90 protein-coding genes, 1 tRNA gene and 2 pseudogenes (1 of these 93 running past the window's edge) are annotated in these 115343 nt (G+C 68.3%); 44 read left to right on the top strand and 49 right to left on the bottom strand.

Features of this window, described 5'->3' with window-relative positions:
- The 4 genes and pseudogenes from AC4HOU_RS27065 to AC4HOU_RS27050 form a co-directional block, all read left to right on the top strand.
- Nucleotides 1–5433, top strand: partial view of a non-ribosomal peptide synthase/polyketide synthase gene (locus AC4HOU_RS27065; protein ID WP_490725532.1) — the 3' portion only. Its footprint begins 38229 nt before the window's first position; the window shows 5433 of its 43662 coding nt (coding positions 38230–43662); the start codon falls outside the window, past its left edge; its stop codon occupies nt 5431–5433.
- Between the two features lie 212 nt (nt 5434–5645).
- Nucleotides 5646–5801 carry a hypothetical protein gene (locus AC4HOU_RS27060; protein WP_228815154.1) on the top strand — a complete coding sequence of 52 codons (156 nt, stop codon included), beginning with the start codon at nt 5646–5648 and terminating at the stop codon, nt 5799–5801.
- Nucleotides 5798–5989 (top strand): annotated as a pseudogene (locus AC4HOU_RS27055) (hypothetical protein); the annotation flags it as partial. The gene AC4HOU_RS27060 and the pseudogene AC4HOU_RS27055, both read left to right, overlap by 4 nt.
- Nucleotides 5990–6217: a hypothetical protein gene (locus tag AC4HOU_RS27050; RefSeq protein WP_324197414.1), complete on the top strand. Its 228-nt coding sequence runs from the start codon at nt 5990–5992 to the stop codon at nt 6215–6217.
- An 85-nt stretch (nt 6218–6302) separates the two neighbouring features.
- Here AC4HOU_RS27050 and AC4HOU_RS27045 read toward each other — a convergent pair whose 3' ends face one another.
- From AC4HOU_RS27045 to AC4HOU_RS27035, 3 genes are read right to left on the bottom strand one after another with little or no spacing between them, the layout of a single operon-like run.
- Complete coding sequence (locus tag AC4HOU_RS27045) at nt 6303–6911, bottom strand: ATPase (protein WP_195020052.1); 609 nt, start codon at nt 6909–6911, stop codon at nt 6303–6305.
- Entirely contained in the window at nt 6908–7387 is a 480-nt protein-coding gene (locus AC4HOU_RS27040) for an anthrone oxygenase family protein (RefSeq protein ID WP_195020051.1), read from the bottom strand. The genes AC4HOU_RS27045 and AC4HOU_RS27040 overlap by 4 nt, the downstream gene beginning before the upstream one ends.
- On the bottom strand, nt 7384–7944 hold the full coding sequence (locus tag AC4HOU_RS27035; RefSeq protein ID WP_163811173.1) for a peroxiredoxin-like family protein: 561 nt from the start codon (nt 7942–7944) through the stop codon (nt 7384–7386). Before AC4HOU_RS27035 ends, AC4HOU_RS27040 begins: the two co-directional genes overlap by 4 nt.
- 67 nt (nt 7945–8011) lie before the next feature.
- Between AC4HOU_RS27035 and AC4HOU_RS27030 the strand changes: the two genes are divergently transcribed.
- Nucleotides 8012–8620, top strand: a complete 609-nt coding sequence (locus AC4HOU_RS27030; RefSeq protein WP_163811176.1) for a TetR/AcrR family transcriptional regulator — start codon at nt 8012–8014, stop codon at nt 8618–8620.
- Between the two features lie 102 nt (nt 8621–8722).
- Here the strand turns inward: AC4HOU_RS27030 and AC4HOU_RS27025 are convergent, their stop codons facing one another.
- Both AC4HOU_RS27025 and AC4HOU_RS27020 read right to left on the bottom strand, forming a co-directional pair.
- Entirely contained in the window at nt 8723–9712 is a 990-nt protein-coding gene (locus AC4HOU_RS27025; protein ID WP_195020050.1) for a hypothetical protein, read from the bottom strand.
- A gap of 117 nt (nt 9713–9829) precedes the next feature.
- Nucleotides 9830–10780: a helix-turn-helix transcriptional regulator gene (locus AC4HOU_RS27020; protein WP_195006805.1), complete on the bottom strand. Its 951-nt coding sequence runs from the start codon at nt 10778–10780 to the stop codon at nt 9830–9832.
- Between the two features lie 63 nt (nt 10781–10843).
- Here AC4HOU_RS27020 and AC4HOU_RS27015 point away from each other — a divergent pair, with 63 nt between their 5' ends.
- Complete coding sequence (locus AC4HOU_RS27015; protein ID WP_195020049.1) at nt 10844–11992, top strand: epoxide hydrolase family protein; 1149 nt, start codon at nt 10844–10846, stop codon at nt 11990–11992.
- A gap of 5 nt (nt 11993–11997) precedes the next feature.
- Here the strand turns inward: AC4HOU_RS27015 and AC4HOU_RS27010 are convergent, their stop codons facing one another.
- The 4 genes from AC4HOU_RS27010 to AC4HOU_RS26995 form a co-directional block, all read right to left on the bottom strand.
- Nucleotides 11998–14013 (bottom strand): 5-oxoprolinase/urea amidolyase family protein, encoded by a 2016-nt coding sequence (locus tag AC4HOU_RS27010; RefSeq protein ID WP_490725531.1) that lies wholly within the window; start codon nt 14011–14013, stop codon nt 11998–12000.
- Complete coding sequence (locus tag AC4HOU_RS27005) at nt 14010–14630, bottom strand: urea amidolyase associated protein UAAP2 (RefSeq protein WP_195006803.1); 621 nt, start codon at nt 14628–14630, stop codon at nt 14010–14012. Before AC4HOU_RS27005 ends, AC4HOU_RS27010 begins: the two co-directional genes overlap by 4 nt.
- Nucleotides 14627–15382, bottom strand: a complete 756-nt coding sequence (locus AC4HOU_RS27000) for a DUF1989 domain-containing protein (protein WP_194992019.1) — start codon at nt 15380–15382, stop codon at nt 14627–14629. Before AC4HOU_RS27000 ends, AC4HOU_RS27005 begins: the two co-directional genes overlap by 4 nt.
- A 241-nt stretch (nt 15383–15623) precedes the next feature.
- Complete coding sequence (locus AC4HOU_RS26995; RefSeq protein WP_195006802.1) at nt 15624–17189, bottom strand: amino acid permease; 1566 nt, start codon at nt 17187–17189, stop codon at nt 15624–15626.
- Nucleotides 17190–17416: 227 nt separating this feature from the next.
- On the opposite strand from AC4HOU_RS26995, the gene AC4HOU_RS26990 reads away from it, so the two are divergent.
- The gene (locus AC4HOU_RS26990) at nt 17417–18079 is read left to right on the top strand and encodes a TetR/AcrR family transcriptional regulator (protein ID WP_195020047.1); all 663 of its coding nucleotides are present in this window, start codon (nt 17417–17419) and stop codon (nt 18077–18079) included.
- 3 nt (nt 18080–18082) lie between these two features.
- On the opposite strand, the gene AC4HOU_RS26985 is transcribed toward AC4HOU_RS26990, so the two are convergent.
- From AC4HOU_RS26985 to AC4HOU_RS26955, 7 genes are all read right to left on the bottom strand, one after another.
- The gene (locus AC4HOU_RS26985) at nt 18083–19498 is read right to left on the bottom strand and encodes a TerD family protein (protein ID WP_195020854.1); all 1416 of its coding nucleotides are present in this window, start codon (nt 19496–19498) and stop codon (nt 18083–18085) included.
- Between the two features lie 75 nt (nt 19499–19573).
- Nucleotides 19574–20104, bottom strand: a complete 531-nt coding sequence (locus AC4HOU_RS26980) for a hypothetical protein (RefSeq protein WP_163811196.1) — start codon at nt 20102–20104, stop codon at nt 19574–19576.
- Between the two features lie 77 nt (nt 20105–20181).
- Nucleotides 20182–20982 (bottom strand): family 1 encapsulin nanocompartment shell protein, encoded by an 801-nt coding sequence (locus tag AC4HOU_RS26975; protein ID WP_163811198.1) that lies wholly within the window; start codon nt 20980–20982, stop codon nt 20182–20184.
- A gap of 3 nt (nt 20983–20985) precedes the next feature.
- The gene (locus tag AC4HOU_RS26970) at nt 20986–22011 is read right to left on the bottom strand and encodes a Dyp-type peroxidase (protein ID WP_163811200.1); all 1026 of its coding nucleotides are present in this window, start codon (nt 22009–22011) and stop codon (nt 20986–20988) included.
- Nucleotides 22012–22132: 121 nt separating this feature from the next.
- A complete protein-coding gene (locus AC4HOU_RS26965; protein ID WP_036540261.1) occupies nt 22133–22459 on the bottom strand; it encodes a cupin domain-containing protein in 327 nt (108 codons plus the stop codon).
- 137 nt (nt 22460–22596) lie between these two features.
- A complete protein-coding gene (locus AC4HOU_RS26960) occupies nt 22597–23097 on the bottom strand; it encodes a dihydrofolate reductase (RefSeq protein ID WP_490725530.1) in 501 nt (166 codons plus the stop codon).
- A complete protein-coding gene (locus tag AC4HOU_RS26955) occupies nt 23094–23897 on the bottom strand; it encodes a thymidylate synthase (RefSeq protein WP_490725529.1) in 804 nt (267 codons plus the stop codon). Before AC4HOU_RS26955 ends, AC4HOU_RS26960 begins: the two co-directional genes overlap by 4 nt.
- Before the next feature lie 86 nt (nt 23898–23983).
- Between AC4HOU_RS26955 and cobF the strand changes: the two genes are divergently transcribed.
- Genes cobF through AC4HOU_RS26940 form a run of 3 tightly spaced genes read left to right on the top strand, consistent with a single transcriptional unit; the run spans nt 23984 to nt 26465 of the window.
- Complete coding sequence (gene cobF, locus AC4HOU_RS26950; RefSeq protein ID WP_490725528.1) at nt 23984–24751, top strand: precorrin-6A synthase (deacetylating); 768 nt, start codon at nt 23984–23986, stop codon at nt 24749–24751.
- Nucleotides 24752–24788: 37 nt separating this feature from the next.
- Nucleotides 24789–25034, top strand: a complete 246-nt coding sequence (locus AC4HOU_RS26945) for a DUF2630 family protein (protein ID WP_163811208.1) — start codon at nt 24789–24791, stop codon at nt 25032–25034.
- Nucleotides 25035–25040: 6 nt separating this feature from the next.
- Nucleotides 25041–26465, top strand: a complete 1425-nt coding sequence (locus AC4HOU_RS26940; protein ID WP_490725527.1) for a dihydrolipoyl dehydrogenase family protein — start codon at nt 25041–25043, stop codon at nt 26463–26465.
- 105 nt (nt 26466–26570) lie between these two features.
- On the opposite strand, the gene AC4HOU_RS26935 is transcribed toward AC4HOU_RS26940, so the two are convergent.
- Both AC4HOU_RS26935 and sigK read right to left on the bottom strand, forming a co-directional pair.
- Nucleotides 26571–27359, bottom strand: a complete 789-nt coding sequence (locus AC4HOU_RS26935) for an anti-sigma factor (protein WP_490725526.1) — start codon at nt 27357–27359, stop codon at nt 26571–26573.
- Entirely contained in the window at nt 27359–28012 is a 654-nt protein-coding gene (sigK, locus tag AC4HOU_RS26930) for an ECF RNA polymerase sigma factor SigK (protein ID WP_163811214.1), read from the bottom strand. The genes AC4HOU_RS26935 and sigK overlap by 1 nt, the downstream gene beginning before the upstream one ends.
- A gap of 208 nt (nt 28013–28220) precedes the next feature.
- On the opposite strand from sigK, the gene AC4HOU_RS26925 reads away from it, so the two are divergent.
- Nucleotides 28221–29753: a carboxylesterase/lipase family protein gene (locus AC4HOU_RS26925; RefSeq protein WP_163811216.1), complete on the top strand. Its 1533-nt coding sequence runs from the start codon at nt 28221–28223 to the stop codon at nt 29751–29753.
- A 3-nt stretch (nt 29754–29756) separates the two neighbouring features.
- Here the strand turns inward: AC4HOU_RS26925 and AC4HOU_RS26920 are convergent, their stop codons facing one another.
- Both AC4HOU_RS26920 and AC4HOU_RS26915 read right to left on the bottom strand, forming a co-directional pair.
- On the bottom strand, nt 29757–30623 hold the full coding sequence (locus AC4HOU_RS26920; RefSeq protein ID WP_194991451.1) for an Fpg/Nei family DNA glycosylase: 867 nt from the start codon (nt 30621–30623) through the stop codon (nt 29757–29759).
- A 189-nt stretch (nt 30624–30812) separates the two neighbouring features.
- A complete protein-coding gene (locus AC4HOU_RS26915) occupies nt 30813–31394 on the bottom strand; it encodes a TetR/AcrR family transcriptional regulator (RefSeq protein WP_195020044.1) in 582 nt (193 codons plus the stop codon).
- A gap of 151 nt (nt 31395–31545) precedes the next feature.
- Between AC4HOU_RS26915 and AC4HOU_RS26910 the strand changes: the two genes are divergently transcribed.
- Nucleotides 31546–32565: an aldo/keto reductase gene (locus AC4HOU_RS26910; RefSeq protein WP_195020043.1), complete on the top strand. Its 1020-nt coding sequence runs from the start codon at nt 31546–31548 to the stop codon at nt 32563–32565.
- 138 nt (nt 32566–32703) lie between these two features.
- Here the strand turns inward: AC4HOU_RS26910 and pdxR are convergent, their stop codons facing one another.
- Nucleotides 32704–34083 carry a MocR-like pyridoxine biosynthesis transcription factor PdxR gene (pdxR, locus tag AC4HOU_RS26905; protein WP_195020042.1) on the bottom strand — a complete coding sequence of 460 codons (1380 nt, stop codon included), beginning with the start codon at nt 34081–34083 and terminating at the stop codon, nt 32704–32706.
- Nucleotides 34084–34152: 69 nt separating this feature from the next.
- Here pdxR and AC4HOU_RS26900 point away from each other — a divergent pair, with 69 nt between their 5' ends.
- Nucleotides 34153–34836: a pyridoxamine 5'-phosphate oxidase family protein gene (locus AC4HOU_RS26900; protein WP_195020041.1), complete on the top strand. Its 684-nt coding sequence runs from the start codon at nt 34153–34155 to the stop codon at nt 34834–34836.
- Nucleotides 34837–34952: 116 nt separating this feature from the next.
- Here AC4HOU_RS26900 and AC4HOU_RS26895 read toward each other — a convergent pair whose 3' ends face one another.
- The 4 genes from AC4HOU_RS26895 to AC4HOU_RS26880 all read right to left on the bottom strand — a co-directional run bounded on the left by AC4HOU_RS26895 (nt 34953) and on the right by AC4HOU_RS26880 (nt 38807).
- Nucleotides 34953–35498 carry a potassium channel family protein gene (locus AC4HOU_RS26895; protein ID WP_163811228.1) on the bottom strand — a complete coding sequence of 182 codons (546 nt, stop codon included), beginning with the start codon at nt 35496–35498 and terminating at the stop codon, nt 34953–34955.
- A gap of 161 nt (nt 35499–35659) precedes the next feature.
- Nucleotides 35660–36331: a nucleoside/nucleotide kinase family protein gene (locus AC4HOU_RS26890; protein WP_195020040.1), complete on the bottom strand. Its 672-nt coding sequence runs from the start codon at nt 36329–36331 to the stop codon at nt 35660–35662.
- 84 nt (nt 36332–36415) lie between these two features.
- On the bottom strand, nt 36416–38038 hold the full coding sequence (locus AC4HOU_RS26885; protein ID WP_163811232.1) for an acyl-CoA dehydrogenase family protein: 1623 nt from the start codon (nt 38036–38038) through the stop codon (nt 36416–36418).
- Nucleotides 38025–38807, bottom strand: coding sequence for a TetR/AcrR family transcriptional regulator (locus AC4HOU_RS26880; RefSeq protein WP_194992601.1), 783 nt, complete (start codon nt 38805–38807; stop codon nt 38025–38027). The genes AC4HOU_RS26885 and AC4HOU_RS26880 overlap by 14 nt, the downstream gene beginning before the upstream one ends.
- A 64-nt stretch (nt 38808–38871) precedes the next feature.
- Here AC4HOU_RS26880 and AC4HOU_RS26875 point away from each other — a divergent pair, with 64 nt between their 5' ends.
- The 3 genes from AC4HOU_RS26875 (at nt 38872) to AC4HOU_RS26865 (ending at nt 42636) form a co-directional block, all read left to right on the top strand.
- Entirely contained in the window at nt 38872–39633 is a 762-nt protein-coding gene (locus AC4HOU_RS26875; RefSeq protein WP_194992602.1) for a crotonase/enoyl-CoA hydratase family protein, read from the top strand.
- A 4-nt stretch (nt 39634–39637) separates the two neighbouring features.
- Nucleotides 39638–41005 (top strand): hypothetical protein, encoded by a 1368-nt coding sequence (locus AC4HOU_RS26870; protein WP_195006798.1) that lies wholly within the window; start codon nt 39638–39640, stop codon nt 41003–41005.
- Between the two features lie 428 nt (nt 41006–41433).
- A complete protein-coding gene (locus tag AC4HOU_RS26865) occupies nt 41434–42636 on the top strand; it encodes a Cmx/CmrA family chloramphenicol efflux MFS transporter (protein ID WP_490725525.1) in 1203 nt (400 codons plus the stop codon).
- A gap of 135 nt (nt 42637–42771) precedes the next feature.
- On the opposite strand, the gene pgi is transcribed toward AC4HOU_RS26865, so the two are convergent.
- Nucleotides 42772–44424, bottom strand: coding sequence for a glucose-6-phosphate isomerase (gene pgi / locus AC4HOU_RS26860; RefSeq protein ID WP_163811242.1), 1653 nt, complete (start codon nt 44422–44424; stop codon nt 42772–42774).
- An 81-nt stretch (nt 44425–44505) separates the two neighbouring features.
- Here pgi and AC4HOU_RS26855 point away from each other — a divergent pair, with 81 nt between their 5' ends.
- On the top strand, nt 44506–45960 hold the full coding sequence (locus AC4HOU_RS26855; protein ID WP_490725524.1) for an NAD-dependent succinate-semialdehyde dehydrogenase: 1455 nt from the start codon (nt 44506–44508) through the stop codon (nt 45958–45960).
- Between the two features lie 144 nt (nt 45961–46104).
- Here AC4HOU_RS26855 and AC4HOU_RS26850 read toward each other — a convergent pair whose 3' ends face one another.
- Nucleotides 46105–46398, bottom strand: a complete 294-nt coding sequence (locus AC4HOU_RS26850; protein WP_081505625.1) for a chorismate mutase — start codon at nt 46396–46398, stop codon at nt 46105–46107.
- Nucleotides 46399–46795: 397 nt separating this feature from the next.
- Here AC4HOU_RS26850 and AC4HOU_RS26845 point away from each other — a divergent pair, with 397 nt between their 5' ends.
- Entirely contained in the window at nt 46796–49513 is a 2718-nt protein-coding gene (locus tag AC4HOU_RS26845; protein ID WP_490725523.1) for a UvrD-helicase domain-containing protein, read from the top strand.
- Between the two features lie 15 nt (nt 49514–49528).
- Here AC4HOU_RS26845 and AC4HOU_RS26840 read toward each other — a convergent pair whose 3' ends face one another.
- From AC4HOU_RS26840 to AC4HOU_RS26830, 3 genes and pseudogenes are all read right to left on the bottom strand, one after another.
- Nucleotides 49529–50404: a DUF1731 domain-containing protein gene (locus AC4HOU_RS26840; protein WP_490725534.1), complete on the bottom strand. Its 876-nt coding sequence runs from the start codon at nt 50402–50404 to the stop codon at nt 49529–49531.
- Nucleotides 50405–50546: 142 nt separating this feature from the next.
- Nucleotides 50547–50918: pseudogene (locus tag AC4HOU_RS26835) on the bottom strand (SRPBCC family protein); the annotation flags it as partial.
- A gap of 117 nt (nt 50919–51035) precedes the next feature.
- The gene (locus tag AC4HOU_RS26830) at nt 51036–52196 is read right to left on the bottom strand and encodes a M23 family metallopeptidase (RefSeq protein WP_163811248.1); all 1161 of its coding nucleotides are present in this window, start codon (nt 52194–52196) and stop codon (nt 51036–51038) included.
- Between AC4HOU_RS26830 and AC4HOU_RS26825 the strand changes: the two genes are divergently transcribed.
- From AC4HOU_RS26825 to purH, 7 genes are all read left to right on the top strand, one after another.
- Entirely contained in the window at nt 52188–52367 is a 180-nt protein-coding gene (locus AC4HOU_RS26825; RefSeq protein ID WP_163811250.1) for a hypothetical protein, read from the top strand. The two genes, AC4HOU_RS26830 and AC4HOU_RS26825, sit on opposite strands and share 9 nt — an antisense overlap.
- Nucleotides 52368–52760: 393 nt before the next feature.
- Nucleotides 52761–53927 carry an ADP-forming succinate--CoA ligase subunit beta gene (gene sucC, locus AC4HOU_RS26820; protein ID WP_163811251.1) on the top strand — a complete coding sequence of 389 codons (1167 nt, stop codon included), beginning with the start codon at nt 52761–52763 and terminating at the stop codon, nt 53925–53927.
- Nucleotides 53928–53951: 24 nt separating this feature from the next.
- Nucleotides 53952–54866, top strand: a complete 915-nt coding sequence (sucD, locus tag AC4HOU_RS26815) for a succinate--CoA ligase subunit alpha (protein ID WP_036540074.1) — start codon at nt 53952–53954, stop codon at nt 54864–54866.
- Between the two features lie 267 nt (nt 54867–55133).
- Entirely contained in the window at nt 55134–56132 is a 999-nt protein-coding gene (locus AC4HOU_RS26810) for a DUF5336 domain-containing protein (protein WP_163811253.1), read from the top strand.
- A 90-nt stretch (nt 56133–56222) separates the two neighbouring features.
- A complete protein-coding gene (locus tag AC4HOU_RS26805; RefSeq protein ID WP_194989646.1) occupies nt 56223–57707 on the top strand; it encodes a cell division protein PerM in 1485 nt (494 codons plus the stop codon).
- Nucleotides 57708–57765: 58 nt separating this feature from the next.
- Nucleotides 57766–58413 (top strand): phosphoribosylglycinamide formyltransferase, encoded by a 648-nt coding sequence (gene purN, locus AC4HOU_RS26800; RefSeq protein WP_163811496.1) that lies wholly within the window; start codon nt 57766–57768, stop codon nt 58411–58413.
- Nucleotides 58410–59972 carry a bifunctional phosphoribosylaminoimidazolecarboxamide formyltransferase/IMP cyclohydrolase gene (gene purH / locus AC4HOU_RS26795; protein WP_163811257.1) on the top strand — a complete coding sequence of 521 codons (1563 nt, stop codon included), beginning with the start codon at nt 58410–58412 and terminating at the stop codon, nt 59970–59972. Before purN ends, purH begins: the two co-directional genes overlap by 4 nt.
- Nucleotides 59973–60070: 98 nt before the next feature.
- On the opposite strand, the gene AC4HOU_RS26790 is transcribed toward purH, so the two are convergent.
- The 5 genes from AC4HOU_RS26790 to rpmB form a co-directional block, all read right to left on the bottom strand.
- Nucleotides 60071–60526, bottom strand: a complete 456-nt coding sequence (locus tag AC4HOU_RS26790) for a hypothetical protein (protein WP_194989645.1) — start codon at nt 60524–60526, stop codon at nt 60071–60073.
- 154 nt (nt 60527–60680) lie between these two features.
- Nucleotides 60681–60935, bottom strand: coding sequence for a 30S ribosomal protein S18 (gene rpsR, locus AC4HOU_RS26785; RefSeq protein ID WP_036540059.1), 255 nt, complete (start codon nt 60933–60935; stop codon nt 60681–60683).
- A gap of 33 nt (nt 60936–60968) precedes the next feature.
- Nucleotides 60969–61274 carry a 30S ribosomal protein S14 gene (gene rpsN, locus AC4HOU_RS26780; protein WP_194989644.1) on the bottom strand — a complete coding sequence of 102 codons (306 nt, stop codon included), beginning with the start codon at nt 61272–61274 and terminating at the stop codon, nt 60969–60971.
- On the bottom strand, nt 61274–61444 hold the full coding sequence (rpmG, locus tag AC4HOU_RS26775) for a 50S ribosomal protein L33 (RefSeq protein WP_163811263.1): 171 nt from the start codon (nt 61442–61444) through the stop codon (nt 61274–61276). Before rpmG ends, rpsN begins: the two co-directional genes overlap by 1 nt.
- Before the next feature lie 13 nt (nt 61445–61457).
- Nucleotides 61458–61694: a 50S ribosomal protein L28 gene (gene rpmB / locus AC4HOU_RS26770; protein WP_014352957.1), complete on the bottom strand. Its 237-nt coding sequence runs from the start codon at nt 61692–61694 to the stop codon at nt 61458–61460.
- Between the two features lie 106 nt (nt 61695–61800).
- Here rpmB and mrf point away from each other — a divergent pair, with 106 nt between their 5' ends.
- The 3 genes from mrf to rpmF all read left to right on the top strand — a co-directional run bounded on the left by mrf (nt 61801) and on the right by rpmF (nt 63629).
- The gene (gene mrf, locus AC4HOU_RS26765; RefSeq protein WP_490725522.1) at nt 61801–63090 is read left to right on the top strand and encodes a ribosome hibernation factor-recruiting GTPase MRF; all 1290 of its coding nucleotides are present in this window, start codon (nt 61801–61803) and stop codon (nt 63088–63090) included.
- Between the two features lie 79 nt (nt 63091–63169).
- Nucleotides 63170–63454: a type B 50S ribosomal protein L31 gene (locus tag AC4HOU_RS26760; RefSeq protein WP_163811267.1), complete on the top strand. Its 285-nt coding sequence runs from the start codon at nt 63170–63172 to the stop codon at nt 63452–63454.
- A gap of 1 nt (nt 63455) precedes the next feature.
- Entirely contained in the window at nt 63456–63629 is a 174-nt protein-coding gene (rpmF, locus tag AC4HOU_RS26755) for a 50S ribosomal protein L32 (RefSeq protein ID WP_163811269.1), read from the top strand.
- Between the two features lie 75 nt (nt 63630–63704).
- On the opposite strand, the gene AC4HOU_RS26750 is transcribed toward rpmF, so the two are convergent.
- The 7 genes from AC4HOU_RS26750 to AC4HOU_RS26720 form a co-directional block, all read right to left on the bottom strand.
- Complete coding sequence (locus AC4HOU_RS26750) at nt 63705–63929, bottom strand: hypothetical protein (RefSeq protein WP_163811271.1); 225 nt, start codon at nt 63927–63929, stop codon at nt 63705–63707.
- Between the two features lie 511 nt (nt 63930–64440).
- Nucleotides 64441–64725: a DUF4200 domain-containing protein gene (locus AC4HOU_RS26745; protein ID WP_194989642.1), complete on the bottom strand. Its 285-nt coding sequence runs from the start codon at nt 64723–64725 to the stop codon at nt 64441–64443.
- Nucleotides 64726–64743: 18 nt separating this feature from the next.
- Nucleotides 64744–65562: an MHYT domain-containing protein gene (locus AC4HOU_RS26740; protein ID WP_163811275.1), complete on the bottom strand. Its 819-nt coding sequence runs from the start codon at nt 65560–65562 to the stop codon at nt 64744–64746.
- Complete coding sequence (locus AC4HOU_RS26735; RefSeq protein ID WP_014352951.1) at nt 65555–66181, bottom strand: GTP-binding protein; 627 nt, start codon at nt 66179–66181, stop codon at nt 65555–65557. The genes AC4HOU_RS26740 and AC4HOU_RS26735 overlap by 8 nt, the downstream gene beginning before the upstream one ends.
- Complete coding sequence (locus AC4HOU_RS26730) at nt 66171–66545, bottom strand: DUF742 domain-containing protein (RefSeq protein ID WP_036540042.1); 375 nt, start codon at nt 66543–66545, stop codon at nt 66171–66173. The genes AC4HOU_RS26735 and AC4HOU_RS26730 overlap by 11 nt, the downstream gene beginning before the upstream one ends.
- Nucleotides 66546–66552: 7 nt before the next feature.
- Entirely contained in the window at nt 66553–66966 is a 414-nt protein-coding gene (locus tag AC4HOU_RS26725; protein ID WP_014352949.1) for a roadblock/LC7 domain-containing protein, read from the bottom strand.
- Nucleotides 66963–69818, bottom strand: coding sequence for a sensor histidine kinase (locus AC4HOU_RS26720; RefSeq protein ID WP_195020032.1), 2856 nt, complete (start codon nt 69816–69818; stop codon nt 66963–66965). The genes AC4HOU_RS26725 and AC4HOU_RS26720 overlap by 4 nt, the downstream gene beginning before the upstream one ends.
- Before the next feature lie 360 nt (nt 69819–70178).
- On the opposite strand from AC4HOU_RS26720, the gene AC4HOU_RS26715 reads away from it, so the two are divergent.
- The 9 genes from AC4HOU_RS26715 to AC4HOU_RS26675 all read left to right on the top strand — a co-directional run bounded on the left by AC4HOU_RS26715 (nt 70179) and on the right by AC4HOU_RS26675 (nt 78258).
- Complete coding sequence (locus tag AC4HOU_RS26715) at nt 70179–70865, top strand: response regulator transcription factor (RefSeq protein WP_163811279.1); 687 nt, start codon at nt 70179–70181, stop codon at nt 70863–70865.
- A gap of 12 nt (nt 70866–70877) precedes the next feature.
- Nucleotides 70878–72428, top strand: coding sequence for a HAMP domain-containing sensor histidine kinase (locus AC4HOU_RS26710; protein WP_375139371.1), 1551 nt, complete (start codon nt 70878–70880; stop codon nt 72426–72428).
- Between the two features lie 107 nt (nt 72429–72535).
- Nucleotides 72536–73795 carry a S1C family serine protease gene (locus AC4HOU_RS26705; protein ID WP_163811281.1) on the top strand — a complete coding sequence of 420 codons (1260 nt, stop codon included), beginning with the start codon at nt 72536–72538 and terminating at the stop codon, nt 73793–73795.
- Between the two features lie 59 nt (nt 73796–73854).
- On the top strand, nt 73855–74349 hold the full coding sequence (locus AC4HOU_RS26700) for a MogA/MoaB family molybdenum cofactor biosynthesis protein (protein WP_178127606.1): 495 nt from the start codon (nt 73855–73857) through the stop codon (nt 74347–74349).
- Complete coding sequence (locus AC4HOU_RS26695; protein ID WP_490725521.1) at nt 74346–74534, top strand: hypothetical protein; 189 nt, start codon at nt 74346–74348, stop codon at nt 74532–74534. Before AC4HOU_RS26700 ends, AC4HOU_RS26695 begins: the two co-directional genes overlap by 4 nt.
- A 544-nt stretch (nt 74535–75078) precedes the next feature.
- The gene (locus AC4HOU_RS26690) at nt 75079–75753 is read left to right on the top strand and encodes an MspA family porin (RefSeq protein ID WP_163811288.1); all 675 of its coding nucleotides are present in this window, start codon (nt 75079–75081) and stop codon (nt 75751–75753) included.
- 64 nt (nt 75754–75817) lie between these two features.
- Nucleotides 75818–76483: an MspA family porin gene (locus tag AC4HOU_RS26685; RefSeq protein ID WP_163811290.1), complete on the top strand. Its 666-nt coding sequence runs from the start codon at nt 75818–75820 to the stop codon at nt 76481–76483.
- Between the two features lie 340 nt (nt 76484–76823).
- On the top strand, nt 76824–77486 hold the full coding sequence (locus tag AC4HOU_RS26680; RefSeq protein WP_490725520.1) for an MspA family porin: 663 nt from the start codon (nt 76824–76826) through the stop codon (nt 77484–77486).
- Between the two features lie 103 nt (nt 77487–77589).
- Nucleotides 77590–78258: an MspA family porin gene (locus tag AC4HOU_RS26675; protein ID WP_163811293.1), complete on the top strand. Its 669-nt coding sequence runs from the start codon at nt 77590–77592 to the stop codon at nt 78256–78258.
- Nucleotides 78259–78313: 55 nt separating this feature from the next.
- On the opposite strand, the gene mscL is transcribed toward AC4HOU_RS26675, so the two are convergent.
- The 4 genes from mscL to AC4HOU_RS26655 form a co-directional block, all read right to left on the bottom strand.
- The gene (gene mscL / locus AC4HOU_RS26670) at nt 78314–78736 is read right to left on the bottom strand and encodes a large conductance mechanosensitive channel protein MscL (RefSeq protein ID WP_163811295.1); all 423 of its coding nucleotides are present in this window, start codon (nt 78734–78736) and stop codon (nt 78314–78316) included.
- Between the two features lie 126 nt (nt 78737–78862).
- Nucleotides 78863–79573, bottom strand: coding sequence for an SAF domain-containing protein (locus AC4HOU_RS26665; RefSeq protein WP_228805995.1), 711 nt, complete (start codon nt 79571–79573; stop codon nt 78863–78865).
- A 91-nt stretch (nt 79574–79664) separates the two neighbouring features.
- The gene (locus tag AC4HOU_RS26660) at nt 79665–79955 is read right to left on the bottom strand and encodes an FmdB family zinc ribbon protein (protein ID WP_036540013.1); all 291 of its coding nucleotides are present in this window, start codon (nt 79953–79955) and stop codon (nt 79665–79667) included.
- A gap of 90 nt (nt 79956–80045) precedes the next feature.
- Nucleotides 80046–80642: a 5-formyltetrahydrofolate cyclo-ligase gene (locus tag AC4HOU_RS26655; RefSeq protein ID WP_490725519.1), complete on the bottom strand. Its 597-nt coding sequence runs from the start codon at nt 80640–80642 to the stop codon at nt 80046–80048.
- 69 nt (nt 80643–80711) lie between these two features.
- On the opposite strand from AC4HOU_RS26655, the gene AC4HOU_RS26650 reads away from it, so the two are divergent.
- From AC4HOU_RS26650 to AC4HOU_RS26630, 5 genes are all read left to right on the top strand, one after another.
- Nucleotides 80712–81671: a UTP--glucose-1-phosphate uridylyltransferase gene (locus AC4HOU_RS26650; RefSeq protein ID WP_490725518.1), complete on the top strand. Its 960-nt coding sequence runs from the start codon at nt 80712–80714 to the stop codon at nt 81669–81671.
- 42 nt (nt 81672–81713) lie between these two features.
- On the top strand, nt 81714–82973 hold the full coding sequence (gene glp, locus AC4HOU_RS26645) for a molybdotransferase-like divisome protein Glp (RefSeq protein WP_014352933.1): 1260 nt from the start codon (nt 81714–81716) through the stop codon (nt 82971–82973).
- 12 nt (nt 82974–82985) lie between these two features.
- Entirely contained in the window at nt 82986–83636 is a 651-nt protein-coding gene (locus AC4HOU_RS26640) for a GNAT family N-acetyltransferase (protein WP_048834420.1), read from the top strand.
- Nucleotides 83637–83795: 159 nt separating this feature from the next.
- On the top strand, nt 83796–85076 hold the full coding sequence (gene sepX, locus AC4HOU_RS26635) for a divisome protein SepX/GlpR (RefSeq protein WP_324191310.1): 1281 nt from the start codon (nt 83796–83798) through the stop codon (nt 85074–85076).
- 81 nt (nt 85077–85157) lie between these two features.
- A tRNA-Ala gene (locus AC4HOU_RS26630) sits at nt 85158–85233 on the top strand.
- A 548-nt stretch (nt 85234–85781) separates the two neighbouring features.
- Here the strand turns inward: AC4HOU_RS26630 and AC4HOU_RS26625 are convergent.
- On the bottom strand, nt 85782–86453 hold the full coding sequence (locus AC4HOU_RS26625) for a sigma factor-like helix-turn-helix DNA-binding protein (RefSeq protein WP_324197353.1): 672 nt from the start codon (nt 86451–86453) through the stop codon (nt 85782–85784).
- Nucleotides 86454–86456: 3 nt separating this feature from the next.
- Complete coding sequence (locus AC4HOU_RS26620; protein WP_490725517.1) at nt 86457–86723, bottom strand: sigma factor; 267 nt, start codon at nt 86721–86723, stop codon at nt 86457–86459.
- Between the two features lie 139 nt (nt 86724–86862).
- On the opposite strand from AC4HOU_RS26620, the gene AC4HOU_RS26615 reads away from it, so the two are divergent.
- Both AC4HOU_RS26615 and AC4HOU_RS26610 read left to right on the top strand, forming a co-directional pair.
- Nucleotides 86863–87612, top strand: coding sequence for an SDR family oxidoreductase (locus AC4HOU_RS26615; protein WP_195020031.1), 750 nt, complete (start codon nt 86863–86865; stop codon nt 87610–87612).
- A complete protein-coding gene (locus AC4HOU_RS26610; RefSeq protein WP_195020030.1) occupies nt 87609–88157 on the top strand; it encodes a hypothetical protein in 549 nt (182 codons plus the stop codon). Before AC4HOU_RS26615 ends, AC4HOU_RS26610 begins: the two co-directional genes overlap by 4 nt.
- Before the next feature lie 238 nt (nt 88158–88395).
- Here the strand turns inward: AC4HOU_RS26610 and AC4HOU_RS26605 are convergent, their stop codons facing one another.
- A complete protein-coding gene (locus AC4HOU_RS26605) occupies nt 88396–115107 on the bottom strand; it encodes a DUF5005 domain-containing protein (protein WP_490725516.1) in 26712 nt (8903 codons plus the stop codon).
- Nucleotides 115108–115343: the final 236 nt, after the last annotated feature.

The raw sequence follows: 115343 nt of genomic DNA, 5'->3' as shown, positions 1-115343 counted from the left end.
CACGTGCACGGCGAAGACGTGATGGCCACCGGCCTGCTGCCGGATCTGCTCACCCATGGCGCCCGGCTGAACCCGGACCAGATCGCGGTGCGCTACGAGGGCCGCTCCATCACCTACCGCGAGCTCGACGAGTACTCCTCGCGGCTGGCGCGGGTGCTCATCGAGCGTGGGGTCGGGCCGGAGCGCATCGTCGCGCTGTCGTTCCCGCGCTCCTACGAGATGGTGGCCGCGTTCTGGGCGGTGGCCAAGGCCGGCGGCGCGCACGTGCCGGTCGACCCGACGTATCCGGAAGACCGGATGCGCCACATGGTGACCGACTCCGGTGCCGTGCTCGGCCTGACCGCGCGCCAGTACCTGGACCGGCTGCCGCACGAGGTCGAGTGGCTGTGCCTGGACGATCCGGCCACCGATGAGCTGATCGACGCGCGGTCGCCCGCACCGGTCACCGATGAGGACCGGATCAGCTCGCTGGCCATGCGGCACCCGGCCTACGTCATCTACACCTCCGGCTCGACCGGTCTGCCCAAGGGCGTCATGGTCACCCACGCCGGTATCGGTGGACTGGCCGACGTCGCGGCGGATCTGTACCACCTGGAATCGCACCACCGGTTCCTGCACATCTGCTCGCCGAGCTTCGATCCGTCGGTGCTGGAGTGGGTGGTCACCCACTACACCGGCGCGACCCTGGTGATCGTGCCGTCGCACATCATCGGCGGGCCCGACCTGGCCGAGCTGCTGCGCGCCGAGCGGGTGACGCACACCGTCATCACCCCGGCGGTGCTCGGCACGGTCGATCCCGAGGGTCTGGACGAACTCGAGGTCGTCTCCGTCGGCGGTGACGTCACCACGCAGGAACTGCTGGCCAAGTGGGAGCCGGGCCGTAAGTACTTCAACGCCTACGGACCCACCGAGACGACGATCATCTCGTCCTACGCGCGCCTGACCGCGGGCCGCCACGTCACCATCGGTTTCCCGGTGCACGGCATGACCGCGCTGGTGCTCGACGCCCGCCTGAACCCGGTGCCGCCGGGTGTGGCAGGCGAGCTCTACCTGGCCGGTGGCGCGCTGGCGCGCGGCTACCACAACCGCCCCGACCTCACCGCGGACCGGTTCGTCGCCAACCCGTGGAGCAGCGAGGGTGCGCGCATGTACCGCACCGGTGACGTGGTGCGCTGGTACGCCGATCCCGAACAGCGGGCGGGCAATGCCGCGGTGGACACCGTGCGATGGGAACTCGACTACGTCGGACGCTCGGACTTCCAGGTGAAGATCCGCGGCTTCCGCGTCGAGCTCGGCGAGATCGACACCGCGCTCGGCAGGCACCCCGACGTGGAGTTCGCGATCACCCTCGGCCGCGACACCGACGCGGGCGCGACGATCCTGGTCTCCTATGTGCTCGCGACGCCGGGCCACGAGATCGACACCGAGCGGCTCACCGAGTTCGTCTCGCGCTCGTTGCCGCCGCATATGGTGCCGTCGGCGATCGTGGTGCTCGACGAGATCCCGTTGACCCCGGTCGGCAAGCTCGACCGCAAGGCGCTGCCGGAACCACAGCTCGCCCCGCGCGAATTCCGGGCCCCGGTCACCGAGGTCGAGGCGATCATCGCCGAGGTGTTCGCCGAGGTGCTCGGCGTGGATCAGATCGGCGTGGACGATTCGTTCTTCGCCCTCGGCGGCGACTCGATCCTGTCCATCCAGCTGGTGTCGCGGGCCAAGGCGCGCGGTGTGGTGTTCAGCCCGCGTGACGTGTTCGAGCGGCGCAGTGTGGCCGCGCTGGCCGAGGTCGCCACGCTCGGCGCGGCACCGGGCCAGATCAGCCTGGAGGAGCTGCCCGGCGGCGGTGTCGGTGACATCCCGCTGACGCCGATCATGGCGCAGATCCTGTCGAGCGGCTCGTCGTTCGACCGGTTCTCGCAGTCCATGGCGTTGCGGCTGCCCGAAGGCATCGACCGGCAGACCTTGGTCGCCACCATCGCGGCCGTGTTCGACCACCATGACGTGCTGCGCTCGCGGTTGCGTCGCGCCGGCGAGTCGTGGGCGTTCGAGGCGCTGGAACGCGGCGCGGTCGACGTCGACGCGCTGGTGCACCGGGTCGACGCGCCAGCGGACATCAGCGAGGCCGAACTCACCGAGCTGGCCACCGCCGAATTCGACGCCGCCCTCGGCCGATTGGATCCGGCCGGTGCCGCGATGGCGCAGTTCGTCTGGTTCGCCTTCGCCGGCGACCGCCGCGATGTGCTGCTCATCGTCGCCCACCACTTCGTGGTCGACGGCGTGTCCTGGCGCATCCTGATCCCGGACTTCGCGGTGGCGTGGTCGCAGCTGGCCGCCGGTCAGCCGGTGAACCTGCCTGCCAACGGCACGTCCATGCGGCGCTGGGCGCACAGCCTGGTCGACGCGGCCGCCGAACCCGAGCGGGTCGCGGAACTGCCGTTCTGGCAGGAGGTCACGGCCACACCCGATCCGCAGCTGGGCGCGCGGGCGTTCGACCCCGAGGTCGACACCTTCGCCACCGTGGAGCGGGTCGAGGTGTCGCTGTCGGCCGAGGTCACCGATGCCGTGCTCACCGCGGTGCCGAGCCTGTACCGCGGCGGTGTGAACGACGGCCTGCTGTCGGCGCTGGCCATGGCCGTCGCGCGCTGGCGCGGTGGGGACGCGGCGCTGGTCAAGCTCGAGGGCCACGGTCGTGAGGAAGAGGTCGTGCCCGGCGCGGATCTGTCCCGCACGGTCGGCTGGTTCACCGCGGCCTACCCGGTGCGGCTGGCCCTCGGCGACGCCGATCTCGACGACGCCTTCGCCGGCGGCGCCGCGCTCGGCGCGATCGTCAAGTCGGTCAAGGAGCAGCTGCTCGCCGTGCCCGACAAGGGCCTCGGCTACGGCATGCTGCGCTACCTCAACGACGAGACCGGCACGCAGCTCGCCGGCGGTTCCACCGGCCAGATCAGCTTCAACTATCTGGGCCGGATGTCGGCCGGTGAGATCCCCGAGGAGCTCGCCGAGGTCGGCTGGGTGCCGGTGGACGATCTGGGCCGCCTCGATGTCGAGATGGACCGGGATATGCCCGCCAACGCCGTGCTCGACATCAACGCGATCGTCACCGACGGCGCGGACGGACCGGAGCTGGGCGCGTCGCTGGCGTTCCCGTCCGGGCTGCTCACCCGCGAACAGGTGCGCGAGTTCGCCGACCTCTGGGTGGCGGCGCTCGAGGCGCTCGCCGCGCATGCCCGCCGCCCCGACGCCGGTGGTTTCACACCATCGGATATGGCGCTGGTGCATGTCGGCCAGAGCGATCTGGAGCAGTGGGAGCGCGAGTTCCCGGCGCTGTCCGAGGTGTGGCCGCTGTCGCCGTTGCAGTCGGGCCTGCTGTTCCACGCACTGATGACGCAGGCCACCGTCGACGTCTACACCATGCAGGCCGTGGTGGATCTCGGTGGCAGCCTGGATGTTTCGCGACTGCGCGCCGCGGCGCAGGGCATCATCGACCGGTACCCGAACCTGCGCACGGCCTTCGTCACCGATTCGTCGGGGCAGGCGGTGCAGGTGGTGCTGGACCGGGTCGAGGCACCGTGGACCGAGGTGGACCTGCGGGAGTTGCCCGAGGCCGAGCGCCTCGGCGAATTGCAGCGCCGGATCGCCGCCGATCAGGCCACGCACTTCGATATGGCGGTGCCGCCGCTGATGCGGTTCACCCTGTTCCGCACCGGCGAGACGCAGTGGCATCTGGCGATCACCACCCACCACATCCTGCTCGACGGCTGGTCGATGCCGCTGCTCATGCGGGATCTGCTGGTGCTGTACGCGGTGCGCGGTGATCAGACCGCGCTGCCGCGGGTGGCCTCCTACCGCAACTTCCTCGGCTGGCTCGCCGGACGCGACCGCGAGGAATCGCTGCGGGCCTGGGCGCGGGCGCTCGACGGGCTCGGCGAGCCGACCCAGCTGGCGCCGCAGCCGCGCGGAACCGAGGACTACTCGATCGGCAAGCTGATCACCGAGATCGACGCCGACCGCACCCGCAAGCTCACCAAGCACGCCGCCGAACTGGGCGTCACGGTGAACACGCTGGTGCAGGCCGCGTGGGGCATCCTGCTCGGCAGGCTCACCGGCCGCGGCGACGTGGTGTTCGGCGCGACGGTGTCGGGCCGGCCTGCGGAGCTGCCCGGCGTGGAGTCGATGGTCGGTCTGTTCATCAATACGCTGCCCGTGCGGGTGCGCATCGATGATCGGCAGAACGTCGGCGAACTGCTGGAGACCCTGCAGCACGAGCAGGCCGATCTGCTCGACCACCACTACGTCGGACTGACCGATATCCAGCGGGTGGCCGGACCGGCCTCGCAGTTCGACACACTGCTGGTGTTCGAGTCGTATCCGATGGACAAGGAGGCCATTTCGGCGGCCAGCTCCATCGACGGCATGTCGGTGACCGGTGTCGGCGTCAACGACGCCACGCACTACCCGCTGACCCTGCTGGTGACCGCCGAGGCGACCATCGAGCTGACGCTGAAGTACCTGCGCAGCCGGTTCACCGCCGACGAGGTCGAGGTGCTGTCCACCAGGTTGCAGCGGGTGCTCGACGCGCTCGTCGGCGACCCGGCCGCGCTCGTCGGCGATATCGACATCCTCGATGCCGGGGAGCGGGCGCAACTGCTCGCCGACTCCGGGGTCGCCGCCGCGACCGCCGCACCCGAGCCGGTCGGCCGGGTCGGTGCCAGGACGGTGGCCAAGGTGCTGGCCGAGGTCGTCGAGGAAGATCCGCAGGCGCCCGCGCTGCTGGCCGGTGATGCCGAGATCGCCTACCAGGAGCTGGACCGCCGGTCCTCGCAACTGGCGCGGCTGCTCATCGCCCGCGAGGTGGGGCCAGGTGACGTCGTCGCGGTGACCCTGCCGCGTTCGGTGGATGCCGTGGTGGCGGCCTGGGCGGTCCAGAAGGCGGGTGCCGCCCTGCTCTTCGCCACCGGCCGCACCGCCGACGAGATCACCACCGCCGGAGCGGCTTTCGTGATCGGTGCGACCGGCGGCCTGCCGGGCCTCGACCCGGCCGACCCCGCGATCGCCACCGAACTCGCCGCCGCCCCGGGCCACCCGGTCTCCTACGCCGACCGGGCCCGCCCGCTCGGCGAAGACCACCCGGCCTTCGTGCTGCTCACGGAGGGCGCACCCGTGGTCCTGACCCAAACCCAGGCCCTCGACCGCGCCGAACACCTGCGCGAGGTGAACGAGATCGACTACGAGTCGGCCACCTTCACCACGGCGGGCACCGGCCGGGCAGCCGTCGACGAGTTCCTGGCCTCCGCCACCGCCGGCGCCCTCTCGGTCCTCCCGACCGACGCGGACCCCGCCGACGACATCGCGGACGGGGAAGTAACGCACTGGTTCGTGGTGCCGGGCGAGGTGATCGACGGGGCGGGTGACGTCCGGATCATCGGCGAACAGTAGTCGCGGTTCGAGGCCGATGGGGCGATGATCGTGGCGCCCCACCGGCTCGAACCGGACAAGGCTACGCAGAATTCCCGAGGGCGCCAGGATGTCGACTCGAGTGCGCGCCCACAGTGTTTCAGCCTGTGTCGTGGTCGAACGCGGTACTCGGGTGTCGACGACACGACGGGTCGATTGCCGGCTGCATTCGCGGTCGGTAGGAGGTGCGTTGCATGCTCAAACCTGCTGCGGGTGCGGGCCGCTGGACTGCTGCCGATCTCGGCGGCCGACCGGAGAACGGACTGCGCTACGAGGTGCTCAACGGTCAGCTCGTGGTCAGTGCGGCACCCGAGCCTCGTCATCAAACGCTGATTCGACGGCTGGTGTGAGCGCTGGTCGGCACGGCGCCGTCGGAATTCGTGGTGCTCGAGGGTGGCGGGATACTGATCGGCGAGGACGAAGCGGTTCCGGACCTCATCGTCGGGCAAGGCGACATCCCTATGGACAGCCGAGGGGTACCAGTCGCGTCCAGCTGGCCGTCGAGGTTGTTTCCGGCTCCACGACGTTGCAGGACCGCATGGTCAAGCCCGTGCTCTACGCGGCCGCAGGGATCCCGAACTATTGGCGATTCGAGATCAACTCCTTCGAAGGCCGGTTGCCGGGAGAGGAACTGCCGGTCCTCTTTGCCCACGTCCTCGGCAGCGATAACACTTACGAACAAACGCATCGCGTGCTGGCAGGGGAGAAGGTCACCTTGCGTAGCCCCTTCGAGGTCGTGATCGACCCGGGCACGCTGCTGCCCTGAGGTCGGCCGAAGTTCGCCTGCCCGCTCCGCACGTCCGTGGCGGCGGAGCGGGTCGATGATCGGCGATCGAATGTTGCGATATCGATCAGGTGAGGGCGTGTTCTTCCACGTACACCTTGCGGCAGACCGGGGCACAGAACACCCGGGTCTCACCGTTGTGGGTGAGGGTGAATTCGGCGGTGGCGATGTCGAGGGTCATGCCGCAGACGGGGTCGACGCCATAACCTTCGGGTACTTCGCGGGTGTCGGCCGCGCTGTCGTAATCGGCGGTCATCATCTTGGTGAGTTCGGTGGCGGTGGTGGTGCGGCCGACGGTGCCGAGGTTGTGTTCGCGCACGCCGAGGATCTGCACCACGCAATGCGGGTCGTCGCGCAGCCGCTGCGGATCGCCCTCGAACTCGGCGATGGCGTCGGTGATCAAGGGGATGATGCCGTCGCCGAATCCCGGGCCCGCCCACGATCCGGGGACGGTGACCCGGGCCAGGTAGCGCGGTGCGTCCGCCGGGCTCGGCCCACCGGTGGCCCAGGCGGCGGGCTGGTGCACGAGCACGTGGGTGAACTCGCGGGCGCGCGCCAGCACCGCGTCCGGCGCGGAATCCGCGGCGGTGATCGTGTGCAGTATGTGCGCGGCGAGGGCGTGGCCCCGCTCGCCGGTCAGGGTGGGATCGGAGACGTAGAGGTCGATGGTCATCATGAGTGGATCTCCTTCGGGGACAGCAGGGTGGTGATGACGATGAGGACGAAGACCGCAACGGCGCACACCACACGGGCGATGTGGAAGTCCTCCCAGCGGGCGAGGGCGTCGGCGTAGTCCGCGGGCGGTCCGGATACCGCCCACGCCTTGATCTCCTGGTTGATCGGCACATTGCCGAGTCGAGTGATGAGGAAGACCGCGACCGCGCCGATCGTCGCTGCTCCGGCCACCCAGCGCTCCCTTCCGCGGGCGCGTACCGCGAGAACCAGGCATCCCGCGAACGTGAGAGCCATAAGGCCTTGCATGACAACGCTGTTGGCCGACATCAGCGCGGTGTGGAAACTGAGACGAACCTCCGGTGCCACCTCGCGGAAGGCGTAGAGCACGTTGGTTCCACCGTAGAGAAAGGCGCCGCCGAGCAGGCCGCTGAACAGCAGCGCGGCGCCGCGGGCGAGACGAGGACGAGCGAAGCTCACCGGTACACCTCGGTCTTCGTCGCATGGGACAGAAGTTCGTCGACCGACCACTGGTCGTCGGCGTGCGCCCCATGCTTGCTCGCCACGACACGGCCGTCGGGTGCGATGAGGAAATCAGCGGGCAGGCCGAGGCGTCCTCCTTCCGGCTTGCCCGGCGGCGCAACGTGACCCGGCGTCCGAGACGCACGCACCTCACGGGTGATGGCGCGGAGAATGGTCGGCCAGGCACGCGGATCGAGCAGGGCACGGGGCGCGGATTCCACACCGAACTCGCGGTAGAGACGGCGGCCGGGGTCGGCGATCACGGCCAGCGGCAGGTCGGCGGTGTATTTCAGGAGCTCCTCGGCACTGGAATGAAAGACGACGACCTCGCGGACATTCGCCGCGTGGATCTCATCCAGCCGGTCGACGACCGACCGCAGATGCAGACTGCACACCGGGCAGCCCGCGAACCTGCGGAATTGCAGATGGACCAGGCAGTCGGGGTCGGGAATCGGCACCGGTGTGCCGGTGATGGTGACGAGCTGTCGGCCGGCGACAGCGGACGGGAAAGGCATCCGAACTCCTTAAGTGTACAAAGTACGCCTACGACCAGTATGCGCGTATCGCGTACGCTGTCAATCCATGCCCCGCCCACGTTCGCTGACCACCGACGATCTGTCCGGCGCCGCTCTCGCCGTGATCGATCGCGACGGTCTGGAGGGGCTCACCATGCGCGCGGTCGCCAAGGAACTCGGCATGGCGACCATGGCGCTCTATCGATATGTCGCCGACCGGACGGCGCTCGAGGTCCTCGTGGTCGAACGCGTCTTCGCCGCCGTCGACCTCACCGTGCCGCGGCAGCTGAGCTGGCGCGACCGCATACGCCTGCTGCTGGACCGAACCCGGCGCGTCGCGGCCGAACACCCCGATACCGTGCCGCTGATCCTGCGGCACCGGCATTCGGCCCGAGCTTCGCTCGGCCTGATCGAAGCCATGCTGTCGACGCTCACCGACGGCGGCCTCACCGGCATCGACCGCGTCATCGCCCAACGCACCCTCATCGCCTACCTACTCGGTTTCCTGCAGAACGAGCACTATGCCGCCCTCTCCGGGGCGGGCACCGCCGCCATGGCCGCCCTATCGTCCGAGGAGTTCCCCTACCTCGCGCAAACGGCCGCCGACGCTCGCACCGTCGCGCCGGAACGCGAATTCAGTGCCGGCCTGGATGTGATACTCGACGGTCTCACGTAATCCGCTGCGTCAGAATGTGATTCGTGAAGTCCCTCGCTATTCGAGCCATTGCTCCACCTCGGTGGGTAATCGAACCGCGTGGATCGGCGCCCGTCCTCGGCACTAGCACCGTTCGTACCGACGCGCGTACGGCTCCGACTCCGGTGCCACCTCGAGGCGGGGTGCTGGGCAGCCGCCGACGAGGACGGCGAACGTGGGGCCGCTGCGGGTGATGATGGTGTAGTCGACCACGCCGCCGCGTTCGGACAAGTGGGGCAGGTGCCGGTCGGCGAGTTGGCTCGCCTGTGCGGCACTGAGTTCCGCTCCGTCGGGCGGGAATACCTGGACGCCGAGTGTGCGGCCCGTGGCGTCGGGCGGATCGAATACTGACACCCGGACGATCGCCGAGGTGGGTTGCTCGGACAGGAACCATTCCCACAGTGCGAGTTCGCTACCCGATGGGAAACGGCGGCGGCCCTCCGCGTGGATCACGCTGGGTTCCAGCCTCGAGTAGTTCTCGGACATGCTCTTCCCGTGAACGGGGGAGACCGTCCAGCGGTTGGGCGCCAGTTCCGGGAACTCCGCGATGATTCGTCGCATCGCCGCGGTGGCTCGGTAGGGTTCCGCCTCGGAGCCGGCGCTGACATCGACGGCGTGAACCCCGGACCAGTGGATCTGCGCACCGGTGCCGGCCAGCGAGAGGCGGGCCCAGTTGTGCGCGGCGTCGACTTCCGGTGCGACGTCCCGTCCGAAGGCCCAAGACCCGTGATAGGAGTCCGTCAACCGTTCCATCTGGACCACTGTCGTGTCGCCTCGGTAGTGCGGTGGTAGCGGCTGAGCGGCCATGACACGCACCACCGACCCGGCGTCGGCTGGTGCGGTGCCATCCTCGAGCCGCACGTCGAGCAGGGACGTGTAGTACGAGTTGGGGCCGTAGGGGACGTATTCGAATACATGTGACGCGTCTGCCACTCCCGGAACGGCTTCGATGGCCGACTCGATCCGTCGCGACCAACTGTCCCGCTCGTTCTGGTCGGGTCCTTCCGGGAAGAGCGAACATCCGGTGAGCAGGATCGCTGCCATCGACACGATGGCAGGCACTGTGAAGCGCATGAGCAGTCATCCTGCCAGCAGCCGGTACCGGGCGGCTGGACGAATCTTGTCGGCTGAGGGAATGCATCGGCCGCGGCGCGCGGGATCGAGCACCGGGCAGGGACTGCATCGGCCGGATTACTCGACGGCCGCGCTGAGCCGCGCGGTGAGTTCGCGGACGCGGGCGATCAGCTCCGGGGGTTCGTGGATGCGGAATGGCAGATCGAACAGGGCGAGGTAGATCGCCAGTTCGTCGAGGGAGTTGGAACCGGTGCGTAGCGTGCAGGATTCGGCGTCGATCGGTTCGATGGCGCCGATCGTCGGCGGGATTCGGTCGGCAGCGGTCTCGGCGGGGACGGCGATGGTGACCCGGGCCGCGTAGCGGTACGGCGCCACCGCCACATTGCTGGAGACATATCCGGCGAGGTCGACGTCGGGAGCCTCGCGTGGAGTGAAACGTGGGCCGGTGGGAGTGCGCGGGTGCAGCCGGTCCACGCGAAAGGTGCGCCAGTCGGCGCGGTCGACGTCCCAGGCGATGAGGTACCAGCGGCGGCCGGTGTGGGCGAGTCGGTGTGGTTCGGTGATACGCAATGTCGTGGTGCCGTCGTGGCTTCGGTAGTCGAAGCGCAGGCGGTGCTTGTCGCGGATCGCGCCGGCGATGGCGGTGAGGATCTCCGGATCGACGGCCGGGCCACCCGCGCCGACGGTGACGGTCGCCGCGAGCAGCGTGCGCACCCGATGACGCAACCGAGCGGGCAGCATCTGCTCCAGCTTCGTCAGCGCTCGCAGCGAACTGTCCTCGATGCCGGTGATGGTCCCGCCGGCGGCGGTGCGCAGGCCGATGGCGACCGCGACCGCCTCGTCGTCATCGAGCAGCAGCGGCGGAAGATGGCTGCCCGCGCCGAGCCGGTAGCCGGCAACGCCGCGCGCCGCCTCGACCGGATATCCGAGGTTGCGCAGCTTGTCGATATCGCGGCGCACGGTGCGGATATCGATGCCGAGTTCGGCGGCCAGATCGGTGCCGGTCCATTCGCGATGCATCTGCAATAGCGACAGCAGACGCAAGAGCCGCGCCGACGTTTCCCACATATTCTTCAGTCTGCCGCACGGTTAGGGCCGAAACTGTCCTAATCGGCTCCTACCGTAGCTCCCATGACCATCACTCCCTTCCGGATCGACATCCCGCAGAGCGACCTCGACGACCTGCACCGCAGGCTCGATGCGACCCGCTGGCCCGCACCGCTGCCCGGCGACGACTGGGATACCGGCGTGCCCACCGGCTGGCTGCGCGAGCTGGTCACCTACTGGCGCGACGAGTACGACTGGCGGGCGGCCGAACGCGGACTCAACGAATTCCCGCAGTTCACCACCGAGATCGACGGGCAGCTGATCCACTTCCTGCACGTCCGCTCGCCCGAACCGGGCGCGTTCCCGCTGATCCTGACCCACGGCTGGCCCGGTTCCATCGTCGAATTCCTGGAGCTGATCGGCCCGCTCACCGACCCGCGTGCGCACGGTGGCGATCCGGCCGACGCGTTCCACGTGGTCATCCCGTCGCTGCCCGGCTTCGGGTTCTCCGGCCCGGTCGCCGATGCCGGCTGGACGGTCCAGCGGATCGCGGCGGCGTGGGCGGAGTTGATGTCGCGGCTCGGGTATGAACGCTACGGCGTGCAGGGCGGCGATATCGGCGCCGCGGTGAGCCCGGAGGTCGGTCGCGTGGCACCGGATCGGGTGGCGGGCGTGCACGTCAACGGCGGCGTTGGCGACTTCCTGCCGCTACCGCTGGCGGAGGAAGAACTGGCGACGCTGACCGACCTCGAACGCGATCGGGTGCGCCGCACCGAGGCGTTCATGCACGAGGAATTCGGCTACATCGTGATCCAGTCGACCCGCCCGCAGACCCTGGCCTACGGGCTGGTCGATTCACCGGTCGGTCAATTGGCATGGATCATGGACAAATTCAGGGAATGGACCCACCCGCGCACCCTCGACCCCGACAAGATCATCGATCGAGACCGGCTGCTCACCAACGTGATGCTGTACTGGCTCACCGGGACGGCCGGCACCGCGGCCTACGTCGGGTACGCGCAGGACGCACCCTGGGGTGCGCAGAAGCAGAACTCGGGCGTGCCCACCGGCGTGATCGTGTTCGCTCACGACGTCGCCATCCGCAAGTACGCGGGCACCGCCGACACGATCACCCGCTGGATAGACGTCGACCGCGGCGGCCATTTCGCCGCACTCGAGGAGCCGGTGCTGCTCACCTCCGATATCCGCGAATTCTTTCGCGACCTGCGCTGAGCCGCTCAGGGCAGTGACTCCGCCAGCTCACCCGCCGAGCGCCAGGACTGACGTTCGGCGGCGAAGGCCCGCGCCTGCACGGCACGGAATTCGGCGATGGAATCGGCGTTGCCGGCGAGGAAACGACGGTAGTCGGCGAGCCGGAACTCGCCGTCGTCGGTGCGCAGGTGCACGTTCCCGCGCGCGAAATCGGCGCGGAGGTCCAGCAATTCGTCCGGCTCCACCTGATACCAGCGAATGCGGTCGAAATACCGCAGTAGCCAGGGCGTTCCGGTACCGCGATGGTTCCACACCTGGGTCGTGCGACCGACGAACTGGTATCCGCCCGGACCTTCCATCCCATAGATGCACAGGTAGGCGCCGCCGATGCCGACCGCGTTCTCCGGCGTCCAGGTGCGGGCCGGGTTGTACTTGGTGGTGACGAGCCGGTGCCGCGGGTCGATCGGAGTCGCGACCGGCGCACCGAGGTACACATCGCCGAGACCGAGCACGAGATATTCGGCATCGAACACGGTGCGGTAGACGTCCTCGACCGACCCCAGGCCGTTCATCCGCCGGATGAACTCGATATTCCACGGGCACCACGGCGCATCCGCGCGGACCCCGTGCATGTACCGGGTGATCGCCTCCCTGGTCGAGGGGTCGTCCCAGGACAGCGGCAGGTGCACGGTCCGGCTCGGCACCACGAGCGCGTCCGAGGCGGGCAGCTGTCGTTCGGCTTCGGTGAGCAGATCCAGCAGCGTCCGCACCGGAAGGACCGCCGGATCGACCTTCACCTGGAGTGACCGCACGCCCGGCGTCAGGTCGACGATTCCGCGCGGTGCGAGCGCGAGCAGATGCTCGTGTAGCGCGTGTACCCGGGCGCGCAGGCCGAGATCCAAGGTCATGGCGCCGTATTCGATGAGCACACCGTCGTCACCGGCGCGCCGGTAGGTGACGCCGGTGTCGTTGTCGGCGTCGATGCGGCGGAGAATGCCGTCGTCACCGTCGCCGCCGGCCGACAGCACCGGCTGCCAACCGGCCCGCCGAGCCGGGCCCAGCGAGGCCATCGGCGCGGAGTGCTCCGCCCGGATCGGCACGAACCGAACCGTATCGCCGGGGCACAGCTGGCCGAGCTTCCACCGATCCGCCGCGACCACCGTGACCGGGCAGACGAAGCCGCCGAGGCTCGGACCATCCGGGCCGAGCAGAATCGGGGTATCGCCGGTGAAGTCCAGCGCACCGACCGAATACGGGGTGTCGTGAATATTGGACGGATGCAAACCCGCTTCACCGCCGTCGGTGCGCGCCCACTCCGGTTTGGGTCCGATGAGCCGCACGCCGGTGCGATCGGAATTGAAATGCACCTCGTAATCGGTGCCGACAATGGTGTCGAAGTCGGCGCGGGTGAAGAACTCCGGCGCGCCGTGCGGGCCCTCGGTGACGGCGAGTTCCCAGCGCCGCGACATGACCGGCCGATCGTCGGCCGGTACCGCGGTGGCACGCGGGGGACGGGGCGGTCCGAGCGGCAGCAGCTCACCGGCTCGCAGTATCCCTCCGGTGCTGCCGCCGAACTTGCCGAGGGTGAACGTTGCCGAGCTGCCCAGATATTCGGGTAGTGCGAGGCCGCCGGACAGCAGAATGTAGGTGCGCAAACCAGGTCCTCGGATGGCCCCCACCTCGAGGACCGCGCCCGCGGCCACTTCGAGGGTGCGCCACTGCTCCACGGCCGCGCCGTCCACCGTTACCTGCGCCGGCGCGCCGGTGACGCAGACCCAGGTGGTCGCCTGGAACCGCAGCGCCGGCCCGGTGAGCGTGCATTCCAGGCCGGCCGCGCCCTCGGCATTGCCGAGCACCCGGTTCCCGAGCCGGAACGACACATCGTCCATCGGACCCGACGGTGGCACACCGACATGCCAATACCCGATGCGCCCCGGCCAGTCCTGCACGGTGGTCATCGCACCCGGCCGGACCACCTCCACCTGGTGGACCGGCAGCGCGGCGTCCGGTGCGGTGACCGGAGCGGGATCGATGATGGTCATCGCGAGACCACCATGCGAACCGGAGTGGGCTCGAAACCGTTGCAGGGGTTGTTGATCTGCGGGCAGTTCGATACCAGCACCAAGGTGTCGGTGTCGGCGCGCAGGGTCACCCGCTTGCCCGGCGCCGACCGGCCGTCCACGATGCCGAGGGTGCCGTCGGCCTCCACCGGGACATTCATGAACCAGTTGATATTCGACACCAGATCGCGTTTGCCCAGACCCCAGCGCATGCCCTCGGCGAGGAAGTTCTCCACGCAGGCGTGCTGATGGCGGGTGTGGTGGCCATAGCGCAGGGCGTTCGATTCCTGGGAGCAGGCTCCGGCGAGGGTGTCGTGGTTGCCCACCTCGTCGGCGACCACCGTCATCAGTGGGGTGCCGTTCTCGGTGCGCAGCACGCTGCCGGTGGTGAGGAAGATATTGCGCTGAGCGGCGACGGTGGCCTGGGCGCTGTATCGGTCGGCGTGATCGTCGGCCGCGTAGAGCAGGCAATCGACAGCTTGGTTGCCGTGCAGGTCGATGATCTCGAGGTACTCGCCGGCACGGATGATCGCCGACCATGGGGCGCAGGCTTCGACCAGGTGGTCGCCGATGACGGTGCGGGCAATGGTGTCGCTCATGCGATGTCCTTCGAGTCGAGGGCGGCCGCCCATGCGGTTTCGGTGTTCTGCACGGCACGCAGGTATTCCGGATCGGTGTTGTGTGTGGCGCCGAGATCGGCGGGGGCGGGCCACGCCAGCACATCGAGATCGGTGACCGGCCGGTCGTCGAGTGCGTGGGCGGCATTGGCGATCAGCACGATGAGCGGAAGGTGGATGACCAGCTCGACAGCGGCACCGGGGGCCCGGTTGCCGGTACTCGTGAGGCTGCCGTCGTCGCCTACTCGCACACCACGGAACAACGACACGGGGGGTGCGATATCGCGCGGCGTCAAGCCCTGCTTGGCTGCGGCCATGCGCAGGAGGCTCCGGCCGGTGTCCGAGGGCCCGCACAGCGCGTCATGGTGGCCGGAATCGTCGGTCGTGATGGTGGCGAGCACCCGGCCCTGATCCGAGAGCAGCGGATGCCCGGGACCGAGATAGGCCTGCCAGGGCACCTTCATCGTGTCGGCGACATTGAGTCGCTCCCAGGGCGCGCCGACCCGCAAGAGTGACAGGTGGGCGCAGGCCGCACCGCCAGGGTCGGCCAGCCGCAGGCGGGTACCGCGGCCGAGCACGACGTTGATGTAGCCGTCGGCCGGAATGCGCTGGGCGAAGGTGAGAGCCTCCAGGTCCAGGCCCGGCGGGAGGTCGGGTCCGGCGATTGTCGCTGTCGCCGCTTGCGCCCGGGCATGGGCTCGGGCGCCGGTGGTGGATGAGGTCGTCTGATTCATCTCTGCTCCTCGATACGGATGGCAGGCGGTTTCGGGGCTCGCGGCCCGAACGGCGGAACGGGCTCGCGGACAGTGGGTTCGCGTTCGAGCCGTTCGCGCGCCCAGCGGCCGGGTGAGCTGGCGCGCGGTCCGGCCGCGCGATGGTCGCGGCCGCGGATATCGCGTCAGCGGACGAGGCGCCGGCTGTCGGGTCAGCCGTTGCGCGTCGGCTCGGGTAGTCGGTTGCGGCGTCGGCTCGAGGTCAGCGGTTCGGCGTCGGCTCGGCAGCCAGTGGTTGACGCATCGGCTCCGAGGCGGCGGTGCGGCCGACCACCATCCGGTAGACCAGCACACCGACCGCGAGCGTGCCGAGCACGAAGATCGGTGCGGCCCAGCGCATGACCGCCGACCCGCCGTCCGGCGTGTACACCTCGGCCCTCGGCCAGGCCAGATTCACGACCATCGCGATGCCCCAGAACACCGCGAGCACATTCACCGGAATCCCGAAGCGGCCCAGCGAGAACAGCCCGGCCCGGCTGCCCGCCTGCTCCGCGGCGGGCCAGCCCCGGAAACGGCGCACCAGCAGCGGCACTGTCACCAGGAGATAGGCGAGATACAGCGTCACGATGCAGACGCTGGCCAGGGTCGCGAAGATGGCGGCATTGCCGAGATTCACCAGCAGCAGCGCGATGGCGAGTACGCCGAACACCACCGCGGGCAGCACGGGTGTGCCGAAGCGGGGGTGCACGACCGCGAGCGCGCGGGCGAAGGGCAGCTTCCCGTCCCGTGCCATCGAGAAGATCAACCGGGACCCGGCGGTCTGGATGGCCAGCGTGCACACCATGATCGCGATCGCGACACAACCGAGCAGCACCTTGCCCGCCGTGCTGTTCAACTTGGCCGTCAGCACATAGGCCAGGCCATCGGCGGACAGGGCGCCGTCGGACAGGCTCGGCGCGGCCATCAGCGCGCCGAGCAACATCAAACCGCCGCCGATCGCCGAGACCGTCAGCGCGGTCAGGATCATCCGTGGCGCGACCCGGCGCGGATCTTTGGTTTCCTCGGAAAGCTCACCGGCCGAATCCAATCCGATCATGACGTAGGCCGCCATCAGCCCGGCCACCAGGAACGCCGCCCAATAGGGGCCGGGCGCGGCGTGCTCGGTCTCGAACACGACACCGGGGCCGCGTTCGGTATCGGCGAAGAACAGCGCGATGATCGCCAGCACGCCGACGATCTCGATGGTGACCCCGATCGAATTGATCCGCGCCATGAGATCGATGCCGATGACATTGATCAGCGTGGTCAGCGCCATCAATACGGCGCCGAGCAGCACCGCGTTCATCGCACCGGACGACGAGGTGAGTGCGGTCTCGGAGCCGATGATCTGGAATCCGCTCCAGATCGAGGGCAGCACCACCTGCAGCGCGATCGCCGCCGCGGCCGCGGTGACCACCCGCGCGATGATCATCAACCAGCCGGCGAACCAGCCGACGACCGCCCCGCCCAGCCGCCGCGACCACTGGTAGATGCACCCCGACAGCGGATACCGCGCCGCCAGTTCGGCGAAGTTCAACGCAACCATGAGCTGGCCGAGGAACACGATCGGCCAGGTCCAGAAGAACGCGGCCCCGCCGAATGAATAGCCGAAGCCGAAGAACTGGAAGATCGTGGTGAGGATCGAGACGAACGAGAAACCGGCCGCGAACGAGGCATAGCGCCCGAGCTTGCGGTGCAGGACCGGCTGATAGCCGAAATCGGCGAGATCGGCACTGTCGGAGCCGTGATTGGGCGGATCTGCGGGGCGGGTGTCGACTGTGGTGGCCATATGCGGAGGTCCTTCGGCGAGCGCCAATAACTATCAGACGATAGTTTTGCGGCCGCGATCGCGCTTTCGGTGACCTGCGTGTATCGGTTGGAGGTCTCCCGGTAACTTCTGGGTTTCCTGCTTTTCTATCGAATGACAGAAATCTCACCGCCTGGTGCGGCGCATGGCGAGGCGGGCCGGGTGCCCGCGTGCGGGGCCCGTGATGGGCGCGATGCGAGAATGAGGGCGTGGTCAATCTCGGTCCAGGACGTCCGCGCGTCGAGCAACGCCTGCGCCGCGGCAGCACACCACGCGAGGAGATCCTCGACGCCGCTGCCGAGCTGTTCACCACCAACGGCTACGGCAGCACTTCGACCCGGGGAATCGCCGACGCCGTCGGCATCAGACAGGCCTCGCTGTACCACCATTTCGCCGCCAAGGGCGACATCCTCGACGCGTTGCTCGCCGAAACCATCGCCGCGCCTTTGGCTTTGGCCGCGCGGCTGCGCGAGATCGATGACCGGGCGCCGGTACGGCTGTATGCCCTTGCCTGGTCGGACGTGGATCAACTCTGTGCGTCGCGGTGGAATCTCGGCGCGCTGTATCTGCTACCGGAGCTGCGCGGGGAGCGCTTCGCGTCGTTTCGGCTACGGCGTGACGAGCTTCGCACGCAGTACGAGCAGTTGGCCGCGGAGGTGGTGGCCGAGGCGGGAGCAGCCGGTGTGCCGGCCGCGATCACCTTGCCGTTCCGATTGGTCGAAACCGTGATCAGCATCCGATCCGATCATGGCGCGGCGCCTGCCACGGCGCGCTCGGACATCTCCGATGCGGTGCTGCGCGTCCTCGGCTGGCCGGGCCCGCTGGACCCGGTGCGGGCCGAAGCGGGTGCGCTCCTCGGGCGCATCGGCTGAAATTCAGGACTTGCCTTTGGCGGCGACCCAGTCCAGACCCCAGTTGTAGCGTGCGTCGACGACGCTGTTGGTCCAGCCCGGCCGTTCGACCGACGGTGGAACGAAGACGCCTTCGCGACGGACCAGCAACTCCCCGTCGACGTTCTCGATCAGCGCGAGAACCATCGACCGCGAATTATCTGTACAGCCATCGACTTGCATCTCGATCGGTGGCGCACCGGGCGGGTACAGCGTCGCGGTTGCTCGTACGCCTCGCAGGTCGGGGGCACCTTCGTAGAGCGTTGCGTACACCAGCAGGCGTTTGAAGTCGGCGACGTGGTCGAGATTGATGTCGAGATTCTCGCCGTTGACCGCACTACCGGTTCGATCGTCCTTGTCGAGTCGCACGTACGGCTCGGTGTCGAGCGCTCCGAAACTACCGAGCGCCTGGATGATCCCTTTGTTGCCGTTGCCGAGCTCCCACAGGCAGCGGAGATCGAGGTCGATGGCTTTGCCGCGGCGCTTGCCGAACAGGCCCCCACCCCCCGTCGACCAGTTGAGATTCACCCGCATCGTGCCCGCGCTGACGCCGCCCTTGGTCAGGGACACCGACGGCGCTTCCTTGGTCAGGGACAGCTTGGTCATACCGATCGGCGCCGATCCCGCCGGCGCGCGATGCTGCGGCGCCGGCGGGAATGGCTGGGGTGCCGACTGCTGGTAGTGCGGTCCCGGCGCGAACTGCGGCGGCGCCGGCTGCTGGTACTGCGGCTGTGCGGCGAACTGCGGTCGGTGCGGTGCGGGGTTCGGCGGAATCCCTTGGGGCTGCTGGAACTGCGGTGGTTGCGGCGCGGCACTCGGTGCAGGCACCTGCGACGCCGTCGGCTGTGGTGGCGTCGGCGGCGGGTTCGGCTGGACAGGCGCCGGGTCCTCATCGACGGAGATGCCGAAATCGGTAGCGAGCCCGGCGAGCCCGGTGTAGTAGCCCTGCCCGACCGCGCGGAATTTCCACGCGCCCTGCCTGCGGTAGAGCTCGCCGAGCACGAAGGCGGTTTCGCTGGTGGCGCCGGTGCTGTCGAAGCGCGCGAGCTCGGCGCCGTTCGCGGGATCGAGCAGGCGTACATACAGGCCGTGGAGCTGGGCGAAGGTGCCGCCGTCGGCGGAGGCGGCGATGACGATGGTGTCGATCTGGGGTTCGACCTGAGCCAACCGCACGGCGAGCAGATCGATGACCTGCGCCCCCTGCTGCTTCCCCTCGTGCCGCACCGCACCCGACGGATGCGCGGGCTGGTTGTAGAACACGAAATCGTTGTCTGAGCGGACCTTACCCTCGGCGAGCAGCAGGGCGGACGCGTCCGCGTCGGGGACGCCCGGCCCGGATCGCCATCCCACTTCGACACGAACCGCGGCCAGGGGAACAGCGACGTTGGCGCCCTTCGTCATCGACACGACTGCCAACGTATCCGAGGACGGTGCACCCGGCCACCCGGCGCGAATCCGGCCGGGCCGACTCGCCGCTCAGTGCGTCGGTGGCGCGATATTCCAGTGCTCGTGCAGCGCTCCCGCGATCTCCGGCAAGACCATCACCGGAATCTTCTTGCGGCGCAGCATGTTCCGGATCTGATCCACCTGCTCGCGTTTACGCATGTCATAAGCGCTCGACACCGGCCCGCTCACCGGCGGGATCGACAACAACACGAGTTCGCCGTGCTCTTCGTCGCCGCCGACCAGGTCCAGCGCCAGCGACCAGCGGGCGCGCTCGTCGAGGGTGAACCGGCCCGCGACCACCCGGTCCCAGTCGATGCTGGTCTCGGCCCACGGGGTGCGGCGGTAGATGGCGCCTTCGGTGAGCACGACGGCGTCACGGGTGAACAGGGCCACCAGCACCGCAACGCCGGCGATCGCACCGGCGAGCAGCCCGGTGAACACGCGGTTCATCCCGAACGCGGCGATGGTGGCCAGGCACAGCGCGACCGTGACGGCGATGCCGAGCACGCCGTAGATCATCGCGCGCCTGGTGGGCACCACGCCCGCGTGCACCAACGTCATCTCGTCTCCGTCCGCTACCGCAACTGGCTGGTCAGGACCATACTGCCGCGGCGCGGACGTCGCCACCAGAGGACGGCTCAGGCCTGCAGCGCGACGGCCGCCTCGGCGGTGTAGACGAGGAAGGTCAGGCTCTGCTGGAAGTACAGCTGCACCGATTCCGCGTCGTGGCTCAGGTAGCCGATCGAGAGATCCTGGCCGATCTGGAGGTCGAAATCGCCGCCGCGGGTGGTGAGCACGAACGCGCCGTCGATGGCGGGCGCCCAGATGATCTCGCCCTCCGGGATGAGGCGCTCGATGTGGGTGCGGATCGGGTGCCCGTGGTCGGAGGTCTCGCTGACGGCGGTGTAGAGGTCGGCGCTCAGCAGCACCGAGTAGGGGCCGTCCACACCGGCCAGGCGCAGCTCGCTCAGCGCCTGCGCGACGGCCTCTGGTACCAGCCGCGGATCGCTGGGCACCGCGACCGGCTCGTTCGATGCGCTGGCCCGGATGCCGGTGATGTTGGCGGCCGGGTAGCCCTCGAAGATGGCGCGGTCCTCGGCCCAGGCGATGCGCTTGGCGGCGTCCTTGACCGGGTCCAGGTCGGCGTCCTCGGCGCCGCGCTCGATATTGTCGAGCTCCTCGCGCGAGAGGGTGAACGGCACCCGCAGCTCCACCAGCGGGGCCACCAGCCGCTGCCGGGCCTGCACGCCGTCATCGGGGGCGGCGATGGGCGCGGTGCGGCCGAGCCCGACCGCGGAGTAGTCGGTGCCGTGCGGACCGGACAGATCGACGACGCGGCGGCCGGCGATATGCCGCTTGAAGGTGCGGGTGGCCTCTTCCTCGATCGCCGACCAGGCCTCGGAGGTGATCGGCGCGAGTTCACGATGCAGGTTGTTCATGAATTAACTGCTCCTTTTCAACGTGCCGATACCGAGAGAGCCGTCGGCGGCAGGTGCGGCGGGGGTGGCGTCGTCTGCCGGTGCGTCCCCTGGCGGGTCGGGCAGATCGTCGAGGAAGTCTTGGGCGGGAACGAAGAACAGGCTGCCGGTGACGGCGATGGAGAAATCCAGGATCCGGTCGTAGGCCGCCTCGTCGGAGCCGAGGAACATGCGCTCGAGCATGCGTTCGGTGACGCTCGGCGTGGCCGAATAGCCGACGAAGTAGGTGCCCATCTCGTTGTCGCGGATGCTGCCGAAGGGCATATTCGCCCGCAGGATCTGCCGTTCGGTGCCGTCCGGGTCGACGATGGTGTTCACCGCGACATGCGAGTTCGCGGGCTTCACCTCATCGGGCAGCTCGAAATCGTCGAGCTTGGTGCGCCCGATGACCCGTTCCTGCTCCTCGACCGAGGTTGCCGCCCATTCGCTCATCTTGTGCACGTACTTCTGCACGATGACGTAGCTGCCGCAGGTGAAATCGGGGTCCTCGTCGCCGATCAGCGCCACCCGGCCCGCCGGGGACTCGGCGAGCGCGCCCTCGGGGTTCTCGGTGCCGTCCACGAAGCCGAGCAGATCGCGTTGTTCGAAGTACCGGAAGCCGGTGACCTCGTCGACGATGGTGGCCGCCCCATCGAGCCGCTTGCCGATCGCCATGGCCAGCTCGAAGCAGGCGTCGTGCACCTCGGCCTTGATGTGGAACAACAGGTCACCAGGGGTGGCGGGCGCCTGATGGCGCGGGCCGTCGTATCCGGGGAACTCGTGCAGTTCGGCCGGGCGAGGCCCGGAGAACAGCCGGTCCCATGCCGCGGAGCCGATGCCGACGATGCAGGTGAGGTCGGCTCCGGGCAGCCGGAATCCCACCGAACGGCGCAAACCCGCCAGATCGGCGAGCAGATCGCGCACCGTCGCTTCGCCACCCTCGTCGATGGTGGCGACGAGGAAGATCGCGGACGGTGTGAGCGGTTGGAGGATCGGCTGCGGCTCACCCATGATCGACAAGCCTAGTAGCTGCGAGCGTGCTGACCGCAGCGATTGGGCAAGGGCGTGTTAAGGCTCACCCGGATCATGGGGCGCGCGTTGCTGTTTCGTAAGCCTCACCTACGTCGGCGCGCTATTTCGCGACGGTCAGCAGAAAGGCCACGTCGTCGACGGCTTTGACGCTGTGCCGGGCCTTGGGGACCACGAGCAGATCGCCCGCCGAACCCTTCCATTCGTTGGCGCCGCTGATCAGGGTCAGGGTGCCGCTGAGCACCAGCAGGGTGGCATCGCCGAAGTTGTCGTGTTCGGCCAGGCTCTGGCCCGCACTGAGACCGACGACGGTCTGGCGCAGCGTTTGCGCGTGGCCGCCGTAGATCGTTTGCGAGCTACGGCCGCTCGTGGCGGTAGCGGCCAGTTTGAGTTGCTGGCGAGCTACCGCGGTCAGCGATTTCTTGTCCATGGACTGCCTTTCGCAGATCACACCCGGAACAGGGCTGGTGTTCGGGGCCGATATCGCTGAGTATGCCCGACCCGTCACCGGCGCTCGGGCGTTTTGCGTCGGTTGTGCGGTCGGAGCGGGAGTGCCGCGGGAAGGATTCAGCGGCGTCGAGTGAATCTGCGGATCCGGTACCGAGGGCCCGCACTCGACTGCTGCCACGGCGTGTCGTCGTCGGCCCGCCAGTGCGCGTCGATGGGCGGTGCGTAGGCGTCGCCCGCGATATCGAGGTCGATCTCGGTGACCAGCAGCTCGGTGGCGTACTCCATTGCGGCGCGATAGATTTCGCCGCCGCCCATGATCCACACATCGTCGGGTGCGGTCAGTGCGAGCGCGTCCGGGAGTGAGGCGCTGCGTTCGGCGCCCTCGCCCGACCAGTCCGGCTGTCTGGTCACCACGATATTGCGGCGATCGATCAGAGGGCGGAAACGTGGCGGCAGCGAATCCCAGGTGCGCCTGCCCATCACCACCGGATGACCCAGGGTGACCGCCTTGAAGTTGGCCATGTCCTCGGGCACCCGCCAGGGGATCCGGTTGCCCGCACCGATCACCCCGTCGGGTGTCTGGGCCCAGATCAGGCCGATGACACGGGACGGACTCACACGGCCACCGGGGCCTTGATCGCCGGGTGGTGCCGGTAGTCGGCGATCTCGATGTCGTCGTAGGTGTAGTCGAACAGCGAGGACGCCTTGCGCAGGGCCAGCGTGGGGAACGGGTAGGGCTCGCGGGTCAGCTGTTCGGTGACCTGTTCGACGTGGTTGTCGTAGATGTGGCAGTCACCGCCGGTCCAGATGAAATCACCCGGCTCGAGCCCGGTCTGCTGGGCCACCATATGCGTGAGCAGTGCGTAGCTGGCGATATTGAACGGCACCCCGAGGAACAGGTCGGCGCTGCGCTGATACAGCTGGCAGGACAGTTTTCCGTCGGCCACATAGAACTGGAAGAACGCGTGGCACGGCGCCAGCGCCATCTTGTCCAGTTCGGCCACGTTCCACGCCGACACGATCATCCGCCGCGAATCCGGATCCTCGCGCAGGGTGCGCAGAACCTGGGAGATCTGGTCGATATGACTGCCGTCCGGGGTGGGCCATGACCGCCACTGCACGCCGTAGACCGGGCCGAGCTCGCCGTCGGGTGCGGCCCATTCGTCCCAGATCGTCACACCGTGCTCGCGCAACCAGCCCACATTGGAATCACCGCGCAGGAACCACAGCAATTCGTAGACGATCGACTTCAGGTGCACGCGCTTGGTGGTGATCAGCGGGAACCCGGCCGATAGGTCGTAGCGCAGTTGATGGCCGAAGACGCTGCGGGTGCCGGTGCCGGTGCGATCGGATTTCGGCGTGCCGGAGGTGAGCACCTGACGGAGCAACTGTTCGTACTGGGTGTCTGGGGTGGTCACGTCCTCGACCTTACTTCCAGCGCGCCCGCGCGGCGGCGACCCCCGGCGGCGTCGGTGCGCTCGATGCCGCCCCATAGGCTCGCCCCATGCGGAAGCTGTACGTGATCGGCATCGGCGCCGGCGATCCGGACCAGGTAACGGTGCAGGCCATCAAGGCCATGCGCGAGGCCGAGGTGTTCTTCGTGATCGGCAAAGGCGCCGAGAAACAGGAACTGGTGGATGTGCGCACCACCATCCTGGCCGAGCACATGGATCATCCCTATCGGATCGCGGAGATCGCCGATCCGCCCCGGGCGCGCACCCCGATGGACGGGGCCGGCTACCGCGAGGTGGTCGACGACTGGCACGAACGCCGCTCACTGCTGCTCGAAGACGAGTTCGGCCGGGTCGACGGTGTCGGCGCGATCCTGGTCTGGGGCGATCCGTCCCTGTACGACAGCACCCTGCGCATGGTCGAACGAGTGCTCGCCCGCGCGACGATCAGCTTCGACTACGCCGTCATCCCCGGCGTGACCAGCGTGCAAGCCCTCGCCGCCAGCCACCGGACGGTGTTGCACCGCGTCGGCGAACCGGTGCACATCACCACCGGACGCCGCCTGCGCGAGGAGGGCCTGGGTCCCGGATCGACGGTCGTCATGCTCGACGGGGACTGCGCGTTCACCGATCTGCCCGGCGATACCAGGATCTGGTGGGGCGCCTACCTCGGCATGCCCGATCAGGTGCTCGTCGAAGGTTCGATCGCCGAGGTAGGTGCGCAGATCAGCGAACGCAGGCAGCGGCTGCGCGCCGACAAAGGCTGGATCATGGATACCTACCTGCTGCGCACGCCAGAGCCGACCGGCGACGGCGAATAACCGCAGATCTGCCGGCCGGGTCCGTAGAGTGGGCGGTATGACCGAACAGGACATCCTGGGGCGTATCAAGGAATTGGTCGAGCAGGAGCACACGCTGCGGTCGCAGGCCACGAGCGGTGAGCTGGATCCGAAATCGGAACGGCAGCGACTGGCCGAACTCGAGGTGATGCTCGACCAGTGCTGGGACCTGCTGCGCCAGCGCCGCGCCCGCATCGACGCGGGTGAATCACCGGACACGACGCAGGTCAGCTCGCCACGGCAGGTCGAGGGCTACCTCCAGTAGCGCCCCGTGCAGACCACCGAATTCGACGTCATCGTCATCGGCGGCGGACCGGCGGGGGAGAACGCCGCCTCCTACGCCATCGCGGGCAGCGATCGGACCGCCGCGATCGTCGAGCGTGAACTCGTCGGCGGCGAATGCTCCTATTGGGCGTGCATCCCGAGTAAGGCGCTGCTACGCCCCGGGCATGTGCTCGGCGCCGCCCGCGCCATGCCCGGAGTGCGCGCCGACGGACTCGATGTGGCCGCGGTGCTGCGCCGCCGCGACGAATTCGTGCACAACCACGACGACTCCTCGCAGGCCGATTGGGCGCACGACAACGGCATCGAGGTGGTGCGCGGAGCCGGTCGGCTGGCCGGTGAGCGGCTGGTCGACGTCGGCGGGCGCACGCTGCGCGCCCGCGAGGCGGTGGTGCTGGCCACCGGCACCAAGGCCGACATCCCCGATGTGCCGGGGCTGCGGGCCGCGCGGCCGTGGACCTCACGCGATGTCACCAATCTGGCCGAGGTGCCGCGCCGGGTGCTGATCGTCGGCGGCGGCGTGGTGGCCTGCGAGGCCGCCACCTGGCTGGCCGCGCTCGGTTCGGTGGTCACGATGGTGGTGCGCGGTGATTCGTTGCTCGGACGGGTCGAGCCGTTCGCTCGGCAGCGGATCGCCGATGCGCTGACCGGGCGCGGCGTCCGGATCCGCTTCGGCGCCGAACCGGTGCGGGTGAGGCGCGCTCAGGTCGGCGATACCGGCGAAGGCCGCGTTCACGGCAGCCCGGTGACGGTGACGGTGCGCGACCGGCACGGCGAGAACGACCTCGAAGCCGACGAGGTCGTGGTGGCGGTCGGACGCGCCCCCGCCACCGAGGACCTCGGCCTGGAATCGGTCGGATTGTCGCCCGGCTACGTCGAGGTCGACGATCAGCTGACGGTGCCCGGGCTGCCCTGGCTCTACGCCGTCGGCGATGTGAACCATCGCGCCGCGCTCACCCACATGGGCAAATATCAGGCCCGTATCTGCGGTGACGTCATCGCCGCCCGCGCCGAGGGCAGGCCACTGACGGGCCAGCGCTACGCCGCCACCGCCGACCACGCGCAGGTACCGCAGGTCGTCTACACGGATCCGGAACTGGCCTCGGTCGGGCTCACCGAAGAGGCGGCACGCACGGCCGGCCACCGGGTCGACACGGTCGAACTCGATATCGCCGTCGCCGGGTCGGCGCTGGCCCGCGACGATTACGCGGGCCGGGCGAAGCTCGTCATCGACACCGACGCCGGGACGCTGCTCGGCGCCACATTCGTCGGCCCCGAGGTGGGCGAACAGCTCCATGCCGCGACGATCGCGGTCGTCGGCGGTGTTCCGCTGGACACGCTGTGGCATGCGGTGCCGGCGTTTCCCGCGGTGAGCGAGTTCTGGTTGCGCCTGCTGGAGGCATGGCGCGCCTGAGCTGCCGGTAGCTCCGCAACCAGGCGATCGGATCGCATCCGGTGACCGCAGGTCCGGCGAGCCGTGCCCGCCCGCGTCGAACACAGCGCGGCGCGGGCAGGCGCTTCAGGACAGCGGCAGCGCGGCGATCGGGTCCGTGGTCGGGCCAGGTGAGCCGCCGGCGGGTTCGATGGTCATCGCGAGCTGATCGGCGGCCGCGAACTCGGTGACGTACGGCGCCTCGGCCGTGGGCAGATCGCTCAGCACACCGGCCGATCGGGGCACCCCTTCCGGGCCGATCAACCACAGCTGATGGGCCTGGCCGGTCGGCGGTGCGGGCACCGCGTCGAAGGTGATCGCGACGGCATCCAGCTCGTCGGAGATATGCGCGATGAGGGTGCCGCCGGTGCTGACCGGACTCGTCTCGGTGCGGGCATCGGGCTGGCGCAGCACCTGGTCCGCGGTCACCATGCGGGCGGGCGGCTGCTCCTCGGTGCGTTGACCGAGCACGGCGGCGCCGATCGCGACCACGGCGGCAACCGCGGCAGCCGCGGCGGTCCAGCGCATGAACTTGCGGCGCCGCAGCCGCGCGGCGGCGAGTTCGTCGGAGCCGTGCTCGTCGTGGGGGTCGCGGTCGGGTGCGGCGGTGTCGTCGCGTTCGCCGATCGCCTCCAGGATGCGCCCTTCCAATTCTTGCGGAGGGGCCTTCGCATCGAGTATCGACAGGGCGCCCATCGCTTCGCGCACCTCGCGCACGATCGTGTCGAAGGCGCGGCGGATGTCCGGATCGCAGACGCGCAGGCGGTGTTCGATGCTCTCGCGTTCGGCGTCGGAGACCGCGTCGAGGGCGTAGGGGTGGGCGAGATCGAGTAGGTCGTGATCGTCGGGATGCTCGGGTGGGGGCGCGTCGGTCATCAGCGGGTAACTCCGGTCAGGCAGTCCTGGAGGCGCTTCAACCCGTCCCGGATGCGGCTTTTGACGGTCGGCAATGGTGAGGCGAGGTGGTCGGCTACCTCCCGGTAGGTGCGGCCACTGTAGTAGGCCAGGGCGACGGCTTCACGTTGTGTGGATGTCAGCGTGTCGAGGCAGTCGCGCACGGCCTGTTCGTCCAGGCGCTGGCCGACCGTTTCGGCGACGATGTCGTGATCGCGGCCGAGGTGGGTGTGCCCGTAGACGGCGTCGCGGCCCGCGGCGGAGCTCTCGCTGCGCACCCGGTCCACCGCCCGCCGGTGGGTGATCATCATCAGCCAGCCGATCGGGCTCGACATCGCCGGATCGTAGCGATCGGCCGACGACCACACCTGGAGGAAGACCTCCTGGGTGGTCTCTTCGGCCGCCGCTGGGCTGCGCAGGACCCGCAGCGCGAGCCCGAAGACCCGCGGACTGGTCTCGCGATAGAAACGGGTGAAGGCCTCACGGTCACCGGTCGCGGTGGATTTCAGCAGACCGTCGAGCCTGGCGCGGACCTCGCCGTTGCCGTGCCGGACCGGGCAGGCCGCCTGCTCACCGGCCAGGTCATCGGGGGCGATGGGGCCGATGAACGGGATGGGACCCGTATCTCTGGTCATGATCGTCTCCTCGCCCGCATGACAGGAGGTTCGCCGTGGCCGTACGGCGGGATGGGAGCGAATGCGGGAATGTGGCCTGAGCCACGTCCGTGGCTTCGTCGGAGCACGGGTTCAGTCTTGCGCACGGTCGCGGATCCGGTGGGCGATTCGCCTGCGAATTTCGGTTTACTTCTGTTGGCCCCGCGCCAGTTGTCGTTACCATCGGTAAATGGTCGCGTCGACAGATGTCACGACCGCGGACGGCGTCGTTCGCGGTCACCGGGGCCGCCGGGTAATGCGCTGGCGGTCGATTCCCTATGCGGCGGCGCCGGTGGGTGAGCTGCGCTTCCGTGCGCCGCGTCCGGTGCAGCCGTGGACCGGAGTCCGCCAGGCCACCGAATTCGCCAACGCCGCGATGCAGCACCGCACCGGTGCGCAGATCGGGGCCCGGCGCTATCAGCCGACCAGTGAGGACGCGCTGACGCTCAACGTCACCGCGCCGGTCTCGCGTGGCAACACGCCGCTGCCGGTCATGGTCTTCATCCACGGCGGCGGCTACCTCTTCGGCACGTCGGCGCTGAGTCTCTACTCGGGTGCGCGGCTGGCGGTGGGCGGCGAGGTGATCGTCGTGTCGCTGAACTACCGGCTCGGCGCGTTCGGCTACGCCGATTTCGGCGAATTCGGCAGCGCCGCGCGGCCGTTCGACTCCAATCTGGGCCTGCGCGATCAGATCGCCGCGCTGCAGTGGGTGCGCACCAATATCGCGGCCTTCGGCGGCGACCCGGGCAATGTGACGATCTTCGGCGAATCGGCGGGCGCGCACGCGGTACTGAGCCTGCTCGCCACGCCGTCGGCGGCGGGACTGTTCCACCAGGCGATCGCGCAGAGTGCGCCCGCCGACTGGGCGCTGACGGCCGACGACGCACGCTTGGTCGCCCGCCGATGCGTGGAAGCGCTCGGCGCGACGCCGGACACCGCGCTGCGGGTCCTGTCCGAGGCCGACGCCTACGCCATCCATCGCGCGTTCGGCCGGGCGATGCGCGCTTCATTGCAGGAACGGCCCGGGTTCTTCGCGGCCGCGCCCGTCGTCGACGGGACGTTGTTGCCGCAGGCGCCGATCGACGCGATCGCCGACGGCAATGCCCACCGGGTGCCGCTGATCATCGGCACCTGCAACAACGAGGGCACCCTGTTCGCGAAGTTCGCCGACGACGCGCTGCCGACCACGCCGCAACGCCTGCACGCGGCCATCGGTGACGATGCGGCCGAAGCCAGGGTGCGCGCCGCCTACCCCGGCTATCCGGCGCCGAAGGCCGCCATCCGGGCGGGCGGCGATTTCGTGTTCTGGCGGCCGTCGATCGAGGTGATGGCCGGGCACAGCAAATACGCACCGACCTACGCCTACCGCTACGACTACGCGCCGCGCGCGCTCCGGCTGGCCGGGCTCGGCGCCACGCACGCCACCGATCTCATCCCGGTGTTCGGCGTCGTGGACAGCCCCTTCGGCCGGGCGCTCACCGCGGCCGGTGGGCGGCGCGGTCTGGTATCGGTGACCAGGCAGTTCCAGGACAACTGGCTGCGTTTCGCGCACACCGGCGCACCGCTGCCGTCCTGGCCGGCCTACACCGAGAGCCGGCGCAGCACCTTGATCATCGACGCGCCGAGCCGGGTCGAACACGATCCGGCGCAGGCGCGCCGGCTGGCGTGGGAGGGCGTGCGGATGCCGAGGCTGGTGGAGCAGCGCGAAGTGGATCTCGGCTGAGCGCTACTTGAGCAGGCGCGACATGCGCCGGTCGGCGAGGATCTTGCCGCCGGTCTGGCAGGTGGGGCAGTACTGGAAGGACCGCTCGGCGAACGACACCTCGCGCACCGTGTCACCGCAGACCGGGCACGGCAGGCCGGTGCGGGCGTGTACCCGCATGCCCGAACGCTTTTCGCCCTTGAGCCGCGCGGCGTCCTGCCCGACGGAGCGTTGCACGGCATCCAGTAACACCGTGCGCATGGCCTCGTACAGCTGCGACACCTTCTCCGGCGAGAGCGATTTCGCGGTGGCGAACGGTGAAATGCGCGCGGTGTGCAGGATCTCGTCGGAGTAGGCGTTGCCGATGCCCGCCAGCAGCGACTGTTCGACCAGCGCGGTCTTGATCCGTTGCGTACTCGCGCCGAGTAGCTGCGCGAACTCGTCCTCGGTGACGTCGAGCGCGTCGGGACCGAGCCTGCTGATGCCCGGCACCTGCTGCGGATCCTCGACGATGTAGACCGCGAGCCGCTTCTTCGTGCCGGCCTCGGTGAGGTCGAAGGCCGGGGTGGCGCCCTCGGGGGTGAAGAAATGCACCCGCAGCGCGAGCGGGCCCTTGCCGGGCTTGGGCGGGGTGGCGCTGGGGTTATCGGTCCAGCGCAGCCATCCGCCGCGGGAGAGGTGGGTGATCAGCCAGATCCCGCTGCAGTCGAGGCCGAGGAATTTGCCCCACCGGCCCGCACCGGTGACGTCGCGACCGGACAGTGCCGTCACGGGTGGGTCGAAGGTCTTGACCGCGCTCAGCGCCGCGACGTCCACGCGTCCGACCACCGCGCCGACGGCATGCTCTCGCAGGAACTGCGCCAGCGCCTCCACTTCCGGTAGTTCGGGCACGCGATTCAGGTTACCTGCGGCCACCGACAGATTCGGGCTGCAGCGGGCTGGTGGTTCGCGGGTGGACATGCGCGCCGCTTGGTGGAACTTTGTTCCGATTCTTGCCTCGCGTGGGCTTCGGGAAGGTTCGGCCACGCCGCTCCGAAAGGCGCAGGACGGCCGCTGTCCGCGCCTCGAAGGGTCTAGCGACTAGCCGCGCCGCAGCCCGGCGATGAGCAGCCCGACCAGCCTGCGCGCGTCGTAGCGCGGATTGTTGCCCGCGCCGATGCACAGGTTGCCCACGCCGCGCATCAGTTCGTAGGCCTCGACATCGCCGGCGATCTCGCCTGCGGCGGTGGCGGCGTCGAGCAGTTGGGCGCACACGGGAACCAGGCGATCGAGGAAGTAGGTGTGCAGGGCCTCGAAGGCGGCGTCGTCGGACTGTAGGGCCTCGGCCAAACCGTGTTTGGTGACCAGGAAGTCCACGAACAAATTGATCCAGCGACCCAGCGCCGCGTGTGGTGAGGCGACGGCAGCCAGGAGCGCCGGGCCCGCCTCCGCGCAGGCCTCGACCTGATGACGGTAGACCGCGACGATCAGGTCGGCGCGGGTGGGGAAGTGGCGGTAGATCGTGCCGACACCGACACCGGCCCGTGCCGCGATATCGCGCACGGGGACGTCGACGCCCGAGGCGACGAAGGCGGCGGCGGCAGCGTCGAGCAGGGTCTGCTCGTTGCGCCGGGCGTCCGCGCGCTTGCGCGGGGTCGGTGATTCGCTGCCGTCAGCGGGCACGGCGCCGCTCCCTTCGTCGTTCCGGTTGGCAACCGGAACATTGTTCCGTATGGTGTTTATCGGAACATCGTTCCGCTTGTTCAGGATGCCAGAGCGGGCGAGTCGGCTCCACCCACGCACCGGGTCGCGGTGCATTTCGAGAGGACTGGGCATGCAGTACCGCAGTGTGGGACGCACCGGCGTACAGGTCAGCACGCTGGCGCTGGGCGCAATGAACTTCGGCAGTATCGGCCGCACCGGCCAGGACGAGGCGACCGCGATGGTCGACGCCGCCCTCGACGCCGGGATCAACCTCATCGACACCGCGGACATGTACGGCCGCGGCGAATCAGAGGAAATGGTCGGCCGCGCCATCGCGGGCCGCCGCGACGACATCGTGCTGGCCACCAAGGCATGCATGCCGATGTCCGACGAGCGCAACCACCGCGGAAGCTCACGCCGATGGCTGGTCCGAGCGCTGGACGACAGCCTGCGCAGGCTCGGCGTCGAGCACGTCGACCTCTACCAGGTCCACCGCTGGGACCCGAGCACGAGCGATGAGGAAACCCTCTCGGCGCTGACCGATCTCCAGCGCGCCGGAAAGATCCGCTACTTCGGCTCCTCCACCTTCCCCGCCTACCGCATCGTCGAGGCGCAGTGGGCGGCCCGCGAACATCGGCTCGGCCGCTACGTCACCGAGCAGCCGGGCTATTCGATCCTGCAACGCGGCGCCGAGGCCCATGTGCTGCCGGTGACCGAGCAGTACGGGCTCGGCGTACTGGTGTGGAGCCCGCTGGCCTCGGGCTGGCTGTCCGGTGCGATCCGGGCCGGACGCGAGATCACCACCAGCCGCTCGACTTTCCTGCCGGATCGCTACGACCTCACGGTGCCGGCCAACAAGGCCAAGATGGACGCCGTCGAACAGCTGGCCGCCGTCGCCGACGACGCCGGCCTGACCATGATTCAGCTGGCACTCGGCTTCGTCACCGCACACCCGGCGGTGACCACGGCGCTGATCGGGCCGCGGACCATGGACCACCTGCGCTCCCAGCTCGCCGCCGCGGACACGGTGCTCACCGCCGAGGTGCTCGACGCGATCGATGCGATCGTCGCGCCGGGCCTCGATCTGGCCCCGCACGAAAAGCACGACGCCACCCCTGCCCTGCTCGAGCCCGGGCTGCGACGCCGCTGAGCGTGACGGCGACGCGTTCGTGCCGCACGGGTGGACGCGCATGGTGAGGTCGTCGCGGGTCAAGGTCGGTCGGGGAGCGCAGGACGGCGCCCGTCCGCCGCGACGTCTGATCGCGGTGTGGCCGATCGTCGGCGGCGTTCACGAGCCGGCGTCGGCGAGGCATTCGGCGGCGATCGGGATCGCGGTGGCGAGTTCATCGTCGGCCAGCGCTGAGTAGCCCAATGCCACACCGAAGGTGCGGCGCTGCCCGATGTGGTGCCTGGCCAGGCCGTCCAGGGCGACTCCGCGGCGTGCTGCCTCGGTGACGGCGCGTTGCTCGGCGTCGGCGCTCATCAGCGGGATGACGAGGTGCGAACCGGCATCGTCGCCGCGGATGGCCAGCCCGCGGCGGGTGAGTTCGTCCACGACGAATGCCCGCCGCGGTGGCATCGTGCGGCGGAGCCTGCGCAGGTGACGGGCCAGGTCGCCGTGTGCGGCCAGTTCGGCCAGGACCAGCTGGCCGGCCGGGCTCGGTGCGCTGCCGATCTGTTCCCGGTAGGCGAGCACGGCGTCGGTGATCTCGGGTGTGGCGACCAGCCAGCCCGCGCCGAGAGTGGGGGAGAGGATCTTGCTGGTCGTGCCGAGATGAATGACCACATCCGGCGCCATCGCCGCCAGCAAAGGCAACGGAGCTGTGTCGTAACGCAATTCGCCGTCGTAATCGTCCTCGATGAGCAGAACATCGTTGGCCCGCGCGTAGTCGACCAGCTGCACGCGGCGGCGCGCGGCCATTCGTTCGCCGAGTGGGAACTGATGTGCCGGAGTGCAATAGACAGCCTTGACGTCACGAGGTAGCTCCGCGACGCGCAGGCCCTCGTCATCCACCGGTACCGGCAGGACCCGCACTCCCGCCGCCCGAAACGCTCCGACCGCCCGCTGATAGCCGGGATCTTCCATCGCGACGTTGTCACCGGGGCGCAAGACGGCGCAAGCGATTTCGTTCACCGCCGCACTCGCCCCTGCGGTCGCGAGGATCGCGGTTCCGGCTGCGGCGCTCAGCCCGCGATGGCGCAGCAGATGATCGGTGACCGTCGCGAGATACCGCGGCTCACCCGCGCGATCCTTGCGGACCACCGGTTCGCGGTCCGCGGCCGCCCGCCAGGCCCGGCGCCATGCGGGGCGGTCGATAGCGGGGACACAGGGCGCGCCGGGGCGTAGATCGAGCAGTGTGGACGTGCCGGAGACCGCGGCCGGCTCGGCGGTGTCGTGGCGTGCGGGTGCCGGTGCGGCGGTGAGATACGTGCCCGAGCCGCGCCGGCCGGTGAGCCAGCCTTCGGCATGCAGCTGATCGTAGGCGGCGGCGACCACGGTCCGGCTCACGGCGAGCTGAGCGGCCAGCGACCGAGACGACGGCAGCCGGTCACCGCCGCGTAGCACGCCGGAGGTCGCCGCCTGCCGCAGCCCGTCGGCCAGCTGCACCGACAGCGGCGCGGCGCCGCGGCGATCGAGGTCGAGCAGCTCGGCGATCACCTCGGACATCAAGTGGCCTTTCGAACTCGATCAGAATTGGCTATTCAAGGATGCCACTGTACCCGGCACGGTAGAGCCATGACCGAACACGCACCGCTCCGGCCACCGCTTTCGCCGACCCCGCGCAGTACACCCACGCGGCTGAAGGATCGCGCAGGCAAGGATCGCGCCGAGCTGGACGCCGTGCTCGACGCAGGCCTCGTCTGCCATCTCGGAGTGCTGCTCGGCGGCACTCCCGTGGTGCTGCCCACCGCGTACGGCCGGGACGGAAACCTGCTCTACCTGCATGGATCCACCGGATCGGGCAACTTGCGGGCCGCGCTGGAACACGATGTCTCAGTGGCCGTCACCCTGGTGGACGGGGTCGTCTACGCCCGCTCGGCCATGCATTTCTCGATGAACTACCGGTCCGCGGTGGTGCTCGGCCGCGCCGTCGAGGTCACCGATCCGCGGCAGCGGCTGCACGGGCTGCGGGTGATCGTCGAACATGCGGCGCCGGGCTCCTGGGACCGGGTGCGGCCGCCGAACAATAAGGAGCTCGCCGCGACCGCTGTGCTCGCGCTCGAACTCACCGAGGCGTCGGTGAAGACGCGGGCCGGCGGGCCGAAGGACGACGCGGACGATATCGCCCTCGGCGGTGTCTGGGCGGGGGTGCTGCCGACCCGTCAGGGGTGGGGCCCGCCGGTGTCCGCGCCCGACCTCGAGCCCGGTGTCGCGATTCCCTCCTCGGTGTCCCAGCGCACGGCCCGCCAATCCGGCTGATCGAAGGTGAGTCCGGCCAATGCCGCGCTGACTTCTTCCGGTGCGGCGGGCGCGACACCGTGCGCGCTCACCGCCGCGATCTGTTCGTATTCGGCGGAATCCGGCATGGCACCAGGTTAATTCGTGTCGCGGTCCGCGGGCTGCCGTGCCTCCAGCCGGTGGGTGATGCTCGTCGTCAGCACCGCCACCACGGTTCCGATGACGACCAGGTCGAACAGCATCTGCACGGTGCTCGCGATGCGGGCCACCTGGCCGACGGCGTGCACGTCGCCGTAGCCGACGGTGGCCAGCGTGGACACGGTGTAGTACAGCGCATCGGTACGGGTGTCGAGGCCGTCGAACTGTTCCGGATCGCGTTGCTCCAGCACGAAGTAGAAGATCGCGAAGAACACCACGACCACCGACACCAGCAGCAGCAGGCCGTCGATGCGCCGGGTGGTGTCTTCCATGGCGGCGACGTACTGGGTGATGCGCCGGTACCCGAGCCAGCACAATCCGATCACGCCGGCGGCGAAGGCGAGCAGGGTGAGGATCCGGCCGGGCCAGTCGTCGGCGAAGTCGTAGCCGACGGGGACGAAGTAGAACAGCAGCAGCGCGCACACCACCGTGGCGACATTGCGTAAGGCGTGTGCGCTCTTGGAGGGCCGTGCGGTCGCCGTCATCGGTCAATGATCGGCCGAGGGGGTGCGCCCAGTGGTGATACACGCCAAGCGTTGGCGAATTGCGACCGGTTGCGTGCGCGGTCCTCAGTGCTGTGCCGTGATGCTGTTCCGGCGGCCGGCAGCCGGTGACGGATGTCGCCGCGCCGGTCGGCCGAGCTCACTCAGCCGATGAAGTAGTGCGAGTCGCGTTCGTGCAGTACAAGGTCGGCTCGGTGCGCGGTGCCTGCCACCAGGTCGGCATTGGCCATATCGCTGTCGTGCACTTTGGCCCGCGCGGCGGTGTCGTCGCGGCCGCCGCGCAGGTGGCGGTGCAGCAGCCGTTCGAGGCGGGTGTTCCGGTCGGCGGTCAGATACCAGCATTCGTCCAGCAGCGGCCGCACCTTCGACCAGGGGCCGTCGTCGAGCAGCAGATAGTTGCCCTCGGCGATGACGATGCGCTGGTGGGTGACGACGATGCCAGCGGGTGTCGGCTCGTCGGTGGCGCGGTCGAACGTCGGCCACGGTACCGGTGCGCCGATCGGGGTATGCCGCAACCGGTTCAGGCCGTCGACGAACCCGGTGACGTCGAAGGTATCGGGTTCGCCCTTGCCTGCCAGCCGCCCGATGGCCCGCAGTTGTGCATTGCGCAGGTGGTAGCCGTCCATCGGCGCGAGTTCGGCGACATTCGACCCGGCCGCGGCGTCGACGGCTGCCCGCAGCGCCGCGGCCAGCGTCGACTTACCGGCCCCGGGCGGGCCTGCGATGCCGAGCAGGTACCGGCCCCGGCAGCCTCCGGTCCGATCCAGCACCCGCTCGGCCAGCGCATCGACCGTCGTCTCGAGCTCGTCCGTCACCGCCGTGACAGTACTCGCGCGATCGGCCGTCACCGGCTCCGTCGAGCCGGCGGCGGCCGTTGCACCGCGGTGAGCGCAGGCGTGTCAGGCGACGAACGCCCGCTCGATGATGGCGGCGGTATCGACTCCGGTGGGCAGGGTGCCGAACGCGATGCCCCAGTCGTCGCCGAGCCGGGTGGCGCAGAAGGCGTCGGCGACCGCGGAGTGGCCGTGCCGCACCAATTGCGCGCCCTGCAGGACCAACGCCATCAGCTCGACCACGCGGCGGGCCCGGTACTCGATATCGCTGAGGTCGGACAGTTCCTTGCCGACGCGGTCGATGGCGTCGTCCAGGCGCGGGTTGCCGCCACGGGCCAGGTTCACCTCGTTGAAGTAGGCCTCGACCGTCTCCGGCTGGCGTCCCATCGCGCGCAGGGCATCGAGCGCGGCGACATTGCCCGAACCTTCCCAGATCGACATCAGCGGCGCCTCCCGGTACAACCGTGGCATCCCGGATTCCTCGGCATATCCGTTGCCGCCGAAGCATTCCAGCGCCTCCGCGGCATGCGACGGCGCGCGCTTGCACACCCAGTACTTGGTGACGGCCAGCGCGATCCGGCGCAGCGCCGCTTCGGCCGGATCACTGCCCGCGCGGTCGGTGGCGCCGGCCAGCCGCATCATGACCGTGGTGGCCGCATCGGATTCGATCACCAGATCGGCCAGCACGTTCGCCATCGCGGGCTGGTCGATCAGCTTGGCGCCGAAGGCTTCCCGATGACGCGCGTGATGTACCGCGGAGACCGCGCCCACCCGCATCCCGGTGGCCGAACCGATCACGCAGTCGAGCCTGGTCATGTTCACCATCTCGATGATGGTCTTGACGCCCGCGCCCTCCGGGCCGACCAGCCAGCCGGAGGCGTTCTCGTATTCGATTTCGGAGGAGGCGTTGGACTTGTTGCCCAGCTTGTCCTTGAGCCGCTGGATGCGGATCGGATTGCGGGTGCCGTCGGGCAGCACGCGCGGCAGCAGGAAACACGAGAGTCCGCCCGGGGCCTGCGCCAAGGTGAGGAACATGTCCGACATGGGCGCGGAGGTGAACCACTTGTGCCCGACGATCCGGTACGAGCCGTCCGGCTGCGGGGTGGCGGTAGTGGTGTTCGCGCGGACGTCGGAGCCGCCCTGCTTCTCCGTCATCGACATGCCCGCGATCAGACCGGCCTTGGTCGACGGCTCGCGCAGGCCGAAATCGTACGTGCGCGAACCGAGTAGCGGTTCGTACCGCGCGGACAGCTCCGGATTGTTGCGCAGCGCGGGGACCACGGCGTACGTCATCGAGATCGGGCACATGTGGCCGGCCTCGGCCGAGCCCCAGGTGAAGAACTTCGCCGCGCGCGCGGTGTGCGCGCCGGGACGTTCGTCGAGCCACGGGGCGCCGTGCAGGCCGTGCGAGACCGCGACGTTCATCAGCTCGTGCCAGTACGGGTGGAACTCGACCTCGTCGATGCGGTGTCCGTAGCGGTCGTGGGTGTGCAGCACCGGTGGGTTCTCGTTGGCCAGCCTGCCCCACTCCTGGGCGCGCGCTCCACCCGCGAGCACCCCCAGCTCGCGCACCTCGGCCTCGGCCCACCCAGCGCCCTCCCGGTGCAGGCCTTCGATCAGCGCCGGATTGCGGGAGAAGTCGAACGGGACGATCGGCGGGACCTGGTTGACAACGTCATGCGTCTGCATCGTGCGCTCCTGGGAGGTTGACCACGGGCATCGGCATGGTCGCCGTGCCATCGGTGCGGGCGGGATCGGGGACGGACGGGGGCGCGCCGGGCGCGGTGCCGAAGACGGGCAGCTCGGCGGTGGGTGCCGTGGTGGAGACGGCTGCGGACGGCCAGCTGATATCCGGGTGCGGACCGCGGCGCACACCGAGCGCGCGCAGGGCGAAGGACACCAACTCCGGCACGACCGATTCGGTATGCGGTGCGTGGGCCAGCGGCCCGACCAGTACCTCACCGATGGCGCCGACCATGGCGGCGGAGCTGATGCGGGCGTCCTGGGGCGGCAGCTCGCCGCGGGCCACGCCGTCGGCCACTGCGGATTCGAAGGTCTCGGCGAAGGCGCGCCGGAAGCGCAGGCGTTCGGCGTCGACCGCCGCGTCGACGGGTTCGGCGAGCAGGACATAGGCGAGTTTCGGATTCTTGAGCGCGCGCACGGCGAACGTCTCGACCGCCGCGCTGACCCGCTGCGCGGCATCGCCGCCGGAACCGGCCGCCGCGACGGCCTCCACCTCACGGGTGACCACCCTGCGGAACACCCCCGTGACGAGATCGGCCTTGCCCTCGAAGTGTTTGTACACCGTGCCGGTGGCCACGCCGGCCTCGGCGGCGACGGCGGCCATGGACAGCCCGGCGAAACCATCACGGGACAGCACCCTGGTCGCGGCCTGCACGATCAGTGCGGCCTGCGCGTCGAGCCGGGCCTGTACGGCGGGGGTTCTGCGGTATACCACGCAAGAAGTGAAGCACGAATTCACTTCTTCACACAAGGGGGTATCAGGCCGTATGGTCGGTCAGATGAGTGTCAGAGTCGAACACGCCGGCCCGGTCACCACGGTGATCCTGCACCGGCCGCAGGCACGTAATGCCGTCGATGGGCCGACCGCGCGGGCGCTGGCGGAGGCCTTCCGAGCCTTCGATGCCGATCCCGACGCCGCGGTCGCGGTGCTGTGGGGCGATGGCGGCACGTTCTGCGCCGGCGCGGACCTCAAGGCGATGGGCGGGGAGAACTCCAACCAGGTCACCGAGGACGGCGACGGCCCCATGGGGCCCACCCGGATGCGCTTGTCCAAACCGGTGATCGCCGCGGTCTCCGGCTATGCCGTGGCGGGCGGGCTCGAGCTCGCGCTGTGGTGCGATCTGCGGATCGCCGAGCAGGACAGCACCTTCGGCGTGTTCTGCCGCCGCTGGGGCGTTCCGCTGATCGACGGCGGCACCGTCCGGCTGCCGCGGATCGTCGGCACCGGCCGCGCCATGGACATGGTGCTCACCGGCCGCCCGGTCAGCGCACCGGAAGCCTTGGAGATGGGCCTGGTCAGCCGTGTCGTGCCCTCCGGCGATGCCCGCAGGGCAGCCGAGGAGATCGCGGCACAACTCGCGGCGCTACCGCAGACGTGTCTGCGCTCGGACCGGATGTCGCTGCTGGAGCAGGACGGGCTCGACGAAGACGCCGCCCTGCGCAACGAATTCCGGCACGGTATGCGCGCGCTGATGGACGGCGCCCTCGACGGTGCGGCCCGGTTCGCCGCTGGTGCCGGCCGCCACGGCGAATTCGGATGACGCGATGACCGGGCGCGGGAGCGATCCGACCCGACTCACCGTTGTCGACGAGATCTTCCTGCGCACCCACCGTGGCCTCGGCACACCCATCGCCCTGCAAGGGTTGTGGCGCACCGGCGACCGAGTCGAGCCCCGGTTGCTGCGGGACCTGCACGCGCGCCTGCGCCGTGGCCCGCTCGGCCGGCGGGTCGTCCGTGCGCGGGTGCCGGGAGCGCGCCGGTCCTGGCACGCGACCGTCCGGGCGCATCCACTGGACCTGCACGATGAGGTCGCAACCAGCGAGGTGCTCGGCTGGGCCGAGACCCTCGGCGGCGACCTGGACCCCGAGTACGCGCCGGGCTGGCGGCTGTCCTCGGCCCCCGTGCACGACGGCGGCACCGTCATCGCCTTGACCTGCTCGCACGTCCTGGCCGACGCCCGAGGCCTGATCATCGCCGTCGACGCGGCCCTGACCGGGCAGACCTGCGAGCCGGCCACCGAACCGCACTCCGACTGGGCCGACGCATGGGCGCAGCTCGCGACGGTGCTCGGCGGCACCACCGCGGTACTGGGATCCGTGCTGAGACGGTGGGCCTCCCCGGCCGCTCACACGAGCGCGGCCGGTCGCGTTCCGGGGTCCGGCGCTGCTCGACGACCTGCCATCACCGGCCGCGATTACGCGCGCGCCGAGGGGATGCGGCAGTCGATCGGCACCGCGAACACCGCCGACGACCCATGCGCCACCCCGCTGCCGGCCATCGGCGCCATCCTGTGCCTCGATGCCGAGCAATGGGACCGCATCGCCGCCACCTCCGGGGGCACCGCCAACAGCCTGTTCATCTGGTGTGTCGCGAACACGCTGTGGGCCGGTGGTTTTCCCGCATCGACGATCGACGCCGCGCTGCCCGTCGACACCAGGGACGAACCCCGGGTGGACAACGATCTCGCCATGACCGCGATCACCGTCACCCGGGCCGACTCACCCGGCGTGATTCGCGCGAAGGCCCGCACGGCCTACGAGCACCGGATGACCAGCCCGGCCGGTCTACCCGAGGAAACTTTGCAGCTGGTCCCGGACCGCCTGGCCTACACCATGTCTCGTGGCGCGGGCGAACGCGACATCCTCTGCTCCAATATCGGCACCCTCCCCCCGAGCCTGCACAGCTTCGGCCCGCACGAGTGCACCGCCATCGCCGCCCGCGCCATCCACCCCGGCCTCACCTTCGCCCGACGCCCACGCACCCGTCTGTCGGGCTACCTGTCCCACGACCGAGATACCTACACGCTGGCGTTGGTGAGTCTCGCCCCCGAACTCGTTCCGAATTCGGCGGCGCTGCACCGGCTTGCCGAGGAGACGGTGCGCAGCGTCGGTCTCTCGCCGCGCGGGTGGTAGCGAACACGCGGCAGCTGCCGCCGCGCATCTTCTCGAGTCGAGCGAAGTCGAACTCCATAGAACATCGGGCTGGGCGCGCTGGGCTCGGGCGTGCTGGCGGCCGCGCGCTCGATTCGACGGAAAACCAGTCGCACAACCTCGACGCACCTTGCTAGCGTCTCGGCCGTGATGTCCCCGGAGGCCTCCAGACGATAGCCATCTGGCCGATCTGCCAGGTGGCGTTGTGGTGTAGCGATACGCAGTGACGATTCGATCGTCACCGCCGGCGCATGCGCCCACGATGCCGCGTCGTGCCGCATTCGCGGCCCAGATCTGGCCCGGCTCGAGGTACCGCGCATCGTGCGCGCATTCCGCTCTCGTCGTCGTCGAGCCATCCCCGGTCGACGGCGGATTCGTCTCATCACACCTCTCGGAGTCCTATCGTGCCAATGGTGGTATTCGTCCTGGCCGCAGCAGTATTCGCCCAGGGCACTTCGGAATTCATGCTGTCGGGCCTGCTGGAACCCATGGCCGCCGATCTCGGCGTGCCGATCGGCTCGGCCGGCCTGCTGACCTCGATGTTCGCGGTCGGGATGATCATCGGTGCGCCGGTGATGGCGGTAACCGCGAGCCGCTGGCCCGTGCGGCACTCGCTCACCGGGTTCCTGGCCTTGTTCGTCGTCGCTCACATCGTCGGCGCCCTCACCTCGACGTTCGGTCTGCTGCTAGCGACGCGAGTGGTGGCGGCGGTCGCCAATGCCGGATTCCTGGCTGTTGCACTGGCCGCTCTGCCTGCGCTGGTGGGTGCGGAGCGGGTCGGCAGAGCGACCTCGATCATCCTGTCCGGCGTCACCGTGGCTTGTATCGCGGGCGTTCCGGCGGGCGCGGCGCTCGGACACGTGCTCGGCTGGCAGTCGGCCTTCTGGGCGGTGGTGCTGGTCGGTGTGCCCGCGCTCGCCGCGACGTGGCTGCTGGTGCGCGCTCGGGATCATCGCGCCCACCCGCCCGCCGAGCACCTGTCATTGCGCAGTGAGCTGTGGGTCGCGGGGAGGCCACGAGTGTGGGTCGTCATGGTGGTGGGTGCCCTGGTGAACGCGGCGACCTTCGCAGGCTTCACCTACCTCGCCGTCGTCGCCACGGAGGTCGGCGGCGCCGGCGAGGCCTGGGTGCCGGTGGTGCTGGCCTTGTTCGGCGTCGGATCGTTCGCCGGGGTGAGTGGTGCGGCCCGATGCACCGACCGGCAGGCCGCGCTCGTGGTCGCGGCGGGCGTCGTCGTTCTTCCGCTCGTCTGGGCCGTCACGGCACTGGCCGCGGCGCTGCTGCCCGTCCTGTTGCTGATGGTGGTAGTCGGCGGCGCCGTGTCATTCGCGGTCGGATCCATTCTGATCGGTCGTATCGTCAGCGCCGCGGCGCCGACCGCACCCAGGCTCAGCGGGGCTTTCGCCACCACCGCATTCAATGCTGGGGCCGCCGCTGGGCCCGCGGTCGCCGGCGTCGCCATCGGTATCCATGGTTCGGTCTCGGCGGCATTGTGGGTGAGTGCTGCGCTGGCCGCCGCGGCAACGGCCATCACCGCGGCCGGGCGCGGGCTGATGACACCACCCGTGTCTCCTGCGGAGGAACCCGCGCCCGAGCGCACGCCGACAAATTGAGCGTGGTGTACCGGCGTCCGAGCTCGCCCGGGTCCTGGACCGAACGGTGTCCCCAGCGGCACCGGCGGTCGCCCGGGTCTACGTTCCGATGCGACGCAGCCGGCTCATCGGGACAACGCCCGTGCCGGGACCCCGTCAGCGATGGTCTCGATACCAGCGGATCAGCTCGTCGGTGGACGAATCTCCCTGCGACTGTGGTGGTTCGGACGAGGTGAGCAGCGGAGCCAGTGCCAGGGCCTGCTGTTTGCCGAGCTCCACACCCCACTGGTCGAAGCTGTCGATGCCCCAGATGGTGCCTTCGACGAACACCTGGTGCTCGTAGAGCGCGATCAGCTGACCCAGCACCGACGGCGTGAGCTGCGGCGCGAGGATGGTGGTGCTCGGCCGGTTGCCGGGCATCACCTTGTGCGGCACCAGCTTCGGATCGGTGCCGTCGGCGGCGACCTCTTCGGCGGTCTTGCCGAAGGCCAGGACCTTGGTCTGGGCGAACAGATTGCTCATCAGGATGTCGTGCATGCTGCCGGTGCCGTCGCGGGTCGGCAGATCGTCGGTGGGGCGGGCGAATCCGATGAAGTCGGCGGGGATGAGCCGGGTGCCCTGATGCAGCAGCTGATAGAAGGCATGCTGACCGTTGGTGCCCGGTTCCCCCCAGAAGATCTCGCCGGTCGAGGTGGTGACCGGGGTGCCATCGGCGCGCACCGACTTGCCATTGGATTCCATCGTCAGCTGCTGCAGATAGGCGGGAAAGCGCGCGAGATCATTCGAATACGGCAGCACCGCACGCGATTCCGCGCCGAAGAAGTTCGCGTACCAGACCCCGAGCAGGCCGAGCAGCACCGGCGCGTTGTGCTCCAGCGGTGCGGAGGCGAAATGCTGGTCGATGCTGTGCATGCCGTCGAGGAACTCGGCGAAGCGCTGCTTGCCGATGGTGATCATCACCGACAGCCCGATCGCCGAATCCACCGAGTAGCGTCCACCGACCCAGTCCCAGAAACCGAACATGTTGGCGGTGTCGATCCCGAACTCGGCCACCCGCTCGGCATTGGTGGACACCGCGACGAAATGCTTGGCCACCGCGTCCTCGCCCAGCGCGTCGACCAGCCAGCGTCGAGCCGCGGTGGCATTGGTGAGCGTCTCCAGCGTGGAGAACGTCTTCGACGCGACGACGAACAGCGTGCTGGCCGGATCGAGGCCGTCCAGTGTCGAGACCAGGTCGGTGGGGTCGACGTTGGAGACGAAACGGGCGCCGATGGTCGTCTCGGGCGTCTCGCCCACGGCGTAATGGCGCAGCGCTTGATGCACCATGACCGGACCGAGATCCGAGCCACCGATGCCGATGTTCACCACGGTCGCGATGCGCTCGCCGGTGGCCCCGCGCCACTGCCCGGACCGCACCTGATCGGCGAACGCGCCCATCCGCGTGAGCACCTCGTGTACCTCGGCGCCCGCGTCGGCGCCATCGAGGATCAGCGATCGGCCCGCGGGCAGACGCAGCGCGATATGGCCGACGGCGCGGTCCTCGGAGGTATTGATGTGCTCGCCGCGGTACATCCGGTCGCGGCGCTCTTCCACGCCCGCCTCGCGCGCCAATTCGACCAGCAGTTGCAGGGTTTCCCGGGTGATCCGGTGCTTGCTGTAGTCGATGTGAAGATCGCCCGCGGTCACCGTCAGCTCACGTCCGCGGGCGGGATCCTCGGCGAAGAATTCACGTAGCGTCCGGCCGGAAACAGCGCTGTGGTGGTCGTGCAGTTTCTGCCAGGCCGCCGATGCGGTGATGTCGCTGCTCACGTCCGCCGAGCGTAGTAGCCGCCCCGTTCGCGTGCACGCGAACGGCACCGAACGCCGACGGCGCGGGCCTAACCTTGGCTCATGGCCTCCGAACGCGAAGTACTCGAATCCGTACCCACCCAGCTGTGGATCGGCACAGGAGCCGACGCCACCGGCGGCGCGACCTTCCCGGTCTACAACCCGGCCGACGGGCAGGTGCTGACCCACGTCGCCGACGCCGCCCCCGAGGACGCGATGCGCGCGCTCGACGCCGCTGTCGCGGCACAGGCCGATTGGGCGGCCACCCCCGCCCGTGAACGCGGCGAGATCCTGCGCACCGTCTTCGAACAACTCACCGCGCGGGCCGAGGAGTTCGCGCTGCTGATGTCCCTGGAAATGGGTAAGGCGCTGCCCGAAAGCCGCAACGAGGTGCGCTACGGCGCCGAATTCTTCCGCTGGTTCAGCGAGGAAGCGGTGCGGGTGCACGGCCGCTACCTGCACGCACCGTCGGGCACCGGCCGGATCATGGTGCACAAGCAGCCCGTCGGGCCGTGCCTGGCGATCACGCCGTGGAATTTCCCGCTGGCCATGGGCACCCGCAAGATCGGGCCCGCGCTCGCCGCGGGCTGCACCATGATCGTCAAACCGGCGTCGGAAACACCGCTGACGATGCTGCTGCTGGCCAAACTGTGCAGCGAGGCCGGCCTGCCCGACGGTGTGCTCTCGGTGATCACCACCAAGCGGTCCGGTGCCGTCACCGGGCCGCTGCTCCAGGATCCGCGGCTGCGCAAGCTCACCTTCACCGGCTCCACCGAGGTCGGCCGCAAGCTGGTCGAGCAGTCCGCGCACGGCCTGCTGCGCACCTCGATGGAACTGGGTGGCAACGCACCGTTCGTCGTGTTCGACGACGCCGACGTCGACGCCGCCGTACAGGGCGCGATGCTGGCGAAGCTGCGCAATGGCGGCGAGGCGTGCACCGCGGCCAACCGCTTCCACGTTCAGCGCGGCGTCGCCGCGGAGTTCACCACCAAGCTGATCGAGGCGATGACCGAGTCGGTGGTGCTCGGCCGCGGCACCGATCCGGACACCACCCTCGGCCCGTTGATCAACCAGGACCAGCGCGATACCGTGCGCGAACTCGTCGACGACGCGGTGCAGGCCGGCGCGACCGTGCGGCTCGGCGGTAAGGAACCGGACGGGCCCGGCTGGTTCTATCCGGCCACCGTCCTGACCGATATCCCCGCCGAGGCCAGGATCCTGCGCGAAGAGGTGTTCGGCCCGGTCGCGCCGATCGTCACCTTCGATACCGAGGACGAAGGTCTGGCCGCGGCAAACGACACCGAGTTCGGCCTGGTCAGCTACGTGTACACGCGAGATCTGGACCGGGCGTTGCGGGTGGCCGAGGGCCTGGAGAGCGGCATGGTCGGGATCAACCGGGGCGTGATCTCGGATCCCGCGGCGCCCTTCGGCGGCGTGAAGGCGTCCGGCTTCGGGCGCGAGGGCGGCACCGAGGGCATCGAGGAGTACCTGTCCACCAAATACATCGCGCTCACCTAGCCCGAACGACGGCAGAGACGAGACGACCGCCCCGGGGTGTGAACACCCGGGGCGGCCATGGGGGAGGCGACGATCTCGCGACCGTCGCGAAGTGTGGGACGCCCGCCTACCCGGCGCGTGCGCGCCGGTGCTCGGGGCGAGGGCTCAGTGGCCGAGGCGACCGCGGCCGAGCCGCAGCAACAGCATCGCGAGGGTGTGGCCTTCCTGGCCCAGTTCGCTGAAGCGCTCCAGCACCTTCATCTCACGGCTGTGCACAAGGCGGGGCCCGCCGGACGCCATTCGGGTTCGGCCGATGATCCGCGAGATCTCGGTCCTGCGTTTGATCGCGGCGAGGATCTCGGCATCGAGCCGGTCGATCTCCTTGCGGAGTTTCTCGATCTCGGCCTCGGTATGAGGCAGAGCCGATTCGGACCCGGTCGTCGTGGCAGGGGTGCTCATCATTCATCTCCTCGTGTCAGAACGTGGATCGGTCGACGCGGGCAGCTCGTTACCGATCGGTTCTTTCACCGTGAAACAGACCTGGTGGGCCTTGCATTGTCCCCCCAGCATTGTCTCCCCAGTGGGGGCGCTCAGGTGCAAAGTCCGCGATACCCATATGCGGGGGACATCCGTTGCGGACGTCTCGCGGGAGCCCTGACCATGTGGCCAGTCTGCCACGGGTCGAAAGGTATGCAAAACGGTTACGTTTGTGAATCTGCTGAGAACGCGTTCACAGCTTTCCGGCCGCGACGACCTGGGCCGGTTCACCGGTCGTTGACACGATGCTCACTCCGAGGTCGCCGGGCGGGCCCAGGAGTTCAACTCTGTCGGTGTGCGCCGGTAGCGTGGACAGACGATGGACAGCACCTTGGCTCCCGAGACGCATGGCGGTCACCGGCCCGAACCCGAACCGCGATCCGGCACCTCATCGCAGGCCCAGCCCGCCTCCGAGGCTGCTCGAGCACCGCAGCCGCCGGAGAATGCGGCGGTTGCTCCCGCGGCGGCTCAGGGCGGCCTACGGGCCCAGCAATTGCGCCTCACGGCCGAGCAGCAGCAGCGGCGCAGCGAAGCGGGTCAGCGCCGCGCCGAGGAGGAGCAGCGGCGGGCCGAGGAGACCGAGCGGCTGCTCGAAGGCCTCAATCCGCAGCAGCGCGCCGCGGTGGTGCACACCGGCGCGCCACTGCTGATCGTCGCGGGCGCGGGCTCCGGTAAGACGGCGGTGCTCACCCGGCGCATCGCGTACCTGCTGGCCGCCAGGGGCGCCACCCCGGGCCAGATCCTGGCCATCACCTTCACCAACAAGGCCGCCGCGGAGATGCGGGAACGGGTGATCGGGCTGGTCGGCCCCCGCGCGAACAACATGTGGGTCTCGACCTTCCACTCCAGCTGCGTGCGGATCCTGCGCATGCAGTCGGCGCTGCTGCCCGGGCTGAACTCGAACTTCTCCATCTACGACGCCGACGATTCCCGTCGCCTGCTCACCATGATCAGCCGCGATCTGGACATCGACACCAAGAAGTACTCCGCCCGCCTGCTGGCCACCGCCATCTCGAACCTGAAGAACGAGCTCATCGATCCGGCCAAGGCCACCGCCGACGCCGAATCCGACGATGCCGAACTGCCCGGCCTGGTCGCGCGGGTATACACCGAGTACCAGCGCAGGCTGCGCGCGGCCAACGCGCTGGATTTCGACGATCTGATCGGCGAGACGGTCGCGCTGCTGCAGAACCATCCGCAGGTCGCCGAGTACTACCGCCGGCGCTTCCGGCACGTGCTGGTCGACGAGTACCAGGACACCAACCACGCCCAGTACATCCTGGTCCGTGAGCTGGTCGGCCATCACGCGAGCCGCCAACCCGCCGACGCGGCCGGTGACGCCGACGCCGCCGCGGGCGCGGCCGCTGCTGCCGGAACCGAGGAGGAGTGGACCGACGACGATCAGCACCGGGTCCCGCCGAGTGAGCTGTGTGTCGTCGGCGACGCCGACCAGTCCATCTATGCCTTCCGCGGCGCGACCATTCGCAATATCGAGGAGTTCGAACGCGACTTCCCCGACGCCGAAACCATCCTGCTGGAACAGAATTACCGCTCCACCCAGCACATCCTGTCCGCCGCGAACGCGGTCATCGCCCGTAACGAGGGCAGGCGGGAGAAGCGGCTGTGGACCGATTCCGGTGAGGGCGATCTGATCACCGGCTACGTCGCCGACAACGAACACGACGAAGCCTCGTTCGTGGCCCGCGAGATCGACCGGCTGGTCGACGCGGGCGAAGCCACCTATGGCGATGTGGCGGTGTTCTATCGCACCAACAACAATTCGCGTGCGCTGGAAGAGATCTTCATCCGCATGGGCCTGCCCTACAAGGTGGTCGGCGGCGTGCGGTTCTACGAGCGCAAGGAAGTCCGCGATGTCGTCGCCTACCTGCGGGTGCTGGAAAACCCCGACGACGCGGTGAGCTTGCGCCGCATCCTCAACACTCCGCGACGCGGGATCGGCGATCGCGCCGAAGCGTGCGTGGCGGTCCACGCCGAACAGCGTGATATCGGTTTCGCCGCCGCTCTGCGCGATGCCGCCGAGGGCAAGGTCGCGCTGCTGAACACGCGCGCCCAGCGCGCCATCTCGGGTTTCCTCGACCTGCTAGAGGAGATCAGGGCCGCAGGGCAGCGCCCGGACGCCGATTTCCCCGATGTCGGCAATGTGGTCGAGGCGGTGCTCGACCGCACCGGCTACCGTGCCGAACTGGAAGCCTCCGATGATCCGCAGGACGGTGCCCGGCTCGACAACCTCAACGAGTTGGTCAGCGTCGCACGGGAATTCAGCTCCGAGGCGCACAACAATGCCGAGGCGGCCCGTGCCGAGGGGCTGCTGCCGGAGGCGGCCGACGGCGAACCCGAACCCGGCTCGCTGGCGGCCTTCCTGGAGCGGGTATCGCTGGTCGCCGATACCGATCAGATCCCGGACGAGGGCGCGGGCGTGGTCACCATGATGACCCTGCACACCGCCAAGGGCCTGGAATTCCCGGTCGTCTTCGTCACCGGCTGGGAGGACGGTCAGTTCCCGCATATGCGGGCTCTCGGCGATCCGGCCGAACTGGCCGAGGAACGCCGTCTCGCCTACGTCGGCATCACCAGGGCAAGGCGCAGGCTGTATCTGAGTCGCGCGGTGGTGCGTTCGGGCTGGGGGCAACCGGTGTCCAACCCGGAATCGCGGTTCCTCCAGGAGATCCCCGGCCATCTTATCGATTGGAAACGGCTGGAGCCCAAGAACTCCGGTATGCGCGGCGGGCGTCGTCGCGGGGATGACGCCGGCGAACGCGACTGGACCGAAGGCTGGTCGGAACCACGCCCTGGCGTGCGCGATCGCCGGCCCGCCCCGCGCAGCGCGGGCGTGAAACGCAACAATGTCGACCTGGTGCTCGCCGTGGGCGACAGGGTCAGCGACGACAAGTACGGGCTCGGCCGGGTGGTGGCCGCTGACGGAGTCGGTCCGCTGGCCACGGTGACCATCGATTTCGGTACCGCGGGCAAGATCCGGCTGATCCCGCAGTTCAGCCGGACGCTGGTCAAACTCTGAACGCCTGCTGACCGATCAGTTCGGCAGCAGGTCGGTCAGTGCGTCGTCGAGGGTCGGGTAGCGGAACCGGAAACCCGTGTCGCGCAGCACCGCTGACGTGGCGTGGCGGCCGGTGAGCCCGAGCGCCGGATCGGAGCGCAGCACCACGGCGCCGAGGGCCAGTAGCGGTTTCGGTGTCGGCGGCGCGGGCGGCCGGTGCAGGTGCCTGCGCAGGGTCGTCATCAGGTCTCGATTGCGCACCGGGAAATCGGTGGCCGCCACCAGGATGCCGTCCGGCAGCCGTAGCTCGGGGTCGAGCCCGAGCGCGGCGCGGACGATCGCGAGCCAATCCTCGATGTGGATCCAGCTGAACCATTGCTTGCCGTCGCCGATCCGGCCGCCGAGGCCGGCCCGGGTCAGCTGACACAGGCGTTTCAGCGCCGGTGCCTGCGGATCCAGCACGATGGAGGTGCGCAGGACGGTATTGTGGCGGGCTTTCGCGCCGTCGAACGCGTCTTCCCACGCGGCGGCCACGCCCGTCATCTGTGGCAGGGCCGCGGCACCGGTCGGCAGCGGTGTGGTTTCGGTGCACCGGGTTTCGCCCGCATCGGACCAAATGGCGGTGGTACTGGCTTGAATCCAGTAGTCGATCGGGGCGTCGAGTGCGCCCGCGGCGGCGACCAGTGCACGGGTCGGTTCGACTCGGCTGTGCCGGAGTTCGTCGATGTTGTCGGCGGTCGGCCGGCAGTCGACCAGCTTGCCAGCCAGATTGACGACGGCGGTCGGGCCGGGATTCACCAGGGAGTCGGCCCAGTCGCCGACCGTTCTGCCGTCCCATTCCCGTTGCGGGAAGGGCAGTTCCGGGTCGCGTCGGCGGGTGAGGATGACAACGTGCTTGCCCCGGCAGACCAGGTCGGCGGCGATGTGACGGCCGAGCGCTCCGGATCCGCCCGCGATGACGGCGGTGAGTGCGTCGGCGGCCGGGGGAGATTCCGGCGAGTGTCGCCAGCCGGGCGAAGCAGACTCGGGCGTCGGTCTCCACCAGCGTGCCGATGATCGCGCGAACCGCGCCTGCCGACGGGCCGGTGAAGGTGAGCCGTTGGGCCAGTTCGGTTCCGCCGGCCACGGAGGTGAGGGTCCAGGTGAGAAACATCCGGCCCATCGGGGTGTCCTGCTCGAGGGTCAGTTCGCGTTCGGGTTCGACCGTGGTGAGCACGAACGGGTCGGCGCTGCGCTGATGCACGGGGCCGAGCAGACGTCCGCGCGGGACGATGTCGCCGGTGGTTCCGGCGGCGACGGGGCCGTGCATGACGACGGAGGTGACTGCCGGATTCCATTCGGGCAACCGCTGTGGGTCGCCGAGTACGCGCCAGATGTCGGCGGCGGGCAGTGCGAGGACTTGGGTGTACGTCGTTGTACGAGCCATGGCCTGACGCTATGTGGCGCGCCCGTGCTGCGGAAGCGTGCTCTTGCTCACCGTGGGTGTGCCACAGCGTCGCTCACGATGCGCCGAGCGGTCCTCGCGCGGTGTGAAACGCGTTGATCAGTCGCGCATCTGGCCGAGGCTGATGCCGCGGGTGGCCAGCCAGGGCAGCGGATCGACCTTGTCGGTGCCGTTGAGCCAGACCTCGAAATGCACGTGTGGACCGGTGGAGAATCCGCGGTTGCCCATGGTGGCGATCTGGTCGCCCGCGAGCACCCGCTGACCCTGCGACACGGTGGCGGTATCGATGTGGCCGTAGATGGTGACGGTGCCGTCGTCGTGCAGCAGCCGCACCCACATGCCGAATCCGGCGGCGGGGCCCGCCTCGATGACGGTGCCGTCGGCGACGGCGTAGATGGGCGTGCCGATCGGGCCCGCCACGTCGATGCCGAGATGCTGTACGCCCCAGCGGGCGCCGAAGCCGGAGGTGAAGTTGCCCGCGGCGAACCGGGCGAACAGCGGCCGCAGTTTGGCGGCTTCCTGGGCGGCCAGATCTTCGGCGTACTTCTGGCCCTTTTCCAGGATGTCGGTGAACTGGCTCAGATCGACCGGCGCGCCGACGGTGAGCACCTGCGGTGAATCGGGCGAGGTGGCCGCGGCGGCGGTCTGATCGTCCGCGTTCATCGGCGAGTGCGAGGCGATCTCGTAGATCTGGTCGGCCTCGTAATCGGCCGCCATGGTGGTCTGTTCTTCGGGGCCGGCGAAGGCGCACTGGCCCGCGGCGACGAACGCGCCCGCGGCGACAGCGGCGACCGCTGCCCGGCCCTTGAGGGCCGTGGGTGGCGCGGGTAGTCGGTGTGCGCCGCCGCTGCGCGAGCGACTCTCGCGTGCGGGGATGACCTTCGGCGCGGCCGGCTCGTCGGGTTCCTCGGCGGGCTCGTCGGCCTCGCGCCAGGTCTCGCCGCCGCCGCTCCACGCACCGCCGTCGGACCAGGTCTCGCCTTCGGTCCAGCTCTGTTCGGACCACTCCGGGGTCCAGCCGTTGTCGCTTTCGGACCAGGCGTCGCCCTCGGTCCAGGAGGCGTTGTCGTTCCAGGCGTTGTCGGCGGACCACGAGTTCCCGGCCTCGCCGGCATGCTGGGCGTTGTGCGCGCCGGGGGCGGTGTGGAAGCCGTAGCCGTGGTGCCCGCTGTGCGCGGGTGCGGCCGCTGCGCCGTCTTCGTGGCGGTATCGGTGACCCGACCGGTTGCGACTGGGGTCGAGGGTCGTGTGGTGGTTCATCGGCGAGCCCGCATCGCCATGCGGAAGGATCTCGCGCGCATGCCCGGCCCGGACGGGGGCGGCATCGACGGGTCGATCATGGAACGGCTCTCCACCGACGGAGTGCTGTGGTGCGTCAAGCTTGCCGTCCTCCTCATCACCTGGAACAACGGAGTCGTGACCGGGTTGTGATATCGACCGCAATCACGGTAACGAAACGATTGCGCGCTGCGCAAGCGGTGTGCACATTCCGGCCACACTTGTGAGATGGATCACGATATCAGCTCGATTCAACTCACGCGTTTCTGGGCACCGGAGTGAGGTTGCCTGGTCGTGACGGGTCCGTGATCCGCGGCCGGGATGCCCCGCGAGCAGGCGTCGGGTGACTCGTCAACAAGCTACTCGCGAGTAGCGTTGGCCAGCGGTTTTGCCCGTCCCGGGGGTTCGGCCGTGACCTGCGCCACTTAGGATGTACGTGGCCGATTGGCCTTCCATGTGACTGGTTAGAGTCCGACCCGACCCGCTTCCGACGTCGGGCCGCCAACAAAGACGTTGTCATAGCAACGCAGACGAGACGGTGAATACATGGATCTCTTCGAATATCAGGCGAAGGAGCTCTTCGTTAAGCACGGAGTGCCTTCGTCGGAGGGCCGCGTGACGGACACGGCCGAGGATGCCCGCGCCATCGCGCAGGAAATCGGCAAGCCGGTGATGATCAAGTCCCAGGTGAAGGTCGGCGGCCGTGGCAAGGCAGGCGGCGTGAAGTACGCGGCCACCCCGGAAGACGCCTTCACGCACGCGTCGAACATTCTCGGCCTGGACATCAAGGGCCACATCACCAAGAAGATCCTTGTCGCCGAAGCCAAGGACATCGCGGAGGAGTACTACATCTCCTTCCTGCTGGATCGTTCCAACCGCACCTACCTGGCCATGTGCTCGGTCGAGGGCGGCATGGAGATCGAAGAGGTCGCGGAGAAGACCCCCGAGCGCCTGGCCAAGGTGCCCGTCGACGCCGTCAAGGGCGTCGACCTGGCGTTCGCGCGCTCCATCGCCGAGCAGGGCCACCTGCCCGCCGAGGTGCTCGACGCCGCGGCCGTGACCATCCAGAAGCTGTGGGAGGTCTTCGTCGCCGAGGACGCCACCCTGGTCGAGGTCAACCCGCTGGTGCGCACCCCGCAGGACGAGATCCTCGCCCTCGACGGCAAGGTCACCCTGGACGAGAACGCCTCCTTCCGGCAGCCGGGCCACGCGGAGTTCGCCGACATCGACGCGACCGACCCGCTCGAGCTCAAGGCCAAGGAGAACGACCTCAACTACGTCAAGCTCGACGGCGAGGTCGGCATCATCGGCAACGGCGCCGGTCTGGTCATGTCGACCCTCGACGTGGTCGCTTACGCGGGCGAGAAGCACAACGGGGTCAAGCCGGCCAACTTCCTCGATATCGGTGGCGGCGCCTCGGCCGAGGTGATGGCCGCAGGGCTGGACGTCATCCTGAACGACGCGCAGGTCAAGAGCGTGTTCGTGAACGTCTTCGGCGGCATCACCGCGTGTGACGCGGTGGCCAACGGCATCGTCAAGGCGCTGGAGATCCTCGGCGACGAGGCGAACAAGCCGCTGGTCGTGCGGCTGGACGGCAACCGCGTGGAGGAGGGTCGCAAGATCCTCGCCGACGCCGCGCACCCGCTGGTGACGCTGGCGCAGACAATGGACGAAGGCGCCGACAAGGCCGCCGAACTGGCTGCCGCCAAATAACGACGGCCGAGTAAGGACAACAACATGTCTATCTTCCTCAACAAGGATTCCAAGGTCATCGTCCAGGGCATCACCGGCGGCGAGGGCACCAAGCACACCGCCCTGATGCTGAAGGCTGGCACCCAGATCGTCGGTGGCGTCAACGCGCGCAAGGCGGGCACCACCGTCTCGCACACCGACAAGGACGGCAACGCCGTCGAGCTGCCGGTCTTCGGTGGCGTGGCCGAGGCCATGAAGGAGACCGGCGCCGACGTCTCGATCGCGTTCGTGCCGCCGAAGTTCGCCAAGGACGCCATCATCGAGGCCATCGACGCGGAGATCCCGCTGCTGGTGGTCATCACCGAGGGCATCCCGGTGCAGGACACCGCCTACGCGTGGGCCTACAACGTGGAGAAGGGCAACAAGACCCGGATCATCGGCCCGAACTGCCCCGGCATCATCACTCCCGGCGAGGCGCTGGTCGGCATCACCCCGGCCAACATCACCGGCAAGGGCCCGATCGGTCTGGTGTCCAAGTCCGGCACGCTGACCTACCAGATGATGTACGAGCTGCGTGATTTCGGCTTCTCGACCTCCATCGGCATCGGCGGCGACCCGGTCATCGGCACCACCCATATCGACGCCATCGAGGCGTTCGAGAAGGACCCGGAGACCGAGCTGATCGTGATGATCGGCGAGATCGGCGGCGACGCCGAGGAGCGGGCCGCGGCCTACATCAAGGCCAACGTCACCAAGCCGGTCGTCGGCTACGTCGCGGGCTTCACCGCCCCCGAGGGCAAGACCATGGGCCACGCGGGCGCCATCGTCTCGGGTTCCTCGGGCACCGCCCAGGCGAAGAAGGACGCACTCGAGGCCGCGGGCGTGAAGGTCGGCAAGACGCCGTCCGAGACCGCCGCGCTGGCGCGGGAGATCCTGGAGAAGGCAAGCGTCACCGCCTGATTCGGTCAAGGGCCCGGAGGCGGTAGCGCAGCGTCACCACGTAGGGCCGAATCGGGCAAGTCGAATTCAGCCTGATTCCCGATTCCATCCGATGGGTCTTCGAAGGCCGCTTCCGGTTCGCCGGCGGCGGCCTTCGTCGTTATCCACAGGCGCCGATTCTCTCCACAGGGGAATCGCTCGGTGATGACCTCCGCGCCACAGTGCAGTAGCGTCAGGAGGGAATCAGTCGTGAACACACATGTATGACTCGACCTAGGAGACGACGACATGTCATACCCGACCGGGGGCTCCGGGTACAACGCGCCCGCGCCGACGCCCTCCGCTTCCCCCAACCCCGGCCAGTCGCCGGCCGGCGCAGGCACCGAATCCGGTGCCGCCGCCAAGGGGCTGCCGTTCTTCCTGACGATCGGCGTGGCTGCGCTGGGTGTGATCACCTTCCTCCTCGGCTTCCTGCCCTTCATGGGCCCGGATATCGAAGGCCTCGGTAGCGACGCGGATTCGCTGAACGCCTTCGTCTCCGGCTCCACCGCCCTGCTCGCGCTGGCGCTGCTCGGCGGGGCGCTCGCGGGTCTGTCGCTGCTGCCCAAGCAGAACTGGATCGGCGCCGCCGCGGCGGTGTCGGTCACCGCGTTCTTCGGCGTGCTGTTCCAGTCGTTCAGCTTCCCCGAGAGCACCAAGGCCGAGTTCGGTGTCTGGGTTCTGCTGTTCTTCGTGTTCGTCCAGGCGGCCATCGCCGTCGCGGTCCTGCTGTTCGAGGCGGGCATCATCAAACTGCCCGAACCGCGCCCGGCCGCGCAGCAGGCGCAGGCAGGCTACGGCCAGCAGCCGGGTTACGGTCAGCAGCAGTACGGCCAGCAGCAGGGTGGCTACGGCCAGCAGCAGTTCGGTCAGAGCCAGCCGGGCCAGGGCGGTTTCGGTGGCGGGCAGTACCCGTCGCAGCCGTCCTACAGCCAGCCCGGTCAGCAGCCCTCCTACGGCCAGCAGCCCGGTCAGCAGCAGTACGGTCAGCAGCAGCCGTCCTACGGTCAGCAGCCCGGTTACGGTGCGGGACAGCAGCAGTCGCCGTATGCCGGTGGCCAGCAGCAGTCGCCGTCGGAAGGCGCCACCCAGCAGTTCGGTCAGCAGCAGCAGTACGGCCAGCAGCAGTACGGTCAGCAGCAGCCGCCGCAGCAGGGCCAGCAGGGCCAGCCGTTCGGAGGCGAGCAGAACGCCGATCCGGCCGCTGATCCGACGCGGGCGTTCCGTCCCTCGGACGACAACAAGTAATCCGGCAGCCACACGGTTGTCATCGGTGCTCTCCCGGCGCCCGGCGCGCCTGCCCCGCTCGCGCCGGGAGAGCTGCCAACCTGAATCTTCATGAGCTCCCCGCGGAATTCGCTTGTCCGACGGACCGCACCGGTCCGATCCGAGCCGGAGCCGCCGGTCGATGAGCCCGGCTTTCTGTCACTCACCCCCGAACGGGCGCGGGTGTTGTCGCTCGTCGCCGCCCGCCCCGCCGCATTCGGGCTCGCGGCAATCGTCGTCGCGATGTTCGCCACCCTGCTGGCCTCCGGCAGCGGCCTTTCCGGTATTTCCGGTGCCATCGCGGGTAGTTGGCTCGCGGTGCACCAGGTTCCTGTCGTCATCGGCGCCACCACGCTCGGTGTACTACCGCTGCTGCCCACCGCACTGATGATGTGGGCGTGCGCGCGGGAATGCGCGCACGCCGTCGAAGCCGATCCCTCGCGCGCCGATCTGGCCTGGTTGATCGCGGCCGCCGCGGGTGGGCCCCTGCTGGTCACCGCGGTCTGCCTGGCCGTCACCGAGGACGCCGCCGGGGTACTGCCCATGCAGCCGCCGAATCCGCTGTCCGCCTTCGCCTGGGTGGGCGGGCTGCACCTGGTGGCCGCCGGATGCGGTATCGCCGCCGGGCTCTGGCCCGCTTCGGCCGATCGGCTGCCGTACTGGGTGGTGGCCGCCGGTTACGTCGCCGCGCACACCGTGCTGCGGATGCTCGGCGCCGCCGCGGTGGTCACCGTCGTCTCGCTGCTGGCGCACTGGTCCCGGATCGGTGACAGCTTTTCCGGCGCGGGCAATGCCGGCGGCGTCATCGGGCTGACGGTGCTCTCGCTGCTGTATCTGCCCAACGTGGTGATCGGCGCGGTGGCCGTGCTGGTCGGTGCCGGCGTCGAATTCGGTGAAGCCTCGGTGGGTGTGTTCTCGGTGGTCGGTGGCCCCGTGCCGGCGATGCCGGTGCTGGCCGCGCTGCCGACCGGTCCCGCGGCGGGCTGGTGGCCGGTGCTGCTGCTGATCCCCGCGGTCATCGGTGTGATCGGTGGTCTCGACACCGCCCGCACCTCGCCCGACCGCATCGTCGCCCCGTGGTCCACGCTCGCGGGCGCGGCGCTGGCGACGCTGGTGTTGGTGCTGCTCGGCGCGGTGGCAGGCGGTGAACTGGGCACCTTCGGCCGCATCGGCCCCGACCTGCCGATCTTCGCCGTGGTCACCTTCGTCTTCCTTGCCGTCACCGGGTACGCGGGGCTGGTCTTCGCACGCCTGTTCATCACTCCGGTCGGTAGCCCGATCCCCGGATTCGGCATCGACGATCACGACGAGGACTATCCCGACGAGTACGACGAAGACGACTACCCCGACGATGCCTACGACGAATACGACGACTACGAATTCGGCGACTACGACGACGGCCCGGAACTGACGCTGGAACTGGACGCCGAAGTCGTCGACGAGCAGCCCGCGCTCGACCACCACACCGAACGTCCGGGCGAGCCGCCCGCCGAGATCGTCGACGCCGAGGTGGTAGAGGCGGACCTGCCGGAAAGTGGCCGAACCGAGGATCGTTAGGCTCTACGGCGGTGGCAACGATCCGGCCACCGCCCGACCCGACTCCAGGAGTAGAGCGCTGACCTCCCCGGCCCCATCCGAAAAGGCCCCGGCCACCGTCGTCGTACTCGCCTCGGGCACCGGATCGCTGCTGCGCGCGCTCATCGAGGCCACCGCGACGCCGGGCTATCCCGCCCGGATCGTCGCCGTCGGTGTCGATCGGACCTGCGCCGCCACCGAGCACGCCGCCGCCGCCGGCATCCCGCATTTCCGCATCGCGCTCGCCGACTTCCCCGATCGCAGCGCCTGGGATACCGCGCTGACCGACGCGGTCGCGGCCCATGAACCCGATCTGGTGGTCTCCGCCGGTTTCATGAAGATCCTCGGCCCGATGTTCCTGAAGCGGTTCGGCGGACGCATCATCAACACCCATCCCGCGCTGCTTCCGGCCTTCCCCGGCGCCCACGGCGTCCGCGACGCGCTCGCCTACGGCGTCCGGGTCACCGGGTCGACGGTGCACCTGGTGGACGAGGGCATCGACACCGGCCCGATCCTGGCGCAGGAAGCGGTCGAGGTGCTGCCCGATGACGACGAGGCCACCCTGCACGAGCGCATCAAGGTTGTCGAGCGACGGTTGCTGGCGGAGGTTGTCGCCGCCGTCGCCACCCGAGGCATTGTCTCCGACGGACGAAAGGCAGTTATTCCAGATGAGCGAGTTTCCCGGTGAGTGAATCCAGCGACCGCAAGCCGATCAGCCGGGCGCTGGTGAGCGTCTACGACAAGACCGGGCTCGTGGAGCTCGCGACCGGCCTGCACGAGGCCGGGGTCGAACTGGTCTCGACCGGGTCGACCGCCGCCCGCATCGCCGACGCCGGAATCCCGGTGACCAAGGTCGAAGACCTCACCGGATTCCCGGAAACCCTGGACGGCCGGGTCAAGACGCTGCATCCGCGGGTGCACGCGGGCATCCTCGCCGACACCCGCAAGAGCGAGCACGTCGATCAGCTGGTCGAGCTGGGCGTGGAGGCCTTCCAGCTGGTGGTGGTGAACCTCTACCCGTTCACCGAGACCGTGGCCAGTGGCGCGTCGCCCGACGAATGTGTGGAGCAGATCGATATCGGCGGTCCGTCGATGGTGCGTGCCGCGGCCAAGAACCATCCGTCGGTGGGTGTGGTCGTCGACAGCGGCGATTACGGGAAGGTGCTCGACGCCGTGCGCGCGGGCGGTTTCACCCTCGCGGAGCGGACGGCGCTGGCGGCCAAGGCCTTCCAGCACACCGCGAACTACGATGTCGCGGTGGCCAGCTGGATGACCAGTGTGCTCGCACCCGGCACCGAACGCTTCCCGGACTGGATCGGTGGCAGCTGGGATCGTGCCGCGGTGTTGCGCTACGGCGAGAACCCGCATCAGGAAGCCGCGCTCTACACCGCCAACGACGGGGCCCCCGGCCTGGCGCAGGCGCGGCAGTTGCACGGCAAGGAGATGTCGTACAACAACTACGTCGACGCCGACGCCGCGTGGCGTGCCGCCTATGACCACACCGATCCCGCGGTGGCGATCATCAAGCATGCCAACCCCTGTGGCATCGCGTTGGGCGCCGATATCGCCGAGGCGCATCGCAAGGCGCACGCCTGCGATCCGGTGAGCGCCTACGGCGGCGTGATCGCGGCCAACCGCGAGGTCACCGTGGAGATGGCCCAGCAGGTCGCCGAGATCTTCACCGAGGTGATCGTCGCGCCGTCCTACGCCGACGGCGCGGTGGAGGTGCTGCAGCGCAAGAAGAACGTGCGCATCCTGGTGGCCGAGCCGCCTCGCCGGGCCGGTGTCGAGCTGCGGCCGATCAGCGGCGGCGCACTGCTGCAGCAGCGCGACATCCTCGACGCCGAAGGCGACGATCCCGCCAACTGGACGCTGGTGGCCGGCGAACCGGCCGACGCCGCGACCCTCGCCGATCTCGCCTTCGCCTGGCGTGCCTGCCGCGCGGTGAAGTCGAACGCCATCCTGCTCGCGCACGACGGTGCCTCCGTCGGCGTCGGCATGGGCCAGGTGAACCGGGTCGACGCGGTCGGGCTGGCCGTGCAGCGCGCCGGTGACCGCGTCAAGGGTTCGGTGGCCGCGTCGGATGCCTTCTTCCCGTTCCCCGACGGGCCGGAAGCGCTCATCCAGGCCGGTGTGCGGGCCATTGTGCATCCGGGCGGTTCGGTGCGGGATCAGGAGACCATCGACGTCGCGCGCGCGGCGGGGGTCACCGTGTATCTGACGGGCTCGCGGCACTTCGCGCACTGAGCGTGCGAGCATACGACGCCGCGTCAGGGCTCAGGCCCGGCGCGGCGTCGGTCGTTTCCAGGGTGGTCGGGGCCGCGTGGCGAGCGTTGTCGTTCGGCCTACGCCGCGCTGCGGACTTCCCGATCGCCCACCGGTGCCTGCAACGGCAGCTCCAGCGTCCCGAACACCGCGATCATCACGCACATCTTGCCCACCGCGTCGGCCCGTGTGCCCGAACGCAATTCGATGGTGACGGCCTCGTCGGTCTCGGTGACGGTGGCGTCGACGCCGTAGCACTCCGGGGCGCCGGTCTCGAAGCTGATCGCGATCCGGTTGCCTGGCAGGGCGGTCCATGAGGTGAACGGGATCGGGTGGGCGCCGACGATGGTGGGGTCGGCGGTGAACGGTTCACCGGTGGCGGCGGCCGGGTTCTCGGTAGGAGTGTTCGGCGCGGTGCTGGTCACCGAACTCGTAACCTCTTGTGCGGCACCGTCATCGGTATCGCCGCAGGCGGCGAGGGGCAAGGCGGTGACGGCAACGGCGAGCAGGGTGGCACAGCCACGGCGCAGCGACATGGGCACACCTTAACGCAGGCGCCCGCCGTGTCTGCTGCGCGTTCGCCCGGCAGACGACAAGGCCCCCGATGGCGCATCGGGGGCCTTGGTCGTGGTGGGACGTCGGTGCCGTGAGTATCGCGGTGCCGCGAGCTGGTGGACGCGGCGGCGCGGATCAGCGGCTGGTGAACGGGAGCAGCGCCATCTCCCTGGCGTTCTTGACCGCCACTGCCACCTGGCGCTGCTGTTGCGGGGTGAGGCCGGTGACGCGGCGGCTGCGGATCTTGCCGCGGTCGGAGATGAAGGTTCGCAGCAGGTTGACGTCTTTGTAGTCGACGGTCTCGATACCGGCGGCGATCAGCGGGTTCTTCTTCGGCTTGCGGGCCTGTTCGGCTCGGACCTTCTTCGACGGTGCTCGCTTGACTGCCATTAGTCGGGTTCCTTACTCACGAGATCAGGGGTTCTACCAGCTCGATTTGTGCACACCGGGCAACTCTCCCCGATGGGCCAGCTCGCGTACACGTACCCGAGAGAGCCCGAACTTCCGGAGATGTCCGCGCGGTCGTCCGTCGGCGGCGTCCCGATTGCGCAATCGTACCGGACTGGCATCGCGGGGCAGGCGCTGTAGGGCCGACTGGGCGGCGGTCCGGTCGGCGTCGGCGGTTGCCGGGTTGCGGATCAGTTCCTTGAGCTCGGCTCGCCGCGCGGCATAGCGGGCGACGATCTGCTTGCGCTGTTCGTTGCGTGCGATCTTGGATTTCTTCGCCATCAGCGTTCCTCGCGGAAGTCGACATGCTTGCGCACGACGGGGTCGTATTTGCGCAGCACCATGCGGTCGGGGTCGTTGCGCCGGTTCTTCCGGGTGACGTAGGTGTAGCCGGTGCCCGCGGTGGACTTCAGCTTGATCACCGGACGGATCTCGGTCGATTTCGATGCCATCGTGGTTCTCCGCTCAGATCTTGTCGCCGCGCGCTCGGATGCGGGCCACCACGGCCTCGATCCCGTCGCGGTCGATGGTCTTGATGCCCTTGGCCGAGACGGTGAGCGTGATGCGGCGGTCCTCGCTGGGCAGGTAGTAGGTCTTGCGCTGGATGTTCGGGTTCCAGCGGCGGTTGGTCCGTTTGTGTGAATGCGAGACGGATTTGCCGAAACCGGGCCGGCGGCCGGTGACCTGGCAGTGGGCCGACATGGCGGGCTCCCTCCAATAGGTGATGACAATCGTTTTCGACAACGACCGCTCGGCACTGTACCGTGTGGCGAGCTGTTAATGAAAACCGTTACCGAAAGGGGTTGCTGTGATTCCCGATCGCAGAACACCGGTCGTGGTGGTCGCCGGGTCCTCCGGGCGCACCACCGAGGGCGTCGACCAGGTGGCCCGTGCGTTGGGCGCCGCCCCCGGCACCGTCGTCGTCCGCCACGATCTGGCCGAACTGCGGGAGGGTATCGTCCGCCGGGCGGTGTGTGACGGCGGCCGGGAGAGCGTCGAGGTGCTCGAGCTGGCCCACGGGTGCGTCTCCTGCACGCTGCGCGCGGATCTCCTCCCGCTGCTGTGCACCCTGGCCGCCCGAGATTCGGTGACGCGTATCGTGCTCGCGCTCGACCCTGCCTTCGAAGCGGAAGCGGTATGTCACGCCATCGATGACGTCGTCGTCGCCGGTGTGATCGGACGGGTGGACGGCCCCGCGCGCCGTGACGTGCGCATCGAGGCCGTGCTGACCTGCGCCGATGCGCGGGTCTGGCTGGCGGACGCCACCGGCGAGGAGACCCTCGCGGAATGTGGCCTCGCCACCGCCGACGACGACCGCACGGTGGCGCAGGTGGCCGTCGGCCAGGTCGATTTCGCCGACGCGCTGATCGTGACCGGCGCCGACCAGGTCGACGCGCTGGACCGGGAACGGCTGGGCGCCGTCCTCACCCGGCTCGTCCCACAGGCCCCGGTGCACTGGTGCGCGGCCGAGGCGATCGGCCCGGCCGAGGTGGAGGCGCTGCTCATGCGGATCCCGGCGGACTCGCGGCGCGGCCGGATCTTCGACGCCCACGCGCCGCTGCTGCGCGGTCAGCCACCGCTGGGTACCGAGCACGGGGTGACGCTGGTCGAATTCGCCGCCGGCCGCCCGTTCCATCCCGCACGTCTGCACGAGGCACTGGACGTGTTGTTCGAGGGTGTGGTCACCGCGCGCGGCCGGCTGTGGCTGGCCACCCAGCCGGACGAGGTGGTGTGGCTGGAATCGGCCGGTGGCGGTTTGCGGGTCGGCGGCGCCGGCCGCTGGCTGGCCGCGATGACGCCGGACGAGCTCGCCGAGGCCGACCCGGACCGCCGGGCCATGTCCGCGCTGCGCTGGGACGACCGCTTCGGCGACCGCGATGTCTCACTGGTGATCCTGGTGCACGACGCCGACCCGGCCGATATCCGGCAGGCCCTGCACTGGGCGCTGGTCGAGGACGACGAATTGCGGTTGGTGGAGCGCGCACCCGAGCGGGTGGCGCAGTGGGACGACCCGTTCGGCGAGTGGCATGCCGACCCGTGCGAATCCTCCGAGTCGACCGGGCTACCCATCGTGGGCGATCAGCGCGGCGCCGAGTGAACCGCGGGCCCGATTCCCGAATCCGGTCGCGCCGTGAGCTTCCCGCGGCACCTCGACCGCACGACAGAAAGGACGATTGATGAAGGCAGGGATACATCCGGACTACCACCCGGTGGTGTTCGAGGATTCGAGCACCGGCAAACAGTTTCTGACCAGGTCCACCGCGAGCAGCGACCGGACCGTGGTCTGGACCGACGGGCAGACCTACCCCTTGCTGGTGGTCGATGTCACCGCGGATTCGCACCCGTTCTGGACGGGTGCGCACCGGGTGCTCGACACTCAGGGCCGGGTGGAGAAGTTCGAGCGGAAGTACGGCAAGCGGGCGCGCGGCGCACAGCCCCAGCCCGGACGAGGGGAGGGCTGACATGGCGGTTCCGAAGCGCAGGATGTCGCGGTCCAACACCCGCAGCCGTCGCTCGAACTGGAAGGCGACACCGCCGGACCTCGTGCCGGTGACGGTCGGTGGTGTCGTGCATCGGGTTCCGCGCCGAATTGTCCAAGCGGTGCGGCGCGGGCTGATCGACCCGGAACGGATCTGAGGGATCCGTTCGCCCGCAGTGCACAGGGCGGCGTCGCGCAATCGCGACGCCGCCCCGCGCATCTCATCGGCGTGATCAGCCCTCTTGTTCTTTGAGCCGAACCAGAGCGGCGGCGAGCTGGAAGAACTTGTTGTTGCCCAGATCCGCGATGGTCTTGATCTTCAGGGCGTCCAGCAGCTGCTTGTCGTGAGCCTCGGTGAGGCCGGCGAGCGCCGACGGGGGCGCGGCGAGGATTTCCGCGAGCGACTTGTTCTCGTACTCCTTGTCGAGCACCTTGTCGAGCACAACGTTGACGGCCATACGAAACTCCTTCGGACGAACCTGCATGTGCGTTGCGACGATAGCGCGCGGGATGGCGTCAGGGGGTCTGAACTCGAGAGGAAGTCGGCTACCGGCGCGCCACTATTTCCCGGCCGTTCACCCGGCGTGCGCTCTTGGAGTCCGCCGGTCGATGGCAATCGACTGGTTATCGTTGCTGGTGAGGCGACTTGGCGATACAGTCGAAGGGTCGATTGCGAGCAGATTGCCAACTCTCGAATTTCGTACTGAGAGTTGGTTTTTGGCCTGAGTAAAAGTCCTGCCGCACTGATGATTTCGGGATAGCCCGCCGGTACCCTCGTTCGAGAGGGCGGGTTCTCCCGAAAGGGAGAACCCGCTCATCGCCAAGTCTCTCCGGCCCTCGCCGAAACGAACTCACTCACCGCACTTCTCGCGCCGTGCCGTGTCGATTCCCCACCGCGATGCAGCCGAGGAGTCGACGGCTATCAGCGACCGGCGGGAAACCGGGACCGGCGCGTATGGAACGCGAGGATCACCGGTCCTCCGGAGCGGCGGAGCCGCCGTCCGAATCCGCGACCCCCGCCGCAGAATCCGCCGCGCCCCCACACGGCAGCCCCAGCACAGCGCTGACCCGGCCGAGCACCTCGCCGAGCAACGCCGCGGGCAACGTCAACAGCCACCACAGCGACGGCCCGGCCAACTGCTCGACCCGCTGCACCAGCTCGGCGACCGTCGCCTCCAAGTCGCTGATCTCGGTGCGCAATTCCCCGACCTGCGCCCGCAACTCACGCAGCAACGCCTCCTGCTCGGCCGTCACCGGAACCCCGCCCAGGCCTCAGTGCGCCGGCTCGAGCACCGGGCGCGGCGTCGGATCCACCGCCGCCAGCTCCCGCCGATCCGGCGCCACCAGCACCGCGGTGATCGGCAATGCCAACGCCAGCGAACCCAGCACGAACATCGGGAAGACGAAGTCGAACAACTGCATCCCCGCCGGGGATTCGGCGGCATCGTCGAGGGTGAACCCGAGCGCCGCCACACCGGTGTAATACACGCCTGCCACACCGGCAGCGAACAAGACGATGGTGCCGATCCGCGCCGCGAGCACCTGCATCGACTGGAACACCCACAGGCATCCCGTCGCGACGATCACCGCGATCAGCGCGGCCACCACCAGCAGCCACACCGTCAGCTCGACCGAACCCTGCACATCCACCGAGGACAACTGAAGGTACTGCATCAGCCCGGCGCCGAGCCCCATCACCAGCCCGCCGGTCAACAGCCGCGGCAACCGCAGCTCACGCCCGACGATCACCAGCCCCGCGAACACCGCGATGACGATCACCGCCAGCGAAACACCCAGCGTGGCCGCGTCATAACGCAGCACCGACCCAGGTACCGCCACCCCGAGCAGCGGCACCGCCGTCGCCAGCCAGATACCAACCCCACCGATCGAGATCGCCGCCGCGCCCAGCCAGACCGGACGGAACCGGGCCGAACGCCTGCCGTGCACCACACACGCGAGGCCCACCAGCGCGCCGAGCGCGGACACCCCTAGTGACAGCCCGATGAGCCAGTAGCCCATGGCGAACCACTCCATATCGGCGTCCGCCCCGGCCGCGAGCAGACCCGTCGCCGAAGCCAGCGTGTCAGCCATGCCTGGCGGCCCCTTCCAGTTCCATGGCCTGCAACTCCGAGATCGCGTACTCGGTCACCGCGGCCAGTGCCTGCCGCACCTCGACGGCATTGCGGGCATCGATATCCACGATCGGCACGCCGGGCCGCACCGACAACGCCTCGCGCAGTTCCGCGATCGGGAAGCGCGGCGCGTCCGGGAACCGGTTGACCGCGATCAGGAAGGGCAGCTTGCGCGCCTCGAAGAAGTCGACCGCCGCGAAACTGTCCTCCAGCCTGCGGGTATCGATGAGCACGACGGCGCCGATGGCGCCGCGGATCAGGTCGTCCCACATGAACCAGAAACGCCGCTGGCCGGGCGTGCCGAACAGGTAGAGCACCAGATTGCCCGGCAGGATGATCCGGCCGAAATCCATGGCGACGGTGGTCGTCTCCTTCTCCGGAGTATCGGCGAGATCGTCGATACCGTCGGAGAACCGGGTGACCATCGCCTCGGTGCGCAGCGGAACGATCTCCGAGACCGCACCGACGAAAGTGGTCTTGCCCGCACCGAAACCACCGGCGACGACGATCTTGGTCGACGCGGTGCGATTGTCGGTGTCCTCGGGCGCGGAGCCCCGATCCGGTCTCCTATAAGGCACGGAGTCCACGCAATGTCCTCTCCATCAGGGAACGGCGTTCGTCATAGCTCGCCTGTTCGGTCAGAGTCGAATGCACTCGCAGGTTCCCGTCCACGACGAGATCGCCGATAACGACCCGGACCATACCGAGCGGACGATCCAGGTGTGCGGCGATTTCGGCAACTGAGAGCAGGTGCGCACCGAGACGCAGGATCTCGATGCGGATATCACCGGAGGGCCAATCACCGCGCGGGGTATAGGAGATGGTCTCGATGACCGCCTCCAGCGGCAGGTCCACCGCGGGCTCGGTGCGCCCCGACGTCAGGGCATAGGGTCTGACGCGAGTGGTCGGCCGGTTGTACGGCCCGGAGCCGAATGAGGACATGGATCACTCAGACGGCAGTGCGGGCGGTGGCGGAAACCACCGAGCCCACTCGATCGACCAGCAGCGCCATCTCGTAGCCGATGCGGCCGATATCGTGCGACTTGTTCGCCAGCACCGCCAGATGCGAGCCGTTGCCGACGCTCATCACCAGCAGATAGCCGCGCTGCATCTCCACGATCGACTGCATCACCTTGCCGCCGTCGAAAAGCTGTGCGGCACCGGTGGACAGGCTCGCCAGGCCGGCGGTCACCGCGGCCAGCTGTTCGGCGCGGTCGGCGGGCAGATGCGGGCTGGTGGCCTGCAACAGGCCGTCCGCCGACACCAGGACCGCGTGGGAGACACCGGGTACGTCCCGGGTGAACCGGGCCACCAGCCAATTCAGGTTCTCGTCCGTGGTGCTGTTCGGGTTCGGGTTGGTCATGCAAGCCCTCCGTCGTTGTGCTGCGCTTCGGCCCGCCCGCTGCGGACCCCACTGAGATGCCTGGTCAGGTTGTTCCGGATCTCCTCCGGGTCACGAGCGCCCGCTTCTTCCGCCGGGGCCAGGCCACCCGGCACCAACTGCGCACCCGGCCTGCGGATCGGCAGGCCGCCGACGGTCCGGCCGCTGGTGGTCGGCTTCGCGGCATCCTCGGCCGCCGTCCAGCCCGCGTCCGCGGGGGAGGACCAGGTGCCGCTCGACGGCTGCGCGGTGGCGGGCTCGACCAGCCACTCCGACACCATGCGCTGATAGATCGGGGTCGGCGAATCGCCACCCACCGGCTGCAGGCGCGTCGAGGTCGTGGTCGTCACCGCGGATTCGGCGGTGACGGTGACGGTCTCGGGCTGCTGCTGCGCCGGCTGTGGTGCGGGCGCCTGCTGTGGCTCGTCGCGCACCGCGGCCGGGCGCCGGATCGGCAGACCGGAGCCGGCGGTGGTGGCCCGCGGTTGCGGCTCCGGGGTCTCGGTCTGCGGCGCCGGGGCCGCGGTCTGCGGCGCCATGGTCTCCGCCTGCGCGGTCACGATCGGGTGCTCGGTGGTCTCGGCCCACAGGCCCGTCGGCTCTTCCTCCGGTTCGGCGGAGACGATCCGGTTCGGGCCGGTCGCGGCGTCGCCCGGATGCGGCTCCGGCGTCGGCGGTCCGAACGGCGCATGGCCGGAACGGTCCTCGGCACCCGAACGCTGCGCGCCGGAATCGGTGCGCGCGCTCGCCGGAACCGAGACGGACGGCTGCTCCGGCGGCTCCGCCACCCGGATGGACGGGCGACGCTGCGGCAGGCCGTTACTCGTGGTGCCCCACGACGACAGCGGCACCGGCTCCGATTCGGGTGCGGGGGAGGGAGCTTCCGGCAGGCTCGGCACCGACACCAGGGTGCGCTGCGGCGGCGTACCCGGCGGCAGCGCCGCGAACGGATCGGTCGGCGGCTTGCCGTCGGCGTCGTCCATCGCCGGTGCGACGAGAGCGCCGGGCAGATGCACGCTCGCGGTGATACCGGGCTGCTGGGCCATGGTCGAGGTGCGGCGCAGGCTGACAGTGATGTTGTGCCGCTTGGCCAGCCGGCCCACCACGAACAGGCCCATCCGGCGGGCGGTTTCGATGGTGACCTCACCACCGGAGGCGAGGCGCTCATTGGTGGCCTGGAGGTCTTCGGCCGACATGCCGAGGCCGCGGTCGGTGATCTCGATGAGGTAGCCGCCGTCGACCGCGCGCGCGACCGTCACCGCGACCGGCGTCGTCGGCGGCGAGTAGCGCAGCGCGTTGTCGATGAGCTCGGCGAGCAGATGCTCGATGTCGACCGCTGGCTCACCGGCGACGACTCCCTCGGGCACGGTGCCGATCTCGACCCGCTGATAGTCCTCGACCTGCGAGACCGCACTCCACAGCATGTCCGACAGCGGCACCGGCTGCAGCTGGCCGCGGCGCAACGCCGTACCGGCCAGCACCAGCAGGTTGTCGCCGTTGCGGCGCATGCGGGTGGCGAGGTGGTCGAGGCGGAACAGGCTCTGCAACCGTTCGCTGTTGTCCTCGTCGTGTTCCAGATCCTCGATCAGCGCCAGCTGCTGTTCCACCAGCGACTGGCTGCGCCGCGACAGGGTCTCGAACATGTTGCCGATCTGCACCCGCAGGCGGGCCTGCTCGGCGGCGAGATTGAGCGCCTGTTCGTGCATTTCGTCGACGGCCCTGGCCAGCTGGCCGATCTCGTCGGTGGTGTGCACGGCGACCGGGGTGATCTTCGGGGTGGTGCCACCGGCACGCACCACCGACAGCTCGTCGGGCAGCTTGACGTGCGCGACCTCGAGCGCGTCGCGACGCAGCCTGCGCACCGGGACCACCAGGGTCCGCGCGACGGCGAGCGCCAGCGCCAGGCCGGCCAGCAGCACCGCCATCACGATCGTGGTTTCGCGCAGGGCGCTGTTCTGCGCGGTGGTGGTGCGGTCGAGCAGCGCGGCGTCGATGATGTCGGTCAGCTGCGCGGTGGTGGCGTCATAGGTGTCGGCACTGACCTGCAGCGAGTCGAGCACCGCCGGATTGCTCGCCGGGTCGGCGGTGTTCTGGCTGAAGGTCGCCAGACGCGTTTGCACCGCGTCGAGCAGCGGCCGCATGTTGCCGGCCAGCTCCGGCAGAATCTGGCCGTACTGATAGATCATGGTCAGCTCGGCACCGGCGGAGGTGAGCACCCGTGCCCGCATGCTCGGGTTGCGGGCGGCATCGGGCGAGCTGATCAGCATGCGCTGCTCGGTGAGCACGCGGCGGGCGGTCTGAATCGTGGTCAGCTGGAGAAAGTATCGCTGGATGACGAGGTCTTCCACCGAGGGTGAGAGCGCGAGCGCGTTACCGATGCGCATGCCGATCTCGTCGGCCTGATCCCCGACCATGGCCGGTGATCCGCTGCGCAGGCTGTTGCGCATGGTGGTGCCGATGGCGACCGCCGAGGACAGCTCGGCGGTCACCTTGCCGCTGACCCCGGTGTCCTGGAGCGCGGTTTCCATATCCGCCAAGGCCTGATCGAAACGGGTCAGCGCGGCGTCGGTGCGCGGGTCGGCGGGGTTGCCCCAGCTCGACGTCGCGGTCACCGCCAGATGTTCGGTGGCGGTGCCGAATCTCACGATGGGCCGGATGATGATGGCCTGTTCGGTGGCGGCGTCCAACTGGTCCATGGTCTGGAGCTCGTTGTTGATCCGCAGTACCGCGAACGCGGTGGCCAGTACCACCGGCAGCACGAGCACGATGCCGACCTTGCGGGTAACCGACCAGTTGGGCAGGCTGAATTGCCAGGGTCGCGGTGCAGCTTCCATCCGCTTGTGTCGCCTCCGCATCACGAGTGACCCCGGCCGTGCGTGGGGAGTTCTGGATTCGATGTGAACCGCGCCAGAACCAACCTGAGGTCTTCTTTTTACCGCAGGGAACATACCCCGCAGAGGGAGCATCGGCAATCTGGACGTTCCCCACGTTAAACCTCGAATATGGCCGAGCAGAACAAGATTCGCGAACGAATGATCGCGTGCGAGAGCCGCGGCCGTGCAATCCGGTAAATGTGCAGGTCAAGATCACTTATCGGACAGCGGGCAAACATTTCGGTCGCGGAACGCGCTGGTGGCGGCGTGTCGGAGCAGCCCTCTCAGTCCGCTCTCAGTCGATGCGGTCAAACTGGTGACATGCGCATTCTGGTAGTCGACGACGATCGCGCCGTCCGGGAATCGCTGCGGCGGTCGCTGACCTTCAACGGCTACACCGTCGACCTCGCGGTCGACGGTGTCGACGCATTGGACAAAGTCACCGCGCAGCGACCGGACGCGCTCGTCCTCGATGTGATGATGCCGCGCCTGGACGGCCTCGAGGTCTGCCGCCGTTTGCGCAGCACCGGCGACGATCTGCCGATTCTGGTTTTGACCGCACGGGATTCGGTTTCCGAACGGGTCGCCGGTCTCGACGCGGGCGCCGACGACTATTTGCCGAAACCATTCGCGCTCGAAGAATTGCTCGCGCGGTTGCGCGCGCTGCTGCGCCGCCGGACCAGCGATCCGGGCGAGACGTCGGAAACGATGCGGTTCGCCGATCTGTCGCTGGATCCCGTCACCCGTGAAGTGCTGCGCGGAACCCGTTCGATCAGCCTCACCCGCACCGAGTTCTCACTGCTGGAAATGCTGATGGCGAATCCGCGCCGGGTGCTGACTCGCGGCCGGATTCTCGAGGAGGTGTGGGGCTACGACTTCCCCACCTCGGGCAATGCCCTCGAGGTCTACATCGGCTACCTGCGGCGTAAGACCGAGGCCGAGGGCGAACCGCGATTGATCCACACCGTGCGCGGTGTCGGCTACGTACTACGGGAGACGCCGCCGTAGGCGGGCGCGGACATGGCACGTTCAGCTTCCAAACGGCCGGGAAAATCCGGCACCGCCGCTGGTGTGGCGCCGCTGGGGCAGCCCCGTCGCGGTGCCGAGCCGGCGCCCATGCGCCCGCCGACGCCGCTGACCCGCACGGTCTCGCTGCGCTGGCGGGTGACGCTGCTGGCCGCCTCGGTGGTGGCCATCGCCGTCGCGGTCACCTCCATCGCCGCCTACGCCATGGTCGCGCGGGCGCTCTACGGTGACGTCGACGCCCAGTTGCGCGCCAGGGCCGCGACCATGATCAGTGGCGATATCGACAGCATGGCCTTCCAATCGCTCGGCGTGGCGACGCTGTTCTCCAACAACATCGGCGTCGGCCTGATCTACCCGTTCTCGGTGTCCTCGCCGACCGCGCCGGAGGGCGAGCGTCCACCCGACAGCCTCCCGGTCTACATCCCGCCGCAGCCGACCAAGCCGCCCATCGGCACCGAGGAGATCGCGGTCGCCAAGGGCGAACACACGTCCTCGCTGCGCACCTTCAACAATCAGCGGGTGCTGGCCCGGCGCATGGATTCGGGTGTCACGCTGGTGATCTCCCAGCGCCTCGAGCCGACCCGTGAGGTGCTCGACCGGCTGGCGTGGCTGCTGTTCGTGGTCGGCGGGTGCGGCGTGCTGCTGGCCGCGGCGGCGGGTACCGCGGTCGGGCGCACCGGATTGCGGCCCATCGCCCGGCTCACCGCGGCCACCGAGCGGGTGGCCCGCACCGATGATCTGACGCCGATCCCGGTCACCGGTGACGACGAGCTGGCCCGGCTCACCGAGAGTTTCAACACGATGCTGCGTGCCCTGGCCGAATCCCGCGACCGGCAGCGCAGGCTGGTCGCCGACGCGGGCCACGAGTTGCGTACCCCGCTGACGTCGCTGCGCACCAACATGGAATTGCTGATCGCGGCGGGCAGGCCCGGCGCACCGCGGATTCCGGACGAGGACATGGCCGAACTGCGCGCCGATGTGGTCGCCCAGATCGAAGAGCTGTCCACCCTCGTCGGCGACCTGGTCGATCTGGCTCGGGAAGACGCGCCGGAAACCGTCTACGAGCGTGTCGATCTCGGCGAGGTCGCCGAGCGTGCACTCGAACGCGCACGTCGCCGCCGCGGCTCCATCGAGTTCGTCGCGGCGCTGCGGCCGTGGTTCGTCTACGGCCACGAGGCCGGGTTGGAACGAGCCATCCTCAACGTGCTCGACAATGCCGCGAAATGGAGTCCGGCCGGCGCGCAGGTGCGGGTCAGCATGGCCGAGGTGGGGCGCGGGCTGCTCGAACTCTCGGTCGACGACGCCGGTCCAGGCATCCCGCCCGCCGAACGCGAGCTGGTGTTCGAGCGGTTCTACCGGACCACCGCCTCGCGTTCGATGCCGGGCTCGGGCCTCGGGCTCGCGATTGTGAAACAAGTCGTGACAAAACACGGCGGCACCATCACGATCGATACGTCCGAACGCGGCGGCGCGCTGATCCGCATCGTGTTGCCCGGTGAGGCGGGCGCGCCCGCGGCGGCCGCCGAGGACGAGGCGGATCGATAGGTCGATCGGGCCGTTCGATCCGCAGCGAACTTCAAGCACGGTCTCAGTCCGCTCTCAGCAGTCGGCGTCACGCTGGATGGCACGACGTGAGAAAGAAACGAGTAACCATGACCGAGGATTTCACCGATCGACCGCACGGCCCGCATCCCGGGGCCGTGCCGCCGCCGGGTTACCACTCGGCGCCAGGTCCGCAGGGCCCTCCGTTCGGCCACGCCCCCGTTCCCGAGCCGCAGCCCGCCCCCAAGCGTCCGGTCCGCACCGGCCTGGTCGCGGGCGCGGTCGCGCTGGCATTGGTCAGCGGCGGCGTCGGTGGCGCGGTCGGCGCGCTGGTCGCGGGCGACGACGGCGCCGCGACCACTGTCACCAACGCCCTCGACGCACCGAAACCCAATATCGATAACGCCTCCACCGCGCCCGCCGGCTCCACCCAGGCGGTGGCCCAGCGCGTGCTGCCGAGCGTGGTGATGATCAAGGTCGCGAGCAACCGCGCACAGGGCGAGGGCTCGGGAGTCATCCTGTCGTCGGATGGACTGATCCTGACCAACAACCACGTCGCCGCGGGCGGCGGTCCCGGCGCGAAGATGGAGGTCTCCTTCGCCGACGGCAGCACCGCGTCCGCGACCATGGTCGGCGCCGATCCGGTGTCCGATCTCGCCGTCATCAAGGTCGAGGGTAAGACGGGCCTGACCCCGATCGAACTCGGCAGCTCGGCCGGCCTCCAGGTCGGTCAGCCCGTCATCGCGATCGGCTCGCCCCTCGGCCTCGCCGGCACCGTCACCACCGGCATCGTCTCGGCGTTGAACCGGCCGGTCTCCACCTCCGGTCAGCCGAGCGCCGACCCGGCCACGCCCAACCCCGTCATCGACGCCATCCAGACCGACGCCGCGATCAATCCGGGTAATTCCGGCGGTGCGCTGGTCGACGCCAACGGCAAGCTGATCGGCATCAACACCGCGATCGCCACCCTCGGCGGCTCCGACCTCGGCGGCCAGCAGAGCGGCTCGATCGGGCTCGGTTTCGCCATCCCGGTCGATCAGGCCCGCCGGGTCGCCGAAGAACTGATCGAGACCGGCCACGCCACCTATGCCCAGATCGGCATCACGGTGCCGCGTAACGACACGGTGCGCGGAGCGCGGGTGCTCGAGGTGACCCCCGACGGTCCCGCCGCCAAGGCCGGTATCCCGGCCGGAGTGGTGATCACCCGGATGAACGACCGCACCATCGACTCCGGCGACGCCTTGGTCGCCGCCGTCCGTTCCAGCCGACCAGGAGACAAGGTGAGCGTGACATATACCGATGAGCAGGGCGGAAACGCCAAGACGGTCGAGGTGACCCTCGACGCGGTGTCGACCGGGGGAGTGCGGTGATGCAGGTGCTGCACGGGGGATGGGAGCCGATGCTCGGCGGTGACGCTACGGTGAGCACCATGGACATCGATGGTTCCGTGGCAGGACGCGCACTGGTCGTGGTCGTCGACGACCGCACCGCGCACGGTGGTGTGGATTCGCTGGGCCCGCTGGTCACCGAATTGCTCACCGAAGCGGGCTTTCTCGTCGACGCGTCGGTGACGGTGCAGGCCGATGAGGTGGAGATCCGTAACGCGCTCAACACCGCGGTGATCGGCGGCGTCGACCTGGTCATCTCGGTCGGCGGCACGGGCATGTCGCCGCGCGATGTCACGCCGGAGGCCACCTCCCAGGTGCTCGACCGTGAGCTGCCCGGTATCAGCGAGGCCCTGCGTTCCTCTGGCCGGGTCGCCGGTTCCCTCGACGCGGGTCTCTCGCGCGGCCTGGCCGGTATCTCCGGCAGCACCCTTGTGGTGAACCTGCCCGGTACTCGTTCGGCCATCCGCGATGGCATGGCGACCCTCGGCCCGCTCGCCAGCCGGGTGATCGGTGAACTGTCCGGATTGGACGAATGAGTTCTTCCGACGATCGCAGCGACGTCCCCCGTCCGGTCCGCCGGCCGGGGGACGCCGCGCGTCTGGCGCGCATCTTCGGTGAGGTGCTCCCGGAGACCACCGGCGACGAACGCGGCGACGACCGCGACACGCCGTCGAGCATCGACGACTGGTTGCGGTCGCAGGTTCCGCCGCATCACGGCTGAGTTCTTCCGCGTTCCAGCTACCGCCCTGGCGCCGATGCCTCGCCCGTTATCTACTGCCCTGCTACGTATTTACTGACGCGTAGCTATCTCGAGCGTTCAAGATTCAAGCTCTTTGCTGTTCCGATCTCCTCCGGAATACGTTCTCGTCCCGTATTCGCCGCTGGTGCTGCTTCGCCGTCCGGGGCAATTCGGCTACTTTGCCGGAACTCGCATCCTGCATTTATGCACGTCAAGCGATATAAGCATTTTGGCTATGTGATACAGATCACTCGAGTCTTGACGAATACTTTCGTTGTCCGTTCCGTTACCGCCGGTTAATCTCGCCTCGGGCCATCGCAACCGCCTCCGCAGTCCAGTGGCCTGCACGAATGTGCAGACCTCGCGGAGTCGGGTGTGGCCCGGCGGTAGTCGAGCTTTGCGTTGAAATAACAGCGAGTTACACAACGGCAACAAATAGGCGACACACTGAGCTGGGCCTGTGAGGACCATGTCCAGCCTCGACGGTCGAGGCTGGTCTGTTCGAGAAAAATTGATGAGGGGAAGTATGAGCGAGAACCGCACCAACGGTTTGCGCCGCGGAGCCCGTGCCGCGGGCGTCGGCGCCGCAGCCGCCGTGGCCCTGGGTCTGCTTTCGACCGGGGCCGCAAACGCGGATACCTTCGTGCCGTTGCCGGACGGCGAGAAGGTTGGTCCGGGTGTGACCATCAAGCGCACCCATGAGCACGCTGTCGTTTCGCCGTCCATGGCGGCCAATGGCGCAGGTCGCGTTGTCTGGGTTTCGGGCACCGCGAGCGCGGACGTCACCGTCACCCCCGAGGGCGAGGTGGGTCCGAACAACGGCCCCGCCGGCGCGCCGGGTACCAACAACTCCTCCACCCACGGTGCGTCCCAGCTGAACACGGGCTACATCGTGGGCTGCCAGGTCAGCATCGGCGACGAGGCCATCTCCGCCGGTCTGTCGGGAAGCATCGATGTCGAGGGCGCCTCGGTCGGCGGTGCGGTGGGTCTGGAGCTGGGCCCGGGCGAGGTGAAGTTCGTCCAGATCGAGTACAAGGACATTCTGAAGCCGGGCCACTACTCGGTCGAGTACCAGGACGTCGAGATGGAGATCCAGGGCTGCGCGGGTTACGCGCAGGCGCGGGCGTACACGGTCGTCGAGATCATCGGTGACCACTACTCGAAGACCACCCTTTACGGGCAGCCGTTCAGCATCGGCTGAGTCGTCGAATTCGACCGTACAAACCTCTCGCCTCGAGCGAACTCGACCCTCGAAGGGTACAAACATGATCAACCGTAAGATCGTGGCGCGGGCGGCCGGACTCGGCGCTGCCGCCACCGTTGCCATGGGCCTGTTCTCCACCGGTGCGGCCAACGCCGACACCTTCGTGCCGCTGCCCGGCGGCGAAATCGTCAAGACGCTGTCCGACGGCACCGTGGTGACGGTCCGCCTGGTCGGTGAATCGGCCAATATCAACCCCTCCCTCGGCTCCACCCCGGTGCACCGCAACGCCTGGGTCTCGGCCAGTGCGCAGGTCGAGCTGGCCGGTGAGGGCGCCAAGGGTGGCAAGATCTACCCCGGTTACGTGGTGGGCTGCCAGGTGAACATCGGCGGCGGCGGCGTCGAAGGCGGCGCCTCTGCCGGCGGCACCTGGGAAGGCGATCCCACCGGTGGCGTCGAGAGCGGCGGCGAGCTGTCGCTCGGCCCCGGCCAGGCCAAGTCCTTCTACGTGCTCGACCTCGAAGACACCGACGACTTCGGCAACGAGTCGCACGAGACCCGCAACGTCTTCAAGGGCACCAGCGGCTCGGTCACCTGGGCCGATGAGACCATCGGTCTGACCGGCTGCGCCGGCTACGCGCAGGCGCGTGCCTTCGTCAAGGTCAAGGTCGAGACCGACAATGTCATGTCGGTGGTGACCCTGTGGGGTCAGCCGTTCAGCCTGGGCTGATCGGCTCCCGCTCGGGCCGGCCAACGGCCTGAGCAAACGCGACCAGCGAAATGAACGCGGGTCTGTCACAATCGTGACAGGCCCGCGTTCTGCTGTTTTCGGCCCGCGACCGGTGAATTCGTCCCTGTCGCGGCGGATTCGGCCGATCTGCGTAACCTCTCGGCTACCTACACCTCATCTTGCTGCCATGCCGCGGACGAAATGCCGTCCCCGACTGTTCATTCGCTGTGCCGATTCGGGTTCATCTGGCGGTCAGCGCTTTCGAGCACGCTCATCTGAGCCTGCTGTAGGCCATCCCCGTGCGAACGGGGTTGTCGCTGAAAACCTGATGAGGGGAAGTATGAGCAAGAACCGCACCAACGTCACGCGCGCGATGGGCGTCGGCGCCGTCGCCGCCGTGGCCATGGGACTGTTCTCGGCCGGCGCCGCCAACGCGGACGCCTCCGTGCCGCTGCCGGACGGTGAGAAGATCGGCCCCGGCGTCACCATCAAGCGCACCCATGAGAGCGCGCTGGTCTCGCCGTCGCTGGCGGCCAACGGTGCCGGCCGCACCGTGTGGGTCTCCGGTATCGCGAGCGCCGATGTCACCGCCACCCCCGAGGGTGAAGTGGGTCCGAACAACGGTCCGACCGGTGCCCCCGGTACCAACAACTCCTCCACCCACGGCACCTCGCAGCTGAACACCGGCTACATCGTCGGCTGCCAGGTCGCCATCGGCGACGAGGCCATCTCGGCCGGTGTCTCCGGCAGTGTCGACCTCGACGGCGCGTCCGTCGGTGGCTCGGTGGGTCTCGAGCTCGGCCCGGGTGAGGTCAAGTTCGTCCAGATCGAGTACAAGGACATCACCAAGCCGGGTGTCTACTCCGTCGAGTACCAGGACGTCGAGATGGAGATCCAGGGCTGCGCCGGTTACGCGCAGGCCCGCGCCTACACCGTGGTCGAGATCATCGGCGACCACTACTCGAAGACCACCCTCTACGGCCAGCCGTTCAGCATCGGCTGATTCCGGGTCTGCCCGGCCGTCTCGGCCGGACCGGACCGATGTGTCTCGAATCCGCCAATCAATCTCTCGCTGAAGCGAATCAACCCCAGAGGGGCATTACACAATGATCAACCGTAAGAGCATCGTGCGTGCGGCCGGTGCGGGTGCCGCCGCGGCCGTCGCGATGGGCCTGTTCTCCACCGGTGCGGCCAACGCCGACACCTTCGTGCCGCTGCCCGGCGGCGAAATCGTCCGCACCCTGTCCGACGGCACCGTGGTGACGGTCCGTCTGGTCGGCGAGTCGGCCAACATCAACCCGTCGATGGGTTCCACCCCGGTGCACCGCAACGCGTGGGTCTCGGCCAGCGCGCAGGTCGAGCTGTCCGGCTCGGGCGCCAAGGGCGGCAAGATCTACCCCGGCTATGTCGTGGGCTGCCAGGTGAACATCGGCGGCGGCGGCGTCGAGGGCGGCGTCTCCGGTGAGGGCACCTGGGACGGTGAGTCCTTCGGTGTCGGCGCCGAGAGCGGCGGCGAGCTGTCGCTCGGCCCCGGCCAGGCCAAGTCCTTCTACGTGCTCGACCTCGAAGAGGCCGACGACTTCGGTGAGGAGTCGCACGAGAAGCGCAACAAGTTCAAGGGCAAGAGCGGCAGCGTCACCTGGGCCGACGAGACCATCGGCCTGAGCGGCTGCGCCGGTTACGCGCAGGCGCGGGCGTTCGTGAAGGTCAAGGTCGAGACCGAGAACGTGATGTCCGTGGTGACCCTGTGGGGTCAGCCGTTCAGCATCGGCTGATTCTCCTCCCACGATCGAAAGGGCCTGTCGCACTCGGCGACAGGCCCTTTCGTCGTCAGGACTCGGAGGAGTACTCGTGCCGCCCCCCGCCGGTCTTCTGGCCCTCGGCCAGCAGATCGCGGATCTGGATCAGCAGGTCGTTGTCGCTGAGCACTTCCTCCTTCTCCTCCTTGGCGAAGCGCTTCTTCACATGCGTGGAAGGCATCACCAAGACGAAGTACAGGACCGCCGCGATCATCAGGAAGTTGATGCACGCGGTGATGATCGGGCCCACCTCGATGAAGGTCGAGGGATTGTCGGCAACCAATCGGAAACCGAGCCCGAGTTCATTGGGACTGCCGAAAACCGCGAGCAGCGGATTGATGATCCCATTGGTGAACGCGGTGACGATCGCGACGAACGCGGTACCCATGACGACGGCAACAGCCAGGTCGACGACGTTTCCGCGAAGCACGAAATCCTTGAACCCCTTGAGCAATGCCCTATCTCCTTCGGTGTGCGGAACCGAATGTCCGCAGCCGGGTGCTGGTCTTCCCGGATGCTAGTTGACCGCACCGGCTAACGCTCGGCGAACGATGGAGCCGGCGATCAGAGGTGATCGATCTCAATGGAAGACGACGGTCAGGGCGGTGCTCAACGATGCCGCGGCCACCGCGGCCGCGTTCTCGGCGCCCATCGCCACCAGGACCACTCGCTCCGCCGATCGTGTCGGCGATGACCCGGGGGAGCCGGAGATCAGGACCACGGCGGCATCGGTGGCCAGGGTGCGCGCGGGGCGGGCGGCTCGGTCGGATTCGTCGGCTGCGATGACGTCGACGCGATCACCCGCGCGCAGGATGTCGGCGACGGCGGTATCGGCCAGCCGGAGGGGAACGATCCTGGCGTCCGGTGCGCCTCCGGCCACCGCGGCCAGCCGCGGGCCGATCACACGCAGATCGGTCAGGATCTCCCCGGTGCTCATCGCGCCGGTGATGGTGGCACCGATCAGCGGGGCCGGATCGCGCGCCGCACCGCCGGGTAGTGCGCCGGATTCCCGGTCGACGACCCGCAGGTCCGCTGAGGTGAGCAGATGGCCGGGTGGTAGATCGCGAGCCGCGACGACGACGCGTGCGCGGTCGGCATCGGGATCACCGCGCAGCATCAGTACGACTGCGGCGGCGGTGAGAACGGCGGCGAGGACCCGCCTGGCGAGCAATCCGTCGGCCCATGGTGGCCGATTCCAGAATGCTTCCCGCAGCGTCTCGCCGCGGCCGAGCGGACCATCGCCGAAGCGCTGGGGGCCGAGTCGGCGGCGGCCGGCGAACATTCCGATCATGCGCCGAGCGTATGGCGCGGATCGGCGGCCCGGGCCCGGTGAACGACGGGTTGTGGACAACTCGCGGGCTGTGCACAACCCGCGACTCGCCTCAGCTGGCGGCTGCGGTGCTGGCCGCCGCCGCGGGGGCGGCCGAGGAGCTCGAATCGGAGCCGGAGGAGGATCCGCTGTCGGACTTGGCGGGCTCGCTGGCGGTGGACGCACCGCCGCGGCTGTCGGTGCGGTAGAAACCGCTGCCCTTGAACACGATGCCGACGGAGTTGAACAGCTTGCGCAGCTTGCCCGAGCACTCCGAGCAGACGCTCAGCGCCTCGTCGGTGAAGGACTGAACGATGTCGAAGCGGTTATCACACTGGGTGCACGCGTACGAATAAGTTGGCACAGGATCCTCCGCAGGGTTCGTCGATCTAGCACTCTACAGGCGACAGTGCCAACATTGCCACCCGGGATTTCATTCCCGGCGGGCGCGCGGTCAATCGGCGGACAACTCGCGCAGCCCGCCGCGCGGCGTCAAGGCCCAGCCCATCCGCAGGTCGTGCGGCTCCGCGGGCAGCCGTTCCACCAGCTCAGCGTCACGAACCACCGCCACGAGCCGGGCAGCCGGGTCGGCCGCGGCCAGCGTGCGGTCGTAGTAGCCTGCGCCGCGCCCGAGCCGCACACCACGTAGATCCACCGCCAGCGCAGGGACGAGAATCACACTCGCGCGCGCCACCGCGGCAATACCCAATGCCGGTCCGCTCGGCTCGAGCAGCCCGTAGCGGGCGGCGCGCAGACTCGCCGCACCGGTGTACTCGGCCCAGTCCAGAGGTCCCGGCGGCCCCGTCACCGGCAGCAATACCCGCGCTCCCGCTGCCAGCAGCGCGTCGAGCATCGCCTCCGAGCCCGGTTCACCACGCACCGGGACATACGCGCACACCCATTCGCCGACCGCGATTTGCCCGGCCGTCGCTGCCAGCGCGGACGCCTCCTGCGCCCGGTCGGCGTCGGACACCGCGGCCCGCTGCGCGAGAATCTCCAACCGCCAGGCATGTTTATCGCGCTCACCGGGCATCTTCACGGTGATCACCATAGGCTCATGCGGGCGCCAGGCCGCCGCGAAGCAGGCTTGGACGACGTATTACACGGATAAGGTGTGCATATGACAGCGAAGGCAGGCGAGCCCGGCTCGACGACGGGCGCGGCGGTGGAGTCGTGCTTCCGTACTGCGGTCGTGCCGGCCGCTGGGCTCGGGACCCGGTTCCTGCCCGCGACCAAGACGGTGCCCAAGGAGTTGCTGCCGGTCGTCGATACCCCCGGCATCGAACTGGTGGCCGCCGAGGCCGCCGAATCCGGCGCCGACCGGCTGGTCATCGTCACCTCACCCGGTAAAGACGGTGTGGTCGCGCATTTCGTCGAGGATCTGGTGCTGGAGAGCACCCTCGCCGAACGGGGCAAGTTCCAGCTGCTGGAGAAGGTGCGCAAGGCGCCGGGGCTGCTCGATGTCACCTCCGTCGTGCAGGACGAGCCGCTCGGACTCGGCCACGCGATCGCCCAGGCCGAAAGTGTGCTCGACGCCGACGAGGACGCCATCGCCGTCCTGCTGCCCGACGATCTGGTGCTGCCGTGCGGTGTGCTCGACACGATGAGCCGGGTCCGGCGCGAACGCGGCGGCACGGTGCTGTGCGCCATCGACGTCCCCAAGGATCAGGTGAGCGCTTACGGCGTCTTCGATGTCGAGCCGGTGCCCGGCGTGGCGGATCCGGATGTGTTGCGCGTCAACGGGATGGTGGAAAAGCCCGCCCTCGCCGACGCGCCGTCGACCTACGCCGCGGCCGGCCGCTATCTGCTCGACCGGGCCATCTTCGACGCGCTGCGCCGGATCGAGCCGGGCGCGGGCGGCGAACTGCAGGTGACCGATGCGATCGCGCTGCTGATCGCCGAGGGTCATCCGGTGCATGTGGTGGTTCACCGTGGGTCGCGCCACGATCTGGGCAACCCGGGCGGCTATCTTCGTGCTGCAGTGGATTTCGCGCTGGAGCGGGAGGAATACGGTCCCGCCCTGCGGGAGTGGCTGCAGCATCGGCTGGGCCCGGACTGGGATCCGCAGGTGACGGCGTAGGAACAGATCGCCCGAGGGGCGAGGGAGATCGGGAAGGGCTGGATGCGCTCGGTTGAGGATCAGCAGATCAAGGTGACCGCGGCGGCGGTCGCGCCCCGGCCGGTCCGGGTCGCGATATCCGAGGCCCAGGGCCTGCTGTGTGCCGAGGACGTCGTCACCGAACGGCCGCTGCCCGGTTTCGACCAGGCCGCCATCGACGGTTACGCGGTGCGCAGCGTCGACGTCGCGTCGGCCGGCGCCGAAATCCGTGACGAAGAAGGCGAACTGGTCGATCTGACGTTGCCCGTGGTCGGCGAGGTGGTCGCGGGTTCGCGCCAGCCGATCCGGTTGCAGCCGCGCCAGACGGTGCGCGTCGACACCGGTGCCCCGCTGCCGACGCTGGCCGACGCGGTGCTGCCGATCGACTTCACCGACGGCGGTCGCGCCCGGATCAAGGTGTACGAGCCGGTGCGTTCCGGCGATTACGTGCGCCGCATCGGCGACGATGTGCAACCCGGCGACGTCGCCGTGCGCGCCGGCACCATCATCGGCGCGGCGCAGGTCGGGCTGCTCGCGGCGGTCGGCCAGGACAAGGTGCTGGTGCATCCGCGGCCCCGGCTGTCGGTGATCTCGGTGGGCGCCGAGCTCATCGACATCGACCGCACGCCCGGCCCTGGCCAGGTGTACGACGTGAATTCCTATGCCCTGGCGGCGGCTGCGCGCGATGCGGGCGCCGACGTCAACCGGGTCGGCATCGTCGACGCCGATCCGCGCAGGCTGCGTGATGTGGTCGAAGGTCAGCTGGTCCGTTCGGAGGTCGTGGTGATCGCGGGTGCGGTCGGCGGCTGGGCCTCGGAACAGGTGCGGGAAGCGTTGGAGGGTCTCGGCGAGCTCGAGATCGCCAGGGTCGCCATGCATCCCGGTTCCGTGCAGGGCTTCGGGCGGCTCGGCCGCGATGAGGTGCCGACGTTTCTGCTGCCGTCCAATCCCGTCGGCGCCCTCGTGGTGTTCGAGGTGATGGTGCGGCCGCTGATCCGGATCGCGCTCGGGCGACGTCAGCCGATGCGGCGAATCGTGCACGCCCGCACGATCACTCCGATCCAATCGATGGCCGGGCGCAAGGGCTATCTGCGTGCCCAGTTGATGCGCGACGAAGCCACCGGCGAATACCTGGTGCAACCACTGGGTTCGGGGGCGGGCGCGTCCTCCCATCTGCTGGCGACGCTGGCCGAGGCCAACAGCCTGATCGTCGTCGATCCGGACGACACCGAGATCCGGACGGGCGACGAGGTCCAGGTCGCTTTTCTCGCACAGCGCGGCTGAAACGTGGAGACCATGAACGTTTTCCGGGCCACCCAGCACCCTGGGTGGCCCGCACATCTGGGCCCGGTGCGGGTCGCGGCCGGGCAGGTGGCGTTGCGACCGGTGCGGCTGCGCGATGCCGCCGCCTGGAGCCGGATCCGGTTGCGCGACCAGCAGCATCTGGAACCGTGGGAGCCCACCGGCCGAGGTGCGTGGGAAGCGCGCAATCACGCCTCGAACTGGCCGTCGCTGTGGTCGAGCCTGAAGGCCGAGGCGCGGCGTGGGGCGATGATCCCGCTGGTGATCGAGGTCGACGGCGCGTTCAGCGGACAGTTGACCGTCGGCAATATCGTGCGCGGGGCGTTGCGATCGGCGTGGATCGGCTACTGGGTGGCCAAGGATCTCGGCGGACAAGGCGTGGCGACCGCGGCGCTGGCGCTCGGACTCGACCATTGTTTCGGGCCGGTCGGCTTGCACCGGGTCGAGGCGACCGTGCGGCCGGAGAATATGGCGAGCCAGGCGGTGCTGCGCAACGTCGGGTTCCGTGAGGAAGGCCTGCTACGCCGCTATCTGGATGTCGATGGGGCGTGGCGCGATCATCTACTCGTCGGCCTGACCGTCGAAGAGGTGGCCGGGACAGTGGTGGACCGGCTCGCTCGGGAAGGCCGGTTGACGCTGCTGTGAACGCGGGCCCGACGACGGGCCGCAATGGTGGAAATGTGACGGGTGTGGCGGATGTGCACGGCGCGCCTGCCGGACCGTGCCCCTACCCGGAATTAACCTACGGACGTCGGTGGTGCGCCCTGCGCCATCGGCAGGGAGCCTGCGACCCGCCCGGCGACCATGCCGCAGCGCCTGTGCGGCAGCCGGAACAGTCACCGCGACGGGGCCGCGGGGCGCGGGTCGGAACTGGATCAGGCGGGGACGGAGGTGCTGACGGCGATGCCGAATTCGATCTTGTGGATCGGCCTGGTCGTACTCTGGGTCTTCGTCCTGTTTCCGATACTCGCCGACCGGCATCCCCGGATCCGGCAGACCACCGACACGGCACTCGCCACCCGGGTGCTGCATCGCGGAGGTTCGAAGCGGCGCACCAGGTCCGGACCCGCCGCCGGGCACGACAGCGACCCCGATTGGCGGCCGAGACGAGTGCAGAGAAAGCGTCCCCACAGCGATGATGCGGAGGATCGGATGACGACTTCGGCCGACGAGCCCGTCACCGAGGCTGACGACGAACACAACACGCCGGGAGACGTCACCGACACCGGCGCGGCCCGTGCCACGACCGCCAAGGCGACCCGCCGGGCGGTGACTGAGACGGAACTCGATGAAATGGCGGCGGACGAGGCCGCCGACACCGACGACACGGAATCGGGCGTGCCCGGCGACCCCGATGCCGTGCGCGCCGACTATGTGGACGATGAAGAGCGCGAGGAACGCGAAGAGCGCGAAGACCGCATCGACCGCGAACACCGTATCGACCGCGAAGAGCGCGTCGACTATGACGACGACCAGGACGATAACGCGGACGCCACCCGACGCGACCCGCTCGCCGCCCGGATACCTCCCGCGCGTTCGGCGCTGCCCGCCGTGGCCGAACCCGAGCCCGCCGACACCGACGACACCGACTTCATCCCCACCCGGCGCGGCCGCGGCGGATTCGACCCCGAAGCCGACGCCATCGCCCGCGCCGCCCGCTACACCTTCCGTCAGCGCGCCGTGCTCGGCCTGGTACTCACCACCCTGCTGTGCGGAGCGCTGGCCATCGCGATCGCGCCCGTCTTCTGGTGGGGTTGCGGCCTGACCGCGACCGTCCTCGTCACCTACCTGGCCTACCTGCGCAAGCAGGTCAGGATGGAAGAAGAGATCCGCCGGCGCCGCAGCGCCAGGCTCGCGCGCACCACCCAGCGCCCCGACAAAGAACGCGACGAACAAGCCGCGCGTCCCGCCCGCCGCGGCATGGACCGCGACACCGCCCGCGCCCTGCGCCGCCGCTCCGAACTGCTCGAACCCGACGACGAAGACCCCGCCTTCGAACACCTCGAAGCCTTCGACGCCACCGCCGCCCGCGCCGTCCGCAACCGCGCCGCCGGCGGCGACATGCGCCGCGCCGCCGGAGAATAACCGCAGGTGGCGGGCCCGATTCGGAATCGGCGCCCGCCTCCTGCTACAGTGTCACAGCGCGGTTCCCGCCAGGAACCGCACGGGGCTATAGCGCAGTTGGTAGCGCGTCTCGTTCGCATCGAGAAGGTCAGGGGTTCGATTCCCCTTAGCTCCACCAAAGGCGGCGCATGCTCATGGCGAGCATTCGCCGCCTTTTTGGTTCCGCGTGTTTTTTGGGGGCGAAGCCCCCAAACCCCACCCGGAGGGCTTCGCCCCCGGACCCCCGCCGTGGTTTACCCGTCCGGGATGGGGCTGCCCGCCGTTGCTGCTTAAAGGCTTTGCCCCCGGGCCTTCTCCTGGGTCTACCTGTCCGGGATGGCTTGCCCGCCGTTGCTGCCCGGCGGGCTTCGCCGGGCCCCGCCGTGGTGAACAGCCCCCGGATTGCGACCTACCTGCGGGCTTGCTCAGGGCTGCCGTCTGTGCTCGCCCACCCACGTTGCCGCGCCACTGAGCTCCTCCTGGATCTAGCCGTCCGGGATGGCTGCCCGTCGTTGCTACCTAAAGGGCTTCGCCCGTGGGCCTTCTCCTGGGTCTACCTGTCCGGGACGGCTGCCCGCGGTTGTACCTATAGGCTTCGCCCCGGAACTCACCTCGGGATTGGCTGTCCCGGTTGGGTGCTGTCCGGTGGCTTCGCATTCGCGCCCTGTCGGCTTCCCTCTGCCTTCTTCAACCGAGTCCCCACTGGTTCGCCGGTTGTGGCGTGCCGGCGGGCACTTGATCGAGAGTGGCTGCGGCGAAGGCCAGCTTCGCTTCGGCCACGATCATGCGTAGCGCCACGATGCGAGAGTCCGCGGGCTCGACCATGATCACGGCGGTGAGGCGGTCGCCGTCGAAGGCGAGCATGGACAGCTCGCCGTTGACTATGGCTGTGGTGACGGTGATAGCCGAGGCCTCGAGGCGGCGGCCGGCACCGATCAGATAGCGCAGTACACGTTCGCGGCCCAGGATCGGGCGGCGGGCCGCGGTCGCGCCGCCACCGTCGGTCCAGGCCACCACATCATCGGCCAGCAGGCGATGCAGTCTTGCCGCATCGCCCGAGGTGGCGGCGGCCAGGAATTCGGAGACCATCCGGTGATGCCGGGGCTCGTCGGCGGCGAAACGCTTACGCCGGCCGGCCAGATGCGCGCGGGCACGGTGATACAGCTGACGTGAATTCGCGGCGTCGATATCGAGAATGGCGGCTATCTCGTCGTGCGAATGGTCGAATGCCGCACGCAGCACGAAGACGGCTCGTTCGGCCGGGGTGAGCCGTTCCAGCAGCAGCAGGAACGCCATCGATACGGACTCGCGCTGCTCCACCGTCTCCAGCGGACCGAGCACACCGGTCTCGGTGAGCACCGGTTAGGGCAGCCACGGGCCCGGATAGGTTTCGCGGCGGGCCCGCGCGGAAGTGAGCTGGTTGAGGCACAGATTCGTGACCACCTTGGACAACCATGCGCCGGGTGTTTCCACCCAATCGGCGTCGTGCCAGCTCAGATAGGCACTCTGGACCGCATCCTGGGCGTCCGTAGCGGAGCCGAGCAGCCGATAGGCCAGCCCGAACAGGCGCGGCCGATGTTCTTCGAAGACCGACGCGCGGTCGGCGGCGGATGGCTCCGGCGATTCCATTGCTCGGAAGATTATTCGAAGCAGGCCACGTCCTCGAACGTTGCGAGGTCGGTCACAGTCGCACGGACCTGTCACATTCCAGGGCTGTGCCCGGTTCTGAACCGATGAACACCTATCGTCCGCACGAAATGAGGTCAGGATGAGCACAGTGCTGGTCACTGGTGGTACCGGAAAATTGGGCCGAGCCGTCGTCGAACGATTGCAGGCCCGGCAGCGCGAGATCCGAGTGCTGAGCCGCACGCCCGGGGCGGGCCGCGTGGTCGGCGATCTGCGCACGGGCGCCGGGCTCGGGGAGGCCGTCGAGGGAGTGGATGTGGTCGTGCACTGCGCCACCACCTACGGCCGCAATGACGTGGTGGCGGCCCGGCGGCTCGTCGATGCGATCGGCCGCACGGGGGGAGCGCCACATCTGGTGAATACTTCGATCGCCGGTGTGGACCGGATCCCGTTGCCCTACTACCGCGCCAAACTGGCAGCGGAACAAGTGATCTCGGGTAGCGGGCTGCCGTGGACGAACCTACGCGCCACCCAATTCCACGATCTGCTGGCCACGATATTCGATGTGCAGCGGTGGCTGCCGGTCACCTTCGCGCCCGACCGGTTTCGATTCCAGCCCATCGACCTCGAGACGGTCGCGGACCATCTGGCGGAGCTCGCCATCCACCCACCCGTCGGAAACGCACCGGATCTGGGTGGGCCGCGGATCCACAGCCTGCGCGAGCTGGCGGAAATCCACCGATCGGTCGTGCATCGGCGTCGGCCGATTCTCTCGCCACGTCTGCCGGGCAGGGTCGCGCAAGGTTACGCGCAGGGATGGAATCTCGTCCCCGACAATCCCCGAGGCACCCTCACCTTCGAAGGGTTCCTGCGAGCGCGGGTGACGCGGTGACGGGCACGCGGGGCCGGATAGCGCGCGGGGGACTCCTGTTCTTCGCCGGTGTCTCCGCCGTCTTGGGAGTGGTGATCCTGACCGCCCCCGAATGGTTCTTCTCCCTCTCCTGGGTCAACCTCGGCATGCCGTACAACCCGCACCTCTTGCTCGACTACGGTGCGATGAACCTGGCACTGGCCATTCCACTCGCGGCATCGGCCGTGGCCGCGAGCCCGCTGGCCGTGCGCAGCGGACTGGGCTCGTACGCGGTGTGGTCGGTCGCGCATCTCGTGATTCACCTGCGCTACGGCGCGCATCTCGCAGCGCACACCTCCACCGCGAACGCGAACCTGCTGCTCGTGGTCCTTGCCGTCGGCGCGGTGATCTCGCTGACGCTGTTCCTGCTCTCGCTCGGCAATCCGGGGCAACAGCCGCCGACCACCGCAGGTCATTCGTTCAGCGGCCGGCGCCGGTCACTGAACCGCTGCTCGAAGCCCGCGATGGAGGAACCGGGCGCGACCGAGGACGACGACTGTTCCAGCACACCGTCATCGGCGACGTAGTAGATGGCGGCCGATCGAGATCTCGTCTTCGGGGGCCGGCATGGCGCGCCCGCCCGGAAGCGCATGCAGCGTCGAACCGCTCCGCGCCGGCCCCTCGAAGATGCCGGTCCACGGCAGCATGCGCGGACCCCATGCGATGTCCCCGCGACGAACGCCGCGCTCGACGCCGCCCACCGCGCCCACATGACCAGAAAAGAGGGAAACTCGTTGAGCGCGGGCACGGCTGATCGGTTGGGGCTCAGCGGTCGGGCCGGTGTTCGAATGCCCAGGGTGAACCCCACCAGCTGTCGAATAGGGGCTGGTGAGCGCCGGATCGGGTGATCATGGCCTCTACCGCCAGTATCGAGGTGTCGCCTGAAACAGCGAGGATGAGCACGGATTTGGCGAGGTGGATATTCCGGTCCATCTCGCCATCGTTGATGAGGTGCTCGGCAGTGAATTGGGCGGTCGCGCTACCGGGTTGCGCCGGGCTGCACGATGCGATGATCAGCGGCCGGTATTCGTCCTGGGCGATCAAATTCATGAAAGATGCATTATTGGTGAGCAGCCGGGCGTACATGTCGCCTTCGACGAACACTTCTTGCCACCCGTCACCGACCCGAACCTGGAGCGAGTAGAAGTCGGCGGTGGCGTGCGTGATCACGATGAACGGCTCTTTGCCGGTGGCACGTACTTCCCGTTGCCACGGCGCGGCCTCGGGCGTGCCGATGGCGTATCGGTTCGGCGGGTCGCCGGGCAGCAGATATGCCGTGTGGATGCGCTCGAAGTCCCGGTGCGGCTGACCGGCCCAGCCCACGAATGCGTCTTCGGGGTCGTGGCTCGACGGCAGGAACACCACATCATCGTGCCCGTACGCATTGTGCAAGGTCAGCGTGCGCACATCGGCCGGGTCGATCTCTATCTCGCGCCCGGTCGACCGATCGATACCGAGGATGGGCCTGTGGGGACCCGGCCTGGGTGGCGGCGGCATCGGCTCACCGGGCATCTCCGGACGAGCGGTGGTCGTCAGCCGAGTCCAGGTGTCCGGTGTGGATTTCGCATCGGAAGGTGTGCTGGGCGGCAGTGCGACGTTATCGGACCGGGTATCGGCCGACGCGATGCGGATGATCCCGCGATCCAACGCCGCCAGTACCGCTGGTATCCGCCCGTGCACACCGAGTTTGTCGAAAATGCGTGACAGGCGATCCGTGACGGTGCTGCGAGAGATGCGTTGCCGCGCGGCGACCTGGGTGTTCGACAGCCCACCAGCCAGCAGGGCGAGCGTTGCGACCTCATCGCTGGAGAAATCGCGGTACGTCGACGCGGTTACCGGGTCATGCTCACCGAGGCGCAGCAACCCCTGCTGCCGAGCCTGGACGACGGAGCCGATCGTACTGTGCGTCCCGAGTTTTTCCTGGATGGCATCGAGTCGGCTACGCAGCGCGCTTCGCGACAAGTAGAGCTGGGCGCTGGTCTCGGCCAAGGAGTAGCCGTCGGCAAGGAGTGCGAGGATGTCGATGTCTTCGGCGTCCAGGTCCCGGCGCTCGAGCCGAACAGGATCAGTGGAGTCGGCCGGAGGGGCTGTGGGGCCGGACGGTTCGGTAGGACGCCGTGCTTGCCGCGCATATTCGCGCAGCGTCTGCTGCCGTGCTGTCGCGGCGTCGATCGTGGCCGGAGCGTGGTCGATACCCATTCCCAGCACCTCGTCCGGGAACGCCTCGATCATTGCCGCTTGTTCGTCGGCATTCAGGTTGTGCCACCACGCGGCGAGCGAGGTGCCCGGAGGGCGGGCGGAGGGTGTGATCAACCATTCGGGTGTTGCGTCCGGTCCGAGCTGTGCCAGCGCGCGGGTCCACAGCAGGCGCTGGTCGGCGAGGAACAGGTCGACGGAGGCGTTGGTGCCGATCAGGCGACGCATGGCCTGGGCGAGATTGTCCTCCTCATGACGGAAGACGAGCTCGCGGAAGGTATTTCCGACCTCCGTTCCGAGACCGTGCCGGCTGAGGACCGGTTCGATATGACGGCGGAAGGCAATCGGTGCGGCCACATCGCTGATCAGATACGAGGAGTATTGACCGAGGTAGACGCCGAACCCGCCCATTTCGGCGAACAGGTGCCGGAACCACTGCGCCGGGTACAAATGGCCGATCTCGGGAAAGTAGATCCCCGCTCTGGTGAGAGCCGCGATGTCGAATTCCTCGACGAGTGCACGGGCGTCCGCGCCACGCGGAATCTGCTCCGGAGTCAGGGAACTCCACGCGAGGTCGATATAGGCTCCCGACAGCCGGAAAATGGTGGCGGTACCCCGGTAGGCCGTCCGCCATTCCTCGAACCTGGCCAGCTCTTCCGGCGGCATCGACCGGCCGGTATCGTGGTGCACCGCGATTCGCGCCAGCACATCCGGGTGCTGCCAGAACTGCTGGAACATCTTGGCCACGAATTCGAGCCACCCGAACACCAGGTGCCGATTGGCCGCCTCGAAGGTGCCTTCGCTCGAGCTGAAGTGCAACGCGTGACCGAACTCGTGGAACAGCGCACTGACCTCGTGCGGGGTCATCAGCGTCGGGGAACCGGGCGACGGCTGCACCAGGTTCAGGTGGACACCGATCAACGGATTCTGTCCCGTGAACTTCAATCGAATCGGGTCGGACCACTCGCCGCTGTTCTTTCCCTCCCTGGCATACGGATCGAAATAGACCTTCGTCACGTGGTGCCCTCGGATGTCGGTGACATCGAATACTCGAACGTCCGCATGCCAGACGGGTGGCTTGCTTTCGCCGGACAACTCGGTGAAAGACAGCTCGAACAATGCTTCCGCCAGCGCGAACACGCCTTCTTCGAGCACCCGGTCGAGCACGAAGTATTCCCGCATCCGCTGCTCGTCGATGCCGACCAGCGAACCGAGCGTGACGTCGATGGCCCGGAACCTGGTCCAGGGCTGGATCTCGGTGGCGCCGATGGCTCGGGCGAGGCGTGGGAGTTCGACCCTGGCCGCGTGGGCCGCCGCGGAGGCGATCTGGCCCAGAATGTCCTCGATCTCCTGAACCGACCGGAAGATTCCGCCGGAGGTGACGAACTCGGCGTGGTTGGCGAACCCGGTCAGTTGTGCGCGTCGAGCCACCCTTTCCGCTTGTGCGATCACATTCGGCGAATTGTCGAATTCGCCGCCGACCGCCAAGGCAGCCACTGCCTCATACAGCCGACGGCTGACGTCGGGATCTTTCAGATACAAGAGGTACGGATACCAGAACCCACTGGCGGCGGCAGGCTTGGGCAACACGTACCCCGGGGTTGCACCGGCACGTTCGCGGGCGGCCGCGATCTGATCATCGTTCAGGCCGTCCAGCTGTTCGACGGTATCGACGCGGAATTCGAACGCGTCAACCGCTCGCTGCTGATTGTCCTTGTACGCGGCACGCAGATCCGACAAGGCCGAATTGATCTCGGCGAGCTCACGCCGGTCCTGATCCGAGGCCAGGTAGGCACCGGCACGAACGAAATCCCGGTACTTGCGCTCTATGTAACCGTGTTCCCGCTCGGTCAGCTCGAGGTCGCCGCGATGCTCATGGAGATACTCGAAGATCGCTGCCAGAGCCGGGTCGGTCAGCAAGCGATTCTGGTGTGCCTGTTGCAGTTCGGCGATCCTCGGCTCGGCCTGCGCGGTCGCCGCATCCCGATCCACCGCCGCCTTCTCGCTGAACAACTGCTTCCCCGCGCCCAGCGCGCGCCCCGATTCGACGAACGGCCACAACGTGTTCTCGGCCGTCCACGGTCCGGGGTTGGCGACGATCGCTTCGATGGCGTTCCACTGCTCCCGGATCGCGTATTCGAATACGGGTGGGAAGTGCTCGGCTTTCATGCGGTCGAAAGCCGGGTCGGCGCCGGGGTCGAGGACGGAGGCGAACACCGGGTTCGACTCCGCGGTCAGCGCTGGCGGTGCGGGTGTGGGCTCTTCTGCCGGCGCATCCGTGAGTGATTCTGGTATCTGGGACCGCGGGGCCGTCTGGTCGGTTGCCGCGAGTTGGTCGTGTGCGTCCGAATAGTGCGCCTGTGATGCGGACAGCCACGGCGCGACCGCGATGTCATGGAACTTTTCGATGGCGACGTCGACCGGCCTCGGCATTTCGCCCGGGCGGATGTCGCGGGTGTAGGCCGCGGCGTCCCTGCCATCGGCATGAGTGAGAACCAATGTGATGTTCTCGGATTCGCCGAGCACCATGTTCACCGAGAAGGTGATCGACAACCGGTTCGGTGAGGCGTCGAGATCCACGATATCGACCCAGAAATCGTCGACACCGCCACGGAACATTCCGTGCGCACCGAATGTCGTCTGCCCGGCCGGCCGGCCGCCGCGCTCGATCAGCTCTGCGACGGTCGGCACACCGACGGGTTTCTCTTTGCGCCAGAGCGCGCCCTCGGTCACGTCGGAGATCCGCACCGTGGCCGGATCACAGTGATGGGCCAGCAGGTACCGGCCGTACGCGCTGTTCTTCACCATTGCCGATCCGGTGGTCAACAAGTTGCTCGCGAAGGTCACGGACAAATCCCGGCCTCCCGATATGTACCAGTGGCCGAGGATGATCGGGAAGTGGCCGGGCTCGCGGAACGAGCTGTAGAGCATCGGATGCCGCGCCGGCGCGGGCGAGGTGCGGATTTCCTCGGCAGTGATGAAGAAGTAGTCTCCTTCGGGCCCAGTGGTGTACGGCGCGAGATCCGGGTCCCGAACCTGGCCCTGCCAATCGAAATGCACGATCTGGAAGTCGAGCACATCCGCGATCCCCTCGATGTAGATCGCCGGGTCCACTGGGATCACATCGAATTCCGCTGCGCGCGGGTGCACTGCGATCCGCCCGAACTGGATTCCCTGCTCGTCTGATGCGGGCGGTTCCGCGGTGTGTTCCGGCTCAGGCGCCGCTTCTCGAGAATCGTTCGCGCCGGCATCGCCGGGCCCGAAACGGTTCAGCACCCACGGGTTTCGGCGGTAGGTGTGCACGGCAGAGTCCGTGGACAGGCGCGCACGACGCTCATCGATATCCAAAGCGGCTGCGATCTCGGGTTCTCCCGGAGGCATCGCACCTTTTCCGGCAGTGCGCCTGATGCTGTCCTTCTGAGAAGGCGATGTGCGCAGGTCCGGGCTCGGGTTCGCCGTCTCATTCGATGCCCGGCGCCACGGCGACGGTGCCACGGTGGGTGGTGGCAGCGGGGCCCATGGCGTCGGCGGGGCGCCCGTGGGTTCGGTGGGCGGGTCGGCAGCATCGTCGTGGCCGTTGGCGCCGAAGTCGCGACCACCTGCTCCTGGCCGCAAGTCCAGTGCCGCCCAGGTGATCTTGCCGCCGTCGCGCGGTTCGATCCCGGCGCGGGTGGCCTGACCCTGGCTCACCAGATCCGCTACGCGCCACTCGCCTTCGGTCACCGGAGCAGGTTGCCGGTCGGCCAGCGTCACATGGAATTCCAGCCCGTGCTCGCCGAGGGCGACCTGTCCGGTCAGCAGCGCTTCGTGCCCTGGCGCGACCACGAGATTGTGCACGAGTTCCAGAGCAAGCAGTGCTGCGGCCGGGCGAGCATCGGCGCGCACGGCCGCGGGGGAAATATCAGCGAACGTCAGGTCGATGAGCTCCAGCACGCGCCCATAAGCCTGGTCCGCGTTGGTTCCGGCGGAGAAGCGGCGGACTGCCCGCACGTGCGGATTCGGACCGTCATAAGGGCCCTTCTCGGCCGGCGTGAAATCGCCGGTGCGACCGTCCCCCCGCGATTCGACTGGAGCGGGGCGCACGACACTCACCTCGGTGTTCGGCCGGGTCGAGGGTCGGTAGACGATTTCGTATACCACCCCCGGCGCATGTCCGATGCCGCGGTCGTAGGTCATGGTCAAGGACAGGACACCGGAGCGCGAGATCTGCACCGAGAATGTCCGGCCCGTGCGCCAGGCATCGGTGGTCATCTGCACGATCGACTCGGCCAATGCCGCGAGATCCCTGACTTCGCGTTCGGTGCCGAGACCGTGCTCGTGCAGGAACTCCCGCACCAGCCGACCGGCGGTGCGCACCGCATCCGGTTCGGCGTCGAGCTCCATAATCCGGTCGTGAAGATCCTCGTCCGGCGGAAAGAAGTAGGGCGCGAACCGTGCCTCCCAGTCCGCGCGCGATCGCGCGGCGGGATGCACGTCGTCGACGCGCTGGAATTCGGCGACGATGCGGCGGTGCGCCCGTGGCATCTCCGCCCGCCACACACTGGCACGCTCGTCGAGGGCCCGTGCCACCTCGGGCGCCAACTTGTTGTCCCCATTGTGCTCGATCTCCACGCGTACGCCATCGTCCGGCAGCGGCTGCGCGACGCCCCTGATACCGGCGTCGGTGGTGGCCAGCAGTGCGTCTTCGGCCACCACCGCCAGCGTCGCGGCCACCGCGTCACGTCGCTCTTCCGGCCAGCCGGGCGCGGCCGTGTCGAGGGCCGACCGGATCTCTACGTATACATCGCGGTCGGACCACAGCCACAACGCTTTCGGCTGCGGATCGGGACGGTCCGTACCGCCGGTCCATCCCTCGCTCGGACGGTCGTGCGGATGATGAAAGCCCAACCAAGGCTGTTGCTGGTCGAAGGTCGTCGTGGCCGCCTCATCGATGCCGGCGGGGACTTCGGGGACGGTGTGTTGTTCCGATGGGTGCGCCGGGACGTCGTCGCCGGGTGCGGGCGCGATATCCGCGACGGTGAGGCGCTGCCCGAACGTGGAGTTCAGGTGGCCCTCCCGGACCAGCGTCCGGTAGGCGTTCGAGACCACGGTCGCGGAGACACGCAGGTATGACGCGAGTTCCTTGGCCACTGGGAGCTTTCGGCCTTGTCCGAGCTTGCCGGAGTCGACCGCACGGCGCAACGCGGTCGTGAGGGTGGTGTGCCATGTGGTGCGGGCGGCCTGGTCGATCAGCCTCTCCGGCGAGGCCTCGCCGGAGAGCGCGGCGACGACCTCGGCCGGGGTGAGTGCAGGCGTCAGGGTGAGTGTGCCGGGGGTTCTCGGCCAGGTCGTCTCTTCCGTTACGGTCGTGCCGCGGTTGGCGAGTTCGAGGTAGCCTTCCGCGGCCAGTTCGCGGTAGGCGCGAGCGACGGTGTCTTTCGAGATGCCGAGGTGGGTGGCGAGTTTGGGTGCGGGTGTGAGGAGTTGGCCAGGGGTGAGGTCGCCCGCGTGTAGCGCGCGACGCAAGCCGGTGGCGAGTGCGTTCCGCCAGTTGCGTTGTGACGCGTGCTGTTCGAGGACATTCGACGCCGCCGTGCCAGTCAGGGCAACGATCAGCTCTTCGGGAGACAGGGCGATCCTGCCCGCGGCTGTAGCGGTCCGTCCGGTCGGGGGAGACGCGGGAACTTCATCGGGTGTACGCCCTTGGCGGGCAGGCTCACGGGGTACGGGGAGGTCGAGTCGGCCGGGCGGATCGGGCCAGCTGTCTTCGCCTTTTACGATTGGGCCGTACGGTTGGTTCGGCGCCAGGTAGCCTTCGCCGGCCAACGCGGTATACACGCGCGTTGCGGTTCTGGGCGAGATGTTCAGGAATTCGGCGAGCTTCCCGCTTCCGGTGAGTCGCCGTCCGTCGGCGAATCGTCCGTCGTGGATCGCTCGGCGCAGAGCTATCGTCAGGAGGCTGGACCAGCCGTACTGGGCGGCCCAGGCGGCGAGGTCGTCTGCTCCCAGTGCTGCGGAGAGGGCGGCGGCCAGCTCATGCGGGGTGAGTTCGGCGGCCGCCCGCTTCGACTCCGCTTCCACTATGCTTTCCGGTACCTGCGCGAGGTTCACTGCGGCATGGAATTGGTGCATAGCCGCGAGCTCTCCGGTCGGTTGCAGAAGGCTCCGGTACTGGACCGGATGCGTCTCGGCAAGGCTGCGGAGTCGTTGTCCCAGCATCTCGCGGGCCAGTGATCGAAACTCTCGGCCATACTTTCCGAACCGAAGAAATTCCGGAAGCGCGTCGAGCGCGCGACGGCGGATCTGCTCGAGCCGGACACGGTCTTCGATGGCTCGTCCGACGATATTGGCGAGCTTTTGCCCAGCCGCTTCAGGACCCGTACCGCGCAACTCGCGTGCGGCAACGGTGAACCCGGCGTCAGTGATCTCCTGTACCAGCTCCCGCTGTTGTGCGGCGTCGAGCTCTATGACACCGCGTGCGGCCAATCTTTCGACAGCTACCCTCGCGCGTTCGAACACCTGATCGCCGAACAGATCACGCAAGGCCTCCGGCTCAGTGGCAGGGGCGGGCGGCTTCTGCCCGCCCCGCGCCGCACCACCGCCGTCGGCGTGCACTATGCCGAGCCCGCGGAACTGTTCTCGTTGCTGATGCCGCAGGCTGCGCCACTCGTCGACCGGGTGATCGATATCGATGGTCCGAGGCTCCACATCGGCATCGCGCAGGGGGCGCCGCCCGGACGGGACCGACGCCGTGGGCGCGGGTGGAGTGTGTAGTGATCCGGACGGCGAATCACTGTCGGACAACACGATCTGTGGCGCCCGGTCGCGGCCGCCCATCTGCGCGAGCCGCTCGTGCACAAGGCCCTCGATGTAGACACTGATGATGCGCTGTGCCGCCCCGGCTTCGGCGCCGAAGAACCGGTGTGCGGTGCGTGCCTCGGCGATAGCCTCCGGAATGTTGATCCGGCCGTTCGGGCCCAGGCTGTACCCGCTGAGAATGCGTTGAAGGGCAGCGAGGACCGCTTCGAACGCTTCGGCGGGCGCAATGCCGGGAGCCAAGTGTGCGGATAGCTCGGGCATCAGCGCATTCCACACGCGCTCGAGGGCGGCCCGCCATTCGCCTGGTGGTGCGTCGAAGACCTCTTGAATGAAGAAGTGCAGGACGTGACCGAGCTCGTGCGCGACGGTCGTCCGAACCGGTTCGTCGCGAATACGGGAGAAAAATCGGTTGGTGACGGCCTCATTGATGAACTTACGTGCTTCTGCCCGGTTGAGCGCCCATTGCTCGCTGAGCCGCATCTCGGTGGCGCCACTGCGACGCCGTGCCGTGTTTCCGAACGTGAACGGGTTGGCGACAGGGACAACCGAAATGCGGGCCAGCCCGGTGGTACTGCCGAATTCGTCGATGTGGTGCTCGATTTCGGCGACGACGTCATCGAAGAACGCGGATCCGAGATCGACCATGTCGAACCCTGTGAACTCGATCCCGAGTCTGGCTTCCGCTTCCCGGATCTTCTCCAGCCTCTGCTGATGCTCCGCCGCTTCCTCCGGCGTACCCGGTGTCCGCAACGCGGCGTCGATACTGAAATCCCAGGTGCGTGCCGTGTCGACCAGCAGATCGTGAAGTATGTGATGTGCCCGGGTGATCCGAGGTGTCGCAGGTGTCGTGGCGGCTCGGTGGATATTGATGAACGAGTACTTCACCGCGGTGCCCGCATAGAGATTGCCCTCGTCGTCCACCATGCCGGGACCGAACTGTTCGATCAACCACTCGGTGAACCCGTCGTCGGTGTGATCGTCATGGTGTTCTCGGTATGCGCGTAGCAGTGTCGGTGTCGCTAGTGCTATCGCTCGCCACCTACCGGCGAGAATCAGGACCTCCGCGAAGCCATCGATCGTCGCGTTGTTCATCGAGTAGATGAACCCGTCAGGGTCTTCGCCTTCCAGATCGGGCAACGTGATCTTCATATGCGCCGAGGAGAGTTCTCTGCCCTTGATGACGGGCGTGACGACGACCCGGGCGCGTTGTTCATCGCTGCTGAGTGCGACCTCGATCTCGTGGAAAGAGATCGGATTTCGGCGAAGCAGCTCGTGCAGCGTCCGCACGAGGGCGAGCGCTTGTGCGTGCGTGAGCAGCTCGAACCCGTCGATTCGCGTCCCGTGGAGCCTGCGGAGCTCGTTTACCATCTGCTCCGGCGTCCACTGCGGGTTGTCGGGCCGAGGGTCGTTCTGCGGGTCCGCGCGTTTTTCGGCATTGCGAGCAGCGCCGCCGCCGTCGTGGTCGAATTCGGCGAGCCGTTCGACGGAACGCTGCCCACGTCTGGGTCTGCGCCCGTGATCCCACGGCGTGCCACCACCGTCGAAAGGCTCGTCGGGGTCCGGTACACCCGCGCCATGAATCCCGGGGCCAGCGCCGTGCCGGTCGCGCCGGACAGCGGAGACAGCACTGTCGGATGTGCGGGACACGGCGGAATCGCTGGTGATGGCCTGCCGGCGAGCGTTTTCGGCAGCAACCCTTCGCGCAAGGTAGGCGGCCATGAGCTCCTCGCCCTCGTTCGCCGAGTGCCATCGGCTCGCCGTGTGCGCCTCGGGAAAGGCTTCCAGCGGATTGAGATTGGCCAGGGTCTTTTTCCCCAGGAAATTGTGAAAGCTGTACCCGCTGAACTTGCTCACCAATTCGTTGAGAAAGTCGATGAACGCTGCCCGATGTGCGGCGAGCTTGTCTCGGAAGTATTGTTCGACGAAGGTCTGGGTGATCTCTACAGCATCCGGATACTCATAATCTTCGGCGATAGTTCCTGCTTCCGGTGGGGAAGAATCGAGCTGAGCTCTGAATTCCGGAAGGTGCTCGGGCGCATGGCGTTCTAAATATCTCTCGGCAAAATCGGGCAGTACCATGAACCAGTCGGCATCTGCTTGTATGATGGCTGCTTCCGGGGTCTCATCGAATCCATGTGCATACATTTGCATGGCGTGTCCGAACTCATGCGTCGCGATTCGAATCGGCTTGCTGCGTGGCCCGCTGAAATGCCCGCGATCGAACTTGTCTTCGACAAAGTATCGGATTAGGTCCTCGTTGACCATGTATCGCTCGCTGAAAGTCACGGTTATACCGTCACTGGTGTGCGAGGTCTCCCCCAGGTGATCATCGTGGCCGTAGGGTTCCACGCCGGCCCTGACGACGCCGAAGGGGCCGTAACGTGCACGATGGTAGCGGTATTCCGCGGCGAACTCGTCGACGTTGCGAGGTGTGCCATCTGCCAGATCGAAACCGGTCAGTTCGAGGCCGAGCTCCTGCTCCACCTCGCGAATGTGGGCCCGCGTCTCCTCCCGGGCGCGCGCCTCGGCGACTGTCATCGTCCGGTTGACGGACGCTTCTGTTCTACCTTCCCATTTATTCGCCTGATCGACCATGATGCGGTGCAACCTGCGGTGGCGGGCGGTCGCTTCCGGGTTATCTGTTTCGACCATTTCGAACGATTCGACAAGAGCGGCACGCACGTCCATCGTGCCGGTGCCGGATTCTGTCCGGTCGCTTCGCAACTCGTCTGCGGCCTGCACTTCTGCCCGCCACCGACCGGCATGGATGAGGGCATGCGCGTACATGCGCATCACCGTGCTACGAATCACCTCCGCGGACATTTCTGCGACAGCATCCGGATTGAGTTCCCATTCGATCCGATACGCCGAAACCGCGCCTTCGTTTATTCCGGCATAGGTGTAGATCGTGGGCTCGTCGGCATCCGGGTAGGAGGTGATGGTGACTTCCGACAGCTTGGTCGGATGGCGCGTCGCCAGTTCGTGCAGTGTCTGCGCGAAGACGAACGCTTGGTTGGTGCCGAAAACATCCAGGCCGCGCAGGGCGATGGACTCGTGCCGGAGTGCGAACGCATCCGCGACATCTTGTGCGCTGTGATACTGCTGCGCGATCAGATCGACCCGGCGGTCCATATCCAGGAATACCTCGATGGAAGTAACCAGGCGCCCGAGATCAGGTGCGATGTCGCGCAGTGAACGCAATCCCGTCAGCGGGTCCTCGGCGGGGTTTGTCATCGGCCATGCAGCGTTCCTCGGCAGTCCGAGCAACATCGGCAACTCGTTGCCGAGCGATTGCTGGTCGATCATCGCCAGCCGATGTGCTTCCGAGTACGGTTCTGTGGCTCGGAGCGCGACGTCCGCGGTGATCTGACGGCCGATCCACAGCGGTATCTCCTCCGCGCGCAGTCCGGAGGGTGTCGTGTGCCGAATCTGCTCGACCCACCCGCTCCCGATCAGCTCCAGGGCCCGCACGAGCGGGTGACGTTCGGCCAGCATAGCCGCGTCCACGCCGAGGTTGCCTGCCAATTCCGCCCGCGCCCGGCCGAGCTCCTCCGGACGGACCGTCGGCTGCCCCGACATCGGTTTCCCGGAATGGTCTGTCTCGGTGGGGTTCTCGGCCGCCGGCGCGGCGCCGCCGTGGCGTTTCCACGGGCTCGACGACGGCGAGTCGGGGCGCGCGCCCGGTGCTGCTGACTCGGAGGCGATCGGCGGTGTCGAAGGTTCGCCATGTTCGGGCACAGTGGCCACTGCGAGCACGATGCCGTCGCGGGCGAACCATCCGCCATCGATCGTCTGCACCGTCGCACCGAAGAAGGTCAGGCTCTCGCCCCGAGGCAGCTGTGCCCGGAAGGTTCGGTCGTTCCAATCGACGGTGACGTGGATGAGGCGTTCGCTTCGCAGGGGTTCCGGGAGCAGCGGCTCGAGGGCCTCGCCGACCGCATCTTTGATCGCCCGCAGCAGCCGGTCCAGGTGGACCCCGTCGCGGACGAGGCTCTCATCGCCGAACTGCCGTATCCACGCCCATTCCTCGGCGTCGGCGAAGGGACTCGGCTCGAGCACGTCCCGGCCGTGCCGTAGGGGCTTGTTCTCCGAGACGCCGATGCCGATCGCGCGATAGTCCTCGGTGCGCGCCACGGCTGCCGCCGCGTAGTTGGCGGGCATCATCATCTGCGGCATGGTGACAGCCCCGACCATGCCCGGCGGCCACGGCAACGGCTGCGGATAGTCGGGTCGCTGCGAGGCCTCGAAACCGGGTGCGTCCGTTGCGGAGAATCCCAGCCGATGCAATGCGATTCGCCCGGCCTTGAACCCGGGGTCGTCACCACCGAGTAGTGCCACGGTTGTTTCATCGAGCAGTTCCTCGGCCGCGATCCCCTCCGGGAGCAGCCGGAAGATCATCGATTCCTCGAAGTGGAGCCAAGTCGATCTGCGGTTGTCGACGACGACGACTCCGGCGTCATCCGCCCGGTACTCGGCCTCCGGATCGGAGGGGCGCGATGCCGCGGGGTTGTTGTCGATCACCTCGATGGTGACGCTGCGTTGCCCCACGGTCGTGCCGATGGTGTGCGCGCTGATCGTGACCTGTCCACTACTGGCCGCCAGTGACTGCCGGGCCAGCTCGGCGATCGCCGTCCGAACGGTCGCGAGCTGCTCGGCGCTGCGCCAGCCGCGCCGCAACAGCCACTCGGCGGTCGCATTACCCGCGTGCGCGGCGGCATGGTCGGCGTCGGCACCGGTGAGGCGCGGGGCTGCCGTGCCGACCGGACCCACGTTCACCTCGAAGCGCAGGTGCCCGGTCCGGCGACCAGGATGAACCGCGAATGCCTGCTCGCCCGGGCCCGGACGCAACAGCTGGTCCACCCAGGACGTGTCGTCCGGGCCGACCCGTAGGTGCCAGATCGGACCGTTCCCCGTGCCTGCCAGCGCGACCCGGCTCACCAGCGTCGTCGGGTCGAACGACAGCAGCAGGACCTCGTATCCGGGCTCGGCGCGGCGCTCGGCTTCGACCAGCCCGGCCCACAAACGCTCGGCGTACGCCAGCTGCAGGCGCTCGGTTTCGCCGAGGGCCGATTCCGGCAGCGAGGTCAGGCTCTGCACCAGCAGTTTCAACGAACGTTCGCCCGCCGCGGCGGAGACCTCCCTGGGAAACACATCTCGCGCGCTCATCTCGAGCGGATACACCGTGACCATCGCGTGCTGCTCGTCGACGGTCAACCGCCCCCACCATCGGGCGATCTCCCACGCGGCGGTCCGACGGCTGCGAACGTCGTCCGGGCGGGTCACCCAGGCTGCGGTCGCATCGGGAGCGGCCTTGTGCAATGCCTGCCGTGCCAGCTCGTGATCGGCGGGTGTGGGCAACGGGACCGGGTCCGGGCGGGACGGGCGCCAGCCGCTGGGATCGGGAAATGCGTTGAAGCGGTTGACGATCGCCGGGTTCGCGCCGGTTTCCGAGAAAGGCCTGTCCTGACCGACGAGCCGATGGCGTTCGGCGGTGAAAGGGTTGAATTCTGGGCCGGGGTTCTCGCCGCGCCCGTGGGTCCGTTGCCACGGAGTGGAAGAGTGACCAGATGGGCTGTGTCCATCCCACGGGGCGGGCGCGGCACCTGGAGAACGGCGGGCCCACGGGTTGGTCGCCGTCGTCGGATCGGCCGGCGCCGGATCAGGGTCCGCAATGCCCGAGTCGGGCGGGGGCGCAATGTTATCGATGTCGGCGAGAACGTCGGCCATCGAACGCCGCTGCACGCCAGGGGAAGACTCGTCTCCGGCCGGCGCGGTCTCCGACTCGGGCGCGGGCGCCAGCGCGTCGATGTCGGCGAGGACGTCGTCGGCGGGGCGCAGCGCCGGCATGAGCGCCGCCTCGCCGTCTCGGGAGGCGGGCTGTTCTTCACCGAGGACCGCGGCGATGGCGTCGACGAGGTCGGTCGGGGCGGCCGAGCCCGCATCGGGTGTTCCCGGGCTGAGCGTGTCGCCGGCGGAACCGGTTGTGCTCGGTCCGAGGTCGCCGGCGAAATGGGGCCGCAAATCCAGTGCCGCCCAGGTGACCGTGCCGCCATGCAATGGTTCGCTGCCCGAACGCGTCGGCGAATATGCGGCCCAGAGATTCCGGGTGTGCCCGCCGCTGCTTTCCACCGAGTGGCGGTCGGCCAGCGCCACCCGGAATTCCAGCCCGTACATGCCCATCGTCACCATGCCGGTGATCAGTGCCTCGCCACCGCCGTCTGCTATCAGCTTCTCGGTGAGCCCGATCGCCAACGAAGTCGCGGCTTGGCGAGCATCGCTCCGGATCTGGTCGGCGGGTATGCCTTCGAAAAGGCGGTCGACGATCATCGCGGGTTGCGCGAGTACCTCCATCGGGCCATCGGTTGCGGAGAACCGATGCTCGGCGCGCACCAAGGCGTCGTCGCCGTCGAATAGATCGCTGGCATTCGCCGCTGGGTCTGCGCCGATGCCCCAGTGCAGGTCGACAAGCCAGCTATTGCGATAGAACTCGAGCGCCGCGGGTGAATGAGGCGCCCACGTGGCCGTGCGTTGGAACAGCTCGACGACCCGCTCTGTGTCGTGCCTGCCCTTCGCGGTGAGCGTCAGGACTTTGCCGCCCGGCGGCCCGGACATCTCGGCCGTCAACCGCCAGGGCCCACCGGATCCCGGTCGGGCCGCAAAAGCGGTGAGCCGGTGTGCCACCACGGTTTCGGCGGCGGCGAGTTGCTCGGGGTCATCCCACGCATGCTGCGCCATTTCCTTGCGCGCCAGTCGCCGGGCCTCAGCGATGACGGTATCGATATCCACCTCGTGGGTGAGCCGGATGTCGGGTTCCGGTGAGCTCGAGGGCCGATAGACCACCTCGTGGGAGCTCAGCCTGCCGACGCCCGGGTGATCACGGACGATCGCCATGGTCATCAACCCGGATCGGGTGATTTCCGCGGCGAACACCGAGTTCTCCTGCCGGCTGTATACGGCATTCTGCGCGAGGTTCTGAGCCAGATTCATTGCCTCGACCGCATCCTGATGACCGGCGCGGCCCGTCAGTAGATCGCGCGCCAGGTCGCGGGCAGCCAAGACGGTGCGACGTTGCGGGAGGATATCCAGCGTTCGAGAATCCAACACGGGGTCATCGGCAGCGGATCGGGCGGGAGCTGTGATCAGCGCGTGGTCCACTCGCCGGAAATCGCCCACGACGCGCCGATGCGTGGGTGTCGAATCGATCGACCACCCGGTCGTTCCCAGTTCCAACGCCGCGGTGAGTTCTGGCGGAACGTCGCGTCGGGTGGCGTATTCGACCGTTACCCGCACACCAAGCTCGCCGCGTGGTTCGGCCGTCACAGTGGCGCGCGCCGGGACGTGGGCCAGGATCTCCTGGACGGTGTTGGCGACTTCCGAGCGGGTGAACTCCGGCCACGCCGGTGCCGCGCCACCGATCGTCGCCTGCAGACGTGCGGACAGATCCGGGTCCTCGGGCGAGAGGCGCGCTGATGTCGGTCGTGCCCGCTCCGGGTCGTCGTTCATCGGTATGAAAGCGTCGTCATCGCCCTCGTCCGGGATGCCACCTGTGCGAGCGGGATCGTCTTGCCAGGGCACGGTGGCCAGGTAGAGGACCTGATCAGGCTCGGCGCCGAGCATTGCTACCGAAAGGTCGGCGTGGGACCGGCCCAGGGCCGCCGCCAGTCGGTCTGCGGCGCGGTGTGCCGCGACCGCGAGTTCGTCGGGCAGTTCTGCCAGAATCGGGTCGTCGCTCTCGTCCGCGGTCGGATGCGACGTCTGCGGTTCACGATCGGACAGCGCGGCGACGAGGTGCCCGGCCGCGTCGGTCCCATCGCTGAGCACCATCCACGCGGTATATCCATCGGGGTGGTACTCGATTCCGTGGGCGTCGGAATACATCCGGGTAAGGCGTAGACCTGTGCTGCCGGTGCCCCGCACACGGGTCTCCAGGGCGACTGCCTCGGCACCTGTCTTTTCGGACAACCAGGTCACCACCATGAGGCCCTCGGCCTCCGGGTGGCTGACGACGATGCTCGTGATCTCGTCGATCAGCAGCCACAACAGTTCGCCGCGCTGACCCGGCCAGGTTGTGCCACCGTCGAACATGTCGCCGAGCAGCCCGAGAACCTGCTCACCGACATCATCCGCGGAACTGATCTGCCCGATTTCGAGGACGCGGACCCAGGCCTGGCCGACCGGCCGCTCGTCCAAGGCCGGGTCGTCGGCGAACACCACCGATTCGGTTCCGTACGTCGCCTCCGGTTGCGTCGGCTCGACCGGTGGCTGGTCCGGCGTGGCGGGCCCGGAACCCGACCGCGCGGGCGTCGTAGCGGCGCCCCCGTCCCATCCGTCGTGTGGGCGGTCGTGCGGGTGATGGAAGCCGAGCCACGGCTGCTGCCGATCGAAGGTCGTGGTGGCAGCGGCATCGTCGCCTGTCCGCGCGGCAGGGGGTTGTGCCATCGGGTAACCGAGTTCTTCGGCCACCCGCCGGATCAACTCGGCGTCCGCCGCGCTCGGCCCGGGGAGCCCGCGCAGCGCCAGCGATACAGTGCTCTGCGATTTCCTGGTCAGCCCGGCGATGGTTTTCTGGGTGACCGGGCGGCTGCGGTCGACGCCGGAGAGGTCCGGTAGTTCGGGGTTTCTGGCGACGACGAATCGGCCCGGATCGATGGCGAGGAACTGTTCGAGGGCGGTCAGGAACCGAGCGAAGTCTGCGGGCTGCCCCGCCCTTTCATGAACGGCGCGCAGCTCGGCCAGCGCGTCCGTCCCCCAGTCGGAGACGAGTTCGCGTCGCAAACCGGACAGACCGAGCAGCGCCGCCAGCTCCCGGTTGAGTGCCTCCACCGGTCGCGCGCGTTCGGTAACTGTGCCGGGTATCTCCGCACCGGCCTGGTTCGCGGTCGACTCGGCGATCGTGTGCTGCAAGGCAATCGAATCACCGAACCACTCCCGGATCCGGGCCAGGTCGCCCGTCGAGACAGCGCGCGCCCAGTCGGCATCGGTGAACAACCGAAGCTCCATGGAAACAGTGCGCAAGGCCTCCCGCACGCGCCCGTGCGTCACTACACCTGGTTCGACGCCCACCACATCGGCCAGTGCGCGTCGCGCATCAAAGGCCTCGGGGATCGTTGGTTCCCCGGACAGGGGCTGCGCGGGCTCGGTGTCGAGGTCGGCGGGCGTCGGGTCGGGAACCGGGTCCTCGTCGACCATGCCGGTGCCGAGTTCGTTCGCAGGCGCGCGCCGCACACCGGATCCCGACGGCGCCGCGTCCTCGGGCCTCAGCACCGTCCACGGCACGCCCGCCTGGTCCAGGGCGAGTGACAACTCGGCATCCGGTGTGTCGGGCAGGATTACATGGTCGATGTCGGAAACGGTCACCCCACCGTGAATCTGCGCTTCCACGTATGCTCGCCGCCGGAACTCCGGAGACAGGTACTGCCGATCGGTGACATTCAACGGGTGCCGGTCGCCGACTGGGCGATTCATCACCGCCAGCAGCTCATTCGAGAGTTCACGGGTACGGACACCGTAGGACTCCGGCCGCGGATCCAGCATCGGTGAAGGGATCGTCTCGGTCCACGCCTCGACGGAATCTCCTACGCACACGGTGGTTCGTGGTACCACGTCTCGCTTCAGGACGACCTGAATGTCACCGAACCTGCCAAGGAAGTCATCACGCCGATCGCCTGCGGGGCGCTCGCCGTCGATCCGCACATATCCGTAGACGGGCCTTTGTTCTCTCGGGAACTGTTCGGGGTCGTACCCGAACCATGCCCAGTGATGCGTTGTGCGCCAGTCGAGTCTGCTCTGCGCCTCGGTGCCTTTCACGCCTGTGGCATCGAACAACGTGAGAAAACGTCCGGTACTCAACACTGCGACCAATGCGTCGGACGTGATGCGGATGGCCACATCCTTGTCCGCGAGCAACCTCCGCAGCTCGGACCGCATCGTGGCACGAAGTTGATCCGGGTCGACGGAGTGTTGGGCGGCGAGGTCCCGTATCTGGCGGGCGATCAGGGCGAGTTGGCGGGCCAAGGTGTGGTTCTCGGCGGGAAAGCGGCGCTCGAGTTCGGCATGTGCGGCGAACTCCCGGTCGTCGTGCCACCGCATCCACAGCTCGACCAGCTCGCGGGGAGGATCGGACCGCACCGACATCCGCTGCCAGTTCGGGGAACCGGCAGGATCGGCTCGCCCGGCTCGCGCCCTGGTGTCGTGCGTCGCGTCTCGGCTCCCGCTCAGCTCCTCGGCCGCACGCACGAGACCTTCCTGTGCGCGGTTGATCGCCGCGCGCCAGCCTTGCCGAGTCGGCTCGTCCGGGCTGATACCCATTCGCAGAGCCAGTTCTGCCAATCTGTCCGGCGCCGCGCCCTCGTCGAACACTCTGATCACGGCGTTGCCCAAGGCGTGCATCTCGAGCGCTGTCGCGATGTGGTGCTGCCGTGCGTCCGGGACCGCGGCCGGGTCCACCAACCGTCTCGCCACGACCACCGGATCCGCTCCGTCTGCCACCGGGTCCAGGCCGGTGGCCCGAACCACGGCCCGCACGAATCCGGCGTCATGGGAGCGGTCGTAGTCCGCCTGGAGCAGTTCGGGCGTGCGGTCGTCCAGATCCATCCGGACCGGGAGCGCCGGCTGCCCCTCGGCGGTGAACTCCACGACCCGCACCTCGGTGATGCGCTCCGCTCCCACCCCGGGAAGGATCTCGACCGGATCGAAAATCCGGACCATGGCGTCCATTTCCGGTCCCGCGGTCAGCGACGGATCGCGTCCCAACTCCGTCAGATCCACCATCACCAACACGCCCGCATGGTTCAGCACCTGAACCATGTGCGCCGCACCGGTGTCGAGATAGAAACCCACCCCGGCCGCACGGCCCGAACTCTCGGCCCCGCCGAGGAGATGCACCACATCGGCCACACTGTCGAGCGGGATATCGCGGCCGCGCGCCAAGAACGAGAACACCGATATCTCAGCGCCGTCGGCCACCAGTTCCGCGGGCGCCGCCACCGCCGGGCCCTCGCGCACGTCGTGGTAGGTCGCGTTGATCGCCTCCGCGGTTCGCGCCAGACAGCTCCGGTTCGTCGCCCTCGTACCCGCGGGCACGGTCCGGGGCGCCCCCGGCGCGAACATCGCCCACGCCTGCATCGCGGCTTCCCTCGCCGCGAAATACCGGTCGGCGACGTCTCCGAACTCTGCCACCCAGTCGGCGGGAAGCCCTGCCGCCACCAAGTCCCGCACCGCCGGCTCCACATCCGCGGCCGTGTCCAGCTCGAACTCGAGGTCGGGCGGAATCGCCGTGTACAACTCGGTCAACGATTCCGCGAGCGCCTCCCGCTCCACAGCGGCCGACAGATACTCCCGCAGATACCGTCGGTGCGCTTCCGCACCCTGCGGATCCTGCTGTGCCAGCACCATCAGCTCTTCCACCGGGTCCCCGGTAGCGCCGAAGTCAGGAGCCGGAACCCGCTCATCGGGACCGGTCGGTGTCGATTCACCACTCGCCGGCTGCTGCTCGGTCCGAGACGCTGGTGGGGTGGGATCGTCGGTCGCGGGTCCCGGCCCGGTTTTGTCGGGACCGATCTGCCGTTTCCGCCAGCGGCCCGGGTCGCGTTGATCGTAGGACTCGTAGACGGTGATGGTCTCCCCAGTGAACCGCGCCATCATCGCGTCGTCGATCATGTTCCGCACCCGAACGAACTCCGCGCTCATCAGGGGAAATGAGTCGTAGATGAGGTAGACGGCGACCGTGCCGTCGTGCACGCGATATCGCACGGCCAATTCCACGGGGCCATCGGTTGTGTCGATCCGCACGATCCGGGCGTAATCGGCGTCGGCGCCTCCACTGATCTCGTCCGCGATCCGGTTGTGATTAGCCTCTGTTGCTTCCACCGCGCGCAAGGTGAGTGAACCTGCCCCGTCAGCAGATTCGATGGCGGTGACCAGCCCCGCCGACCCCGCCAGCGCCGGGTCCGTCATCCCCAACGACCCAAGGTGCCGGTCGACCACCACCGAACTCGCATGCGCTTCAGCCGAACTCGTCGGCTGTTCCGGGTGGTGATCCTCGAAGGGTTCCATGACCGGTGGTGCGGGTTCGGACAGGTGGGCGACTTCCGGCCCGGGAGTCGGTGCGGTGCCGCCGCCAGGCTGGCCACGTCGGCCCGCGTCTGGGGTTTGGCGGGGATCGGGCTGATCGGGCGGGGCGTCGGGACTGGTGTCGAAGCGGACGGTCAGGAAGCGGGGGCGGTAGAGGCTGGCGTCGTCGAGAACCAGTTCGGGCCGACGTCCCGCGGGCCAGTCGGCGGGCACCGCCCAGTTGACGTTGTACGACACGACGAGCCCGCCCGGGCCACGATCCAGATGTGGATGCGCGAGCGCATTGTAGGTGTAAACGCCTGCGTCGCCGTATGTTCCGTATAGGCCGGTCTCGGGTGTGGTGTAGAGGACGGTTTTGTCGGCGAACGGCCCGACCGGCGTCGGCGCGGCGTAGGCGACGATGTCCGCACTGTAGATCTGGGTCGCGTCATTGGTGACGAGCAGGTAGCGGTCAGCGAATGGGACGACGCTGAACTCGTTGGCTACCCCCATCATCAGATCCACTGCGGCACGCTCGTCGACGCTCCACCCGCCGTCGCCTGTGTAGTACTCCCAATCTCCCCGCAGGCTCTCACCCGCGACGCGCGCGATACGCAGGGAACGCCGGCCTCCGCCATGGTCGTGCGCGCCGTAAATGTAGGTGTAACCGTCCGCACGGGCGAGTGCCGACCCCCAGGACACGCCCCAAGACGATTCCCGCACAGTGACATCGATGGGTTCTGCCGGGTCTGCGGAGTCGAACCGCGCGATCACCAGCCCGTCGGCTCTCTTGTCGCCGCGCAGCTCGCTCGGCCGGTAGCGCCGATAGGCGATCTCCACGAACTCACCGGCGACCACGGCGTCGCCTGCCCAGTAGACGGCGGGGCCGTTGTCGGTGGGCGGCTCCAGCACCGCCAACGGCTCGTCCGCGGTGCCACCGTAGATGGTCGTGAACCGCTCGCCGTCCTGGATCACCAGGCTGTTGCGGACGAACGGCGTCTGGCCGCCGTGTTGACGCACGTTGGAGCGGGAACCGTCGGGGTTCACCGTGCCGAGGAAAGTATCGGAGAATATCCACAGTGTGCGCCCGTCGGGCAGTTCCACCGAGAACGTGCTGTCCGCGCCGGTCCAGGTGAGTTCACTGGAATTGTCGTTGCCGTACGCGGTGAACATATCCGTGAGCTCGTCGCGGTCCACCGAGACGATGCGGGGCACGCGCACGGGCGGACTGTCGTCTGCTTGTTCGGTGTTCGCGCTCTCGGCCCGCGGCTCCGGGTTGGGGAAGGTATTGAAGCGGTTGAAGACCGCGGGGTTACGGCCATCGGGTCCGAGTCGCCGTCCGGGTGTGGTCGGTTGGATGGGGCGTTCCCGGCCGAACACGGCTTCCGGTTGGTAGCTGACCTGGGGGCCGGGTAAAGGGGTGGTGCCGACGGTGCGGTTCGGAGCTTCGGGGCCTCGGGTCAGTTGCTGCGGGCCGGCAGTCGCATCGGCGTCCGGCAGGAAGTAGCCGTACTCGAAGATCTGGTCGCCGTCATGGACCACTCTGGTGACGACCTGGGTGATCCCTCGGCCGCGCACGGCTTCCGGGATGCCGGTGACACTTTCCACCCAGGACAGACGGGTGCCTTTGGGCGCCAGGAAAATTCCCACATCGACGAAGTCGAAACGCGGCGAAGGGTGATGGCCGAATTCGGCGGTGCTGTACCCGGGATGCCAGGAAGTACCGATAACCCCATCGGACAACAGCGGGACGTTCACGAACAAGTCACGATCGGTGCGGTGGCGGTCCATGAACTCGTCCACCCGGCGGACGTGCTCGGCCGCGTCGTCGGTGGGGGAGCGTTGTTCCGGGGGACTGGTCAGGTAGCCGTTGGCGGCGTCGTATCCGAGTGGGCTCGCCGTCACCGGGCCACGAATCCAGGCGAAGGATTCACGAACCGGTTCGGAGAAGGTCGCCGTGAAATGCTGCCGGGCGTAATCGATGGCTTGCTCGCGGCTGTCGAACAGCACGGCCGTCCCGGACAATTCCGCGAGCGCGACTTCGTGCTGTTGCGCGGTCGGCAGCTGCGCGAAGTCCTTGTCGGTCATCGACGGTCGGTATTCGAAGGCCTGGTCTGTCGCTCGAGCGGAAGCGGGCTGTTCGGCGGACGCTGCGCCATCGTCGTCGGGCACGATCGTGCCATGTAGAACGGGCGGTTGCTCGTCGAGGGCGCGGATCTCGGCGTCGAGCCGGTTGACGGCATCGGCGTTATCCACCAGGGTGCCGATCTCCAGCAGTTCGCCGGCGAGCGCGGCAATCTCGGGGTGCGACCCCATCGATAGCGCCTCGAGGCGGTCGGCATCCAGCTCGTCGGCGCGCTCGCCGTGTTCGACGAGGATGTCGACTATCGCGTTGCGTTCCTGGCGAATGTGTTCGAGGCGTGGTGCGCCGCGATTCGGCTGGGCTGGATCGACTTCCAGTTCGGTCGGGTCGATGCCGTAGAACGCGGCCGCGTCATCGCGAATCTCGCTGGCCTGTCGGCGTTGACGGACCAGCTCGTCTCGCTCCAGCGGTTCATGCCGGGCATCATCGGAATCGTTGTCGTCATGAGCGGGCGGCCCGGTGATTTTGCCCTTTTTCGGCGGGCCCGGTTCCTCGGGCCGGTGCGGGTGCAGGGCGGCGAGGTTGGCGACGGCGTCGGCGGTGAGCTCGCCTATATAGATCTCTGCGATATCGTCCGCGTACGGCAGTTCGTACTCTTCGTGTTCTACTTTTTCTTCTTCGTCCGCACTGGTGCGTTCTTCGATCGTCGTTCGGATGCGGGCGCGCGGAATACGATCGGGATCGTCGGGATCGTTCTCGCCGGGATCTTTGATGTTTGTGTCGAATATGAGCAGTGTGTTCTGGCCGATGTTGGTGGCGACCGAGGAGTGCATGCCTTTCTTTCCTCGGTATCGGTAGAGGATTACTGTGGTGTCGACAGGGTTGGCGGGATCCGCGACCTTGTCCAGGTAGGCGGATACGGCTGCCTTGGGGTCGGTGCCGTGGGGGAGCTCTACGAGCTGTGTGGCGATGGCTTTGGCAAGGTGTTCCGGGTTCCTCTGCCCCCGTTTCGGTTGCACCCCGTCGTCGAGACCGAGCGCCCACGTGGCTTTGGCGGTTTGATTGATACAGTCCAGCAACGGGCGGGCTTTGTCGCGTCCGAAGAGCCGCTTCAGAATGCCCCAGGTGGCGAGGGTTCCGGCTCCTGCGGCGAGAGTAGTCGCGGACGCGCCCTGCCCCAAGAGTGCGAGCGCGCCACCGCTGGCCATACCCCCGAGTGCGACCGAACCGCTCATCGTCATAGTGCGGATGGCTTGTGCCTGACCGAAGACACTGGTCGGAGTCTTTTTTCGGGTATAGGTCCCGATCGGTATCCCGACCGATCCGATCACAGCCCACCCGCCGGCAAAGGCCGCAGAGGCGATCAGAGGGTCGGATGTGCTTGCTACCACGGCGGCTGTTCCGGCCAAACCCGCCGTTCTGGCGGCGATCAGGGTTTTGATCCGGACATTGTGCAGCCACTTCTTCGGGATGAAGTTTCCGAGGACCGCCCCGGTCGGTACCAGAGTGGCGACGAGCCCTTGATGTCCGGGCGACAGATCCGAGTTCACGAGCATCGACGTGAACTGGATCCCTTGCGCTCCCAGCAAGAAATTGTTGATGCTGTGGGCGTTGTTGATGCTGCGCATGAGGGGGTGGTCGTAGATCGTGTGAAATGCCTCGACCATCGAATCGCGCAGCTCGGTTCGGAACGGCCGTACCTCCCCGTCGCTGTTTTCCCGCGTCTTACTCGGGATATCAGGGATGCCTGACATCGTCGCCAGATTGATGACATTCGTCCCGAGGTTGAACAGCGGTGCCAGCCAAGGGCCCGCGGCCACGATGACCGGCCCGAGACCTCGCCCAATGACGCGAGGAGCGTTCTGGTTGATGCTGTAGAAGCGCGTCAGTCCTGTTTGGGCGTCGCGCGCCATGACCTTGAGGACCTTGGCGGAACTACTCGCATAAAGGTTGGCGAGGCCCAATTCGACGAATGTCGATCCGATCAGGATGGGAACGGCATACGGTGTGCCGCTGGCCAGCGCGACCGTCGCGATCGCTGCGGTTCCAGCCCCACCGATAGCGCTGACCCACATGATCTTTTTCGGCGAGACATAATCGGCCAGGTACCCCGAGAACGGTGAGAGCACAAAGTTCGGCACGTTGACCACCCCGGCAACCGCGCCCGCCACACCTGGGCCGGCCTTTTCCATCAGCCACAGGTCCAGCGTCGCTCCCATGATCGCGGCGCCGGTGGTGTTGAGGAACTCCGAGCCCAGCCGTATACCGACGTTGCGGTCGGCGCGGATCAGTTGGGGCAGTGAGGTGATAGGTGCGTTCACCACTGCCGGTTCGACGGTGGAGGCGGGTTTCGGAGTGGAGGGCTCGAGGACGGCCGGTGGGTCCGCCGGCGGTTCGTTGATCCGTGGATCGGGATTCGCTTCCGGGTGGGGCTGCGGGGCCGGGTCCAGTTGCGGGGCCGGGTTCGGGTCCGGCTCCAGGCCACGGGCAGGTGGGGTAGGACTGGGCTCCGGTTGGCGTCCGCGAGCGTGGTCGCGCCCGTCGCTGTCGGGGTTGAAGGCGGTGACCGCACCGGGGTCGAACGGGCCGGGCGGCCGCATGACTCCCGGATGATTGGTTTCCTGGGCAGGAGAGGCACTTGTGTGGTGGTTTTTCCCGGAGTTGCCCGGATCGGTTGGAGCCGCCAGCGGCTCGTGGGAGGTGACGGTTGGGCCTGGGGTTTCGGGCGCTCGGTCATCGGCGGCAGGTGCGGCCACCGTTGTTTTCCCTGCGGGCAATAGGCCAGCGGCGGTGAAGAAGTCTCCGATATCGATACCCGGCGAGCGGTTCGGCAGCTCGGTCGGCAAGACGAACTCGCGTATGTCGTCGCCGGAATACAGGCGGACCGTCAATGCCTCTGTGCCGTCGATCATTTCGTACCTGGCATAGACCAGCGGATCTTGCGCGGTGGCCGTTGCGCCCGCCCGCGCGATGACGGCGTCGAGTTCGGCGTTCTGCTCAGGCGTCAGATACCTGCGCAGCATCGAATCCCAGACAATGGTGGCGCTGCCGGTCCTGTCCTCGGTGAGCCTGCGGGGCAGCCAGGTGAGCGCGCTTTCCTGGTCGATCGGCATATCGCCGGCGCGCTGGGCGTCGATGAACGAGGTCTGGATCCGTCGCACGGCGTCGTTGTCGGTGCCGACGAACCCGGCGGCTAGACGACGTTGGTCCTCGATATTGTCCGCTTGGAGTGGATCGAGGTCGGCGCCAGCGACCTCGATCACGCGCGGCCACACGTCGAGCAGGTCGCGGACCTGGTTCACCTGATCGGGCCGCGCGGACCATCGATCGTCGATGACGGTCGCGGCCTCGGGATTTCCGTATTCGGCATCCGCGAAGCGGTATCGATAGAGGTGCGCCCGCGCATCCAGCATTCCGCACGCGCCGATCGACAACACACGCAAGGGCAGCCCGGTGGTGCGGGCCGCGAGAATCTCCACCGGCAACAACAATCGTGCTCGGGCGGGATCGTTGATCTGGGTGCCGCGGAGCAGGAACGGCGCCAATTCCGAAGCGTTGTCGCGGATGGCCTGGAGGACATCTTCCGCCATTGTCCGGAGCTCGGCGTCGGTCTGCGCCGGTTGTCCACCCATGACCGTATGCCAACGCGCCACGCCGGGTTCGAGGCCGGAAAGCGCGCGATGATGCACAGCCTGGATAAGACGGAAGATCGGGTGTGACGAGGCCTTGCCGCCGGGCGGCGAATGCGGGCCCAAGAGTTCTGCGACGATTCCGCCCGCTGCCGCGTCCGCCGCCAGCGCTCGCAACAGGAACATCTCCTGTCGGCGGTGCGCCTCGTTCTCCGCGGACAGCGGGGACATCAGTTCGTTGTCCTCTTCGAACCAGGTCAGTGCGCGTCGGATGCCTGCGATGACACTGCGAAGGCCGGGGACCGAGGATGTGGGGAACGAGGGCTTGACCGGTTCGGTCGGCCCGGCGTCCGGCCGGCTTGCCCACGGCGTCGTCGCGTTGGACTCGATCCGTGGGCCGGTTGAAGATGCGCGATTGTCGAGGGTCGGGTCGCCCCATTCCCTTCCGTCGGGGTGGTGGTGGTTCAGCACGGAGGGGTCGAGTCCGAGGGCGCCGGGGACCTCCAGGTGGCGTTTGCGGCTGCGGCGTTCGGGCGCAAGGGGATCCACGGTGTCGTGGAAGGCGACGGTTGGGCCGGGGCTTCGGTCGGCGCCGCCGGATGCCGGCCGGTCCGGGGTGGTGGCGTTGTCCTCGGGGCGGCGGAAGGTCAGTCGTGGGTCGGACGGGGTGTGGTTGGTTGGTGATGGCGTGGTGTCGACCCAGATGAGGAGGTCGGTCATGTTGTCGTGCGTGCCGGTGGTGTGGGCGTGTTCGTTGAGGGCGGCGGCGATGGTGTGGTGGTCGCCGGGTGTCTGCTCATGTGCTTGGCGGACGATGGCGGTGAGGGCGTCGGCTTGGTAGGTGTCGTGCCAGATGCCGTCGGTGGCGATGAGGATGTAGCCGCGGCCGTCGAGGGTGAATTCGGTGGCGTGTGAGGTGGCGTCGTCGGGGAGTGGGCGTCCGAGGGAGCGGGTGA

The organism is Nocardia sp. JCM 38205 (assembly GCF_058222935.1).
Note: the sequence above shows the minus strand (reverse complement) of the source record. Positions and strands in the feature narration are given on the sequence as shown.

Excerpts from the sequence above, each read along its gene's own strand:
- AC4HOU_RS27060 (WP_228815154.1), top strand. The coding sequence starts at position 5,646 with ATGCTCAAACCTGCTGCGGGTGCGGGCCGCTGGACTGCTGCCGATCTC.
- AC4HOU_RS27050 (WP_324197414.1), top strand. The coding sequence starts at position 5,990 with ATGGTCAAGCCCGTGCTCTACGCGGCCGCAGGGATCCCGAACTATTGG.
- AC4HOU_RS27045 (WP_195020052.1), bottom strand. The coding sequence starts at position 6,911 with ATGATGACCATCGACCTCTACGTCTCCGATCCCACCCTGACCGGCGAG.
- AC4HOU_RS27035 (WP_163811173.1), bottom strand. The coding sequence starts at position 7,944 with ATGCCTTTCCCGTCCGCTGTCGCCGGCCGACAGCTCGTCACCATCACC.
- AC4HOU_RS27030 (WP_163811176.1), top strand. The coding sequence starts at position 8,012 with ATGCCCCGCCCACGTTCGCTGACCACCGACGATCTGTCCGGCGCCGCT.
- AC4HOU_RS27025 (WP_195020050.1), bottom strand. The coding sequence starts at position 9,712 with ATGCGCTTCACAGTGCCTGCCATCGTGTCGATGGCAGCGATCCTGCTC.
- AC4HOU_RS27020 (WP_195006805.1), bottom strand. The coding sequence starts at position 10,780 with ATGTGGGAAACGTCGGCGCGGCTCTTGCGTCTGCTGTCGCTATTGCAG.
- AC4HOU_RS27015 (WP_195020049.1), top strand. The coding sequence starts at position 10,844 with ATGACCATCACTCCCTTCCGGATCGACATCCCGCAGAGCGACCTCGAC.
- AC4HOU_RS27010 (WP_490725531.1), bottom strand. The coding sequence starts at position 14,013 with ATGACCATCATCGATCCCGCTCCGGTCACCGCACCGGACGCCGCGCTG.
- AC4HOU_RS27005 (WP_195006803.1), bottom strand. The coding sequence starts at position 14,630 with ATGAGCGACACCATTGCCCGCACCGTCATCGGCGACCACCTGGTCGAA.
- AC4HOU_RS27000 (WP_194992019.1), bottom strand. The coding sequence starts at position 15,382 with ATGAATCAGACGACCTCATCCACCACCGGCGCCCGAGCCCATGCCCGG.
- AC4HOU_RS26995 (WP_195006802.1), bottom strand. The coding sequence starts at position 17,189 with ATGGCCACCACAGTCGACACCCGCCCCGCAGATCCGCCCAATCACGGC.
- AC4HOU_RS26985 (WP_195020854.1), bottom strand. The coding sequence starts at position 19,498 with ATGACGAAGGGCGCCAACGTCGCTGTTCCCCTGGCCGCGGTTCGTGTC.
- AC4HOU_RS26980 (WP_163811196.1), bottom strand. The coding sequence starts at position 20,104 with ATGACGTTGGTGCACGCGGGCGTGGTGCCCACCAGGCGCGCGATGATC.
- AC4HOU_RS26975 (WP_163811198.1), bottom strand. The coding sequence starts at position 20,982 with ATGAACAACCTGCATCGTGAACTCGCGCCGATCACCTCCGAGGCCTGG.
- AC4HOU_RS26970 (WP_163811200.1), bottom strand. The coding sequence starts at position 22,011 with ATGGGTGAGCCGCAGCCGATCCTCCAACCGCTCACACCGTCCGCGATC.
- AC4HOU_RS26965 (WP_036540261.1), bottom strand. The coding sequence starts at position 22,459 with ATGGACAAGAAATCGCTGACCGCGGTAGCTCGCCAGCAACTCAAACTG.
- cobF (WP_490725528.1), top strand. The coding sequence starts at position 23,984 with ATGCGGAAGCTGTACGTGATCGGCATCGGCGCCGGCGATCCGGACCAG.
- AC4HOU_RS26945 (WP_163811208.1), top strand. The coding sequence starts at position 24,789 with ATGACCGAACAGGACATCCTGGGGCGTATCAAGGAATTGGTCGAGCAG.
- AC4HOU_RS26935 (WP_490725526.1), bottom strand. The coding sequence starts at position 27,359 with ATGACCGACGCGCCCCCACCCGAGCATCCCGACGATCACGACCTACTC.
- sigK (WP_163811214.1), bottom strand. The coding sequence starts at position 28,012 with ATGACCAGAGATACGGGTCCCATCCCGTTCATCGGCCCCATCGCCCCC.
- AC4HOU_RS26925 (WP_163811216.1), top strand. The coding sequence starts at position 28,221 with ATGGTCGCGTCGACAGATGTCACGACCGCGGACGGCGTCGTTCGCGGT.
- AC4HOU_RS26910 (WP_195020043.1), top strand. The coding sequence starts at position 31,546 with ATGCAGTACCGCAGTGTGGGACGCACCGGCGTACAGGTCAGCACGCTG.
- pdxR (WP_195020042.1), bottom strand. The coding sequence starts at position 34,083 with ATGTCCGAGGTGATCGCCGAGCTGCTCGACCTCGATCGCCGCGGCGCC.
- AC4HOU_RS26900 (WP_195020041.1), top strand. The coding sequence starts at position 34,153 with ATGACCGAACACGCACCGCTCCGGCCACCGCTTTCGCCGACCCCGCGC.
- AC4HOU_RS26895 (WP_163811228.1), bottom strand. The coding sequence starts at position 35,498 with ATGACGGCGACCGCACGGCCCTCCAAGAGCGCACACGCCTTACGCAAT.
- AC4HOU_RS26885 (WP_163811232.1), bottom strand. The coding sequence starts at position 38,038 with ATGCAGACGCATGACGTTGTCAACCAGGTCCCGCCGATCGTCCCGTTC.
- AC4HOU_RS26875 (WP_194992602.1), top strand. The coding sequence starts at position 38,872 with ATGAGTGTCAGAGTCGAACACGCCGGCCCGGTCACCACGGTGATCCTG.
- AC4HOU_RS26870 (WP_195006798.1), top strand. The coding sequence starts at position 39,638 with ATGACCGGGCGCGGGAGCGATCCGACCCGACTCACCGTTGTCGACGAG.
- AC4HOU_RS26865 (WP_490725525.1), top strand. The coding sequence starts at position 41,434 with ATGGTGGTATTCGTCCTGGCCGCAGCAGTATTCGCCCAGGGCACTTCG.
- AC4HOU_RS26855 (WP_490725524.1), top strand. The coding sequence starts at position 44,506 with ATGGCCTCCGAACGCGAAGTACTCGAATCCGTACCCACCCAGCTGTGG.
- AC4HOU_RS26850 (WP_081505625.1), bottom strand. The coding sequence starts at position 46,398 with ATGAGCACCCCTGCCACGACGACCGGGTCCGAATCGGCTCTGCCTCAT.
- AC4HOU_RS26845 (WP_490725523.1), top strand. The coding sequence starts at position 46,796 with ATGGACAGCACCTTGGCTCCCGAGACGCATGGCGGTCACCGGCCCGAA.
- AC4HOU_RS26830 (WP_163811248.1), bottom strand. The coding sequence starts at position 52,196 with ATGAACCACCACACGACCCTCGACCCCAGTCGCAACCGGTCGGGTCAC.
- sucC (WP_163811251.1), top strand. The coding sequence starts at position 52,761 with ATGGATCTCTTCGAATATCAGGCGAAGGAGCTCTTCGTTAAGCACGGA.
- sucD (WP_036540074.1), top strand. The coding sequence starts at position 53,952 with ATGTCTATCTTCCTCAACAAGGATTCCAAGGTCATCGTCCAGGGCATC.
- AC4HOU_RS26810 (WP_163811253.1), top strand. The coding sequence starts at position 55,134 with ATGTCATACCCGACCGGGGGCTCCGGGTACAACGCGCCCGCGCCGACG.
- AC4HOU_RS26805 (WP_194989646.1), top strand. The coding sequence starts at position 56,223 with ATGAGCTCCCCGCGGAATTCGCTTGTCCGACGGACCGCACCGGTCCGA.
- AC4HOU_RS26790 (WP_194989645.1), bottom strand. The coding sequence starts at position 60,526 with ATGTCGCTGCGCCGTGGCTGTGCCACCCTGCTCGCCGTTGCCGTCACC.
- rpsR (WP_036540059.1), bottom strand. The coding sequence starts at position 60,935 with ATGGCAGTCAAGCGAGCACCGTCGAAGAAGGTCCGAGCCGAACAGGCC.
- rpsN (WP_194989644.1), bottom strand. The coding sequence starts at position 61,274 with ATGGCGAAGAAATCCAAGATCGCACGCAACGAACAGCGCAAGCAGATC.
- rpmG (WP_163811263.1), bottom strand. The coding sequence starts at position 61,444 with ATGGCATCGAAATCGACCGAGATCCGTCCGGTGATCAAGCTGAAGTCC.
- rpmB (WP_014352957.1), bottom strand. The coding sequence starts at position 61,694 with ATGTCGGCCCACTGCCAGGTCACCGGCCGCCGGCCCGGTTTCGGCAAA.
- AC4HOU_RS26760 (WP_163811267.1), top strand. The coding sequence starts at position 63,170 with ATGAAGGCAGGGATACATCCGGACTACCACCCGGTGGTGTTCGAGGAT.
- rpmF (WP_163811269.1), top strand. The coding sequence starts at position 63,456 with ATGGCGGTTCCGAAGCGCAGGATGTCGCGGTCCAACACCCGCAGCCGT.
- AC4HOU_RS26750 (WP_163811271.1), bottom strand. The coding sequence starts at position 63,929 with ATGGCCGTCAACGTTGTGCTCGACAAGGTGCTCGACAAGGAGTACGAG.
- AC4HOU_RS26740 (WP_163811275.1), bottom strand. The coding sequence starts at position 65,562 with ATGGCTGACACGCTGGCTTCGGCGACGGGTCTGCTCGCGGCCGGGGCG.
- AC4HOU_RS26730 (WP_036540042.1), bottom strand. The coding sequence starts at position 66,545 with ATGTCCTCATTCGGCTCCGGGCCGTACAACCGGCCGACCACTCGCGTC.
- AC4HOU_RS26725 (WP_014352949.1), bottom strand. The coding sequence starts at position 66,966 with ATGACCAACCCGAACCCGAACAGCACCACGGACGAGAACCTGAATTGG.
- AC4HOU_RS26720 (WP_195020032.1), bottom strand. The coding sequence starts at position 69,818 with ATGGAAGCTGCACCGCGACCCTGGCAATTCAGCCTGCCCAACTGGTCG.
- AC4HOU_RS26715 (WP_163811279.1), top strand. The coding sequence starts at position 70,179 with ATGCGCATTCTGGTAGTCGACGACGATCGCGCCGTCCGGGAATCGCTG.
- AC4HOU_RS26710 (WP_375139371.1), top strand. The coding sequence starts at position 70,878 with ATGGCACGTTCAGCTTCCAAACGGCCGGGAAAATCCGGCACCGCCGCT.
- AC4HOU_RS26705 (WP_163811281.1), top strand. The coding sequence starts at position 72,536 with ATGACCGAGGATTTCACCGATCGACCGCACGGCCCGCATCCCGGGGCC.
- AC4HOU_RS26700 (WP_178127606.1), top strand. The coding sequence starts at position 73,855 with ATGGACATCGATGGTTCCGTGGCAGGACGCGCACTGGTCGTGGTCGTC.
- AC4HOU_RS26695 (WP_490725521.1), top strand. The coding sequence starts at position 74,346 with ATGAGTTCTTCCGACGATCGCAGCGACGTCCCCCGTCCGGTCCGCCGG.
- AC4HOU_RS26690 (WP_163811288.1), top strand. The coding sequence starts at position 75,079 with ATGAGCGAGAACCGCACCAACGGTTTGCGCCGCGGAGCCCGTGCCGCG.
- AC4HOU_RS26685 (WP_163811290.1), top strand. The coding sequence starts at position 75,818 with ATGATCAACCGTAAGATCGTGGCGCGGGCGGCCGGACTCGGCGCTGCC.
- AC4HOU_RS26680 (WP_490725520.1), top strand. The coding sequence starts at position 76,824 with ATGAGCAAGAACCGCACCAACGTCACGCGCGCGATGGGCGTCGGCGCC.
- AC4HOU_RS26675 (WP_163811293.1), top strand. The coding sequence starts at position 77,590 with ATGATCAACCGTAAGAGCATCGTGCGTGCGGCCGGTGCGGGTGCCGCC.
- AC4HOU_RS26665 (WP_228805995.1), bottom strand. The coding sequence starts at position 79,573 with ATGATCGGAATGTTCGCCGGCCGCCGCCGACTCGGCCCCCAGCGCTTC.
- AC4HOU_RS26655 (WP_490725519.1), bottom strand. The coding sequence starts at position 80,642 with ATGGTGATCACCGTGAAGATGCCCGGTGAGCGCGATAAACATGCCTGG.
- AC4HOU_RS26650 (WP_490725518.1), top strand. The coding sequence starts at position 80,712 with ATGACAGCGAAGGCAGGCGAGCCCGGCTCGACGACGGGCGCGGCGGTG.
- glp (WP_014352933.1), top strand. The coding sequence starts at position 81,714 with ATGCGCTCGGTTGAGGATCAGCAGATCAAGGTGACCGCGGCGGCGGTC.
- AC4HOU_RS26640 (WP_048834420.1), top strand. The coding sequence starts at position 82,986 with ATGAACGTTTTCCGGGCCACCCAGCACCCTGGGTGGCCCGCACATCTG.
- sepX (WP_324191310.1), top strand. The coding sequence starts at position 83,796 with ATGCCGCAGCGCCTGTGCGGCAGCCGGAACAGTCACCGCGACGGGGCC.
- AC4HOU_RS26620 (WP_490725517.1), bottom strand. The coding sequence starts at position 86,723 with ATGGAATCGCCGGAGCCATCCGCCGCCGACCGCGCGTCGGTCTTCGAA.
- AC4HOU_RS26615 (WP_195020031.1), top strand. The coding sequence starts at position 86,863 with ATGAGCACAGTGCTGGTCACTGGTGGTACCGGAAAATTGGGCCGAGCC.
- AC4HOU_RS26605 (WP_490725516.1), bottom strand. The coding sequence starts at position 115,107 with ATGACCGACCTCCTCATCTGGGTCGACACCACGCCATCACCAACCAAC.